Source organism: Dorea sp. AM10-31, assembly GCF_003435815.1.
In the GTDB taxonomy this organism is placed as follows: Bacteria; Bacillota; Clostridia; order Lachnospirales; family Lachnospiraceae; genus Dorea_D; species Dorea_D hominis.
The window spans coordinates 1-115,343 of the sequence record NZ_QTUV01000004.1 but is presented as its reverse complement, the minus strand read 5'-3'; the positions used below and the strand labels follow the sequence as shown (position 1 = coordinate 115,343).

Genomic DNA, 115,343 nt, shown 5'->3' with positions numbered 1-115,343 from the left:
CCTCTGTCCTTTTACCTGAAAGATTGCTGATCGTTTTTCCCCATATAACTACCAGTTTACTTCTTCGGTACAATTAAAAATATTGTTCTCCAGAGTGTCGTCCGAATCCATTCCTTTTACCTGAGAGTTTCTGCCTACCCCTTCGGCTCCGTTTCGGATAAAGCCTAGCCCCTGTTCTTTATCCATACGGTATCTCACGAATTCATCTGCCGACTTATCAACTGCCTTTAGTATACACAATGCTTTTGTTTTAGTCAATAATTACAAAATAAGTTATTTTTTTATCAATTTTTTGTGCATTTATTATATCTATAGAGTTATCAATTTTATAGATAATCTATCTAAAAACTTCTTTGATACTGTCATAATGCAGAAAAATGCCTTCTCCGGCAAGATCTTCAATTTCTTTCTTTGTCGCGAAACGGTATCCCGCTGTTTCTTCTTCCTGTAAATGTATATCACTCTCATCAATATCCAGAACAAAGCGATAAACATCTACAAAGTAATTATCTCCTTCTCCCGGGTTCTCTCTGTGATATGTGAAACAATATCCACCTTCCGCATTCCTTACATCCAGCCCTGTCTCTTCCTTCACTTCGCGTATAACAGCTTCTTCCGAAGTTTCTCCTGCCTGTGCTGCGCCTCCGGATACTTCCCACCATCCCGGTGCCCACGCTTTTGTCATTACACGTTTTGTGATAAGATACGTGTGATCTGATCTTGCAACTACTCCAAGTACTGTCAGATGATATTCATCATCTTTCAAGCACCAGTCATTTCTCTTCATCGTGCGACCGGTTGGATTTTTGTCTTTGTCATAAATATCCCAAAGTTCCATTCTTCTGCCTCCTCCTTCTGTCTTGATATTACTGTCTGCAGTTTCTCTACCTCATTGCCCCCTGGTTATTATACTATAACTGTGCCTGAATTTCCTCTAACATTTCCCGCACTGTTTTTCCATATACCGGATGGCGTTTGTACGGTGCAATTTCAGCCAATGGTTCCAGCACAAAGCTTCTTTTGTGCATTTCAACATGTGGAATACAGAGATTATCTTCTTCCAGTACGATGTCATCATACAGCAGAATATCCAGATCCAGTGTTCTCGGTCCCCAGTGTATAATCCGCTCCCTGCCCGCTTCTTTCTCGATCCGGTTTAATTCTTTTAACAATTCTTCCGGGTATAATAGCGTCCGCATTTTCAGACATGCATTTAAAAAATCCGGCTGATCTGTCACTCCGTAAGGCTCTGTTACAAGATAAGAAGAAACTTTTTCAACTGTACAAGTAGGAATCTGTCCTATTTTTTCGACTGCTTCATTCAGATAAGTTTCACTGTCACCAATATTAGAGCCAAGTGCGATATATGTTGTATGCCATTCGCGCGAAATCTTCACACTGACTGTTTTCAGCGGAAGTCCTACCGGTGCCCATGGTTTCTTGATCTCCAGATCGATCTTGCAAAGTCCCGATATGCTCTTAAGCATCTCTTCCGCAAGGGTTTCTGCCACCCGTTCTAGCAACTGGTAGGTATGTTCTTTCATATATTTTGTGATAAATGCACTGACTTCACCGTAATGGATAGATGCCGTCAGATCATCTGTCTTCCCGGCTTTTCTTGTATCTGTATAAAGCACTGCTGACACAAGAAATTTCTGTCCCAGTTTGTTTTCCTCTGAAAATACACCGTGATTGGCAAATACTTCCAGATCTGTAATTTTTATCTGGTCATAATCCTGACTTGTTTTTTTATTTATATATTTCATAATTATTATTCCTCACACCTGTCACTCTTTCTGCCAGTCTGCTTTCCTGTTTGCAAAACTTCATGAGTATTATTGTCCTAATCCGTTACCTGTTTTCCATATTTTACACTTCATGCTCACGCATAATTGCCTGCGTCATGCGGATTGCGCGAAGATTTTTCTGTACATCATGCACACGCACAAACGCACAACCCTTCTGTACACCATATACAGTTGTAACAAGCGTTCCTTCTTCTCTTTCTTCTACCGGAAGATCAAGAGTAAGTCCGATCACAGATTTGCGCGACGTACCGAGAAGTACCGGATAGCCGAGCTTGTTCAGGCATTCCATTTTATCAATGATTTCCAGATTCATCTCATAAGTTTTTCCAAATCCTACACCCGGATCAAGAATAATCTTATCCTCTGAAATACCTGCTTTTTTTGCAAGTGTCACACACTCCTCCATATCTGTCATGAAATCCGTCAGAAAATCTGTATATTCTGCTTTTTCCCGGTTATGCATCAGGCAGCATGCCACATCATACTTTGCAATCACTCCTGCCATCTTCGGGTCGTATTTTAATCCCCAGATGTCATTCACCAGATCAGCACCCGCCTGAAGTGCCGCTTCGGCAACTCTGCTCTTGTAAGTGTCGATGGAAACAGGAACAGCAAACTCCTGTTTCAGTCTTTCGATAACCGGTGTTACTCTTGCAATCTCTTCATCCTCCGTAATCTGTACATGCCCCGGTCTTGTCGATTCGCCCCCTACATCAATGATCGTAGCACCTTCGTCTATCATCTGTTTTGCATGTGCAAGTGCTCTATCCATACCGTTATATTTTCCTCCATCCGAAAACGAATCCGGCGTTACGTTTAAAATTCCCATTACATACGTTTCATTTTTAACATCAAACTCTTTTTTCCCGATGATCATATCTGTATCTCCCTGTTTTTCTTTTCTTCACTCCAGTTACATTCTTTTTTCGCTGGGCAGGCAAAGCAATTTCTGGAACATTTATCACTTTCGTATAAAAGTCTTTCCAACTTTGTCATATCTTTTCGTTCCCTGCGATGCCCACGGATGGCTGTCAAAATTTCTTTTTTTTCTTCTTCCGTATAGGCGACTGCCTCTGGCAGTGAATCCAGAATTTTCTCTGCAATCTGCGCTCCGGCAATCTCGTGCGGAATTTTTTCTTTGTATTGCAATGCTTTTCCGATATCATGTAAAATCGCTGTCGTATACAGCAATTCCTTCGAATATCCAAGATTGTTTTCTAAGTTCCAAATATATGCAATTCTTGCAACATCTAACAAATGTTCCATCTGATGACAGCAGAAGATCCTGTCTCTTTCTTCTTCTCTCAGTTCTTTGTAATACTGCTGATATAACGGATGTCTGAGTACTGTATTTAGTCGTTCCATCTTCTGTTCTTTCTCTGCATGTTCCATTGACTTCATCTTCACCATTTCATCTATTTCCCAAGCATCCGGAAGAACCGCTCTTCCAGAGTCGGATCAGTTTCAAATACGCCTCTTCTTGCAATTGTCACGGTCTGACTTCCCGGCTTTTTAATGCCGCGCATTGTCATACACATATGCTCTGCTTCTACCATAACCATTGCGCCTTTCGGACACATATACTGCATCAGCGCATCGGCAATCTGTCCGGTCAGTTGTTCCTGTAACTGCAGCCTTCTTGCAAACACTTCTACTGTTCGTGCCAGTTTGCTAAGTCCTACAACTTTTCCGTCCGGAATATAAGCGATATGTGCTTTCCCATAAAACGGAAGCAGATGATGTTCACAGGTTGAATAAAATGTGATGTCTTTTTCGATAACCATCTCGCTGCTGTCTACGGTAAATGTTTTTGCCAGATGGACTCCTGCATCTTCGTCCATTCCGCCATAAATTTCCTCGTACATTCTGGCAATTCTGTCCGGTGTATCTTTAAGGCCTTCCCTTGTTACATCCTCTCCCATACCTTCCAGTAATAAACGGACTGCCTGTTCTATTTTCTCATGATCGATCATGTCTCTCTCCCTCTATAGTTCTACTATCTGTTTTATTCTATCAAAAATGTTATTTTCTGCAAATATATCACTTTCATGCTTTATCCCATGTTTCCACAATCTGAATCACATCTCCCAGATAAGATAGAGAACCGCAGGCAATCACAACGGATTTCTGATTCTCTTCTGTCTCTTTTTTTGCATTTCTATATGCAGTCTTCAATGCCTCTTCCAAATCACTATGTGCGTCCGCTTTTTCAAATGCAATTACGTTCTCACAATATTTCGCTGCGTCTTCCGCAAGCACTCCTGCCAATAATGTGCGTTCTTCATTCGGAAGATGAATCGCATATACACACTCTGCGTCCGGACACAACAATGCTGTGATCTTTTTATATTCTTTATCTTTAAAAACGCCCATGACCAGGTGGATCCTGTAATTCGGAAAATATCGTCTTATTGATATAGCGAGCTTTTTTGCTGCATCTTCATTGTGTGCGCCATCAACAATCAAAGGTGGATTCTCCCGCAGACTGGTAAATCTTCCCGGCCACTTTGTCTCTGCCACACCAATTTGCACAGCTTCTTCCTGTATTTTGTATCCTTCTTTTCGAAGCGCACAAACTATCTCCAGCGCTGTTGCCAGATTTTCTTTTTGATATTCACCTGTAAGTCCGCTATGAAGGTTTCCAAAATCCGGTGTTTCTACATCCATTCCTTTGTATGTTTCTTTTTGTATTATCAAAAGTTCCGGTTTTGCCTCCGTAAACGGGCACCCTGTTCTTTCTGCCTTTTCTTCCAGTATCTTTTTCACTTCCGGCTTCTGTTTTGCAGACACAACTTTACATCCCGATTTAATAATCTCACATTTATCTGCTGCAATTTCTTCGATTGTATTTCCCAAAATCCCAATATGATCCATACTGATTGTTGCAAATGCCGCCAACACAGTTGTCTTTACAATATTCGTTGCATCCAGTCTTCCGCCGAGTCCGGATTCCAGCACAACCAGATCACAGCTTTTTTTCTTAAAATATAAAAAAGCCATTGCCGTCTCAACTTCAAACAGCGTCGGTATCGGTGCACCTGCTGTTTCTAATCCGGCAATCGCTTCTTTTATCTCTTCCGTCAACTCTGTAAGTTCGTTTTCGGAGATCCATTCTCCATCCACCTGAATCTTCTCACGATAGGAGAGCACTGTCGGTGAAACATATCGTCCTGTCCTGTATCCTGCTTTACTTAATATTGTTGAAGTATACGCAAGCACAGATCCTTTTCCGTTTGTTCCGGCAATATGAATGAACTTTAAATCCTCCTGTGGATTCCCCAGTTCCTCAAGCAGTCCCCGAATCGTATCCAAGCCAAGTACACTTCCGTATCTGGACATTGCATCCAGATATACCCTTGCTTCTTTATAAGTCACGTTTCTATTTCCTTTCTGAAATTGTTCTAACCTCTTCATAATAGCACTAACCTTTCATTCTCTCAAGAAAAATCACTGCCCTATAGTATCATTTTTATTAATAAGCACTTTCTCTTTTGTCTATAATTCATATATTTTATCCCGTTCCTGTCAGGAATAATCTTAAAAGTCAAGAGGTACAGCAACCATTTTTCATTGTTGCTGTACCTCTTAATATCTCTATGTTATATGTCTGCCTTAACCCCAGTTCATTCCTTTTCCTGCTTCCAGAGCCTTGTCATAAATAACTTTTGCTGCCACCAGATCCTGTGCCGCTACGCCAACTGTTTCATAAACAATGATTTCATCATCATTTTCTCTTCCTTTTATTGTACCGTTTATTTCATCACCAAGGCTTCCAAGTATATCCTTTTCTGAAATGATACCGTCCTTTATCGGAATCAATAAATCTCCGGTCTCAGAAAGCGCCGCCTCTTTAGAATCGCAGATGATTTTAGACGCTCTTGGAAGGATCGCCGGATCCATTTCATGCTTATGTGGCTCATAAGTGCCGACACAACTGATCGTTGCTCCGGCTTTGACTTTTGTCCCATCAAATACCGGCTTTGCCGATGGAGTAACGGTAATGATCAGATCTGCATCTTCTATACATGCATCTGAATTTTCTGCTGCTATAATCTTTGCCCCGTAATCGGCTAACTCTTTCTGCATCTGTTCGGCAAATGCCTGGCATCTTTCTGCATTGAGATCATAGATTTTTACTTCATCCAGCTTTCTTGCTGCAAGCATCGCCTCTAGCTGTGTCGCTGCCTGGCCTCCGGTTCCGATCATTGCTCCTTTTTTGCACTCTTTTTTTGCAAGCAGATCAAATGCTGCACCGGAAGACGCACCCGTTCTGAGCTGTGTAACATAAGTTCCATCCAGCAATGCGATCACGTATCCGTCTTTTCCGTCAATCAACATCACCTGTGCCGGTGATGTCATTTTCCCATTATCCACATTGTGTGGGAAAATGTCGATTACCTTCATAGCTGCCGCATCTAATTCCGGCGCATATGCAGGCATAAACAAAAATGCTCCATCATATTTGCCGTCAATAACTGTACGCAGAGGCGTTTTTACTGTTCCGTCAACTGTCATTTTAAACGCAGTTTTGTCTGCCTCGATCATATCTTTCATTGTAACTACACTTTTAATATCTTCTCTTGAAAGTAATAACATACTCTTCCTCCTTTTTCTCTATTCATGATGATATCCATACTCTGCATCCAGTGCCCATGGCTGCATAGCTCCGCCCTCTTCGGCCGGTCTGCAGTTCTGTGCATAAATATTCAATACACCCTTCTGCTGTTTTAACGGTGGACGTACCCAGGATTTCTTTCTTTCGGCAAGTTCCTCGTCTGAAACAAGTAAATTTACCGTTCCTCCTGCAATATCCATTTCAATTTGGTCTCCGTTTTTAATCAACGCGATCACACCTCCGTCATACGCCTCCGGAGAAACATGTCCGACAATTGCTCCATAATTGAATCCTGAAAACCTTGCATCTGTGATCAGTCCGACTTTCTTGTCCAACCCAAGCCCGATCAACGCATCAATACTGAGCATCAGTTCCTTCATACCCGGTGCACCTTTACAGCCTTCATAGCGGATGACCAGAATGTCTCCCGGAACGATCTCACCATTCATAATTGCTTTATAAGCATCCTGGTCACATTCGTATACTTTTGCCGCGCCTTTGATGTATTTTACTTCTTCATATACAGCCGTTGGACGTACGATTGCTCCTGCCGGGGAAATATTTCCGCGTAAAATCTTAAGGCCCGGTTCTTTTGCAACCGGATCTTCCAGCGAGTGAATCACTTTATTGGGTTCGCCTTTCACTGTTTCCAGCAATTCTCCCCATGTATTTCCATAAATTGTAGGAGCTTCTGTATGTAATTTACTCTCCAATTGTTTCATTACATTTTTCACGCCGCCGGCATAATGAAAATCAACAACCGTATATGGTCCGCTTGGAATAACCGCGTTAATACAATAAATTTCTTTCGCATATTTTTCAAAATCTGCCAATGTAATTTTAATTCCTAGTTCATATGCATATGCCAGAATATGAAGTACCGCATTCGTAGATCCGGCAACTGCCATATCAAACATGATTGCATTTTCCAATACTTCTTTTGTAATGAGATCCTTCGGCGTTCTTCCGGATTTTGCAAGCTGAACCATGTATTTTCCTGCTGTTCTTGCCGCACGGAGTCTCGCATTATCGGATGCCGGAATTGTTGAAGTACCCGGCATTACCAGATTCAGGACTTCTCCAAGCATCTGCATCGTGTTCGCAGTTCCCATAGAAGGACAGGCTCCAAAAGACGGACATACACACTCTTCCATGTCAAAGAGTTCCTCTTCCGATGCGCCGGAAAATCTTGCTGCGTCCAGATCTGCTTCTACAACCGTCTGTCCACAATGATTTCCTGCCTGCATCGAACCACCTGTCACGACCATCGCCGGAATATCTAGCCGGCATGCTGCCAGATAACATCCCGCAATAATCAGGTCACAGGATGCGACACAACAGATTGCATCAAAATTATGTACTCTCGATACAAACTCTATCGACATCGCAACAATGTCACGGCCGACCTGTTCATATTTCATCTCATCTGCGCCATTTGCCATATTTCCACATGTTGCCGGGATTCCAAATTCTACCGGGATTCCGCCCGCTGCCCAGATGCCTTCCTTAACAGCCTCTGTCACCTGTCTTAAATGTGCTGTTCCCGGCGAACCAGCCATATAAGAATTTGGCACGCCGATATGTGGCTTTTTGCGAATGTCCTCATCTGAATACCCTGCTGCCTTCATCATAACACGTCGATGTGCCGCCTGCGCTCCGTTCCAATAGCTCTCTCCCATCTTACAACCTCCTTATTTTATAATTCCTGTAGATTGTTCTATGCCATGCACTTTTCTAATCTTGTCTACCGTTTTCCTATTTCTTACATCATATGTCATTTTTTTAACATTGGATAGAACAGGAAATTGATAGTTATGTTCATTTTTTCTGAACGATACCAGACATCGAAAGATTTTAAGATTACATTCACATTATCTGATGGATATATGCACTTTTTCTTATATACACTGCCGCTCATCTATTGCATAACTTTTCAAATTTTACTAAAATATAAGATGCCAGAGTCAAAAGCCTAAAACTACGAATTGTGGTAGTACGAAGTACGGAACAATTCGTATGGCATCTTTTGACCCTGACATCATACAGGTAAACAAGTGACAGCACCGGAGGCTGATATCCATGTCAAAAATCAATATAATTTTAGATGTATATGAAACACATAGTATTTCCAAAACGGCAGGCAGACTGAAATACACACAGTCGGCTGTCAGCCAGGCAATCCGTAATTATGAAAAAGAAATCGGAGTGACTTTATTCAAACGTTCTAAAACCGGTATGTCTCCACTTACCGGAACAGACAGCATTTTTGAAGAATTAAAGAAAATTCGGGCTTCCGAAAATCATATTGAACAGATTGCAGCACATATCAATGGATTAGAAAGCGGGTTGATCCGCATTGGTACTATCCAGAGTATTTCTTACCACTGGTTACCCGGAATTTTAAAAAAATTTACAGATGAATATCCGAATATCACGTTCAACCTCTATGTCGGCGGTTTTCAGGAATTGAGTGCAAAATTAAAAGAAGGAAAACTGGACTGTATTTTCACTTCAAAATATATTATGGGAAACCTTCCCTGTATAACGTTAGGTAAGGATGAATTAATGCTTGTTACATCAAAAGATCATCCACTTGCCAATAAATTTTCCGTTTCTCTTTCCGATGTAAATGGGCAGGACTTTATTATGTCCGCGGATAATACCGACTATGAAACCGGAGAACTGTTCCGCATCCATCAGATTCAGCCAAATGTCCGTTTTCACATCAACGAAGATTATACCGTAGTCAAAATGGTGGAGCAGGGGTTTGGCATCGCCATTCTCCCAAAGCTTCTTCTGCTCCATATTCCTTTTGATGTATGTGTACGTCCATTTACAGAACATTGCAAACGAATTCTTGTTGTGGCACATTCTCCATCGGCAGAGCCGACTCCGGCTTTGAAGCAGTTCATGGAATTTGCCGCACTCTGGAGCCAGGAACACCAGCTTCTTATATAATACACTGCCGGCGGTGGTCTTCTCGTACTGTTATCCAGTCCTAATTTCATCTACTGTAATCAGTTATCCTGTACCAGTCCTGCGATTACACAGACCATCTTATCTAACTGTATCGGCTTGGAAATATGTGCATTCATTCCTGCTTCTTTACTCTTGCGGATATCTTCTGCAAATGCATTTGCTGTATTACTGTGAAATGCTCTTGCAAACCCTTTCAGTTCAATAACTGCTGATATGATTCCAACACATTTTCCATCTTTAAATATAGGATTCGACAGCATGATGATCTGTGTCTTGTCGTCTTTCAAGGATGTTCTGCGCTCCGATACTGTGAAACCCTTTTTAACACGAACCCTGAACGAATACTTCGGCAGCAACTTAAAGGTTTCTCCATTTGTCCGCACGCCACTCTCATCCGGAAAACAGATCTCCCAGTGCGTGTAGGCATTTTCCGCACTGGATGCGTTCATAATCTTTAAGATTTCCTGCTGGTTCTTCTGATGCTCCGGGAGCAGATCTCTTAGAAATGCTATGGCAGTCTGAATATTTATCTATAGTTAGAGTCAGTATACCCTGTCAGACGCCGGTTCGCAAGAAGGCTTTATACTTTATCATTCACCTTTTCTTCCGCGCGCATTGCCTTTAAAACAGCATCTTTGATGCACTGTGCATAAGCTTCTGCCCCTTTCGGAAGCAAATGTGTATCGTCCTGGTCAAAATATTCCGGATGATCTGCACTTGCCGTATACCAGTCAATCAGATAGGTATGCTCGTGTTCTTTGACAAACTTGCGGATTTCTTCATTATTAGAACTCTCAAAATCTTCCTTCGGAGCATGGACAGTGGTCAGGAACAGTGGTTTGTCTCCGACTTTCTGTCTTATTCGTCCAAGTGTATCGTACATTGGACCATTTGTTCCAAGTGCAAAGATCACGCCATCGCCGTCCCATTTCTTCTGTGTCTGGTATTCGTCAAATACTTTCACTCCTGTCAGGGTAGAACGTCCGATCTTCGTATCGCTGATACTGTTTGGAAGTACTTTGTAAAAATAATCTGTTACATCTACAGTAATGGAATCACCGATCAGCAGCATCTGTACATTTTTCAGTAGTTCTTCATCCGTCATTGTACTCTTGCTGGTCTTTGCTGTCTTTTTTGCTTTCGCTTTCTGTTCTTTTAATTTCTGATTCGTCAGCTTTGTTACTTCGGTTGCTTTCTTTTCACGCTTTGCTACCGTATCCAGTGTTGTCTTCTTCGGAACAAATGCAATACATAAGCTTAATGCAAGTCCTGTGGCTAATACTGCTGCCATCGCCTTAAGACTTCTCCGTGCCACCTGGATCTGTCTGTGACGTTCTCTTCTGTTATGCGGTCTGCTGTTGATGATTCCGATATATTCTCCGATGATTCCATGACGGACCGGCGTCTCAATAAAACGATAGGAAAGTTCTGCAAGCCCCACACTTAAGACTACTTCTAAAATCACAATCCACCATGCCGCTCTCTTTCCGCCGCTCATCAGCACAATAATCGGATAGTGCCACAGATAAATACTGTAAGAGCGGTCTCCGATCCATTTCAGTATGCTGGAGCCTAATATTATATTTAAAAGGCTTCTGCTTACTGTCACTGCATATACGACAAATGCCGCCAGGACAGATACGATTGCCTGACCTCCATAATATAAGAAACTGCTGTAGGAGCTGATGAGCATCATCATTCCGATCAGGATCAATACAGAAATACTTCCGATCACTGCCCATAGTTTTCCCCGCAGCTTTACCTTTATAATATGATATTCCTTCTGGATCGCAGCCAACGCTCCGATCAGAAGAGAAAATGCTCTTGTGTCTGTTCCATAATATACGCGGCTCGGATCTCCGTCCGGGCTATAGAGCACGCCCATCAATACTACTGAGATCAGCGCAAGCACTGCTGTGACTGCCGCAAATACTTTTCCTCTGTTTCTTGCCTTCGATAACAGAATCAAAAGGATTGGATAAATCAAATAAAACTGTGTCTCAATCGCCAATGACCAGCAGTGGGTAAATGGAGAAGGCGCTCCTGCATTTTCAAAATAGGATACTTTTCTGAAAATCTGCCACCAGTTGTTATACCCAAACACTGCGGATAACAAATCATTACAACCTTTCGTAAATACAACCCGGTTCACGACTGCGCTGACGAAGATCATCACAACTGCCATGGAGAGTACTGCCGGCAGCAGTCTTCGGATTCGCCGCAGCCAGAAGTTCTTCAGATCCACGCCGCCGCTTTCTTCTATCTCATTTATCAGAATTCCTGTGATCAAGTAGCCGGATATTACAAAGAATACGGTTACTCCCAATAACCCGCTCTTCGCAAATGGCATCTTCAGATGATATGCCAGAACCATGATTACAGCAAGTGCCCTTAATCCGTCAATTTCTTTGATATACTTTCTCTTTTTCTGTATTTTCTTTTCCATTTTCTTTTCCTCATTCGTATGCTGTCTTTCGTATGTTGTCGTTTTATCTATTGATTATAACATATGCTCCTTCCTCTGCGCTTTCTTAAATAGTTAATATTTCTTTAAGTTTTCTTATTATAATACTTCTATTTCTCCGAATGCTTTCAGAAACTGTTTCTTTCCATATCCCGGAAATTCCACTTCTATCGTCATATCATCTTCTGATGTGATGATGCCTTCACCGTACTTTGGATGTCTGCCTCTCCGTACAACCCGCTCTTCTGTATTTGTATGTCTTTCTTCGTGTTTTACAGACTCTGTTTCTGTCTGTCTTTCTTCTTGTTTTACAGGCTCTGTTTCTGCCATATTTTCCTCCGCAGATTTTCTCCTTATCGTTTCTACTGCCTGCCGTCTTAAACTCTGTAAATTTGCTTTTCGCTCTTCGCTTCCCGGTTTTTCTTCCCAGTCAAGCAGATGCTCCGGCAGACGCTTCAGATATCTGCTCGGTGCTTCGAACACACCGGGAATTGTCGGATTCGTGTAATAAGATAATTCCAGATTCTTTCTCGCACGGGTAAGCCCTACAAAAAACAGACGCATCTCCTCTTCTTCCTGCTCCATACCGGTGCACCGAAGGGGAATCAGTCCCTGATTCAATCCGACAATAAATACATAATCGAATTCCAGACCTTTTGATGCATGCAACGTCATAAAATGTAGTACTTCTCCTTCTTTTCCGACATTGGAAAATGTAACTGGAAATTCCGCTCTTTCAAATACCTTTTCCAAAATCTCCGCCTGCTTCTGCACACGGTAAAAAACTGCGATCTGGCTGTATGGCAGACCATCTTCGTGAAGTTTCCGGATTCGTTCTGTCAGATATTCTGCCTCTATAAACGGATCATAATGATTCTTTATCAGAATCTTATCACCTTTCACACCGCTGCCCTCAATCTTTCCTCCAAATTGCAGAAAACGGTTCGCAGCTTCCAGGATCACATCACTTGAACGATAATTAACCGGCAGGGAAAGTTCTTTTGCTTCAAACCGGTGCTTGATCATGAAGAACATATTCGGTGCGGTTCCTCTCCAGCTGTAGATCACCTGATTCGGATCTCCTACTGCGAAAAACCGGGTCTGTGCATCTTTCAGTGCTTCGATAAAATCCAGCTGCTTCTGGTCGCTATCCTGCACTTCATCTACAATAATCCACTGAAGTCCCAACTCTTTTCTGTGTTCCTCTGCACATTTCGTTCCCTCACGGATAAGATCTGCGAAAGACATCTTGTTCTCCTGACGTTTCTTTCGATCAAGAAGCGGAAATACCCGAAACAGATCATCCTTATATTTTCCCTTTGGTTTTCCCTGCAGATATGCTTCATAGTCATTCTCCAGCCTCGCCTGCAGACGGTTCTTATACTTGATCTTATATCCGTTCGCATCTGCAAGGTCAAGCAACATCTGCAGCTCTTCTTCCGGTTCTATCACTTCAAATTCACGATTCCAGTCAGTTGTCTCATTCTGATTCACTGCTCTATCTGTGCCTTCGACTGTACATTTTTCAGGAAGATACTTACAGAGAAGCTGTCTTGCTACACTGTGGAATGTGCCGAATCCCCACATAGATTTTTCAATACCTAGCCGCTCCGCGATCTCGTCCGCTGCCTTATTCGTAAATGTAAGCACCATCATTTTCTCATAAGGAACAAGTCTCTCCTCATGCAGATAGCGTACTTTTTCCGTCAATACTGTCGTCTTGCCACTGCCGACATTCGCATTCACAAGACATGCCGGGCTTTCATCTAATACGGCTTCTTTCTGGTAACTATTCAGTCTTTTCCTTTCCAAGCTGTTCATCATATTTCCTTTGCAGGCGGGCTTTCTTTCGTTCCCGCTCTTTCTCTTCCTTCTCTCCCTGTCTGTTTTCAAGAATAACTTCTATCTTCATATCACCCGGACAGATTGCATAGTATCTGAGAATATTCTCCAGGCTCTTCCGATTCTCCGCTTCCTGTATCCATCCGGCATAAAATGCATTCTCCACAGTAAGAATCAGTTTGTGCTCTTCTACACACACTGCTTTTACTGTTTTAAGGAAACGACCGCCACTTTCCCCGTTTTTCAGAACTGCCGCACAGAAACTCTGCCATTTCTCCGGCAATTCAAAAAAGGAAAATTCTTTCGTTATTGCAGGATGTGGCTCTTTTATGTTCTTACGCACATACTCCGGTGCTTCTGTCTCTTCCAGAAGATTCTCAAGTCCCCAGAGTATCATTCCTTTATCCAGCGTATAATCGCCCACGCATGCTGGGCAGCCGTCTTCACATGGACAACCTTTCACCATCCTGATCGCATTGTACAGGATCTCCGGCACCAGTCCATAGATCTTCTCCGAATACCCAAGACCGCCTTCGTATTTATCATAAATAAAAAGAGAGACTTTTTCATGATAATAATCATCCGGGATCGTCGCATTGTTTGACACCGCAACATCTATATCATCACGCTCTGTCATCGTAATCATCATAGATGCGTTCTTTATCGCATATTTCATTCCTTCAAAATGGTCATTAAGTATATACTGCCCCTGACGGTTCGGAACCAGCAGACTCCGGTAAGCACGCACTACATTCTCCGGCAGTGTGATCCATGCACTTTCTGTGTCGTAGTCTTTCTTTAAAGGCTGAGTCAGTGTTACATAGCCAAGATTCTGGTGATTGTGAAACTGTAATTTCTGGAACATGGAAATCACTTCATTGACATTCACATCCCCAAAATGAAATTCTGTCCTCTTATATTCCTCTTCTTCAAAGCATCGTAAAATGCGCGTCTCTTTTGTTCCTGACGGGACTGTGTAATAATTTCCATCAAAATCAACTGCCTCTGCGGTTCTTCCGACCAGATCCATCTTCACAACTTCATACAGTGTTCCCTCATGCATATAAACTGCACCTGGGTGGATCTCATGATACGCCTGCAATTCATCCATCTCCGTGATCTCATGTCCGTCTTTCTTCGCAAGAAGTTTGAATCTCGTCTTGTCCATATTGCGGAGGCTGTAGTCACCTGCCGGATATGCCTGTCCTGCCCATATGAACCGTCCTCCAAGGCTCTTCACTTCTCCTGCACTTAAAAGAACCGGAATCATCTCTCCCAGATCCGGGAACAGTGCAATATCATCCAGCGACAATGGTAGTTCTGCTGCCGCCGCACGCAGATGCGCCAGCTCAATGAGAAGATTGTCCGGATCAACGATTGCATTCTCACTCTCATTTGAGAAAAGCCATTCCGGATCAATCGCAATATACTGATCAAAAGGGCGGTTCTCCAAAAGAAGGTAGTTGACGCAGGAGACACCACTTCTTCCGGCACGTCCGCTCTGCTGCCAGAACGAAGCTCTTGTTCCCGGATAGCCAACGATCACGGTCGTATCCAGCTTACCGATGTCAATTCCAAGTTCCAGCGCATTGGTGGATACCAGCCCCGCCAGTTCTCCATGTGTCATCTTTCGTTCAATCTCTCTTCTCTCAAGTGGCGTATAACCACTCCGGTATCCGGCAATCAACTCTTCCGGCTGTTTCCCTGCTCTTCCGAATGCGCCAAGAAATCCTGCAGCACTCATCTTATCTCTGGCTTCTTTTAAAATGACTTCCACATTCCTTCTGGAACGTCCGAATGCAATGAAGTGTCTGTCTTCTGCCACAAGATTCGGGATTAATTTTGCCGCTACTGCCGATGCCGCGATTCGTCCATATACTTTATCATTCTTTCCTTTGATCTCCGGCGGCTGGACAATCTGATAGATTTTATCCGGTGCCGGAGCACCGTTCCGGTCGATCAGCGAAAACGGTACACCACAGATCTTCTCTGCAAGCTCTATCGGATTGGCAATCGTCGCAGAGCTACAGAGAAACTGCGGTTCTGAGCGGTAATATGTGCATATCCGATGAAGTCTCCGGAAAATATTCGACAAATGCGCTCCAAACGCTCCGCGGTAAGAATGTAATTCATCAATGACAATATATTTAAGATTTGCGAAAATCGTATCAAACCCGTAATTGCTGTGATTTGGCAAAAAAGCTCCATTTAACATCTCCGGGTTCGTCAGGATAATATTTGCGCTCTGTCTGATTCTCGTACGCTCTGCCGGTTTCGTATCTCCATCGTATATCCCGGCAGATATCTTCCCGTCACCGAAAAACTCAATCGCCGGCTGCAGGGCACGATACTGGTCGCTTGCCAGTGCCTTCGTCGGGTAAACAAAAATCGCTCTCGCCAGCGGATTCTCAAGAATCTCCTGCAAAACCGGAAGCAGAAATGCCAGCGTCTTACCACTCGCCGTTGAAGTTGTGATCACGACATTCTTTCCCGCTTCCGCAGTTTTGAACATCTCCACCTGATGCGAATAAAGCTGCTGATATCCGTTCTCTTTAAGATAATCTCTCAGCTCATCCTTAAGCGATTCTGGATATGCTTCACAAACCGCCTCTTTTGCCGGTATCTTTCTTGTATGAATAATATAATCTCTGAATTCTTCTGTCATGTATTTCCAGCCCTCTGTCCTCGAACATATATTCGCATTTAAGTATAGCACAGAACTGTTGTTCTCGCCACATTATTTTCTTTCAATAATGCGCAGAGTAAATGCCCGCACACCGGAAGCACTGTAATCCCATCGAAATTCCCACAATCGTAATGCACCAGATGCAGCTGATGGCAAGCCATAAAAGCCCCATTAAAATGCCACCTAATAATAATCATAAAATATTTCCTAATTTCTTCAATTCGTTCGAGAAAATCTCTGTGTCTTCCGTCTCTTCTATGAAATGATCCATTCACCTGATTCATTTCCCATGCGTGTTCCTTTCTTTGTGGTTTTAATATCCTACTATTTCTTATGATTGACAATATATATTCCGGTGCAGACCAAAAGTAAAGCCACCAGACTTCCAATATTAAATGCCTGACGTACCTCTCCTAATATCAGCGCAGATAATATCACACTGCACAATGGATTCACAAACCCGAAAATCGCAACTTTTGAGACATCATTCCATGCAAGAAGCACCGACCAGAGCGTATATGCAACCGCCGAAACCATTGCAAGATAGAAAATAATTGCTACACCGCCAATCGTGACATTTCCAAGGTGTCCGCCCATTCCGGTGCCGATCAATGTCAGCACGATTCCGCCCATTGTAAACTGTGTTCCGCTTAATATTACCGGAGAAACTTTTCTTGAAAATATATTGATCAATACGGTAGAAATTCCATAGGAAAGCTGTGCGATCAGAATAAACCCTTCACCAGTCAGCTTAAATCCCATGTCCAGAGAATTTCCCATGATGTTGATCACAACAACTCCTGCAAATCCCAGTATGCAGCCTGCTGATTTTCGTACTGTCATACGTTCATTTCTAAATATCAGACAGGATAGCAAAATTGCAATAAAATTGCCAAGTCCGGTAATAATGCCACCTTTCACACCTGATGTATTTGCAACACCTATGTAGAAGAAAAAATACTGTCCGACTGTCTGCGCCAGGCAAACCGGTATCGCGTATTTCAGGACTTCTTTATCAGGAAACATCACCTTTTTCTCTCTTATTGATGTAAATGCCAGAACCAGCAGTCCCGCCAGCGTAAACCGTATTCCGGCAAAGACAATCTGGCTTGCCGTATCTGCTGAATCCATCTGCATAAAGTGATATCCTGTTTTTATCATTGGTATTGCACTGCCCCATAAAATGCAGCAAACGCAGGCAAGAAGCGCCACGATGCCGGTTCTGGTTAATGTGCTTTGTTTTTGCGTCATTAGTTTATACTCTCTTTCCTGTTGTATGATATAAATTGCTATTTTCTGTTATTCACTATTATAAACTACTATCGCTTCCAAAGAAAACATTTTGTAAAAACATTTCCTAACAAAAAACTGATACTCCATAAATATGAAGTATCAGTTTTCTTATTCATAAGAGTTCTGAATAGTTATTATTTATAATATCTTACTCAAAAATTCTTTCAGTCTCTCATCTTTTGGATTACTGAAAAATTCCTCCGGTTCTGCCTGTTCTTTAATCTTGCCTTCATCGATGAACACAACTCGTGTTCCAACTTCTCTGGCAAATCCCATCTCATGTGTGACAACGACCATTGTCATTCCTTCTCTCGCGAGCTGCTTCATGAGATCCAGAACTTCTCCAACCATCTCCGGATCAAGTGCGGAAGTCGGTTCATCGAAAAGCATCACTTCCGGATCCATCGCCAGTGATCTTACAATGGCAATTCGCTGTTTCTGTCCACCGGATAACTGCTCCGGGTAAGCATTTGCTTTGTCAGCAAGTCCTACTCGTTCCAGTAACTCATCCGCTCTTTTATCAGCTTCTTCTTTTGTCATTTTTTTCAGTGTGACCGGAGCCAGCGTAATATTTTCACGGATCGTCTTGTGTGGAAACAGATTAAAATGCTGGAATACCATTCCCATCTTCTGTCTGTGCAGGTCGATATTGGTCTTCGGATCTGTAATCTCATCTCCGTCAAAAATGATCGAACCGCTTGTTGGCTGCTCCAGAAGATTTAAAGAACGGAGAAATGTAGATTTACCGGAACCGGATGGTCCGATAACTACAACCACTTCACCTTTTTTAATATCTGTTGAGATACCGTTGAGTACATTATTTTTTCCAAATGATTTATGCAGGTCTTTGACCTGGATCATTGTATCCTTATTATCGCTCACTGTTTCTCAACCTCCTTTCCAGCTTATTCATAAAGAATGTCAGCAGCATAACAAGTGCCAGATAAATGACTGCTGCCGCCAGAAGAGGCATAAATGCATCGAATGTACGGCTCTGAATAATCATTGCCGCCTTTGTCAAATCCTGCTCCCCGATATAACCGATGATCGCTGTCTCTTTGATCAGCACGATCATCTCATTTACCAGCGCCGGAAGCACATTTTTAAATGCCTGCGGAACAATGATCAGACGCATTGTCTGTGCATAATTAAGTCCCAGGCTTCGTCCCGCTTCTGTCTGTCCGATTGGAATAGACATAATACCGGAACGCACAATCTCTGCAACATATGCACCGGAATTAATACCAAAGGCAATACCACCGATGATAATGGAATCCAGTGAAGAAGAGCCGAACACAACCAGATACATGATCAAGATCTGGATCATCGTCGGTGTTCCACGGATCACTGTCAGGTACACTTTACAGATTGCATTTAATATCTTTAATTTGTTTGTCTTATCATGGTAAGAACGAATGATCGCTACAATAAAACCAATGATAACACCTAAAAGCAAAGCCTCTAAGGTGACAATAATTGTCACCTTGAGACCGCTCACAAGACCGAGCCAACGGTCATCCTTTATAAAGTTCGCATAAAACTTTGCTGAAAAATCTGCCATGATTACTCCTATTTCTTAACGATCACTACCTGTGAAGCGTTAGCATATGTATCTGTGAAATCGGCATTTTCTTTTCTCTCATCTGTTACTGTCATACCTGCTGCACCGAAATCAGCTTTTCCTGCTGCAACTGCCGGGAGAATAGAATCAAATTCCATATCTTCTACTTTTAATTTGTATCCCATCTTATCGCAGATTGCCTGTGACATATCAACATCGATACCTACAATAGCATCTCCTTCGTGATATTCATATGGTTCAAACTCAGCATTTGTTGCCATTACAAGTGTTCCTTTGGAAGTATCTGTTCCTTCTGGAGTTTTGTACTGATATTTACCTGCATCATCACCGATGTAGTTACCGATGATCTTATCAACTGTTCCGTCTTTTTTCAGTTCTTCTAATGCTGCATTCATTTCTTTTAACAGTTTGGAATTACCTTTTTTCACGCAGATTGCATACTGCTCATCATCAAAGATACCGTCAATGATCTTCAGATTGTCATTCTTCTCAACAAACTTCTTAGCCGGCTGAGCATCGATAACAACACAGTCTAATTTCCCAGATTCCAAAGCCTGTACTGCTGCTGCACCCTTTGGATAACGTTTCATCTGTGTATCTTTCTTTACGATCTTAGAACTCTCCAGATCTCCGGTTGTTCCCTGCTGAACACCAATTGTAAGATTTTTCAGATCTTCTGCTTTTGTTACTTCTACTTTTTTGTCTTCGCTTTTCTTGTCACTTCCGCATGCTGCAAGTGAAAATACACAGGCAGCTACTAAAACAACACTTACTAACTTCTTGAACTTCATATTTCTTCCTCCTAAAATGATCTTTCTCATTCATACAACTTGTATCGTATTAAACAAGATTCTGTATAATCATACAGCTATAACCTTCATTTTACCATGTTTCAAATAAAAGGCAAGTATTTTTATGCAAGAAATGCTTTTACAACCGTCATAATTATGATGATTGCACCGAGAATGATACGGTAATATCCAAATACTTTGAAGTCATTTTTCTTAATATAATTCATTAAGAACTTGATCGCTACGATGGACAGTCCGAAGGATACGATACATCCGAGCATCAGATAGCCAAACTCAGCTCCTGTAAATGCAAATCCAAATTTGACAAGCTTCAGTAAACTTGCTCCGAACATAACCGGAATTGCAAGGAAAAATGTAAATTCTGCTGCCACTTCTCTGGACACACCGATTAGCAATGCTCCGACGATTGTTGCACCGGATCTGGATGTCCCCGGAATCAGTGCAAGCATCTGGAAGGCACCGATCCAGAGCAACATACGGATATCCAGTTCTGAAATCTTCGTAACCTCTGGTTTTCTGTTTTTATTACGATTTTCAACAACAATAAACAGAATACCATAGATGATCAGCATGATTGAAACCGGAAGTGGTTTATAAAATACAGAATCCAGCCAGTCATTTAACAAAATACCAACAACTGCTGCCGGTACACATGCAATGGCTACTTTGATCCACATCTGCCATGTCAGCAATTTCTGCTTATGAGTCTTCTTCGGTGAAAATGGGTTCAATTTGTGGAAATATAATACAACGACCGCCATAATCGCTCCAAGCTGGATCACGACATTAAACATTTCCATAAAATCATGACTTAAATTCGGTGACAATACATCACCTACCAGAATCAGATGTCCGGTACTGCTGACCGGAAGCCACTCGGTAATTCCTTCTACAATTCCGAGAATAATAACTTTTAATGCGTCTAACATAGTTTCTTTCCTTTCTACTATAATATATAGTAATGTCTGGTGGAAAAGCTCCAAACTTTGCCACCTGTTAATTTCTTCGTGTTTTACAATATGTATTTTTCAATAAATGTTGCGACACCGTCTTCGTCGTTCGTTCCGGTAATATAATCGGAAACTGCTTTTACCTGATCGGTCGCATTTGCCATTGCAACTCCAACCCCTGCTTTCTTAAGCAGCTGGATATCATTATTGCCATCGCCGAAACCGGCCACTTCCTCATGCGGGATTCCCAGATGATCTGCAAACCACAAAATTGCGTTGCCTTTATCTACGCCGACAGCATTTACTTCTATATTATTGGAAAGTGCTCCGGTCACTTCGATACCTTCTACTGCTTCCAGACGCTTACGTGCTTCTGTCCGCTCTTCATCTATCTTAAATACTCCCTGTACTTTGTCTGTGTCCTGCCCTTTTTCACGAATCAGTTGTAAAATATCCGGCACCGGTGTTCTGGTCGCACGTACATATGCCGCCATCTGCGGAGAACGCATATATTCTCCGACTCTGGAAAATTCTTCTGCTTCTGCATATCCTTTTCCACCATAATAAACTTCGCGCAGTGCGTCATAGTCACTGAAAATCTCCATGATCTGCTCAGCTGTCTTCACAGGTACAAGCCGTTCATAGAGACATCCACCTGTCTGTGTCTCCATGATCCTTGCGCCGTTCGCTGTAATCGCATACTGGACTCCCGGAAATTCTACGACTTCTTTTGGCAGTCCGCCAAGTGGTCTTCCTGTGACCGGCAGAATCCAGATTCCCTGTTCGACTGCTCTTGTCAGTACTTCTCTTGTATGCTCTGCGATATGCTTCTCGCTGTTCAGCAATGTCCCATCCAGATCAAATCCGATAATCCTGCACTTAATTTTCATAGGTTGTCAGTTCCTTTCTCTCTTTTGAAAAGAAATACGGCTGCAGACTGATCTTATCGCCTTCTGCTTCATAGGCTCCTTTTGCATGATCGCGAAGCTGCTCTACAACCTTCTGCTGGCTCGCCGGTGCAAAGATTACGGTATCTTTGTGCGGCACATAGATAACCAGATCGTCTTTTAATTTGTCAGCACACACCTGCCAGATATGGCGAAAGCACACAGAACTTGCCTCATGTACGCCATCCGCAATAATTCCAAATCCGCCGTACCATGTATTTCCAATGACAAATTCTACGTCACGCACCAGATTCTCGCATGCTGTGTGATACAGCTCCTCCACTGCGATCTCCGGTGGGAGCATAGCATCTTTTAATACTTCGTAGCTTTCTTCGCCTCTCTTAATTACAAAAATGATCTTCAGATCTCCGGCAAACCCAATCACCGGTGTATCTTTCTCTGAGAAATTCTTACCATTAAGTGCCTGCTGATCTGTCAGCTCATTTTTCACCCATGGATAAATCTTGTCTTTGATCTTATCATATTGATAGTGTTCTTCTTCATATTTGCGCATCTTATGAATCCCTTTCTTCTTTATACAAATATAGTTTATCTCTTAATTTGGAATATTTTCTTTAGATTAGTTAAATAATATATAAATTTCCATTATCTTTTATTTTACCAAAGTTTCTTATAGAAAGCAATTACATCCGCCTTTTCCTCTTCTCACTGCCTTGACGCTTCCTCTGTGTTACGGTATAATATACTGACACTTGCACAGAAACAGAAAGGATATGTATATAATGAATAATAGAAAGAAACGAGTCTTACTGGCAGCTACAGGGCTTCTGTGTGCCGTATCCATTGCTTCTGCCCAGACTTTCGTATATGCTGCCCCTTCTACAAAAGATCTTGAAAAAAAGACATCGGATCTCAAGGATGATCTGCATAGCATGAACAGTGATCTTGCTTCACTTAGCAAGAAGCTGGATAAAACATCTGGTAAGATTGAGAAGATGTCCGAACAGGTCGAGAAAGCCAAACTTGATCTGGCCGCTGCGAAGCTAAACGAAGAGGCACAGTTCAAGTCTATGAAAGAACGTATCAAATTTATGTATGAAGGTGGGAGTGTATCTCTATTAGAGATTCTGCTAACTTCTGAGAATATGGCAGATTTTCTGAACAAGGCAGAGTACGTTTCTAACATCAGTGACTATGACCGCAACATGCTGGATAAGTTCCAGACTGCGCGCGAAGAAGTTGCAAAAAAGGAATCCGGATTGAAAAAGCAGCAGGCTGATCTGGCTTCTATGCAGAGTTCTCTGAACGAACAGAAAAGTAACTTAAGTGATAAGATTTCCAATACTTCGAGTAAACTGTCTGATTATAATGCACAGCTTAAGAAGGCAAAGGCTGCCGAAGAAGCGATGCGTACTGCCCGCAACAACGATGTATCCGGCAACACCGGTAAGCAAAGTTCCGGCAATGGCGGCGGTACTTCCAATTCCGGCAAGAAGTTCAATGCGAACACTTCCGATGTTGCGCTCCTCGCCGGTATTCTGGAATGTGAAGCCGGTGCTACTTATGAAGGCATGCTTGCAGTTGGAACAGTCATTATGAACCGTGTGGAGAGTTCCCGTTTTCCAAATACGATTTCCGGTGTTGTTTATCAATCCGGTCAGTTTGCACCGACATGGAATGGTGCATTGAACCGTGTACTTGGACGTGGACCTTCCTCTTCCGCTTATTCTGCTGCCAAAGCAGTGCTCGGCGGAGCCAGACATAACAAAGTCCGGAATTGTTATTTCTTCTGGGCTGCCTTTACCGGACATGCCGGGATTAATGTAGGTGGCAATGTATTCTGGTAGATTTAATACTATATATTCAATAATCTAATTATAAAAAAAGAAACGAGCAGGCATTCATTTTGCCTGCTCATTTCTTATATATTGCAAATTACAGATATCGAAATTACATTAATTTTCTAAAGAGGTCTTTCAACTCTTCTACATTTGTATCTTTCGGGTTACCCGGACAGCATGCATCTTCTCCGGTGTAGATTTTCTATATCCCAATACCCACTGCGTTGTCATATACACGAAGCCCTGGCAATACATTTCCAGCAGAAATTTAAGTTTTTCATTAAGTTTCTGACCGGTTCTGGATTCTATCTGTCTCGTATAAAATTCCAATATCAGTTCAAAATCATGCTGCCGCAGACAATTCTGTTCATCTGTTTTAAATGCTGCACGAAAAAATAATTTTTCTTTTTCATACAGATTTTCATCGCCTCTGCCAGACGATACTTCATCTTTTCGCTTTTGTTCTCTGCCTGCTTCATTTTATGTACCTCACTATTACCTCTGCTCCACCTGATGAGCTACGGAATCATCTCCCGGTAGCGCAAATGTCTCTATATCCACCATCCGATTCAGTCTTCCTTCTCTCCATATCATCAGGTACACATGAAATTCAATACTGTCTCTTGCTGTAATAAAAGGCTCTTCCCGGAGAATCACCGTTTCTCTTCCTTCTCTTTTTAATTCCATTTTGCGCTTTCTTGCTGCATCCATGATGAGCTTATATTTTTCCATCGACGCTTCATCGTATTTACGTTTTGGATAAACAGCGCCTGCATGACGGAACTTCCGCATCAAGATATCAATTGTCTTGGCGTGGCTTTTGCGGTGCAGTTTCACAGCAATCCATTTTGCCATCACGCGTGCAAGAACCGGATTCGATACACATTCGGATGCATATTTCCGGTAAGTCTTAAGACTGTGCACGAGGCTCATATCCTCTGCCTCTGCCGCGATCTCTTCCAGAACTTTGATTCCTTCTTCGTCCGGAACCCACAAATGCTCTTTCGGAACAATATATTTCTTCGGCGCTGAAGGATAACAGCCATAACTAAGCGGTGGAAATCCGGCAAGTTTCACAAGCCACTGCTCTCTTTCTGTGCAGTAGGTATCACCCAGGTATTTCCATTTGTCCTGTAAAATAGCAATTTTATATTCCAACTGTCTGAGATATTCATAGCCTCTCACCCAGAAATGCCCGATTTCTCCGTAATCATACAGCATATATTCAAATTCCAGCCGCTGAAAAAATATCGTTACCATTGAATCGCCGCAAAGTACCGCCAGAATATAACGGTCCTTGTCCCGCTTCAAGGTTGCATCAACCGAACCTTCATAACCTTCTTCATAAAATCCGGTCATCTTTGCTTCTTTGAATACAAGAAAGCTCTCGACTGCATCATTCATCAGATAAACAAGTCGAATTTCTTTTTTCTCTTCATTCGGAGGCAACAGCTCAAACTGGTTCTGTGCCAGTAATTCCTCCAACATATCAAATGTATTTAATAACCCCATTTCGACATCCGCTTTCGTAATATTTTTTGATCTTAATATCATTCTAACAAATCATGCCGGAAAATCCAATGAAAAAAACGCACCAGACAGATTTCCTGCCTGATGCGTTCAGTTAGTTTTTTAGGAGTTTTATAAATGAGTTTATAATTAATTCTATCTTTCCATACTTGCGATGTGGTCTGTGTGAAGCAGCATATGTGCTTTGTGAGAATTTGGTTTCTCAAAATATTCTTCATACATCTTAAGTACATCTTTGTTCTCATGTGAGAAACGGATATCTGCATTCTTATCCAGATAATACAGATTCTTTCCTCGCTCAAACGCAAGCTCTTCTCCATCGTGGATCGGCTGTCCGCCACCGCCTACGCATCCGCCTGGGCAAGCCATAACTTCTACGAAATCGTAATGGACATCTCCGCGCTCGATCTTCTCAAGCAAGGCTCTTGTGTTTGCAAGTCCACTGACAACTGCCGTCTTTACAGTGATATCGTCAATGGCAAAATCAGCTTCTACAACACCGTCGTTCTCCTGGAATCCCTGGCTTCTGACAACTTTGAATGCGTCAGCTTCCGGATTCTCATTCTTAAGCAGGTAGTAAGCGCTGCGAAGTGCAGCCTCCATAACTCCACCGGTTGCTCCGAAGATCACACCTGCTCCGGAACCTTCCTGCATCGGTCTGTCACTTGCAATATCTTCTAATGTATCCGGACTGATATGAGCAGAACGGATCATTCTTACCAGCTCTCTTGTTGTAATAACTGCGTCAATATCATGTCCTGCATACTCTTCATAATACAGTTCCATCTCACGCTCGCCCTTCTTAGCCACGCACGGCATTACAGACAGTGTGTAGATCTTCTCCGGCTCTACACCCAGTTTTTCTGCGAAATACGTCTTCATAGCAGCACCGAACATCTGCTGTGGTGATTTTGCAGTTGAGAGCTGTTTTACCAGATGTGGGAACTGTGACTTAATGAAACGAATCCAGCCCGGACAGCAGGATGTGAACATCGGACGTTCTTTTAACTCTCCGGATGTGAAACGTTTCAGGAACTCCGTTCCTTCTTCCATGATCGTAAGATCTGCTGAGAATGTGGTATCAAATACATAATCAACGCCCATTCTCTTCAAAGCATCCAGAATTTTTCCAACTTTGGCATCTTCCGGTGCAAGACCTAACTCTTCACCCCATGCTGTACGAACAGCCGGTGCAACCTGAGCTACTACAATCTTGTCTTTATCCTCAATTGCTTTCCATACTTTCTCTGTATCGTCACGCTCACGAAGCGCTCCTACCGGACAATGTGTAATACACTGACCGCAAAGTGCACAGTCTGCTTCATCAATACTTCTGTGACCTGCAACATTGATCGTTGTTCTGGAACCGGTACCTTCTACATCCCAGATTCCAAGTCCCTGGATCTTATCACAAACCTGTACGCAACGCATGCACTTGATACATTTGGAAGAATCGCGGATCAACGGGAAATGTTTGTCCCATGGCTGTTTCTCCAGCTGCATCTTGAACGGAATATCAAAAATATTCAGATCATTCGCCACTGTCTGTAAACTACAGTTGCCACTTCTTGAGCATGTCACACACTCGCAATCATGCTGAGATAAGATCAGTTCCACTGTTGTTCTTCTATGTCTACGTACCTTCGGGCTGTTTGTATAGATCACCATGCCTTCCTTTACAACATTGTTACAGGATGTGATGAGTTTTTCTTTTCCTTCTAATTCAACAACACAAACACGACAGGCTGCAATCTCATTAATTCCTTTGAGATAACAGAGTTTTGGAATCGGAATTCCATTTGATGCGGCAGCCTCCATAATTGTGGTATTCTCTTCTACTGAGATCTTTTTTCCATCTATTGTAAGATTTACCATAATGTCTCTCTGCCTCCTTTAAATATTCCGTATCCAAAGTGATCGCAGCGAAGGCATCTGCTTGCCTCCTGTTTTGCTTCCTTCTCTGTCATACAGTTTTCTACGCCTTCAAAATCACAGACTCTCTCACATGCTTCACGCTCTGTCAGATTGACTCTTCCGCATGGAGTTCTGTCACGAAGGGCTGCTTCCGGAATCTCAACATCACAGGAAATCTCGTGATGGTATCCCAGATATTCATCAATATTGGCAGCAACAACTTTTGCAGCAGCAATTGCTTTAATAACAGATGCCGGACCACTTGCACAGTCTCCACCGGCAAATACACCTGGCATATTCTCAAATGTTCCTGTACTCTTTGTAACGATCTTACCACGCTCAACCGGGATACCTGCTTCTTCAAAATGACGTGTCTCGATATTCTGTCCGATTGCTACGATCAGTACATCACATGGGATATAAATGTCGTCTTCTCCGGTCGGTTTGATGCTTGCTCTTCCATCTTTGATAGAACTGATCATCTGCGGAGTTACATAAATTCCCTTAATATGGTGCTTCTCATCAATATCGAGTGAAGCAGGTGCTTTGAGTGTCTGTAATTCGATACCTTCTGCTACAGCGCCTTCTATTTCCCCCGGAAGAGCTGTCATATCTGCTACTCGTCTACGATATACGATACTTACCTTCTTAGCGCCCAGTCTCTTAGCTGTACGAACTGCATCCATGGATACGTTACCGCCACCGATGACAGCAACTTCTTTTCCGGTCAAATCCATGATCTCGTTCTTTCCTACATTACGTAAGAACTGCACTGCGGATAAGATTCCATCTGCGTCTTCCCCGTCAAGGCCCAGTTTCTTATCTGTACTAGCTCCGATTGTAATCAGCACTGCATCGTACTGTTCTCTTAATTCCTGAATATTGATATCCTGACCAATCTTCAGACCGTATTTGACTTCTACTCCGGTCTTCAGAATTGCGTTAATGTCATCTTCGAGTCTCTCTTTCGGCAGACGATAGTTTGGAATACCATAACGTAACATTCCTCCCAGTTTCGGAAGCATCTCATATACAGTTGTCTGATGCCCCATTAACTGAAGATAATATGCTGCACTTAATCCTCCCGGTCCTCCACCGAGTACTGCGATCTTCTTACCTGTGCTCTTTGCACACTTCGGCGGCTCTACTTCTCCTGCGAAATCAGCCGCAACACGTTTCAGTCCGCGGATATTTACAGAATCATCTACCATGTTTCTGCGGCATCTTGCCTCACAAGGATGCTCACAGATAAATCCACATGTCGTCGGGAATGGATTATCCTTACGGATCAGGCGGATTGCATCCGCATATCTTCCTTCTCCTACTAATGCAATATATCCCGGAATATCAACATGTGCCGGACATAAAGACACACAAGGTACCGGCTGATTATATGTACAGGTACAACGTCCTCTCTGAATATGCTCTACATAATCATCGCGATATCCGATCAGTCCTTTGTATACCATGTTCGCAGCTTCGTAACCAATCGCACAGTCCGCTGATTCCATAATAGACAATGCTGTCTGCTCCATAGTGTCTAATGTCTCCATTGTTGCTTTACCATCCAGTACATCTTTGATGAACTGGTTTAACTGTCCCAATCCAATACGGCATGGTACACACTTTCCACATGTCTGTGCGTGACATAACTCCAAAAATGCTCTTGCCATATCAACCGGACATAAGCCCGGAGGGCTTGATTCGATTCTTCTCTCCAGATCTTTGTAAAGGCCTTCCATAACGATTTTCGCCTTTTTTGGAGAGGCAATTTCTAACCTACTCATTTCATACATCCCTTCTTTGTATTATTATTGATGCAGTTTTCTTATTATAGCATTTTTTTTCTCATTTGTAATCATGCACAGCAAAAGTAGATAATTTAACGATTTATTGATGATTTTGTCACAATTTATTTATTTCATCTATACTTACTTGTACAGTTTTCTTTAACTTTTTCTAAATTAATCTTCGAATAAGTAACATTTAGCAATAATATAGTTGAAGACAATTACAATTCCCTGCGTAATGATTTTCACAAGAACACCTACAATTTCAACCCTTTCACTTTTTTATGCAAAAAAAGACTATGAAACAACTCTGCTTCATAGTCTTCCGATATTCTTTCAGCAATCTGATAATTAAACCAGTTCGATCAGAACTTCCATTGCTGCATCACCTTTACGCTGTCCGATCTTGATGATTCTTGTGTAACCACCATTACGATCAGCATATTTTGGTGCAATCTCATCAAAGAGTTTTGCAACAAGGTCAACATCTTTTGTATTTTTCTTTCTTCCAGCCTGTGCTGTCGGAACTTCTTTTACAGGATAGAGAACTTTTAACATCTGACGACGTGCGTGAAGTCTGCTAGGCATATCTTTCTTGATTGTCTTGTCAACTTCATCGTATACTGTAACTTTCTTACCGTCTACAACTTCTTTTACACGTTTTCCGTCTTTGTCTTTGCGAGCAACTTTAGCTTTAACAGTTACTTCTTCAAAGTTGTCTTTTTCTCTGACAGCCATAGCGATCAGACCTTCAGCGATCTTGCGGATCTCTTTAGCTTTAGCTTCTGTAGTCTTGATCTTACCATTGTTAAGTAATGCTGTTACCTGGTTTCTTAATAAAGCTTTTCTCTGGCTTGATGTTCTGCCGAGTTTTCTATACTTTGCCATTATTCATATCCTCCATATTTACACTTGGTTATACTCTTCGGGCTTACTAGCCAAATGCTCTGCTGTGCACTTTCAGACTTATCAGCAGAAGGCACTTTTAGGAAAAACCGTGGAAACCCGATTTATTCCTCTCCTTTGCTTAAGCTTAATCCTAATTCATCAAGCTTAGCAAGTACTTCTTCTAAGGACTTACGTCCAAGGTTACGAACTTTCATCATGTCTTCCGGTGTTCTGTTTGTCAGTTCTTCAACCGTGTTAATACCAGCCCTCTTCAGACAATTGTAAGAACGTACAGATAACTCTAATTCGTCAATGCTCATCTCAAGCACTTTCTCTTTCTCGTCATCTTCTTTTTCGATCATTACTTCTGCAGCCTGAGCTACTTCTGACAGATCAATGAACAGTTTCAGGTGCTCGCTGAGTACCTTAGCTGCCAAACTTACTGCTTCATCCGGGAGCAGTGTTCCGTTTGTGTATACATCTAATGTTAATTTGTCAAAATCTGTAATCTGACCAACACGAGTATTTTCAACGGTAAGATTTACACGTTCAACCGGTGTGTAGATAGAATCAATCGGAATTACCGCAATCGGCAAATCGTCGTTCTTATTCTTATCAGAGCTTACATATCCTCTTCCTTTCGTGATGGTTAATTCCATGTAAAGCTTGCTGTCTGCACCGCCGTTCAGTGTAGCGATTACTGTCTCAGGATTCATGATCTCGATGTCCTGATCCACCTGAATGTCTGCTGCTGTTACAACACCTTCACCCTCGAACTCGATATAAGCTGTCTTAGGCTCATCTGTCTCGGATGTATTCTTGATAGCCAGTGATTTCAAGTTCATGATAATCTCTGTAACATCCTCTTTCACCCCTGGAATGGAGCTGAACTCATGAAGTACCCCATCAATCTTCACCTGGCTGATTGCAGCACCCGGTAAAGATGAAAGCATGATTCTTCTAAGGGAGTTACCTAATGTTGTACCATATCCTCTTTCGAGTGGTTCTACAACGAATCTTCCATATTTCTTATCTTCTGAAATCTCAGTTATTTCAATATTGGGTTTATTAAAATCAAACACTAAGTCCACCTCCTGTGGTGTTACGGGTTATTATTTAGAATACAACTCGACGATTAACATCTCGTCTACTGGAACATCGATTGCTTCACGGTTTGGAAGTTCTTTAACTGTTCCTTTCAGAGCTTCAGCGTCAACTTCTAACCAATCCGGAACCATACGTCCGCCTGTAACTTCTACGATCTCTTTATATCTTGTTGAGCTCTTCTTAGCTTCTTTGATTTCGATCACATCACCAGCTTTGATAAGGTAAGATGGGATGTTTACCTGTTTACCATTAACAAGTACATGTTTGTGGTCAACGATCTGTCTTGCTTCACGTCTTGTTCTTGCAAGTCCCATACGGAATACTACGTTGTCCAGTCTGGACTCAAGAAAAACCATCAGGTTTTCACCAGTCATACCTGACATCTGTTTAGCTTTCTTGTAGTAGTTTCTGAAAGGTTTCTCTAATACACCATAGATGAATTTAGCTTTCTGTTTTTCACGTAACTGAAGACCATACTCGCTCATTTTTCTATTGGATCTTTTTAACTGTCTGTTGGACTTTTTATCAATTCCTAAATATACCGGATCCATTCCGAGAGAACGGCATCTTTTAAGAACCGGAACTCTATTTACTGCCATGTTTTATTTCCTCCTAATTTCAATCAGTTTACGGTAAGCGTATAATAAATCTAAAATAAGTATTACACTCTTCTGCGTTTCGGCGGACGGCAGCCATTGTGTGGTACCGGAGTAACATCCTTGATACTTGTTACGTCAATTCCGCATGCCTGCAGGGCACGAATTGCTGCTTCTCTACCTGAACCTGGTCCTTTAACCATAACGTCAACTGATTTCAAACCATGTACTAATGCTGCTTTAGCTGCTGTTTCAGCTGCCATCTGAGCTGCATAAGGGGTAGATTTTCTTGAACCTCTAAATCCAAGACCGCCTGCACTTGCCCATGAAAGAGCATTTCCCTGAGCATCTGTTAATGTAACGATTGTGTTATTAAAAGATGACTGGATGTGAGCCTGTCCATGTTCAACGTTTTTCTTGACACGTCTCTTTGTCACTTTTTTTGTAACTTTCTTTGCCATAATAAAACTAACCTACACTTTCCTTTTTAATTATTTCTTTTTGTTTGCTACTGTTCTCTTAGGACCTTTTCTTGTTCTTGCATTTGTCTTAGTCTTCTGACCACGAACCGGAAGTCCTTTTCTGTGACGGATACCTCTGTAGCATCCGATCTCCTGAAGTCTCTTAATGTTCAGAGCGATCTCTCTACGAAGATCACCTTCTACTGTCTGTGTCTCATCGATTACTGCACTGATCTTCTTAACGTCTTCGTCTGTCAGATCTCTGCAGCGGATATCAGCATCAACGCCTGCTTCTGCTAAAATACGTGTTGCACTTGCTCTGCCGATTCCATAGATATAAGTTAATCCGATCTCGACACGTTTGTCTCTTGGTAAGTCTACACCTGCTATACGAGCCATGTGATTGTTCCTCCATTTTCTTTTTACTTAGTTTTCATTGTCTTTAATAGGGGATTCTCTTAATGAAATCCCAGGTGTGTCGGTATCCACACCCTTTCCGGCCACCGCTTCATAAAACGGCAATGACGAGCCGGCATTAGAAGCAATATACGAGGATAGTCACCGGCTACAGGTGTTTCCTTGTATATTTCAAATAGTCTACACACCTCCTGGTGTGTCGTCTATCAGCCGCCTTAATTAACCCTGTCTCTGTTTATGCTTCGGGTTCTCGCAGATAATGCGAACGCTTCCTTTTCTTTTGATTACTTTGCATTTTTCGCAAATTGGTTTTACTGATGATCTAACCTTCACGGGGATCCTCCTTTCATCCATTGCTCTGCCTTTTGTATCTTGCGCTTTTTCGCTGTAAAAACCGCAACTCATTCGTCTTTACACATAGAAATGCCCGAAAACGCGCTTATATAGTATAGCATCATTTGTCCAGCAAAGTCAATAGACTTTTTATAATTTATTTATCTCTCCAGATAATTCTTCCTTTTGAAAGATCATATGGGGATAATTCTAAAGTTACTTTGTCACCTGGCAGAATCTTGATAAAGTTCATTCTGAGCTTTCCACTGATATGTGCAAGTACCTGGTGACCATTTTCCAGTTCTACCTGAAACATTGCGTTAGGTAATTTTTCTACTACAGTTCCTTCAATTTCAATTACGTCAGCTTTTGACATCTCTAATCCTCCTGATTTTCTTCTTTCTTATTCCATTCCTTTATGATCCGTCTGATCTTTACATCGTCTGCATCCTGTATATCATATTGCTGCAATATGATCTGCACATGTTTCTTCTTTTTCTTTTTTGGTTTCTGTAACGTGCGTAGTCTTCCATCCGCCAGATATACATATGCATCTTCTGTTCCGGTTATGATAAAGATCTCTCCCGCATCATGTCCGGCTTTCGATCTGACAAGCATTCCTTTTTCAAATCTGTCCATACTATATGCCCTCAGTTAAAGAAAGAAGTTTCGGTTCGTTTTCTGTGATCAATACCGTATTCTCATAATGTGCAGATAACGAATGGTCTCTTGTTACTACAGTCCAGTCATCATCCATCCAGTCAACTTCCCATCCACCGATGTTAATCATAGGTTCAATAGCAAGTGTCATTCCGGCTTTTAACAGTACACCTTTACGCTTCATCTCATAATTCGGTATCTCCGGTGCCTCATGAAGTGCTGTTCCTATGCCATGGCCGCACAGGTCACGCACAACGCCGTATCCTCTCTCTTCAGCGTATCTTCCGATTGCCCCGGATATATCAAATAAATGATTGCCTTCTTTCGCGTATTTTATACCTTCGAAGAAACACTCTCTTGTCACGCGTACCAGATCCTGCGCCTCTTTGGATACTTCTCCAACGCAATGTGTACGTGCTGCATCCGAGTGATATCCTTTATAAATAACTCCTGCATCCAGGCTGACAATGTCGCCTTCTCTGATGATCCTGTGTTCACTCGGAATTCCGTGAACCACTTCATCGTTCACTGACACACAGATTGATGCCGGATATCCATTGTAATCCAGAAATGACGGGATACATCCATAGCTGCGGATGATCTCTTCACCAAGGCGGTCGATTGCCTTGGTCGTCATTCCCGGATGAAGTGCTTTTTCTAATTCCTTATGAACAATTTCCAATATACGTCCGGCTTCTGTCATTAATTCAATTTCTCTGGACGATTTTACTGTAATTGGCATGTTCTTATTCTCCTAAAATCTTTACGATTGTCTGGAATACATCCTCGATATCAATCGTTCCATCGACTGTAGTCAGTATTCCGGCTTTTGTATAATAGTCAATCAACGGCTGTGTCTGCTCATGATATACCCCAAGACGTTTCTTCACTGTCTCCGGCTTGTCATCATCTCTTAAAATTAGCTCTTTTCCGCATGTATCGCAGATACCATCTACTTTGGTCGGAGCATATTCCAGATGATATGTTGCGCCACAACCTACACATGCACGGCGGCCACCCATACGATGAACTATATTCTCATCCGGGACATCTACATCAATCGCATAATCTATTTTCTGTCCCAGTTTTTCAAGTGCAACATCCAATGCTTCTGCCTGCGGGATTGTTCTCGGAAATCCGTCCAGAACATATCCTTCTTTACAATCTTCCTGGTTCACGCGGTCTACAACGAGATCTACAACCAGTTCATCCGGAACAAGAAGTCCCTGATCCATGTACGTTTTCGCTTGTTTACCCAATTCCGTACCATTTTTAATGTTTGCTCTAAAGATGTCTCCGGTTGAAATATGAGGAATGTTATATTTTGCGGCAATTTTCTTTGCCTGAGTTCCCTTGCCCGCTCCAGGGGCTCCTAACATAATAATTTTCATATGAGTTCCTCCTTATAGCATTTTAACCCGCGGATAAAATCCGCGAGTCAAATTGCTTATATGCTTAACTGTTCAAAAATCCTTTGTAGTTACGTACTAATAACTGTGACTCAATCTGTTTGAGTGTTTCAAGTACGACGCTGACAATAATGATCAGTGATGTACCACCAAAGGATACTTTTGCACCTAACCATCCATTAAAGAAAATCGGAATAACCTGTACAATGACAAGTCCGCATGCTCCGATAAAGATGATATAGTTAAGTCTCTTTGTCAAATATTCTACGGTTGGTTTACCAGGACGGATACCCGGGATAAATCCACCGCTTTTTTTCATATTATTTGCAATCTCTAATGGATTGAATGTAATGGATGTATAGAAGTAAGCAAAGAATACTGTCAATATAATGTATACGACTAATCCCCAGCTGTACTGAATCTGATCCGGATTCAACCAGTTACCCTGATTCATTCCCTTTAAGATCTGACTTCCAATTCCGTTACCGTTTCCCTTGCCTGCCAGTGAAGCAATGACAATCGGAAACTGCATCAGAGATGATGCAAAGATGATCGGAATAACACCTGCGGTGTTTACTTTCAACGGGATGTGTGTTGTCTGTCCACCGTATGTTCTTCTTCCTGTCACCTTCTGTGAATACTGTACCGCGATTCTGCGTTCAGCATCTTGAAGCAATGTAGTAAATACTACAAGTGCAAGAATGATTGCAAGAATAATTACTGCCGCGAGTCCGCCTTTGGCAATGCTCTTGCCTTTTACGAACTGGCTGTAAAGTGTTGTCATATCATTCGGTACACGGGAAAGAATATTAATCACCAGAACGATGGAAATACCATTTCCTACGCCCTTCTCTGTAATCTGTTCACCTGCCCACATCAAGAATGCGGATCCGGCTGTCAGTGTTAATACTACGATTGCAGCATTTACAAAGTTGTATTCTTTCAGAAGTCCCTGACGTCCAAATCCAACTGACATCGCAATTGATTCGATCAGAGCAAGTACAACTGTAAGATAACGGGTAATTTTTGTAAGTTTCTTTCTTCCGTCTTCACCATCTTTCTGCATCTCTTCCAACTGCGGAATCGCAATTGTAAGAAGCTGGATAATGATGGATGATGTAATGTATGGTGTAATACTCAGAGCAAATACGGACATCTGCTCAAAAGATCCACCGGTGAAAGCGTTAAATAAATTAAACGCTTCACCTGTGTTCTGTGCAAAAAACTCTTTGATATAGCTTGGGTTAACTCCCGGTGTCGGCAGTTCTGAACCGAGTCTAATCACGATTAACATTAAAAATGTATATCCGATTCTTCTCCGGAGATCCTTAATTTTAAATGCTCTTCGCAATGTATCAAACATTAGATCACCTCTGCTTTTCCACCTAAAGCCTCAATCTTAGCAATTGCTCCTTTGCTGAATGCATTAGCCTGTACTGTAAGCTTTTTAGTTAACTCTCCGTTTCCAAGAATCTTAACTCCATCTCTAGGATTTTTAACGATTCCCTGTTCGATCAGTGTCTCTACTGAAACAACTGCATCGTTCTCGAATACTTCAAGAGCATCTACGTTAATTCCAACGATTGTCTTAGAATTTCTGTTTGTAAATCCTCTCTTCGGAATTCTTCTGTATAACGGCATCTGTCCACCTTCGAAACCTGGTCTTGTGCCTCCTGAACGAGCTTTCTGACCTTTGTGTCCCTTACCGGCTGTTTTACCATTTCCAGATCCGTGTCCACGTCCTTTTCTGAAATTATCACTCTGTTTTGATCCATCAGCTGGTCTTAAGTTAGATAAATCCATTGTAACACCTCCTTATCTGATATCTAAATTCTTACGCTTCTTCAACTTTTACCAGGTGTTGTACCTGTTTTACCATACCTCTGGTAGCTGCATTATCCGGAAGTTCAACTGTTTTGTTGACTTTCTTCAGTCCAAGTGCTTCTACAGTTTTCTTATGCTTCGGTACAGCACCAATTGTAGATTTTACTAATGTAACTTTTAAATTTGCCATTTGGTTCTCCCTCCTTAGCCTAAGATCTCTTCAACAGATTTACCGCGAAGCTTAGCTACTGCTTCCGGAGTCTTAACCTGACGTAATCCTTCGATTGTAGCAAGAACAACATTCTGTTTGTTGTTAGAACCAAGAGATTTTGTACGGATGTTCTTGATTCCTGCCATCTCGATTACGGCACGCGCCGGACCACCGGCGATAACTCCAGTACCTTCCGGAGCTTTCTTAAGTAATACGGAAGCTCCTCCGAATTTACCGATAAAATCGTGTGTAATACTTTCATTTTCATCTAATGCTACATTGATAAGATTCTTTGCTGCATCTTCTTTTCCTTTACGGATTGCTTCCGGAATCTCTGTAGCTTTTCCTAAGCCTGCACCAACATGACCATTTCCGTCTCCGACAACTACTAAAGCTGTGAATCTCATGTTACGGCCACCTTTAACAACTTTGGTTACACGCTTGATTGATACCACTTTTTCATTTAACTCTAACTGACTAGCATCAATACGTTCCTGTCTCATGTGTGCTCCTCCTTATTAGAAATTCAATCCAGCTTCTCTAGCTGCATCTGCTAATGCCTGTACTTTACCCTGGTAAATAAATCCACCTCTGTCGAAAACTACTTCTTTGATTCCTTTTTCAAGAGCTTTCTCAGCGATTACTTTTCCAAGATATGCTGCTGCATCAACGTTGTTTGTTTTCTCTAAGTTTGCCTTCACATCTTTCTGAAGAGTGGATGCGGAAACCAGAGTTGTCTGTGCTACGTCATCGATGATCTGTGCATACATATGATTGTTACTTCTGAACACTGCCAGACGTGGGCACTGTGCTGTACCACTTAAACGGTTACGTAACTTTCTGTGTTTGTTTACACGTACTTCACTTCTAGATTTTTTGCTAACCATTTTCACACTCTCCTTTCTTATTTCTTACCAGTCTTACCGACTTTACGTCTAATTACTTCATCAGCATATTTGATTCCCTTGCCCTTATATGGCTCCGGTCTTCTCTTATCTCTGATCTCAGCTGCATACTGGCCTACTTTTTCTTTATCAATACCTTTAACAGTGATCTTGTTCTGACCTTCAACAACAGTCTCAACACCTTCTGGATCTTCCATCTCTACCGGATGAGAATATCCAAGGTTCAGTGTTAATTTGTTTCCGGATTTAGCTGCTCTGTAACCAACTCCGTTTACTTCCAGAACTTTCTCATATCCTGCTGTAACACCTACTACCATGTTGTTGATCAGTGTTCTTGTAAGACCATGTAAAGATTTCATTTTCTTTAAGTCATTCGGTCTTGTTACGACGATTTCGTCGCCTTCCTGTTTGATTTCCATCTCTACAGGGAGAGCTTTTTCAAGTGTTCCTTTTGGACCTTTAACGGTCACATAGTTATTCTCTGCAATTGTTACTTCAACGCCTGCAGGAATAGCAACTGGATGTCTTCCGATACGTGACATATCCTGTTCCTCCTTAACTTAGATTCTCGGAGTGAGCTTACGCCCACTCTGTTTTCAGTTTGCAGTTACTACCAAACGTAGCAGAGTACTTCTCCACCTACGCCAAGTTTTCTAGCTTCTTTATCTGTGATCACGCCTTTGTTAGTAGAGATGATCGCTGTTCCAAGTCCGCCCATTACTTTCGGAATGTCTGCGCTGTTAGCGTAAACACGAAGACCTGGCTTAGAAATTCTCTTAAGACCTGTGATTACCTTTTCATTCTTGTCTACACCGTATTTCAGTGTAATATGAATTGTCTTGAAGATTCCGTCTTCGATGACATCATATTTTGTGATATATCCTTCATCTAACAGGATGTTTGCAATCGCAAGTTTCATTTTAGATGCCGGTACATCAACTGTATCGTGTTTCGCAGTATTTGCATTACGAATTCTTGTAAGCATATCTGCAATTGGATCGCTCATAGTCATGAATTGTTTCCTCCTTTACCAACTTGCTTTCTTAACGCCTGGGATCTGTCCTTTGTATGCCAATTCGCGGAAGCAAACACGGCAGATTCCATATTTTCTCAAATATGCATGTGGACGACCACAGATTTTGCAACGATTATATTCTCTTGTGGAGAATTTCTGCTTACGCTGCTGTTTTACTTTCATTGCTGTCTTAGCCATAATTTACCTCCTTATTTTGTGAACGGCATGTTGAACTGTGTTAACAATTCACGAGCCTCTTCATCAGTCTTTGCTGTTGTAACAAAGATGATGTCCATTCCTCTTACTTTATCTACTTTATCGTACTCGATTTCAGGGAAGATGAGCTGCTCTTTAATTCCGAGTGCGTAGTTTCCTCTTCCGTCAAATGCGTTTGGATTAACACCTCTGAAGTCACGTACACGAGGAAGTGCAAGGTTGATCAGACGATCAACGAACTCATACATCTTTTCTCCTCTTAAAGTAACTTTACATCCGATAGCCATTCCTTCTCTTAATTTGAAGTTCGCTACAGATTTTTTAGCACGGCAGATAACTGCTTTCTGTCCTGTAATCTTCTCCATATCAGCGATTGCAGAATCTAACAGTTTTGCATTGTCTTTTGCTTCACCTACACCCATGTTGATAACAACTTTATCGAGCTTCGGTACTTCCATAATATTCTTATATCCGAACTTTTTCGTTAATGCATCAACGATCTCGTTCTGATACTGTTCTTTCAGTCTACTCAAAGTGTATACCCTCCTTTCCAGAATTAATCGATCACTTCGCCTGTTGATTTAGCGAAACGTACTTTTTTGTCTCCGTCCATCTTGATTCCAACTCTTGTAGCTTTTCCTTTGTGGATGTACATTACGTTAGAAACGTCGATAGCAGCTTCCTGCTGGATGATTCCACCAGCCTGGTTTGTTGCACTAGGTTTTGTGTGCTTTGTAACCATGTTTACGCCTTCAACAACAACTCTTGCGTTTTTCTGATCTACGGAAAGAACTTTTCCTTCTTTGTCTTTATCTTTACCAGCGATAACTTTAACTGTATCGCCTTTTTTAATCTTTAACATTGACATCTTCGTTCGCACCTCCTTACAGTACTTCCGGAGCCAAGGAAACAATTCTCATGAACTGTTTGTCACGAAGCTCTCTTGCTACAGGCCCAAAGATACGGGTTCCTCTTGGTGTCTTGTCATCTTTTATAATAACTGCAGCGTTCTCATCAAAACGAATGTAAGAACCATCTTTACGACGAGTGCTGTTTACAGTACGAACAACAACTGCCTTTACAACGTCACCTTTTTTAACAACGCCGCCTGGTGTTGCATCTTTAACAGTAGCAACGATCACGTCTCCGATACTTGCATATCTTCTTGTAGATCCACCAAGTACACGGATACACAGTAACTCTTTCGCACCTGTATTGTCTGCTACTTTCAGTCTGCTTTCTTGCTGTATCATGCAGGTTTCCCTCCTTATACTATTTTGCTTTTTCCATAATTTCAACAAGTCTCCATCTCTTATCTTTAGATAATGGTCTTGTTTCCATAACTTTTACTTTGTCACCAATGTTGCATTCATTTGCTTCATCATGTGCTTTTAATTTGTATGTTCTCTTTACGATCTTCTTATAAAGAGGATGCTTTACATGATCTTCAACTGCAACTACTATGGTCTTATCCATTTTATTGCTGATAACCTTACCAACTCTGGTTTTTCTAAGATTTCTTTCCACAGTCTCTGCTCCTTTCTTTTATTGGATGCTTATTGAGCTGCCTTTTCAGTAATTACTGTCTGAATTCTGGCAATGTTTCTTCTTACTTCTTTGATTCTGCTTGTATTATCTAACTGATTTGTTGCGTTCTGGAATCTTAAGTTGAAAAGTTCCTTTTTAGCAGCTACTAATTCTTCATTCAGCTCTGCAGCTGATTTTGTTTTTAAATCTTCTACAAATGCATTAATTTTCACTGTTATCACCGCCTTCTAAGTCTGCGCGAGAAACTACTTTACATTTACAAGGAAGCTTGTGTGTTGCCAGACGAAGAGCTTCTCTTGCAACTTCTTCTGATACACCGGCGATCTCGAACATTACGCGTCCCGGTTTTACAACAGCTACCCAGTACTCTAAGGTTCCTTTACCAGAACCCATACGTGTTTCAGCTGGTTTTGTAGTTACAGGTTTATCTGGGAATATTTTGATCCAAACTTTACCACCACGCTTGATGTAACGTGTCATAGCGATACGGGCTGCTTCGATCTGGTTGGAACGGATCCAGCATGGTTCCATTGCAACAATACCATATTCACCGTTTGTAATCTTATTTCCGCGAAGTGCTTTACCTTTCATGGTACCACGGAACTGTTTACGACGTTTTACTCTTTTTGGCATTAACATGATTTATTTCTCTCCTTCCTTATGTGCTTTTTCCGGAAGAACCTCGCCTTTGTAAATCCATACTTTAACACCAACTTTTCCGTAAGTTGTGTTTGCCTCGGCGAATCCGTAGTCGATGTCTGCTCTAAGTGTCTGAAGAGGAATTGTTCCCTCGCTGTAGAACTCTGTACGAGCCATATCAGCTCCACCAAGACGTCCAGAAACAGATGTCTTAACTCCGAGAGCTCCTGATTTCATAGTTCTTGACATGCAGGATTTCATAGCACGTCTGAAAGAAATACGGTTCTCAAGCTGAAGAGCGATATTTTCTGCTACTAACTGAGCATCTTTATCCGGTCTCTTAACCTCTTTGATGTCTACGATTAACTTCTTGTCAGTAAACTGTGTAAGTTCACCTTTTACTTTTTCAATCTCTGCTCCACCTTTACCGATTACTACTCCAGGTTTTGCTGTATAAATAATAATTTTAACGCGGTCAGATGCTCTTTCGATCTCGATCTTAGAAACACCGGCGCTGTATAATCTTTTCTTAAGATACGTTCTGATTTCATGGTCTTCTACTAAGTAGTCTGCGAAATCTTTTTCTGCATACCATCTTGAGTCCCAGTCTTTGATAACACCGACTCTCAAGCCATGAGGATTAACTTTCTGTCCCATGTTTGCCCTCCTTATCTTTCATCAAGCACAAGTGTAATGTGGCTCATTCTCTTCTCGATTCTGTAAGCTCTGCCCTGTGCTCTCGGTCTGATTCTCTTCATTGTTGGTCCTTTGTTTGCATAAGCCTCTGCAATATACAGGTTCTCAGCATTCATGCCGTTATTGTTCTCAGCATTAGCAATTGCAGACTCTAATAATTTCTTTATTAAACTAGAAGCATATCTTGGATTGTATGTCAAAATACCAAGTGCTGTTGTTACATCCTTACCTCTGATGGCATCTAATACGAAGCATGCTTTCTGAACAGAAACTCTTGCGTAAGATAACTTAGCAGAAGGTCTTGTATCTTTGTTAGCATTTCTTTCTCTCTTAATCTGGGATCTATGTCCTTTAGCCATGGATGAACCCTCCTTTCACAATCTAATTATCTAACTTTTGATTTCTTTTCGTCTTTTCCATGTCCTCTATAAGTTCTGGTAGCTACGAACTCACCGAGTTTGTGTCCTACCATATCCTCTGTTACATATACAGGTACATGTTTTCTTCCGTCATGAACGGCAATTGTATGTCCAACCATGCTTGGGAAGATTGTAGAACGGCGAGACCATGTTTTAACAACAGATTTTTCTCCCGCAGCGTTCATTGCGTCGATCTTCTTAAGCAGGCTTGCGTCTGCGAATGGTCCTTTTTTAATTGAACGTGCCATAGGTTCTAACCTCCTTAATTATTTGATTGCTTTACCATCTCTTCTTCTTACGATCATCTTGTTAGAAGATTTGTTTTTCTTTCTTGTCTTAAGACCAAGTGCTGGTTTACCCCAAGGTGTACACGGACCCGGACGACCGATTCCTGTCTTACCTTCACCACCACCATGCGGATGGTCATTCGGGTTCATTACAGAACCACGAACTGTTGGTCTGATACCCATGTGACGTTTACGTCCTGCTTTACCAATGTTGATCAGGTTGTGATCTCCATTACCTACAACTCCGATAGAAGCTCTGCAAATGATCGGAACCATTCTCATCTCTCCTGACGGAAGTCTCAGTGTAGCATACTTTCCTTCTTTAGCCATTAACTGTGCGCTGTTTCCTGCGGAACGAACAAGCTGTCCGCCTTTTCCAGGATAAAGCTCGATATTGTGGATCTGAGTACCTACCGGAATCTCAGAAAGTGGCAGGCAGTTACCGATCTTAACTTCGGCTTCCGGTCCGTTCATAACTTTCATTCCGTCTTTCAGTCCTTCTGGTGCAAGGATGTATGCCTTCTCACCATCTTCATAACAGATCAGTGCGATGTTAGCTGTTCTGTTCGGATCGTACTCGATACCAATTACAGTTGCGTGAACATTATCTTTTCTTCTCTTGAAGTCGATAATTCTATATTTCTTCTTAGCTCCGCCTCCGCGGTGTCTAACAGTGATTTTTCCTTGATTGTTACGTCCTGCCTGTCTGCTCTTTGAAGCAAGTAAAGACTTCTCTGGTGTTGTCTTTGTGATTTCTGAGAAATCAGAACCAGTCATCTGTCTTCTGGAAGGCGTATATGGGCGGTATGTTTTAATTCCCATGATTGTTCTCCTTTCGATTGTTTATTGTCACGGTTTCTGTCCGTATGCTTTGTGCGTCTTACAGCCACGTCTCATCCGGCATGCACACCCTCGTTAATTTTAGAGACCTTCGAAGATCTCGATATCAGCGCTGTCCTCTGTAAGCTGAACAACTGCTTTTTTAGTTTTAGCTGTCATACCAAACTGCATAGTTCCACGAACTCTTTTCTTCTTACCTTCGCAGTTCATTGTGTTGACTTTAGCAACCTTTGTTCCTTCGAACATTTTCTCAACAGCTTCTTTGATCTGAGATTTGTTAGCTTCTGGATGTACAAGGAATGTATATTTCTTCTCTCCCATAAGCTCCATACTCTTCTCAGTTACTACCGGTTTAAGGATTACATCATAATACTGAACGTTTGCCATTATGCGTACACCTCCTCAATTTTTGCAACAGCAGCTTTCGTAGCGATTACTGTGTTGTATTTCAAGACATCGTACACATTAATTGTATTGATAGCAGCAGTCTTAACATCTGCAATGTTCTTGGCAGAGATTACTGCGTTGTCATTTCCATCTTCTAATACTACTAATGCTTTGGATACTTCCAGGTTCTTTAAAATGTTTGCGAAATTCTTAGTCTTGATTTCGTCGAATTTGATCTCGTCAACTACTACAAATTTCTTCTCTTCAACCTTAGCTGTAAGCGCAGATTTCAGAGCAGCTCTCTTTTCTTTCTTATTCATCTTGAAAGAATAATCTCTCGGTACTGGAGCGAATACTACTCCACCGCCTGTCCACTGCGGAGCTCTTGTAGATCCCTGTCTTGCATGACCGGTACCTTTCTGTCTCCACGGTTTTCTTCCGCCACCAGAAACTTCAGAACGTGTCTTTGCTTTCTGTGTTCCCTGACGATTATTTGCAAGCTGGTTAACAACTGCCATGTGTACCAGGTGTTCGTTAATTTCAACACCAAATACCGCATCGTTTAAGTCGATTGTTCCAACTTCTTTACCTTCGATATTATAAACAGATACGTTTGCCATCTTAAGTCCTCCTTCCTCGTCTAAGCCTAGTTAGCTTTTACTGCTTCTTTAATAGTTACTAAAGATTTCTTCGGTCCCGGCACAGAACCTTTTACTAAGAGCAGATTGTTCTCAGCATCTACGCGGACAACTTCAAGATTCTGGATTGTGATCTTCTTGCTTCCCATGTGTCCCGGCATCTTCTTTCCTTTGAATACCTTGCTCGGATCAGATGCAGCTCCGTTAGAACCGGCATGACGGTGGAACTTAGAACCGTGTGTCATAGGTCCTCTGTGCTGATTATGTCTCTTAATCGCACCCTGGAATCCTTTACCTTTTGAAATTGCAGTAGCGTCAATCTTGTCGCCTGCTTCAAAAATATCAACTTTAATCTCCTGTGCAAGTGTATATTCGCTTGCATTCTCAAGTTTGAACTCTTTTACAAATCTCTTTCCGGATACTCCAGCTTTTGCAAAATGTCCCTGCTCAGCCTTTGTTACACCGTGACGATGAACGATCTCTTTCTTACCGTTCTTGTCTTTGTTGATGATCTTGTCTTTCTTGTCAACGAATCCAACCTGAACAGCTTCATAACCGTCATTCTCAACTGTCTTGATCTGTGTTACTACACAAGGACCAGCCTGAAGAACTGTAACCGGTGTCAGTGTTCCGTCTTCGCTGAAGATCTGTGTCATTCCGACTTTTGTAGCTAAAATAGCTTTCTTCATTATAATTACCTCCTGTGATTTACAGCGGAACGCTTACGCGTTCATCCTAAATATAGGAATTACTGTGTCGTTATTGTGTCGATGAAGTCTTATTTGTTCTTCATCTTGATGTCGATATAAACACCAGCCGGCATCTCTAATCTTGATAATGCATCAACAGTTTTCTGTGTTGGTGTTACGATATCGATCAGTCTCTTATGAGTTCTCTGTTCGAACTGTTCTCTGGAATCTTTGTATTTGTGAACCGCTCTTAAGATTGTTACTACTTCCTTCTTAGTCGGAAGCGGTACCGGTCCGCTCACCTTTGCTCCATTTTTCTTTACAGTTTCGATGATTTTCTTAGCGGATGCATCTACTAACTGATGATCATACGCTTTCAAAGTGATTCTCATTACTTGACTTGCCATAAAAAAAGTCGCCTCCTTTTCGTACTTTTAACTTCAGTACGACAAGCGGTGACTGTACACTCTCCCGTGTGTGTCGTGAGAAACTCACACGTTGTTTCATACCTTTTACCAGTTGGTAAGCAGTAATCAGTTTTGATTCGTACAGTGACTTGTCGCCAGTTTCCTAACTTGACATTCGCTCCACGGAAAACCTGCCACATTGTGGCAGCAACCTCGCGCTTCTTTGCTATCATGTCACAGCTCTCTTAGTATACAAGATGTTTATATGTTTTGCAAGCTCTTTTTCTATTTTATTGTATTTTTTCGCATACAATTTATTTTATATCTTTTACACGCTCAATCTGTGGTTCAAATACTTTCATGCTCAGCTTTTCCAACGGTCCAAGAAGCAGCATTCCCATCACAGTACCTTCTCTTACTTTAAGGGACACGCCACCGAGGAACGACAACGCCAGAGAAGCTGCGATACATACTCCGTCCAGTCCAATCCGAACCTTTGCGTAATCCACCTTTGCATATCCGCTGAGCACATTACACATTGCTTCACTCGGAATAGTGATCAGATTAAGCAGCAGCATAGGTCCAAGGAACAGACCCAGTCCCAGATAAGACGTGATCACAAGTAAGACTTTTGCCACATAAGCATGTACTTCAAATGTAAGTACATTATAATAGAAGAAATTCAACAACATTCCAAATACAATAACATAAGGAAGCTGGAGAATCTTTCTCTTTTCAAAATCCTTTCTCTGAATCAGAAACTGTACCAGTACACAGATTGCATGTAGGCACATGCTGACCGTTCCGACCTTAATTCCAAATATCTGGTAAACATTCAATCCCACCGCATCCCAGCATGCGCAGACACCAATATTCGCTTTCAACGCCAACGTCTGTGAAAATGCTGTTCCAGCCGTGCAGATACCAAGTAGCACAAACTGTACAACCATGCTCTTCTTTGTCGCTATATTTTTTCTCTTTTCCACTTTCTCTCATCCTTTTCTTCCTTATATTAATACATTCATAGTATATTCACTCTCTCATGCACTCTGCTCCGTCTTTTTTTCCTTATAAATAAAAACAAACAGATTCGCACTATTATATAAAAATACCTGCTGAGCGTTCCCTGTTTCACACAGGCTTACGCACTTTAATTCTTTCTATATTATATATAGACATCTTCTATCTCAGCAACCTTTTCTTTGACATATCATGTTTTTCCTATGTTTTTTCCTCATTGCCCTTGTATTCCCCACCCTTTTGCTTTAGTATTAGAAATATAAATACTTACATAACGTTTTTTAATGCAGAAATGAGGAATGACTATATGGATATAAAAAGATGGAAAGTTATGCTTGCAGTGGATGACTACGGAAGTTTCACGCGCGCAGGCGAAGAATTGGGGTATACACAGTCTGGCATTACACAGATGATGAAATCCTTGGAAAAAGAAGTCGGATTTTCTCTGTTTGTCAAAGACAATCACGGAATGACTCTGACCGCAGATGCCAAATCACTGATTCCTTCCATTCGTGCACTGCTCAATGCAGATGAAGTGATCAATCAGGAAATCGCTTCTTTGAAAGGCGCACAGGTTGGTACTATTAAAATAGGAACCTATTTGAGCTGTTCTATTCACTGGATCCCGAAGATCATCCGGGAATTCCAGCATGAGCATCCGGATATTCATTTTAAAATAGTAGAAGGAGTCGAGGGTGAACTTGCCGACTGGATCCAGGAGCGGCGTGTAGACATTGGCTTTATCAGCCATCAGAAGGGACATAATTATCAATTTCTCCCGGTAATGGACGATGAACTCTTTGCAGTCATTCCAAAGAACCATCCTTTTGCTGAATGTGATGCTGTGCCAATCGAAGCTTTTGAAGGGCAGCCATTTATCATTACAGAATATACTCCGGGAAGTGATGTTCACCGGATTCTGAAACAAGCGAAAGTCAAACCGGATATCCGTTATATCACTATCAATGAGTTCTCTATCATTTCCATGGTAGAACATGAACTTGGTCTTTCTATTCTTCCAGGACTGCTTCTGCGTGGTCAGGTCGGCGACTTTATAACACGCCCGATCAAGCCAACGGTATCACGCCAGCTCGGACTCGCATACACCTCCAAAGAAGAACTCTCTCCGGCATCGAAGATCTTTCTTGAATATGCGAAGGACTTTTTACTGGATGATGAGTAAGTATTTGTCATCAAATGCATTTACGCAAACGCGTGCACTTTCCTTGTCGCCATAACAAAAAACAAGGAGCAACCTTTACTGCGAGGAAAGTTGCTCCTTGTTTTTATATAACATTTCTTTATTATTCACTTGATTTTTCTGAAAATTCGCTTTTTAGAAAATGATTATTTATGCATTTCATCCTGTGCTACAGTTACTACTCCGTAAAGCGCTACTGCTCCAACGATTGTCCATCCGATCATTTCTTACACCTCCCACATAACCAAGAATGTTTTATTTCTTTATCTGCCTTGAGTATAGCCCTTTTTTCACTGTTTGTGAAACGAGTATTCTTTATATTCCTATTACAGTTTCTTATACCTTCCCGTTTTTATGATTGTGCTTCCTCCCCTATACATATTGTCCGTTTTTCAATCATTGATTCAGATTTTATACAGCATTATTCATATTATTAGCATAAATATTTCTAATGTAGGTATAAGTATTTGTAATATTTGTATTGACTTTCTATTCTCCTGTGGTTACAATAAAAGAGAGGATTGAGATAGGCAAAGGTGCTCTCGCATACATGCAGAGTACCTTTTTTTATATCCATGACACCCAAAAAGAAGATCCGGATCCCGGTTGTCATGTGGAATCTCAGCAGAAACTTCAGGACAATTTAGATGATCGTCCAGTAATTAATAAAGATAGGAGCGTGAAATTATGGGTAACAATACAAATCAAGCACCTCAACAATGGAACTCCCGCTTTGGCTATATTATGGTTGCTGCCGGAGCTGCAATCGGTCTCGGAAACATCTGGAAATTTCCGTATCTTGCTTACCAAGGCGGCGGTGGAATCTTTCTGATCGTTTACATAATTGTTATTGCATTGATGGCACACCCAATGGTCGAGATGGAAACCGCAATCGGTCGCCACAGCGCTTCTGACACCGTCACCTGTTTTGAGCGGATCAACAAGAAATGGGGCTTCATCGGCTGGATTGCCAACATCTGTACATGGATGATTAATATGTACTATGTTGTTGTCGGCGGCTGGGTATTAAAATATGCTGTACAGTATATCATCAGCGGTGACTTCGGTGAAGACAAACAGGCGTACTTCAACAATTTTACATCTTCTACTGTTGAACCAATCATCTGGGCACTGGTTATATTAGTATTTGTATCCATAATGCTTTTATTTGGAATTACAAATATTGTTGAAAAGCTTACTAAGTTCATCATGCCACTGTTGTTTGTATTTCTAATCGTCTGTGGTATATGGGCATTATTTGTAACCGATAATGCAATGGAAGGATTAAAATTCTACCTTCTTCCAGACTTTAGCAAATTCAGTTTTTCCGTATTTGCCAAAGCTGCTACACAGGTGCTCTTTTCTGTTGGTATTGGCTGGGGTATATACGAAACTTTAGGAGCTAACATTCCGAAAGAAAATAACTTAAAAAGCGACGCAATCCTCGTATCCATCTGCGATACCGGAGCCGCTATTTTAGCTGGATTCGTTATTATTCCTTCTGCATTTGCAGGCGGCGTTGACGTGCAGAGCGGTCCGGGACTTGTGTTCCTTGTTATGACTGGCATCTTCGGCAAACTTCCAGGCGGACGTATTATTGGATGTTGTTTCTTCCTCGCGCTGATATTTGCCGTTATTTCTTCTTTATTTACATTCTTCGAGATTTCTACAAGAACATTCGAAGACAACTGTAAAATGGGACGTAAGAAAGCAACTGTTGTAACTGCACTGATTATCGGTATCGGCAATATCATCGTATCTCTCGGCTTTGGTGTGTTAAGCGGTGTGAAGCTTCCATGGATCGACGCAACCGGCATTTCACATCTTGGTCTTTACGACTGGCTGGATACATTCACAGGATATATCTTACTACCACTTGGGTGCTGGTTAGTTTGTGTTTTCGTAGCTAAAATTTGGGGATTTAAAAATTACGAAAAAGAATTAACAAATGATGGAAAATATGGTAAACTATCATTATATGATAAGATATTAACAATTGTAGTTGTACCTGCTTTTATGGTAATTGTCATTTTGAATGTCTTTGGATTTATCCAATAGATATATATTTTTCCAAAAGGGGGATTCTTATGAACGTAGCAACAATCTTACTCGTCGTTATGTGGGTATACGCAGCAGTTTATTTTATCTTTCTGCTTAAAGATGTTATCGCACACAAAGACGAAATCAACAACGAAAAACTGCCACACAACATTATCATCAGTCTGGTAGCAAACTTCTTCGACACGCTGGGGATTGGAAGTTATGCAATTGCAACTTCTGCCTGGAAGTTCACCAAATCTAATAGCGATGACCTGATTCCAGGATCCTTGAATGTAAGCTTTGCTATTCCGATCTGTGTGGAGGCAACCATTTTCATTAAGAAAGTGCAAGCCGACTCCTTGACACTGGTCCTTATGATCGCTGCATCTGTTGTCGGCGCAGTCATTGGTGCTAAGATGGTATCCAAGCTCGACATTACGAAGATCCGTACAGTTATGGGTGTTGCACTGATTCTGGTAGCAATCATCACTTTATGCAAGATCAATGCTTTTGGTCCTTTCGGTATCATCGGGACAGCACGAGGACTTACTGGCACAAAACTTGTGATCGGTATCGTAGCGAACTTCATTCTTGGCATTCTGATGACTGTAGGTATCGGACTGTACGCACCTTGTATGGCTGTTGTCCTGTTATTGGGTATGAGTACAGATGTAGCTTTCCCGATTATGATGGGATCTTGTGCTTATCTGTGTCCTGCTTCCGGTTTTGAATTTATCAAGAGTGGTAAATATCACCGCGGAGCTGCAATCCCGATGGTTATTAGTGGATCTATCGGTGTATTGATTGCAGGACTCATCGTTACTAGCCTGCCACTTACCGTACTTACTTATTTGGTATGTGTAGTTATGGTAGTTTGTGCATGTATGTTCTTCCATGATGCAAGAAAAGCAGCGAGATAATTCTAAACGATAAGATTTTTGGTACAATTGAACAGGGGAATCATTCAAAGAAGCGCATGAAAATGCGCTTCTTTGCGTTTACCGAAAACCATCCCTATTATTTGGCATATCTTTATTTGCAAGTTTTGTTCTTGAAAATTGCACAATATCTCTTTTCATTTTAATATTTATTCGTTACAATTCATAAAAATATTATTAATTCTTGACGTTAATACACAAAAGTGGTATATTAAAAACAACTTAAAAGAACATAACTTGATAACCAATGGCGGTTTCCTATAGCGAAGAAGATGGGAACTGCTATTTTAGAATATCGAGTACTTTTAAGTTTGATAACCATTATGGTTGTTATTGCAGTTATGTCGATGCCGATTGTTTCCCCCAAGAACAATCCTGCAGAGATAAACTCCAATTAATATATACCTTCCGGAAGGAAGGAGCATTCCCCAGCTTTGTATATTAACAAAACTGCAATGCAACGAGGAAAACCTCTCAATGACATACCAAAAAGAAAAAACACAGCGCATCGGTGCTGTGTTTTTTCTTTGCCATATTCTGTCGGTTGTTTTGTTATTTTGTTCATATTTTTTCATACTTTTCTATCCCATTGATTGACTTTTAACAAATTAACTGATAAACTAGTGAAAAGAGGCATTTTACGGAATATGAATTGTAATACAAATCGGGGTGTGTTCAATTCAACTGGAGGGACGTATTATGTCTGTAGTACATTTACAATTTAATATTATTTTATAATCTGAAGGAGGAGTAATATGTTATTAGCTATCCAAATTTTACTCGGTGTCTTATTCGCAGGTACAGGTGTCGGACTCGTTGTTGACGTTGCCAAGAATCGAATGGACAAAATCAAAGATGCGACTGGTAAACAGTGGGCTTCTGCTTTCGTAGTAGGTATCATTGCCAACTTCCTTGATACGTTAGGATGTGGTTCTTATGCACCATCTACATTCATGTATAAGTTATTCAACCAGATTGATGATATCGATATTCCTGGTACACTGAATGTTGGAGATACTTTCCCTGTTATTTTCGAGGCATTCATCTTCACAACATCAGTTAATTGTGATCCTATGTTTCTGATCGTAATGTATGTTTGTGCTGCAGTTGGTTCGTTTGGTTTTGCTTCTATTGTTACCAAATGGCCTCGTAACAAAATCAGAATCGCTCTTGGTACAGTTATGATTCCACTTGCTGCTGTTATGCTCTGCAAGAATACAGGTGTTGGACCTTTCGGTCTCGTAGGAACTTTAACAGGTCTTACAGGCTGGAAATTAATCGTAGCCGCAGTTCTTAATATTCTGTGGGGTGCTCTGATGGATATCGGATTTGGTCTGTATGCTCCGTGTATGGCTACTTGTCTTCTGCTCGGAGTTGATGCGCAGGCTTGCTTCCCTGTATTCATGGGATCTTGTGCATGTCTGATGCCAGCTTGCTCTATCGAGTTTATTAAGACAAAGAGATACGATGTTCCACATACAATCGGTAACGCTCTCGGCGGATGTATCGGTGTATTTATTGCCTGGAAAGTGGTTACAGGACTTCCGATGTTCTGGCTGATCAACCTGATCTGTGTTGTTCTTCTGTGGACATCTTACACACTGTTAAGCTCAGCTAGAAAAGACGCTAAAGCAGGTGTTGCTTAAACAATAATTGAATATTAATTACAACAATAATATAAGGCGGTTCTTAAATTAAGAACTGCCTTATATATTTTAGCAATATTTTTTTATAAGTCTTATTGCTTAAACTTCTTTAAAAATACAATAATAAAACTACGGAGATTATTTACATGTTTATTAATGAGTATACAATGACTCGCAAGCGTTATGACAAATGGTCTGTTCCAAAGTTCTGGAAATCAGGTCCTATGTTTTTCATTTGGTGTTTTATTTTTATCGTCGGAACTCTGAGTTGGATTTACTTCAATACAATAACTGTACCGCTCAGATGGAAAACCGTATGTGCATTTCTTGTCTTTATATCCGTTTACCGCGGTGTATTTTTCAAATGGATGCACGCTGATAAAACATTTCGCGTAACACGCGGTCAATACTTTAACGGAAAAGACTGGACCTGCAAAGTAATTATCGGCGACAAAAATATCACCCTTTATATCAACAATAAGCTAAACAACAAAGTGGACTGGAAAGATATTAACAGATTTGAAGAGGCAAAATCCTATTACAAACTTGCTTCTGGAGATCAAAACGAAGGTGTTATGCTAGACAAGGATTCTTTTACAGAAGGTGATTCTGAACAGTTTAAAACCTGGATGCAGGAACATCATCCGGATATCCCTTACGGACCAATTCATCCGGCATATGACAAATAGATATTTTTTGCAATTTTATGCGATATTTTACAAGAGCGAAAAAGACCTGAAACATTTATATTATGATTCAGGTCTTTTCTTACCACAGTTCTAATATTTTTCTAATACATACAAATTCTAACCGAAAATTCTATTTTCATTGTTCCTAAAACATTCAAGGAACAAGCTCTGCAGATTATTCGTTTTTTTCCGGCTGCTTATTCATCTGGCGTCTGATCATTCTTGCTTTATAAATATTTTTCCATTTCATTGGCATCCATATATATTTCGCATTACTTTTCTCTATGATAAATAATTTAAACGCCTCTGCTTCCCCAGTCAGAAATCCATTTTTGGGAAGTATGACCAGTTCATCGTTTTCAATTCCCAGATAAAATGTCTTCTCATCTTCCCACAAACTATATACGTTCTTATAATATCCTACACGTTCTTCGGAATGTTCTTTCTTTGCACGGATATCCTCATTTCCAAATAAATAATTAATTTCTTCGTTTAAAGCAATATCCGAATTTCTCTTCATCAAAGCTATCGTTATATATTGTCTTCCTATTCCCAAAAGCGTCAGAAATGCCCCAAGAAGGGCGCTGACAGCAACACCTGAGATTCCTATATCCTTCTTTATCTCCGGTCTCACAAATGGCAATAGAATGAATGTAATGCCTATCAGAATCAAGCCCGGTGTTACCGTTGGATGTTCTACTCGATTTTTAAAATTGATGAATCTCTTCATTAGTTTCGTATCACGTCTTGTCTGCACCTCATAATGCACTCGCCTGCGATCCTGTGATGTCTTCTTTTCCATCTTGTCACCTCTCATAACATGAAAAAAGGGGATACAGATTCTTAATCCGGAAACTGCATCCCTCCATTATATACTTATGAAATACCAGTAGATAAATTAAAATCACCCATTTTATACATCTTTTGTTCGAACGGCATTCCATATATATATCTACTCCCGGCGCTGCTCTTTCTGGCGCATCTTCAATTTCAGCAAAGCTTTCGCTTTCAGGCAGTCCAGTTTGACCATATTATTCTCGCCTACAACGTCTGTCTCTGTACCATCCGCACTCTTATTGATATCCACGATACCATCCAGATAGTCATTAACAACAACAAACTGTGCTACAGTTCCGCTGAAATTCAGTCCAGTAACCGGAATATCACGGATACCTAACTGCTCACATGTATTTGTAAAGTCTACATCACTGTTGCCCCATCCATCAGATGAAATAATTACGCCATCTGCCCGCATCATCTCTGCCATAGCAGCAGCTCTTGTACCCACACGGATCTTGTCTTTGTTATCATCCGGTGTACCTACAATAATAAGTCCCATCAGGTCCAAATCTGTATCTTCAGCCACTACTTCCAATAACGGATCTCTGAAGTGATGTAACGATGTTTCCTTTGTTGACGGTCCAATTCCCATACTAACACCTCCTACTGCATAGAGCGAATAATACCATCACGATACTCATTCGGAGTGATCATGACCGGCATATTGCCCATTTCAATGATTGATTTACCACCTTCAACCCCTGACGGTTCATCCGGAAACAGATGCGTATCGTACATTGCTCCCTGGCCTGCTACTTGACGAATAATCACCACTCTCTTCTTTCCAGGTCTTACTTTATCATGATATTCATGTCTTTCTGTGCATTTCTCACCTTTAAACTTTTTCAGTTTTTCACGATAGGTCTGAATAAATTTATCGCAAAGTCTGTGTGCAGTAAATGGTCCGTGTCTTTCTTGCCCCATACCTGATGCAAATGTAACGTCAAAGGAAATAATATAATCATCATCTCCCGGTGTACCAGCTCGATTCAAATATAACTGATCTTTCAGATTACCCTCTGACGATCCGAATTCATGACATTGCTTGCCATCCACATCTACACCTGTCAACATTACATATACACCTGTTACCGTATGTGTAATACCTTCTCCCAGCTTTCCAAGAACCTTTGTAGAAATCGGGATAATATCCATAATCGTGTTCGTCCAGCGATCATGATCTCCCGGTTTGATAATCTGGATATCAATCTTCTCAATGCAATCATCTTCTGCTGTCAACTGTTCCAGCATCCCCTTGCTGACAGTCATATGGCCATCCGTTGTAATATTGTTTTCATCGCCCCATTCAACATCCGTCATATGAAAGGCTTTGATAACAAGGCGACGTAAATTAATCTCTTTTTCAGCCATCTTCGTTACCTCCATATTTTTCTCGTCAATGTTTTCACATTATATATTTATTATACAATAAATTCTACGAACTTCCAACAAATTATCATGCAATTATTTTTTCTTTTTTAATGTATTCATTATATTTTTATAAAAGCAAATGTGTCTTTATAAAAAAGGCAGATGCGCTAAACGCATCTGCCCCTTTTAGCTTAAATTAGATTTTAGCTACATACTCGTATGGCAACGGAACAATAGTTCCAGGTGTCTGGATTTTCTCTAACTGCTCCAGAGTTGCTTTTACAATCTGTGTCTGCTGTTCTACATTGTGCGGTCCACCAGCATTAGCACCCATAGGTACCAGCGGAGCTACTGCACGAGGAGTACCAGTCTGACGAACAACTGGTGGAAGAGCTGCAATAATAATTGTAGGAATTCCAGCTTCTTCAATCGCTCTCTGCACCAATACTGCAGAGCGGTGGCAAGTACCTCAACCAGCTGTGAGGATTACTGCATCAACATCCTCATTTTTGAACATTTCAGCGACAGCCGGACCAGTTTCATGTTTAAATTTCTCCTGGTTTCCGCCACCACCCATGAATCCAGCATGTACCGGAGCACAAGCTCTGATAAATCCTTCTGCTGCTAATTCATGAATTCTGTCAATCGGGAACATACAGTTGATGTCTTTGTTAACATCACTGTTATCATATCCACCATGGGATACCATCAGATCGCTTGATGGTGTAGTGTTCTCTATCTTTCTCCAAGTGAAGTCACCTGCAAGGTTGAATCTCTCCTGACTCTTCTTATGAACACCTGCTGCTGTAGCAAGAGCGATAGACATATCTTTCAGCTCTTTTGTTACAGGAGTCCATACAGCCGGTGGAGTAATAGGAACGAATATTTCAGACTGTAAGCCTTTAACAACCGTTAAACTCATTTTTAATCCTCCTTATTATCATCCAAACGTGCGCGCATTTCTTCTTGTTTGCGTCGTTCTTTTTCTATGTTACTGACATATTTATCATTTACTTCAGGTCCTAATTGTTCCGGAAAACTCATGTTCCATCCGAATTCCTGACCAACTTTTGGCTCGGTATCACAGATAAACATTCTCTTCGGAGCTTTGAAGAATCCCAAACGACCTTTCAGGTCTATGCTGATGCTGCAATCATCAACGTCAACTACAACACCCTCCATATAAATGATTCTGTCTCCATAATTCAAACGCTCATTATTCATTCACGGTCACCCGGAATTAATCGTATTTCTCTTTACGTTTCTGGCTCATCGGAAGTGCCTGCTCATTGTCAACAAGATCAACTTTCTTGCCATAAGCTTCTTCAATCAGCTCAACGTTTGTAGATTTAACGTTTGGATTCCATTTCTTCTCAGCAGCTTTTACTTCTTCACCAGCCATTGCTGTCTTCAGCATAGCAAGTGCACGGATTGCATCTTCCTGGCAAAGAGTATTGCAACCAAGTACTTCGTTCTCAATACCGGACTCAGATTTGTTGTTATCAACCATGTACTGCATGTGTTTATTACCAACAACAAGTGCTCCCTGTACTGCACAGTAAGACATACCTACTGTCGGAACACCTCTCATACCGATCTGCTCGATATGACTTGCGAAGTCAATGTGGTTATTTCCGAAACCTTCTGTTGTAACGAAAGCTCCATCCGCATCCATCATCTCTACTGTATGACCTACACGACGAGATACATAGAACTTCTCAGCATTGATCTGAGGAGATCCTACAAATACAACTCCGCAAAGGTCAACTTCCGGATCATGAAGTGCTTCCAGTACAAGAGGCTCTCTCCAATAATGTCTGGACATCTCTTTAGATGCAGGTCCGATACATGTTAATGCATGGATACATCCATCCAGTACTTCCAGCGGAGATACGCAGATCGGAACGTTTCCTAAGTCTACGTTAGCTCTTGCGCCAAGGATACCAACAGGTTCTACAGGAAGGATGAAGTTATCATGCATAGCTCCCTGTCCCATGATTTCCTTAACAATTACAACTTTTTTCTTTCCAGGACGACGGATAGATTTCAATTCCTCTGTATCTGTTACAAGGCTTTCATCTAACTCTTTCATTACTTCACGGATTTCCTGTGTAATGATGTCAAATGCTGTATGAGCAGCCATAGGTCCACGACGCTCCATGTTTGTCTTCTCCTGGATTACGATATTACCTTTGATAAAGATCTCTCCTTTATCTGGGCAACCCGGACGTCCCCACATGATGTTCTCATCAAGGTATCCTTCTGAAGAACCGAACTCACCGATCTGAACTCCGCCTTCATCTGTACCAGTCAGCATCATAACAACGCCATCAAGTACTCTTGTAACACCTTCACCGATGATTGAATCGCCTTCTTTTGTAGCGATTGGCTGAACATCCATGATAGTTTCTGAATATGTGTGATATTTATCAGGAGTGATAATTTCCAGATGGAAATCTTTAACTAATTCCTGATCAGCAATAACGTCTGCTTCAATTCCTTCACGGATGTAAAGAGTTGTTCCTTCGATCTTTGTCTCCGGTCCTCTCTTAACTTCTGTGATCTTGAAATGTTTTCTTGTTAATTCACCAGCAACTTTTTCTACGTCAGCGTCTGCTGCAGCTGCTGTGTCTGCTGTAGCTGCTCCTGCTGGAACTTCTGCTACCGCTGCTCCTGATGCTCCAAGAGCTCCAACCGGGATCTCAAGATTGATATCTTTTCCTTCTCCGATATGAATCTTTAATGTTCCACCTGCAACCGGTGCTGCAACTGGTGCTGCTTCCTCTGCCGGTGCCTCTGCAACTTCCTCTGCCTCTGCTGCCGGTGCCTCTGTTGTAGGTGCTTTCACACCATCCAGGACATCATTTGTTAACGGGCAAAGAGAATCACAAGTTTTTGTAAGTTTTGCTCCTAATACCTCTTCGATTGTCAGGCATCCATCCAGAGTTAATAATCCTGAATCTACCAAATCATCAAAGATAGCCGGATCTTCCAGATTAGCTGGTTCAATTGTGATGCCAGCTTCTGCTCTACAGCATAATACCGCAGGATCATGAGCATGTTCTTTAGCTGTTTCAGCTGTGATTGACATATTGTTTCCCTCCTTGTATTGGTTGAAAAAATCTACCTGTGCTTTATCGCACATAGTAATGTATATATACAGCCACGCCCGGCAGAGAGATTAGTCTCTTTTTCCCCAGGCCGAAGAATCGGGGGTCTAAGGCCCTTGCCTGTACGTGACGGTATTACCTAAAATAGAATGTGATTAAAAGTCAATATCCTGACTTACCTGTTTAGAAACTCTCAGAGTTCTGTACAGTGGATGTCCGACTGTTCTCATAACATGGTCTGTCTGATGGAATACTTTCAAGCCCATCTTCGGTCCGGATGCCATAACTGTGTTAGAGCAGTCAGAGCAGTTACCGATGATGATATATTCACATTTGTCTTTCTTGAACTGCAGGTTGTTCTTAACCTGTCCAGGGCAGTTACCAGGTCTTAAGCACTTAAGCGGTGCTCCTGGTTTATTCTCGATTGCCTGTTTACATCTGCACATAGAAACAACGTTTCCATTCATCTTCTTAGCAATCTCTCTCATACGTTCTTCGCTTCCGCCGCAGGCACAAACTAAGATACCTACATTTGCTCCGTGAAGATCTGGGAATTCAACAGTTACAAGAATTGCTCCTGTTGTCTTAGTTATCGGTGCGTCTAATTCTGTAGATTTACCTGTGAAGGCTCCTCCCATAATGATCTCACCGTAAGGCTCTTCAATTCCGCCTGCTTTTTCGATCATCTCTCCAACGCTTACACCGATCGGCACATCCATAAATACGTGTGCTTCGTTACCGCCATTTAATTTTCCACGAACAGTCATGTTCTTGCTGATACATGGTCTCTTCTCATCGATCGCTTCTGCTACTCGACAGGCAGTCTCTACGTTAACAACTACTGCTCTTGCAGCTGATGGAAGCTGAGTTGTATCAAGGTTCACACCCAGACACTCTCTTACTACCGCACGTTCTTCTCCCATTGGATAAATATCCGGAAGCAGATGCATTGTAATAGCAGACTCCTTCTCAAGAGCTTTCTGCAGAGCTTTGATTGCTTTGTGATGTTTTTTCTTAATTGCGATAATCGTCTTCTCAGCATGTGTGATTTCCATGCAGTATTTGATACCGCGGATTACTTTATCTGTCTGTGTCTCAATCTGCTGTGTATTGTGCTCCAGTCCCGGTTCACACTCAGCAGCATTGATCAGGATATATCCACAGTCGATACTGAAATCCTTTGGCAGTTCCGGGTTGATCTCCGGATTAATCTCTCCCATCGGAGTCTCTGCCAAGTTAATGTTAAGCTTAACTCCTGTCGGGAATCCAGCTCCTCCCATTCCAACTACTCCGGCTGCTTTTACCATATCCAGTTTACTTGCATCTTCCGGCACATCGATCGGCACGAATTCATCCGGCTGCTCATCTGCAGCTTCAATGATGATTCTGTCATCTGTAATCTCTGTTACTTTTCCGTATACACTGGCATAGATGTTAGCTCCAAGTCCAGTCGGTGTAGCAATCAGTGTACCTTTTTTTACATCTGCCCCAACTTCAACGCACGGTGCACACGGTGCGCCAACATGCTGACGTAATAAAATCTGTACTTTTCCCATGACACTATTCTCTCCTTTTCTTTTATATATAAGTAAAAAACGAAACCTATACCATGGTTCGTTTACTTATTCTGACTTAACTTCGCTGTTACATTCTGTTCTTCTGACTTTTAAACTTTTAATATAATATGTAGATAATGCATACTCTCCAGCTTTCTGCTGTGAGAATATAAATCGTATAATCATTATTATTCTTTTTTTATCCGTTGTTCAGCTCGCCACATTCCTTTATTCATAGACGCTTTCTATAAGTTATTTTTTTAACGTAACTTAGCTGCACTTCTTCTGGCGGAGGCATGTGGGAATCGAACCCACCCAGGACGCTCTTAACGCCCCACACTAGTTTTGAAGACTAGGAGGCACACCAGTCACCCATCTACCCCCATATTATGCGCTTTTCATTCGCTTGTTAAGAATAGCACAATATTCGTTATTTTTCAACACTTTTTATTTAAATTTATAATATCAAAAAAGCATTGACTTTTCAAGGGTTTTCATAGATAATAGAAGCAAGAGATTAAACGCGGTACTAGAATACGGTCTATTTGTTAATTTTATGTCGTACTTTTGTATAATTATTCGTGTTTATCACTGAATTTGCTCTCATTTTTTTGAGTCTATTTTAAAAAAGGCACATTGCAAACTCGGGGTTTCTATGTGTTTTTATAAAATTTATAGAGGTTTTCTATAAATAATAATTATTCAATATCTCATATTAAGGAGGGACTAATTATGGAGTTAAAAGCAAATGTGAATTTTGCAAACTACGAGGCAGCACTTCAGGTTGTTGACGCACATACAGCCGGAGAATTTTGCCGTATGGTAATCGGGGGATTTCCAGAGCCGGAAGGCAACACCATGATTGAAAAGAAAAAATGGATGGAGGAGAATTACGATCACGTTCGTACAGCTCTGATGCTGGAGCCTAGAGGACACCACGATATGTTTGGTGGTTTCTTATGCAAACCAGTCAGCGACGAAGCAGATCTGGGAGTTATCTTCATGGATACAGGCGGATATCTGAACATGTGCGGACATTGTACAATCGGTTCCGTTACTGTTGCAATCGAAGCAGGACTCGTTGAATCCCACGAAGGTGAAAACGAAGTTGTTCTGGAAGCTCCTGCAGGAATCATTCGTACAACAGCTATGGTAGAAAACGGAAAAGTTACAGGTGTTACACTTACAAATGTACCTGCATTCGTTTACAAAGACAACTTAACAGTTAATATTGACGGAGTAGACATTCCTTATACTATTTCATTCGGTGGAAGTTTCTTCGCATTAGTTGATACAACTAAGCTTGACATCGGAGAGATCAATGCCAAGACAGTTCCGGCATACACAGCTCTCGGAATGAAGATGCGTGATAAGATCAATGCTGAAGTTAAGATTCAGCACCCAACACTTGACATCACAGAAGTTGACCTTGTTGAGTTCTACGGACCAACACCAAATCCGGATCAGGCTACTATGAGAAACGTTGTAGTATTCGGTGATGCTCAGGCTGACCGCTCACCTTGCGGAACAGGTACAAGCGCTAAACTTGCTACACTTCATAAATGGGGTGAGCTTGGCGTTGGAGAAGAATTCATTTACGAAAGCTTCATGGGAACACGTTTCAAAGGTGTAATCAAAGAAGAAACTAAGATCGGTGATTACGATGCAGTTATTCCAATGGTTACAGGTACAGCTTACCTGACAGGTGTTGCTACATATATTATCGATGGAGACGATCCGTTAAAATACGGTTTCCTTATCGGATAATTATTCATCAGATTATATTTACAAGAGAGAACCTGTTTCTTGGTTCTCTCTTGTTTTATTATAGCAGTATGGAAAATGTATCATGACAGCACGGTTACATCTCCACTTCTAACCAGCGATAAATCACATTTCACGGAATTTACCGCTCATATAACAACGAGGAAAGGAAACATCGTATGCCAAGGAAAAGACAATCCACAAAGAGCCGCATTGTTAAAGCTGCATGGAATTTATTTTTCAAAAACGGTTATGAAGATACCACTGTCGAGGATATCATAGCAGCTTCCAAGACTTCCAAAGGTACTTTTTATCATTATTTCAAAGGGAAGGAAGCTTTGTTAAACAGTTTATCTTATCTCTTTGACCAGAAATACGAAGAATTATATGGTGTGATCGATCCTGCATTGTCTGCTTATGACAAATTGCTTTTCCTGAATCATGAATTATTTTATATGATCAAGACAAGTGTGGATATCAAGCTTCTTGCTTACCTGTATTCTTCTCAGTTGATCACCAAAGACCAAAAATCTCTGTCTGATCACAAGCGTTTTTATTTCACATGGATCTCAGAGATTATTCAGACAGCTTTAGATAATGGAGAGTTCAAGAACACCAGCACCACTGAAGAATTAGTAAATATCTATGCTATGTATGAACGCGCCATTCTTTACGACTGGGCATTATTTAAAGGCAAATTTGATCTGACAGACTATAGTGACAAACTGTTACCACATGTCTTAGATACCTTTGTCGAAGGAGTTTAAAATTTTATAACAACAGGAAAAGAGCAGATGGTTTTCCATCTGCTCTTTTCCTGTTGTTAGTTATGTTGTAGTATACTTATACAAGACACTCATGCATATTTTCTTCCTGAATCCCGTTCTTCTCCATCATCGCTTTGATCTGGTCACGTTCATTCAGGTTCGCGCACCAGGAAAGTCCGCATCCCGCTGATATCGCACGCGGCACCGGAATAATCCTTCCCGGAACATTCTGCTCTTTACAAGCCTTTTCCATAGCCATAGCATCTGCTGTTGTATGGAATGTAATTATAAGTTTCATTTCTTTTTTTCTCATGTCAGTCTCACTTCTCCTCTTACTCGTCTTCTGCCAGTTCGTGGATCGCACGAATTGCAGTATCCACTTCCTCGTCTGTATTATAATGGGAAAAGCTGAATCTTACAGCTCCCTGCTCAACCGTTCCAAGTGCTTCATGCATAAGCGGTGCGCAATGCCCACCTGGTCTTGTTGAAATACCATATTCAGTAAGAAGTTCATCACTGACTTCTGCGGAATCGTAATCACCGATATTCAGTGTCACGATCGCGCAGCGCTCCTTCGTATCGAAGTCGCCGTATATTGTTACCCCCGGCACATCTTTTACGCCATTGTAAAAACGCCACATCAGTTCTTGTTCACGGGCGCGTATTGCATCCACGCCTGTTCTCTCCAGATAGTCCATGGCTGCATGAAGGCCTGCAATTCCATGTCCATTGAGCGTTCCTGCTTCAAGCGCAGTCGGCATTTGCACCGGATGTTTTTTATTGTATGTCTGCACACCACTTCCGCCAACCTTCAGCGGTCTGACTTCCAGTCCTTCTCTCACATAAATTCCACCTGTTCCCTGTGGTCCCAGCAGACCTTTATGTCCCGTAAAGCAAAGAACATCGATATGCATCTTCTGCACATCTATCGGAAATATTCCTGCAGTCTGTGACGCATCAACAACAAATAATACACCATGTTCTTTCGCCATATCGCCAATCGGTTGTAATGGGATATAATTTCCTGTCAGATTCGATCCATTTGTACAAATAATCATCTTCGTCTCAGGTGTGATCGCATCTTCTATATCACGGATATCAAGAGTCCCTTTCGGATTGCTTTTCACAATCGTAAGTTTCACTCCTTTTTCCTGCATCTCATACAGAGGACGTAATACTGAATTATGCTCCAACATCGTTGTAATCACATGATCTCCCGGATTCAGCAATCCTTTGATCGCAATGTTAAGACTCTCCGTTGAATTTGCTGTAAATGCAATCTGCTTCGGATTCTCTGCACCAAAGAAACGGCATAACTGATCTCTCGTATCATAAATCACTCTTGCCGCACTTAAGGACGCTTCATTCGCCCCTCTCCCGGCATTGCCCATTGAACTCATTGCCTGCACAACTGCATCAATCACTTCCTGTGGCTTATGCATTGTTGTAGCTGCATTATCCAAATAAATCATAATCCTTATCCTCTCATACAGGCGGATAACCGTCTGCTCTTAGTATACTTGTTTTTAATTCTCCCGTCTAATAGATATATTACATGTTCGTATCGCTTTATAGATTCCATCTATTAGTCTTGTCATTATACCGCTTTCTCGCCCTGTTCTTTCTTAAGTTCATGGCTTTCAAGCCCATAAACTTCTTTTACAATTTTCACAAAACGCTCTGCACTTCTTGATAGCTGATAATTCTTATTATATACAAGATTGATATCTCTGCCGTCATCACTCTCCGGAATAGGGAATGCAAGGAGAAATCCTGCTGCCACTTCATCTTTTGTTGCCAGCTTTGATAATACAGAAATTCCCATTCCCTGTCTGACAGACTTCTTGATTGTCTCCTGATTCTCAATACTTGCAATGATGTCCAGGTCTGTCATCTTGATTCCGGCATCTTTTAACTGATTCTCTGCTTCTTTACGTGTTCCGGATCCTTCCTCACGCATGATCACATGTTCCTCTTTCATCCAGGAAATATCTTCCGGATCCATCTTCTGCAGTTTCTGATATCTTTCTGTATTCGGCGTAATAATTACCAATTCGTCCTTATAGAACGGAATATATTTGCAATGTTTCTTTTCCAGAACCGTTCCGGTAAATCCGACATCTGCCATATGATCAATAATCTGCTGTACCACTTTGCTGCTATCTGTCTCAACAATTTTAATTTGTTCATCCGGATAACGCGTATTAAAACTCATAAGTGCTTTTGGGAGAAGATACTGTGCCGGAATTGTGGAAGCTGCAATTGTAATTCCATGTTTTTTCTCACCTTTTTCCGTTCCAAAACTCTCTTCTATCTTCTTCTGCAGATCGATCATCTGCTTTGCATATTTGTATAATTCTGTGCCGTCATCAGACAGACTTACTTCTTTTGTATTTCTTACGAATAATCTTGCGTTTAATTCTTTCTCCAGCGATGAAATATGTGCACTGATCGTCGGCTGTGTCAAGAACAGATCTTTTGCCGCTTTCGAAAAACTACCACCTTCTGCTACTTTTACAAACGCTTCTAACTGTTTCAGATTCATTAGTATGCCACCCTTTCACTCTCTGCACCGGTTTTTTTCGTTACTTTGATACTGTCCATATACTCCAGAATCGGTTTTGCACTTTTTCTGCTCGTATCAAAAATGTCTCTTACCTGTGCAATTGTAATGATCGGATCTTCCGACAGTTTTGCTAAGATGATTTCCTTCGCTTTGTCCATATATTCAGTAAGCGTATACATGTCATCTGTAACTTTGACAATCTTTCCTTCTTCCAGCAAAATATTTAATATATCGTCTCCGATCTCCCGGCTGACTTTTCCAAGATCAATCTCCGTATATTTCAGGAAATCATATTTTGCTTTGCGGAAGCTGTCAAGATAGGTTCCGGATACTTTCTCATAAGTATCATCTTTGGTGACTTCATAATCAGGTGTACATAAAAATTCATCTACACGTTTGATGTGTCCGTTGTTTTCTTCTTTTTCAATAATTTTATCAAATACATTTGGCTTCACTTTTTTGAAGAAAGTCATCTGTACTTCTGCTTTTTTCATTCCATAACGGTATGGATGCTCTTCTTCGTATTTCTCCAGTGCATCCGTCAGTTTCTTCGCTGCTTCACGCTCAGAATCCGCATGCCAGACATAAGTATCTTTTCTCATCGGGAATGTGTAAATCGTTCCCTCTTCTTCCAACTCTTTTACATCTTCTTCAACTTCTTCCGGTGACAGCGCAGTAAGCTTCGCAAGCTCTGTACAGGAAATCAGTGTATCGCCGTGTGCTTTCGCATGCAATGCAATAACATCTGCGGAGGAACCAGATTCCTTTCTTTCCAGTTCTTCAATGACATCGTCCTGGAATCTGCGCTTAATCTTCGGATTCGGCTCCAGGATCATGCCTCCACCGATCGTCTCCATCGGTGAATAGAAGCGGACAACAAATTTGTCTCCTCTTCTGACTGCAATCTCTTCTTCCAGGCGAAGCTGTACATAACCACTCTCACCCGGTCCGATTTCTTCCTTGTCAAGAAGAACTGCACGACATAAAATCTCGCTTGTTCCTGTGAAGAAATGAAGCCGCGAATGATTGGTCAGCACACGTAACGATGAGTCCAGCACATTCAGTTTTACATCAAGAAGATCTGTATTCTTCATACTGTTGACCGGCGCAAGCACGCATCCTCTCTTGATCTCCTTTTTCTTAACGTTGGAAAGATTGATTGCAACCCGCTGTCCTGCGTAACATTCTTTCTTATCCTCTCCATGCACCTGAATGCTTCGGATTTTACATTCTTTGCCAATCGGATACATCTCCAATGTGTCTTCTTTGGAAATCGTTCCAGATACAAGTGTTCCGGTGATAATCGTTCCAAATCCCGACAGTGTAAATGCACGGTCAATTGGAAGACGCGGGATCGTGTGAATATCCTTCTGGACAATGTCATCGCTTGTCAGATGCACGATCTCATCGATCAGTTTGTCCAGTCCCTGTCCGGTTACGGCAGATACTTCCACCACCGGCGCTCCTTCCAGAAATGTGCCTGCCAGCTCGTCTTTTACATCTTCTTCTACGAGTTCCAGCCACTCTTCATCTACAAGATCACATTTATTCAATACAATAATACTTTTTTCAATTCCCAATAAATTCAGAATATCCATATGCTCTCTTGTCTGCGGCATGATTCCTTCGTCCGCTGCAATGACAAGCAACACAAGATCCATTCCTACTACACCAGCAACCATGTTGTTAATAAATTTCTCATGTCCCGGAACATCGATGATTCCTGCACGATCTCCACCCGGAAGGTCAAAATACGTAAATCCGAGGTCAATTGTAATTCCACGGCGCTGTTCTTCTTCCCATCGGTCTGTATTTCTTCCGGTCAGTGCTTTAATGAGTGTCGTCTTACCATGGTCTATATGCCCGGCCGTTCCAATGATGATATTTTTCATAGCCATTCTCTCCTAACGTACTTCTATCAGACTCTTCTCTTCAAACACCTGCAGTTCCTGTAACTGCTTAGCGAGTAATTTGAAATTCTGTTCATCCATCGTTCTTACGTCGATCAGCACAGTGTCATTTGCTGTTCTCGGAATCAACGGCACCGGCATATGGCGCAGTCTTTCTTCAAGCTCTGTAATGCTGATCTTCTCAGGATTGATCGCAACGCCCATACTTGCGATACGCTCCAGAGGGAGAGAACCTCCGCCAATCTGTGATTCAAGTGGAACCACACTGATCTCGGCAGAAAGCTTTGCCGCTTTTAAAATACGGCATAATTTCTTAGCATCTTTAGTCACTTCGTCTAATGATTTTGTAATCATGCGAAGAACAGGAATGTTCTGAACTGCCTTTTCTTCGGACAGATATTCCTGTAATACAAGTTCCAGCGTTGCCGCTGTAAATTTATCAATACGGAGAGCACGGGTAAGCTGGTTCTTCTTCATCATATCGATGTATTTCTTCTTACCGATAATGATACCTGCCTGTGGTCCTCCCAATAATTTGTCGCCACTGAAGCAGACAACATCCGCACCTTTTGCAATGGATTCCTGTACAGTCGGCTCGTGTGTCAGACCGTATCTTTCCAGATCAATGAGCACACCACTTCCCAAGTCTTCCACTACCGGAAGATCATGTTCCTTCGCAAGCGGGATCAGTTCATCAATCCCTACGGTATCTGTAAATCCAACAATACGGTAATTGCTTGTGTGTACCTTCAGAAGTGCCTTTGTCTCTTCTGTGATCGCATCTTCATAATCATCATAGTGTGTCTTGTTGGTTGTTCCTACTTCCACAAGTGAAGCCCCGCTCTGCTCCATAACATCCGGGATGCGGAACTTACCGCCAATCTCTACAAGCTCGCCACGGGAAACAATCACTTCCCCTCCTTTAGCAAGCGAGCTCAAAATAAGCATAACAGAAGCAGCGTTGTTATTGACTGCCATCGCAGCCTCTGCCCCTGTAATTTTGCACAACAATTTCTCGAAGTGCGAATAACGTTCGCCACGTCTTCCGGCTTCGAGATTATACTCCAGATTTGAATATCCTGTTGCAATAGCCGCTACCCTCTTCATATGTTCCGGGCTTATCGGTGCTCTTCCCAGATTGGTGTGGAGAATGGTCCCCGTACCATTCATTACCATGCGCATGTTCGGCGTATGCATTGCAGACACTGTCCGCTCGATCTTCTCCGTCAACGCTTCAATCTGTCTCTTTGCTTCCTCTTCGTCTTCACATTTTGCAATATAAGCACGCAGACGATTCATCTCCAGATGAATGGATTCCATAACCGTCTCCCGGCTATAAGTCTCTATCAACATCTGGACTTTCTCATCAGCAAGCAGCACATCCACTTTCGGGATACTGCGATACAACATATTCTTGTCCATATTTTTCTTCCTTCCACTTTTTCTTTGACTTAAAACAGTCGGATCAACTTGTCGCTCTTAGGTGCAACCTTTCCGATCACCGAAATCGTGGTATCCATGCTTGCATTCTTAAAATCTGCCAGCATCTCATTCAAATTATCCGGTGCCACACTGATTAACAATCCGCCGGATGTCTGTGGGTCATATAGCAGGTCCAGATAATACTCCGGAATAGAACCTGCGTCTACTTTCCCAATAGAATATCCTCGGTTCTTGTATGCTCCGGCCGGGACCAGTCCCATCTTCGCGAAATCGATCGCATCGGTAAGGTATGCAATGTCTTTAACATTGATTTCAAATGTCACATCACTGGCTGATGCCATCTCGACACAGTGACCGAGAAGTCCAAATCCTGTGATGTCTGTGCAGGCGCTGACGTCATATTTCTCAACCGCCTGTTTTCCTCTCTTATTCAGCGATGCCATAACCGTCTGCGCTTCTCTGATTGCTTCCGGTGATGCCATATCTGCTTTGATCGCAGTATTAACGATTCCGCTTCCTATCTGTTTCGTTAAAACCAGGATGTCTCCCGGTCTGCATCCGTAATTCTTAAAGATCTTATCCGGATGCACAAAGCCTGATACACAGAGACCATATTTCGGTTCATCATCCTGCACCGAATGTCCTCCTACCAGAACAGCTCCTGCTTCCTTCACTTTGTCTGCTCCTCCGGCAAGGATATCCCCTAAAATAGCTGGATCCAGGCAGTTCGGAAATCCAACAATATTCAAAGCTACTGCCGGTTCTCCTCCCATCGCCCACACATCACTCAGTGAATTGGCCGCTGCAATCTGTCCGAACATATATGGCTCATCTACGATCGGTGTAAAGAAATCCACCGTCTGTATCATAGCAATATCATCTGTCACTTTATATATAGCGGCATCGTCCGACGTCTCAATACCTACGATCAGGTTCTTGTCCTCGAACTTCGGCAACTTACCCAGAACCTGGGCAAGGGTCTCAGGACCAATCTTAGCTGCTCACCCTGCCGTCTTCGTCAAGCTTGTCAGTTTTACATCTGATTTCATACTTGTTTTCTCCTCTCCTTGGTATTGAATGTAACTTCCGCCTCCTGCGAGGCTGTTTCCGCTATACATCTATTATATAGCCTGTTAAATATATACAAATAAGCCGGACTTCCTGTGCGACTCACAAGTGTCCGGCTCTATTACCTCTGTTACAAAATCTGTCTGGACAAATGATTAAGGTCTGATGATCTTACCAGCACCTGCCATTGTCTCAACAATACTGTACATATTTGTTACAGTTCCTACCACCAGTTTTTCTTTCAATCCATAATAATCAAGGCATGTTCCACATGTCAGAATCTGAACCCCCTGTGCTTCCAGTGACTTCAAATCTTCCAATGAATCAGAACCTTCTGTGGTCAGAGTCGCTCCACCATTATAGAATAACATAGTTTTAGGTAAAGTATCAAGCTGTGTTATTGCAAAGATGAAACCTTTTATTAATACTTTTCCAAGTTCATCATTACCAGATCCCATGCGGTCTGAATTAATTACTACAACTGTGTTATCTCTTGCGTCCGGCATACAAGTCTCCTCTCCTTCGCTTACTGTCTCAGGTGCTCCGTTCATCTGGATCGTAACTTTGTATTCTTTGTCAGCGATCTTCTCAGACTTTACTGCACCGCCTGAGCTTTCAGCCATCTTTGTTACGTTCTGAACGGCGATCTCATTGTCAACTAAAACTTCGATCGTCTCCGGGCCTGTGAGCGCCTGCATTGCCTTTTTGGTCTTTATAACCGGGATCGGGCAATTATCTCCCATAGCATTAACTGTAATCATAATGATTCTCCTTTCATGCCTTCCCTTTTTTATCTTATATAGATATATTCTATCATTGATGTGCGGAAAGGTAAATAGATTTCTTATTTGTAATTATATGATATTGTCCATCCTTATAAAAAGCCGGACACATCGTTCCTTTTTTAAACACTTCCAGAAATTCTTCCATTGTATGTACTTTCTCCGGAAAATAAGTGGCGCATACACCAACTTTCTCCGGTACATGGCAGTCACTGGAACCAAGTGTGAAAAGTCCAAGTTCTTCTGCATATTCAGCAGCCTTATAACATGCTTCAAGCGACGTACTTCCATTCAAGACTTCCAACCCATCCAGTCCGTGCACGGTGCGTAAATTATCTTCCAGTCCTCTGTTATTATTGCGAAATGGATGTGCTGCAAAACACACGCCGCCCTGCGCTTTGACAAGATCAATAAAATCCTGTGCAGGTATCCGTTCTTTCGGATACTCTTCAATTCCAAATGCCACTATATCGCCCTGCAGGGAGAAAAATTCAATTCCTGTAAAGATCGGAAAATTCTCACGTCTGGAATATTCTGCTGCATATTCCTTAAGCCCCATGCTGTCATGATCTGTAATGCAGATTCCGTCCAGTCCTTTTGCCCTGGCGATGCGTACCATCTCATCCAGTTTCAGAAAACTGTCTTTGGAATATGTCATCTCATGCATATGTGTATCGATCAGCATAATCATTTCCTCCCATAGTTGTCTGTTTTTCCAACTGTTCTTCTCTTTCTATTATATAAACTCCTGTCCCGTGCTTCAAATAGAGTTTTTTAATATATATTCATTATTATAGAAGATGTCTATAGGCTTTCTTTTTCTTTTCCTCCATGCTATAATCTTTCATGAATGACTATGCTAACAAATCATGAGAAAGGTTTTTAATTATGTGGATTGCAGATCAATGGAAAGATTATGAAGTAATAGATTGCAGCAAAGGAGAAAAACTGGAACGCTGGGGTGATTTTCTTCTTGTGCGCCCGGATCCGCAGGTAATCTGGGATACCAAAAAGACAAACAGTGGCTGGAAACATCCGAACGGACATTATCACCGCAGTAAAAAAGGCGGTGGCGAATGGGAATTTTTCGATTTGCCAAAACAGTGGCAGATTCATTATAAAGAACTGACATTTAATTTGAAACCGTTCAGCTTCAAACATACCGGACTTTTCCCGGAACAGGCAACCAACTGGGACTGGTTCTCCGATAAAATCAAAAACGCCGGACGGCCGGTAAAAGTTCTGAACCTTTTTGCCTATACCGGAGGCGCTACTCTTGCGGCTGCCGCAGCCGGAGCAAGTGTTACACACGTAGATGCGTCCAAGGGAATGGTTACATGGGCGAAGGAAAATGCAGCATCTTCCGGTTTATCCGATAAACCGATTCGCTGGCTTGTCGATGACTGTGTGAAATTTGTAGAACGTGAGATCCGCCGTGGCAATCACTATGATGCGATCATCATGGATCCACCTTCTTATGGAAGAGGTCCGAAAGGAGAAATCTGGAAAATCGAGGATGCCATTCATCCGCTTATCAAATTATGTACGAAGATACTCTCTGCTGATCCGTTGTTCTTCCTTGTAAATTCCTACACAACCGGTCTGGCACCTGCTGTTCTGACTTATATGATCGCAACAGAACTTGCACCATGGCACGGACATGTAGAATCCCAGGAAATCGGTCTTCCGGTCAGCAGCACCGGCCTTGTCCTCCCTTGCGGAGCATCTGGACGCTGGTCTAAAGAAATATAGCATTTTTGTCCGATATGATGTATGCTATAACTATAAGATGATGTTTGGGAAAATATCCCAGACAAGGACACGAAAGGTTTCTAACGGAGGAGAAAAGATGGAAAAATATGTATGTCAACCTTGCGGCTATGTTTATGATCCGGAAAATGGGGATCCGGACGGAGGTATCGCTCCCGGAACAGCTTTTGAAGATCTGCCGGACGACTGGCTCTGCCCGATCTGTGGTATGGGAAAAGAAGTATTCGCAAAAGAAGACTAATACGGATACGCCGTGTAAACTTGTCAAAAAAACATGGACATAACAAAAGGAGACCAGCTGTATATTGAGAACACCTCAGCATACATCCAGTCTTCTTTTTATTATGTATGAAACACACCATATTGCATAATTTCCCCATGATATCTCATTGGAAAATATAATTCCAAAGAGTTTTTATGATTGAAAATTATACACTCCCCTCTAAAAACGGAATCACTTCCCCAAGATCAGCAAACTTCCGGTAAATCAGCTTTTTTATCTCTTCTGTCGGCTGGAGCAGATCCGGAATCATGATGGTATGTAATCCTGCTGCCACCGCCGACCGGATTCCGCCCGGTGCATCTTCAAATGCCAGTCCGTTTTCCGGACGCAGTGCAATACTCTCACAGGCACGGAGATAGATTTCCGGATCTGGTTTTCCTTTTGTCACCATATCGCCAAATACACCGCCGTCAAACCACTGATAAAGTCCCGCATCCGTCAGCACGCGCTCTGCATACTCCCTGCTTGACGAAGTTGCCACTGCGGTCTTGTAGTCATGCGTCTTTGCATATTCCAGTAACTCTGCTGCTCCTTTTTTCACCGGAAGTCCCTCTGTATCTGTAATCTGATAAAAATATTTGGATGTCAGTTTCTGAAATTCTTCATAAGGAAAATCTGCGCTGATCGCATTTTTAAAATACTGTCTGCGGCTTTTTGCATTCATTCCCAGTGTATGGTAGATCTGCTGCCCCATTCCTTCTATTCCGAGTTCTTTGCCGGACAGCTCCCACGATCTCTGCACAATCCGCTCCGAATCAAGCAGCAGACCGTCCATATCAAATACAAGTCCTTCTATTTTATTTCCATTTATTTTCATGACAATGCTCTCCTGTATCTCCAATTATTACTCATGATAGTTATTTTACATCATTTACCTTAGTTCGATTGTTTTCTATTATACACAATTCTAAATCTAAAGAAAACCTTATGTCTTCCTGAAATTTTTGTGATATCTATTGTATCCATCCGATATAGATACTAAAATGTAAATCGTTTTAGGAGGGATTTTTTATGAGTATGAATACTGCAAATAAGGGAAAAGATATCTTCGACAATGATTTTGAAGTTATCTACGAAGGGGAGCTTCCTGATATTAACATCGATACAGATGATAATTACAAAGACGTACTTTCCAGTCTTTCCGATCTGGATACAACAAAGCATATCGATTATGTGGAAGAAAATTATACTACTTCATTCGATGAAACGCCGGAAGAATATATGAAACGGAAGCGCGGCGGCAAGGTATCCGGCAATGATTCTGACAAAAAACGTTCTTCTGATAAAGGCGGGCGCAAAAAGGGCGGTTTTCATCTGCCAAATTTTCTGTCTCCTTTGAAGAAAGGCGCAGCAACCGGTGGAAAGATCGCTGCTAAAGCAACACGCAAGACGTTGAATCTCCTGCTCCGTGCCGGAACTCTGGTACTCATTGCTATTATTTTCTGCATGCTGGGACTGACATTCTGGAAAAACGCTCCGGCTTACGGAAATATTGCTGCGGCAGTCGCACAGAAGAATTATATTCTGGGTGCTTATCTTGGTGTTGCCTTATTCCTGCTTCTCGTGGAAGCAGTCACATTTTTAATCGTGCTTTTCGGAAGCAGTACTTATGGGAAACGCGGACACCGTTACGATAAAGGCAAAGGCTGGTTTTCTTTCATTTTCATCTATGCAGGTGCATATCTGTCTCTGTATTTTGGAAATCTGATCCCGGCTTCTCCGGCTCCGCTTCAGGGTTTAAAAGGAGCACTGCAACTCTACGGCGGACTTACTTCCGCTCTTCTGCCACTCTGCGCGCTGGGTGTTGTAAGCTGCTTTGTAAGAAAATATGTGATACGATAGTTAGTCAGTTTTCTACAGATGCTATAGTTATTGAATATATTTAATAAAGCAAAAGCAGCTCCATGCTATGAAATCTCAACTGAGATACATAACGCGGAGCTGCTTCTCTTATGTTCCGGGGGAAATGTCCCCTTTTACATATTTACTTTTATTTATCCTTAATTTCTTATCAGTTAATCAATTGAAATGAGTGTACGCCGTGTGTACAACCATTGACATCAACGGTCATGTTATTATACTTTCCGACTTTTTCAGCAATTTCTTCCTTGGAAAGTGTTTGACCAAGGAGTTTTGTTGCTGCTTCTTTCTGTCCTGCAACAGTCTTTAAAAAAAGACCACCACTTTCGTGATGATCTTCTTCGTAATTGATATTATATCATGTAGCAAATGCGGATGACAGGACTTGAACCTGCACGTCGGGGACACCAGATCCTAAGTCTGGCGCGTCTGCCAATTCCGCCACATCCGCATGCAAACTGCCTAAATAATATACTATATTTTCTGTATATTTGTCAACTGGTTTTTTATAATCATCTGTTTCCTGTTATTGCCGGGACATTTCGAAAATTTCCCTTAAATAACCTGATGCTCCATCCATTTTCCACTTTTAAAGCGGATACTGTAAATAATCGCACGGACTGACCAGTCAGTGAACATTCCGATCCATACTGCAATCGGTCCGAACCCGAGCACTCTCGCAAGAAACATCGCAAGTGTAACACGACAAAACCACATGATGAGCGCCGATGTAACCATCGTAAATTTCACATCCCCGGCTGCACGGAAACCGTATGCCGGTATAAATGCCAACGACCACACAATTGGTTTTGCAATGGTGATACAGCCAACCATGAAGATACACATTTTTGCACTCTTTGCTTCCATTCCACCGAAAATCGTAATTGGATGTACGAGCGCAAAGATCAGCAGACAGCTTGCAATCACGACAACTTCTGACACGGCTGTCATCTTCTTAATATAGTAGGCTGCCTCATCTTTTCTTCCGGCTCCCATACATTCTCCGACTACCGTCATCAGTCCGACACCTATTCCAATTGCCAGAATACCATTCAGATTTTCCAGGATATTTGTCATTCCCTGCGCAGCAATTGCGGCCGTCCCCATCATAGACACCGTAGACTGGATTGCCAGTTTACCAAACTGGAACATACTGTTTTCGATTCCCGACGGAATACCAAGATACAGAATCCGGCGGATCTGTGACCAGATAGGGCGAATACTAAGATACCCCCTCAGGCGGATAATAAGTTCCGGACGGCGCAGAAGACACAGCACTGCAATCATCGAAAATGCACGCGACAACATGGTCGCTGTTGCCGAACCGATAACTTCCATATGAAATCCCCATACAAACAGTATATTTAATATGAGATTCAGAATATTTGCACACAGTGAAATCATCATCGGCGTTTTACTGTTTTCCTGTGCACGGAATATGGACGAACCATCATCATACAACGCAATAAACGGATAGGATATCGCTGAAATAATAAAATATTGTCTGGAATATTTCATAACCTGTGGTTCTACTTCTCCAAAGATCAACCGCAGGAGCGGTCCATTTGCTGCCAGACAGATTGCTGCAATCACCACAGACAATACAAATGTGATAAACAGAAGCTGTCTTGCCGCTTCATTTGCTTCTTTTTCTTTTTTGCATCCAAGATATTGGGAACATACAACTGTTCCTCCTGCTGCCAGTGCATAAAACGCCTGAACGATCAGTACGTTGATGGCGTCTACCAGACTGACTGCTGAGATTGCCGCCGAACCCAGATTGCTGACTACCATTGTTCCAACTGTTCCCATCATGGAATTTAGCAACTGATCAAATGCCAACGGTGCCATCAGTTTCCACAATGCTTTATTAGAAAACATGTGTTTTCCCACTTTTTTTCCTTCTTTCTACATAAACAAAAAAACGCAAACCCCAAAGGATTTGCATCTATAATTCAGTGAGCGTGCGGGGATTCGAACCCCGGACAACTTGATTAAAAGTCAAGTGCTCTACCACCTGAGCTACACGCCCATATAACTGGGCTAGTTGGATTCGAACCAACGAATGCAGGAGTCAAAGTCCTGTGCCTTACCGCTTGGCGATAGCCCAATAATACATTCTCTCTTTACAGAAAAAAAGAAAGGTGGGTAATGGGACTCGAACCCATGATATCCAGAACCACAATCTGGCGCGCTAACCAACTGCACCATACCCACCATATATTACTTATCGAACTATAGCTGTCCAACTAAGTACCACATTATTAAATTGTTGTGGTTCTAACGAGCCTGGGGGGATTCGAACCCTCGACCTACGGCTTAGAAGGCCGTTGCTCTATCCAGCTGAGCTACAGACTCTTAAGGATAAGCTCCTCAGAACTATCACTTTCCCAAATGTCTGTTGACACTCGGAAAGCGGGTGATGGGAATCGAACCCACGTATCCAGCTTGGAAGGCTGGTGTTCTACCATTGAACTACACCCGCAAGATTATCGGGGTGACAGGATTCGAACCTGCGACCTCCTGGTCCCAAACCAGGCGCTCTAGCCAAGCTGAGCCACACCCCGATATTGTTTACTTCGTGTCATCTTGTTGTATCTCCGTGACACAATAGCTATTATATAGCAAGGTTCGAATATTGTCAATAACTTTTTTGATTTTTTTTGCAATTTTTTACATGTCTTTTCTTATACATATTTCAGCTCAATCTCCGGCATGCCCGATGCATCAATCTCCATGATCATATAGGTCTTCTGACGCCCACTCTGACGCGGGTAAGAGATACTTCCCGGATTCAATATCGTCACGCCGTCTTCTTCATGCAGCGATGGCTTATGTGTATGTCCATACATCACTATGTCAGCGTCTCTGCCTTTAGCTTCTTTCAGCAAATCACTCTCTCCCATAGATACATAATAATAGTGTCCATGTGTAATGAAAATGTGATTTCCTTCCACAACGAATTCTTCTTCCTGCGGAAGATCACTGAAATAGTCATTATTTCCGGCAACGATATGTACCGGACAGCCCGCCAGTGCTTCTATATAATCAGCCCCGCCTTCCACATCTCCAAGATGGATAAGCATATCAATCGGCTTCTCCCGCTCCAAAACCTGTTCCAGAGATACGTGAGCCTTATGTGTATCACTTACGATCAGTATTTTCATTTCTTCTTATTCTCCAGAATCTCACGCATTTTCCGAAGTCCTTCTCCTCTGTGGCTTCGTCTGTTCTTCTCTTCCGGCGCAAGTTCTGCGCTGGTACATCCACATTCCGGCAGATAGAAAATCGGATCATATCCAAATCCGTTTTCTCCGGCAATCTCATGACCAATAATGCCCTCCATCGTGCCGCGCACAACTTCATGGCTTCCATCCGGAAGTACAGCTGCGATCGCACAGACAAACCGCGCTGTACGTTTTTCGTCCGGCACACCATCCAGACGGTCTAAAAGCGCCTGATTTTTAATATCATAGGAAGTATCCTCTCCCATGTACCGCGCAGAATAGATTCCCGGCTCTTTGTTCAGATAATCGATTTCCAGGCCGGAATCATCTGCCATCACAACTGCTTCTTTGTATTCCGGCATCTCATGTGCGATTTTCGCAATCTCGGATGCTTTGATCAGTGCATTTTCTTCAAATGTAGTTCCATCCTCTACAACATCTGCCTGAATCTCTGCTTCTTTCTGTGAGAGAATCTCCAGTCCCAGACCGTCAAGGATCATACGGACTTCCACCATCTTATGCTCATTTCCTGTTGCAAATATTATTTTCTTCATCTACTGCTCCTCTCTCGGTTTTCTCGGCGGCTTCGGTCCCATAAACTGATAGAAATATGTCTTCAACATTCCATTGTAAATCTTCCGGTTCTTATCCGCTTTCCGCCCGAAATAACGCTGTGCATCTTCATAAGAAGTAATCATGTAAGCCGACCAGCTGTCAAGTCCTGCAAAGCTTTCGCCAAATGCACGATACAGTTCCGGCAGGTCTTTCTTATCTTCCAGACGTTCTCCGTAAGGCGGGTTCGTCACGATAAATCCGTATTTCTTCGGATGGCTTAAGTTTCTTACATCTCTCTCCTGAAAATGGATCAGATGATCCACTCCGGCTTCTCTTGCATTTCTTCTTGCGATCTTAATGACCGATCCATCGATATCATATCCCTGAATGTCCACATCGATATCGTCCTTAATCAGATCATTTGCCTCGTTGATCACGTCATACCACATCTTCTTCGGGATCAGGTTCGTCCACTCTTCTGCCGTGAAGGAACGATTCATTCCCGGCGCGATATTTGCAGCCATCATTGCAGCTTCTATCGGAAATGTTCCACTTCCGCAGAACGGATCTACGAATACACGGTCTTTCTTCCATGGTGTCAGCTTGATGAGTGCTGCTGCCAGAGTCTCCGTGATCGGCGCTTTGCCGGAAACTTCACGGTATCCTCTCTTGTGCAGGGACACACCGGATGTATCGATTCCTACTGTCACGATATCTTTCATCAAAAATACACGTACCGGATAAGAAGCTCCGTCTTCCGGAAACCACTCGATTCCATAATATTCCTGCAGCCGTCTGACCATTGCTTTCTTCATAATAGACTGGATGTCTGACGGGCTGAATAATTTACTCTTAACAGACGCTGCCTTGGCAACCCAGAATTTTCCATTCTTCGGAATATAACGCTCCCACGGCAGGTTCTTTGTCTTGTCAAATAATTCTTCAAATGTTACCGCTTTGAAACTTCCTGCTTTTACAAGGATTCTCTCTGCTGTCCGCAGGAAAATATTGGCACGACAGATTGCGTCTTCATCTCCGTAAAATGTCACTCTTCCATCTTCTACTTCTGCGATATCATAGCCAAGGTCTATGATCTCTCTTTTTAAAACTGCCTCCAACCCAAAATGGCATGGTGCAATCAATTCTATTTTACTCATATATTTCTCCTGTTTCTTCCGTACTTTTCTGTTTGTACTCTTTCTTAGTATATTCTACATAAAAAAAGCGTGCAAGGTTTTTATAACAAAGAATATGACTTTGCATATCTGCCGGAAGATTTTTATATAAAAAAGGCTTCCCTGAAAATACCTGTATCTTCAGGGAAGCCTTTTTGTTTACTTCATTATAAATGACTACCATCATAAAGCGCAAACTGCATCACACATTATTTGATTTTTGCTTTTGCTGCTTTTGACCATGCCGAATAGAGTTTGACACTCTTTCCGCCATATTTCACTGTCTTATAAGTGTGGATTGTTACGCCATTTTCTGATTACTGTCTCTCTTTGTAGCCGTGGCAGTTGCTATCAGAAGAATTTCTATTGGATTCATTCTTGTCGGACTGCCCATATGCATTCTTTTTGGATGCATTCTTATTATATCCGTTTTTGTTAGATGAGTTCTTGTCTGCGATGTTTTTTCCATAAGCATTCTTATCAGATGCATTCATGTTTGATGAGTTTTTTGCCATTTTAAATTCCTCCTAATTCTTTTTTAAGTTACAGGATTATTGTGTCCATCTGCATCTGTTTTATGTATCTTTTTCACAAAAACAAGCTTACAAATATATTAAGATTTTTTTAAGGTTTTTCTTGCTTTTTGACTCTTGCTATATTATACTTAAACTTGTAGAAAGGTTACTTTCTACAACCCCTTATTAATTATTTATACTCCCCTCAAAAGACCGATGGCTCCCCCATCGGTCTTTTACTTTATATTTTTCTTTTTATCACAGGGATTAATCAAATTTTTCTTCTGCTTTCATTTCTTATCTTCGTCTCTGTCCGATTACCCGGAGAATCCACATCAACACAATAAGCGGAAGAACAATCGGCGCAAGAATGCTGATAATCCCTCCGATCACTGCCACGATCAAGACGATAATTCCAACAAGCCCCAGTATCAGAAGCAGTTTCTTCCACCAGCTGTCCAATCCAAATACATGGACATTGCCATATCTATTCTGTTTGCCGGAATCATATTCGCCATTTGCAGTGGTCTCACTTCTGTATTCACCTTCTGTGTACTCCTGGTTCTCCTGTGCATCTATGATCGTACGGGCGATCGCCCATGGATCTCCCAATTCATCTATCACTTCTTTTTCGGATTTTCCTTTCGCTACTTCATCTGTAATATACTGCTTATAATAATTCACATTCTCACTTACAACTGTACCACTTAAGTCATTGCCAAGTGCGGCTCTTAATTTTTCCAGAAATTCCTGTTTTGTCATTCTATTATCTCCTTAATCAGCAAAATGTGCCTAATAAAAAACCTTGCACTTAGGATAGCACATACAAGTTGCCATTCCAAGTGCAAGGTTCTTAAAATTTTCTAATGAATTTATAAAAATCAGGAGTTCATATTTATCGTATCTTTTATCTATCGCAAAACCGATTACACTTCAAAGATCAGATCTCCATATGATGGCATCGGCCATGCTTCTTTGTCTACGATCATTTCCAGTTTGTCAACCGGTGTACGCAGAGTTTCCATTGCAGGTACTACATCGAAGTGATAGAATCTTGCCTGCTCTTCACCTTCATCCATAGCTGCTGCCTTATCAGTTACAGCACTGAGTGCATCCAGTGCGCTCTTTGTCGCAGCCAGGAGATCACTTGTCTCTTTCAGCAGTCCAGCCTGTACGGAAGCGTCTACTCCTGCTTCTTTCACTGCAAGTACTGTATCTGCCAGAGATTTTGTATATTTGATAACAGCCGGGATGATCTGTTTGCTTGCCATGTCGATCATTGTACGTGCTTCAATGTTGATAGCCTTTGAGTAGTTCTCATACTTAATCTCTACACGTGACTCAAGCTCTGCCTTTGTGAATACTTTAAACTTCTCAAACATAGATACTGTATCTTCTGTTACCAGTGCCGGTACAGCTTCTACCATAGATTTGATGTTCGGAAGTCCTCTTCTCTCAGCTTCTTCTACCCATGCATCTGCATATCCGTTACCATTGAAAATGATTCTCTGGTGCTCTGTTGCATATTTCTTGATCAGATCATGTACTGCCATATCGAAGTCATCTGCTTTCTCCAGGACATCACACGCCTCTGCAAATGCTTCTGCTACGATTGTGTTAAGTACAACGTTTGATCCGGAAATAGAATCTCTTGATCCTACCATACGGAACTCAAATTTGTTACCTGTAAATGCAAACGGCGATGTACGGTTACGGTCTGTTGCATCTTTTGCAAGATCCGGAAGTGTACTTACACCTGTCTCCAGTCTTCCACCTTTCAGACTGTGTGTAGCTTCTCCGGTATCTACGAGCTGGCGGATTACATCTTCAAGCTGATCTCCAAGGAAAATAGAGATGATAGCCGGAGGTGCCTCGTTTGCTCCCAGTCTGTGATCATTTCCTACATCTGCTGCAGATTCACGAAGCAGTGCTGCGTGTTTGTCTACTGCTTTCAAGATACATGTCAGCACCAGTAAGAACTGTACGTTCTCATGAGGTGTCTTGCCTGGCTCTAACAGGTTCTTACCATCATCTGTAGTCAGTGACCAGTTGTTATGTTTACCGGATCCGTTGACACCTGCAAATGGTTTCTCATGAAGCAGGCATTTCATTCCATGCTGGCATGCAATTCTCTTCAATGTCTGCATTACCAGGTGGTTGTGGTCAACAGCTACATTTGCTTCACCGTAAATCGGTGCAAGCTCATGCTGTGCCGGTGCAACTTCGTTGTGCTGTGTCTTGGATGCAACTCCAACTTTCCACAGTTCAATATTGACGTCCTTCATAAATCCGGCAATTCTCTGACGGATGGTTCCGAAATAGTGATCGTCCATCTCCTGTCCTTTTGGAGGCATCGCTCCAAATAAAGTACGTCCTGCATAAATAAGGTCTTTTCTCTGCTCAAACTTTTCAGCATCTACAAGGAAATACTCCTGCTCTGCTCCAACAGAAGGAGTTACTTTCTTAGCTGTTGTATTGCCAAATAAACGAAGCAGTCTCAGTGACTGTTCATTGATTGCCTGCATAGAACGCAGAAGCGGTGTCTTCTGGTCAAGTGCTTCTCCTTTGTAAGAGCAGAATGCTGTCGGAATACAAAGTGTAGCGCCTGCTGCATCATGTCTTACAAATGCCGGTGAAGTACAGTCCCATGCTGTATATCCTCTTGCCTCGAATGTTGCTCTAAGTCCTCCGGATGGGAATGAAGATGCATCCGGCTCTCCTTTGATCAGTTCTTTTCCGGAAAAGCTCATCAGCACTTTTCCGTTCGGCAGTGGTGCAGAAATAAAAGAATCATGTTTCTCAGCGGTAGCTCCTGTAAGGGGCTGGAACCAGTGTGTATAATGTGTAGCTCCTTTCTCAATCGCCCACTCTTTCATCTCGTGAGCAATTACATCTGCTGTTGCAAGGTCTAATTCTTTTCCCTCTTCGATAATCTTCTTCAGATCCTTATAGACCTTCTTTGGCAAACGCTCTTGCATGACAGTATCGTTAAATACATCTTCCCCAAAAATCTCAGCTACTTTCAATGCTTCACTCATGTCTTTTCGTTTCCTTTCTTAATCGTGTCTTGTTGTCTGTATTCAAATATTGTTGAATATGTAAGAAAAAGGCACTCCAACTTTCATTGGAACGCCTTTGTTCTCGCTACGCCTGTTAGTATAACTCAATTGTCTGAAAAAGGCAAGTATAAATTGAAATTATTCTGCTTTTCCAACAGATCCGAATAATTCCATCTTCTCCTTGACAGTTTCGATGATTGCTTCGTATCCTGGTTTTAAAAGCTTACGAGGATCATAGCCTTTTCCTTCCTGATCTTTACCCGCCTCGATATATTTGCGTGTTGCATCAGCAAATGAAAGCTGGCACTCTGTATTAACATTGATCTTAGCTACTCCGAGATCAATTGCCTTTTTGATCATGTCATCCGGAATTCCTGTTCCACCATGAAGTACCAGTGGCAGTTTTCCTGTCAGCTTCTGGATTGCATCCAGAGTCTCAAAACTTAATCCAGCCCAGTTTGCAGGATATTTTCCGTGAATGTTACCGATACCTGCTGCAAGCATTGTAACACCAAGATCTGCGATCTGCTTACATTCGTTCGGATCAGCACACTCACCCTGTCCGATAACTCCGTCTTCTTCTCCGCCGATAGAACCAACTTCTGCTTCCAGAGAGATTCCTTTCTTGTTGCAGACTTCAATCAGTTCTTTTGTCTTTGCAACGTTCTCTTCGATTGGATATTTAGATCCGTCAAACATGATAGAAGAGAATCCAGCCTCGATACACTTATAACTTCCTTCGTAAGTACCGTGATCCAGATGTAAAGCAACCGGAACAGTTGTTCCAAGCTCACCCATCATAGCTTCTACCATAGCAGCAACTGTCTTGAATCCAGTCATGTACTTTCCTGCTCCTTCAGATACTCCAAGGATTACCGGAGATTTCATCTCTTCAGCCGCATTCAGTACTGCTTTTGTCCACTCCAGATTGTTGATGTTGAACTGACCTACTGCATAGTGACCTTCAACTGCTTTTTCAAGCATCTCTTTTGCTGATACTAACATATCATATTCCTCCAATTCTTCAATTCACATTTCATTTTTTTATTATAGACCATTACTTTCAAAAAAACAAGGACAAAGAAATCAGCATTCCCGCACTCAGAAACGGGCCAAGCGGGATACTCGACTTCCGTTTCACCTTTTTGCACAAAAGCATCACGATTGTCCAGATTCCTGCCAGCAAAATGCCAGTAAAAAACGCTTGCCAGATTCCATTTGCACCAAATAAACTCCCACCTGCTGCCATTAATTTTACATCTCCGCCACCAACAGCACCCGGCTTCCATGCTGCCAGCAGAAGTAACGGCACACTGACAGCAAACACTCCAATGCACACCGCCTGACACGAAAGTTCAGGGCAGAGCGTCCGGTACGCTGCCGCCAGCGCTCCAAATACCAGCACGGAACGATTTGAAATTCTGTGTGTACGCGCGTCCTGTCCGGCAATCCACACCAGACAGGTGGCAAGCAGATACAGCATAAACCATCTGCACAAATATATTTTTGAAAATATCATCATAAAATTATATCTCCTTTTACTACATTATATGGTGCCAGGTCAAAAGCCTGACATCACGATGTGCTTGCACATGAGTGGTTTTATGGCTTAGCGCCCCTAACATCAATTATATTTATCTGTATGAAAGTAAAAATGTACTATTGCAATGTCATAATTTCAGGAATTATGCAGGCTGAACTGCCTGACTTGATATTGTAGATATATAAAACAAAACCGGAATTCATAATGAACTCCGGTTTCATACTGAGTGACTCCCAGGGGAATCGAACCCCTGATTCCAGCGTGAGAGGCTAGCGTCTTGACCGCTTGACCAGGGAGCCTTGCTCTTTCGTACTTGCCTAGTATAGCAAACATTCTATAAATAAGCAAGTACTTTTTTTCATTTTTTATGTTTTTTTGCAATTTTTTCTACAGCCCTGCATTTTTCGGCTGCTTTCGCTAGTTTTCTTTCTTGTGATTCACAGACAATTTCTTCATTTCATCTTCCGGAACCATTAGATGTAACTGTTTCTGCAAATTCTCAATGACAACTTCATCATGGCTTCCGCCATACTCCCCATCCAATGTCCATGGGATCTCTTCAATCGACTCAAATGTGATCTTGCCTGTCTTGAATGTGTACATATGCTTTGTGTCCACCTGTTCGATCAGAAGTGATGCGATGATCTCCTGTAAAGCAATTGGATTCTTCGGTGTCTTAATCAATGTAACTTCAAACAGACCGTCGTCAAATGCGACTTCCTTTCCTATCATATTGCGGAAACCGCCTACAGATCTGGAATTTGTTACCATTCCGAATACAAATTCGTCCTCGATCACCTCTCCGTCATGTTCTACTTTGATCCGGTAAGACGGAATGTTAAACAGACGCTTCGTTCCTTCCAGAAGGTATGCAAGATGTCCGAGCACGTTCTTCAATTCCTGCTTTGTCTCATAAGATACATCCGTAAATAAACCAAACGCGGCAATATAGACGAAAATACCGTCATTGAATTTACCGACATCACAGCAGAATTCGGAACCATTCACTGCATTGTCCGCAGCTTTCAGAACATCTTTCGGAATATGCAGGCTGTTCGCAAAGTCATTCGTTGTTCCAGCCGGAATATATCCGATCGGATCTCGGTCTTCACGTTTCATCATTCCGGTCACAACTTCATCCAATGTTCCGTCACCTCCGCTGCACACAACCAAATCATATGTACTGGCATCATATTCGGATATTTTCTTATATGCGTCATGATATGCCTGCGTCGGATAGATCACCACTTCATAACCTGCTTTCACAAAAATATCTACAACGTCTGACACCTTTGGTGCGAGCATGCCTTTGCCGGCATGCGGATTATATACAAACAGTAATCTTTTCATACTCCGCTCTCCTTTCACTCGTCTGAAAAAGAGTTCCTTAACCGGAACTCTTTTCTTATGTCTTATATTATCATTATGTATGATTATTTGTTAGCAACGAGGAATGCTTCCACACCTGCTACTGCCTCGGATTCATCCTCTCCGTCTGCTGCAACAGTAATCGCCGTTCCTTCTGAAAGATTCAGGCTCATCATTCCCATAATACTCTTTGCGTTAATCTTCTTATCATCCATCTCGATATATACCTGACTCTTATACTGGCTCGCTTCCTGCACAAGGTGTGCAATCGGTCTTGTTTCCATATCCATGCTGTTTCGAATCGTAACAGGCTTCTTAATCATAGTGTTGCTCCTCCTTATTTTCCCTTAACTTATTCGCTATCTCACTTAATTTCCTCAGTCTGTGATTCACACCTGATTTTCCTACAGGTTCACGTAACAGACTTCCCAGCTCCTTCAGTGCTGCATCCGGATATGCCAGACGTGTAAGGGCGACGTCTTTCAACCCATCCGGCAATTCATCAAAACCAATCGTATCCCGGATATATGCAATATCCTCCATCTGCCTTACTGCGGCAGAAACGGTTTTGTTAATATTAGCAGTTTCGCAATTCACTTTCCTGTTGACGGCATTACGCATCTCTTTCAGGATCCGGACATTCTCCAGCTCCAGTAATGCAACATGCGCCTCCATAACATTCAGCATATCCACAATCTGGGAACCTTCCTTCAGATATACAACATGCATTCGCTTCCGCTGTACAATCTTCGCATCGGTTCCGAAGCTGTTCATCAGAGTCTTCAGATGCTCTGCCCGTTCTTCCTGCGCACATACAATCTCCAGATGGTATGACTTCGTAGGATCACTCATTGATCCCGCCGCAAGAAATGCGCCCCGAATATAGGCTCTTTTACAACAGACTGCCTGAACGTCCGCATTCTTTACCGCAAGGAGTTCTTCTCCCCTCCAGAAAAGATGATAACTCCAGTTGTCCTTTCCTGCATGTCTGCGAATTACGATATCAGTCTTTATATTAAATGTTTTTCTCATTAATGTAAAGCATTTTCTTGCAACTGGATAATTTTCCGTGTCCACCTGCAAAGTGATTCTGCCCTTAAAATCTTCCGAAAAATGCCCACACATTTGCACAATTGCAGAAAGTTCTGCAAGATTGCAATGTCTTGCATCCGTCGAATGTTCTGCCAGTTCTTCTTTTATTTTCCCGGAAAATGACATTTCCTGCTCCTATCTTGCTTTCGTTTTAGCATCCTTTTCAATGTCTCTGTGTTCGATTCTAACACCATAGTTTTCTTCATTTTCCTGAAGTGTTTCATATAATGCATTCGCCAGAGTTACGGATCTGTGTTTTCCACCGGTACAACCGATTCCGATCACAAGCTGCGTCTTTCCTTCTGCCACGTAATTCGGAATCAGAAATTCAATCATGTCTGTCAGTTTCTCCAAAAATTCCCAAGATTTCTCATTTTCCATAACATAATCTCTGACTTCTTTGTCATTACCGCTCTTTGAACGTAATTCTTCTATATAATATGGGTTTGGCAGAAAACGGACATCAAATACAAGATCTGCATCACTTGGGATTCCGTATTTAAATCCAAAAGACAGAACTGTTATGTATAAGTTCTTGTATTCCTTGTTTTCTACGAAAATTTTATTCAGTTCGCCTTTTAATTCGCGCGTCAGCATATGGCTCGTATCCAACAGGTAATTTGCCTTCTTCTTAAGAAAGCTTAATTTTTCACGTTCCTCGGCAATTCCTTTGTCCACTCTCTGGCTGCTGCCGGACAATGGATGAAAACGTCTTGTCTCTTTATATCGTTTGATCAGCACATCGTCACTGGATTCCAGGAACAGAATCTCATAAGTAAGTCCTGCTTCATCCAGCTCACTAAGTACACGCTCCAGTTCTTTGAAACTCTGACCGCTACGGATATCCACGCCAAGCGCCGCCTTATTCATCTCTGTACCCGGCACACTTAAAAGCTCTGCAAATTTTGGAATCAATGGCACCGGCAGATTATCTGCGCAAAAATAACCCATATCTTCCAGCATCTTAAGCGCTGTACTTTTTCCTGCTCCCGACATACCCGTTACAATCACAAATCTCATACTAGAACTCTCCTAATCTTTTTACTTCCGGCTCTAATTTCACGCCGAACTTTTCCTCCACTCTGTCTGACACCTGCTGCATCAGTTCTACGATATCTGCTGCTGTCGCATGATCCTTATTAATAACAAATCCGCAATGTTTTTCGGAAACCTGTGCGCCTCCTACCCGAAAGCCACGGAGATCTGCATCCTGGATCAGTTTTCCGGCGAAATATCCTTCCGGTCGCTTAAATGTACTTCCGGCACTCGGATATTCCAGCGGCTGTTTTGTAATGCGCTTTTCCTTCAGCTCATCCATGTAAGCCCTGATCTCATCTGCATTTCCACTCTTAAGTTCAAGAACTGCCTCTATGACAATGTAGCCTTTTTTTGCGATTACGCTTGTACGGTATCCCAGTTCCAGCTCTTCCTTCGGAATCGTAAGGAATTCTCCCTCATCCGTCAAAACTGTCACTTCCTTCAGAACATCTTTCATCTCACCACCGTATGCTCCGGCGTTCATCACACAGGCGCCGCCGAGCGTTCCCGGAATTCCTGCCGCAAATTCAAATCCCGTAAGACTTTGCTCCAGCGCTTTCGCTGCAACCTGTGAAAGCAGTGCTCCCGCCTGTGCGCAGATTACATTTCCCTCGCAGGTAATCTCATTCATCTCTTTGAAAATCTGGATTACAACGCCTCTGTAGCCTTTGTCTCCGACCAGAAGATTACTTCCATTTCCAATTATATAATAAGGAACATTCTCCGCTTTACAGCATGTAATAACCTGTAAAAGTTCTTCCTTTGTCTTCGGTACCACGTATACGTCTGCCGGGCCACCTACCCGGAACGTAATATGATTCTTCATCGGTTCGTCTGCTTTCACCTGTGCAGACGAAAGAATCTGTTTCAATTTATCATATATATTCTGATTCATCTATGATTTCTCCTTATAAAATAGAGTTTGTCTTTTATTCCTTGTACATCATACAATAAATAAACTGCAAATTCAACGAACTCTTGCAAAATACCATGAAATGCGCTATATTAGTGCCATATACAAACCAAAAGGAGTGATATTTAAATTGGGTTCGGATGACGCCATACAATTTATAATTCTGATAATTCTGCTGCTTCTGTCGGGGTTCTTTTCTTCCGCAGAAACGGCTCTTACAACTGCAAGTCAGATTCGCATGCGCACATTGGAAGAAGAAGGCAATAAGCGCGCGAAGACTGTACTTCGTATCACGGAAAATTCCAGCAAATTGCTAAGTACAATCCTCATTGGAAATAATATCGTGAATACGGCTGCCGCTTCTCTGGCAACAACTATTGCCTACAAGCTGGGCGGATCTATGGTCGCTGTCGCAAGTGCGATCATTACAGTGCTGATTCTTCTGTTCGGAGAAATCACGCCAAAGACAACTGCGACTGTTTACGCGGAGAAGATTTCTCTGCTTTATTCACCTGTCATCAGCTTTCTCATGAAAGTCATGACACCGGTTATTTTCATCATCAATGGACTGTCCTCTTTGATTCTTCTTATTTTTCATATCGATCCAAATGCGAAGAATCGTACAATGACTGAAAATGAACTTCGTACCATTGTAAATGTCAGCCATGAGGAAGGAGTTATTGAATCCGATGAGAAAGAAATGATCTACAACGTGGTTGATTTAGGAGATGCGAAGGCAAAAGATGTTATGGTACCGCGTGTACATGTAACATTTGCAGATGTGGAATCGACTTACGAAGAACTGATTGAGATTTTCCGAGAAGATAAATTTACAAGACTTCCGATTTTTGAAGATACAACCGACAATGTGATCGGTACAATCAATATGAAGGATCTTCTTTTATATGATAATACGAAAGAATTTCATATCCGTGATATTTTAAGAGAAGCATATTTCACTTATGAGTATAAGAATATTTCCGAACTTCTCGTTGAGATGCGAGAATCCTCTTTCAATATCGCCATCGTTCTGGATGAGTATGGCGAAACTTCCGGTCTGATTACACTTGAAGACATTCTGGAGGAGATCGTCGGTGAAATCCACGATGAATATGATGAAAATGAAGAAGATTTCGTACAGGAAGTCGGCGAACGGGAGTACCTGATTGAAGGTTCCACGAATCTGGATGACTTAAATGACCGTCTGGATCTTGATCTTACTTCAGAAGATTATGATTCCCTCGGTGGATTTATCATCGAACATCTGGATCGTCTTCCGGAAGTCGGAGATTCAATCACAACGGAAGATGGTATCCGTCTTATTGTCGAAAAACTAGACAAAAACCGTATCGAAACTGTCCATGCTTACTTGCCGGAACCACAGCCGGAAGAAGAGGGCGAAGAAGATTAGGGCAAAATTAAGAGGTGGATTATTCCACCTCTTCTCCTGCTAATTTCAGAATATCTGCGATCTCTGCTTCTGTAATTCCAAGCTTATCTGCAACTTCATCCACTGCAACTTTTCTTCCATTCTCCTCGGTCATATCACGGATCGCCTGATCCAGATCTGAGACTTTCTCTACCATGCGGTGATCTCTTCTCGTTGTCTCATCCTGTGACTCCAGAAGTACATCGATTCCTGCCCGTACTTTTTCCATAATCTTCTCTTCTTCCTCTGTCTGGGAAAGGGCGAGTACCAGACTTAAACTTCCTTCCTGTATCATATCTCCAAGGAATACATTACCGCGATGCATTTTCAATGCTTCATCCACGATCTTCGGAAGATAGTAAGCCATCTTCTCTTCCATCGGTTCTTTTGCCGTTTTCTTCTGTATCTCTTCGATACTTCTGCGGTATTCCACGAGATATGCCTGTTCTTCTGTACTGAGTTTTGTCGGCTCTTCCGCCATTCTCACTACGCCCGACTTCTTCTGATAACCATAAACCGATACTTTCTGAGACAACAGATAATCACACACAAGATCAATCTGCTCTTCGGAAAGTCCGTCTTCTGAGAAAAACTTCTCGACTTCCTCTTTCTGCATCTCGCCGCCCTGTGCAACTGCTTCTTTTAATATATCACCTAATTTTTCTTTAAACTCTAAACGACCTGCCATATATGCCTCCGCTTTTATATTATTTCCTGATATGTGTATCAATCGTATCAATAATAACATAAAAGCCGGTGGCGCGTCAAAATATAGTAATTATAGCAGTCCTGCTTTCGCTTGAAACTCTTCCACAGAATCTGCTCTCGCCACTGCTTTCAGCCAGCTTGTCAAAACCTGTAAATCTTTTTCTGATTTAATTCGAGTTTGAAGCGCTTCTGGAACATCGCCGAGTTCCTGTAAAATTTCCAGCAGAGAATCTATCTTACCTTTTAGTTTGCCAACAGCTTCGCCCTCACGTATTCCAGCGGCTTTGCCTTTCAGCATTCCAGCAGCTTCGCCCTCACGCATTCCTTCCGCTTTTCCATCTGCATACTCTTCCATGCGTATTAATCTTTCCCGCTTTTCCCATGTGTAATCCAGATGTGTCATTTTCTTCACTTCATCCCTTCTGTTTTTGAAAAAGTCTTCCAATACATGATTATCTATGCAATCTTTTATCGCACTGTCCACTGCTTCTTCCAGATTCATTTCCTGCCTTTGATTCTCTCTTACCTTTTCCACAAAATATGTATAGCCTTCCAGTACTGTTGATTTCTTTTGTGAGTCCTTCACAAGAAATTTGTGCGGTCTTTTTAGTACCTTCAGGACTCCTGCTGTTATTCGTGAAATTTAAAAGCATGAATTCCTTTCAGATACTTTAGATATAAATAGACACGCTTCAAAAGCGCAAAAGAAAAAGATGCTTTTATAGGAGTTTAACACCAACAAAGCATCTTTTCAACTTATTTTTTATAACTTTTGTTAAAGCCTGTAAATCTTTTTCTGGTTGTATCCGGGTCTGAAATGCTTCTGGGATATTACCGAGTTCCTGCAAGATTTCCAATACAAAATCTATCTTGCACTTCCGGCTCCCGGTCTGTGATGGCGGAACAGATAGAAAATACCTCCGAACAATCCGAAGATGATTGCCGCATAAAGTGCCATGCACATTACATTTACAATGCATCCTGCCGATGTAGATCCTGCTGCCATTACGCAAAATAACATTCCAACACCAAATACCAGCACGCACCAGCCTACGATCAACGTTGTCAGGAACACACCGTCTGCCATATTTTCAGGGACATATTTATTTACCGTTTCCCATATAAAGTTCATAACTTTTCCCTCCTCATCCGGAACAAAACCTCTATTATGCTTATATCTTTGTGAATCCTTGGAATTTACAGCCACTTATGAGCGGCGCTCATGTGGCTTTCGTTCTCTGGTTCTGGTATCATTATAAGTATAGAGCGTAAAATCTAAGGAGTATCTTATGTTAAACTCTTGTAAAACTCTGCCTGAAATTTTATGAGCATCGGTATTTTATTTTCCCCGGATGACAAGTGTATCGTACCCGTCTCTGCGGAGTTTTCTCTCCATACGGACAGCTTCCATAAGCGTCATGAATGGACCAACCTGCACGCGGATATACGGACCGGATTCATCCAGATATGCCGGATAGCCTGCCGCCAGAAGTTCATCTAACAGGCGCTGTGCATATACCCAATTGCGGTACAGACCGACCTGTACACGGTAAGCACCCGGACGTGGCAGGCGGGCTTTCTCAGATAATCTGTTGTCTGAGATGACGTTGCCCGAAATTGTATTTCCGGATGGTTCTGCGCTGTTGTTCGTTGTAATGTTTCTGGTTGTTTCTATATTATTGTTCAATGTAGCAGTATTCCCGGATAACTCTACGCTTTGATCCTGTCTCATATCCTGTAAAACTCCTGGATTTTCTGCAGCACCAGCGATTTTATCTGAAACATTATCTTCAGAATATTCCACATATGCTTTATTTCTATCTTCAAAATATGTCTCGTTTTGTTTATTTTCACTATTCTCAAAATATGCTCCGTTCTGTCTGCTTTCACCGCTCTCAGATGACAACATTTCCTGCCCGGTTTCCGTCTGGTTCACAGCACTTTCTCTCGCCACTTCTTCCAGCGTTTCCAGTATCCCATCTGCAATTGCAAGTGCGATATCATCAAAATTCTCGTCAAATAACTGATTGTCTGTATTTGAATTAAGGAATCCGACTTCAACGAGAACTGCCGGCATTTTTGTCCGTTTCAGAACAACAAGATTTGGTCTTGCTTTCACACCCAGATTTACAAAGCCTACCGTTTCGAGATTCGCATTGATATTTTCCGCCATCCTGTATTTGATTCCGGAAAGATCGTAAACCAGGCTTTCTACACCGGATACAATATTATCCTGTTCAAAAGAGTTGCGATGAATAGAAACAAAATAATCGACACCTGCTTCATTTGCCTCCATTGCTTTCTGAAACGGTGTCTCATAAATATCTGTCGTCCGTGTATATTCTACATCTACTCCGCGGTTCTGCAGAATCTGTCCGATTGCAAGTACAAGCCGCAGAGTATCATCTTTTTCTCTTCTGCCATTATAAACAGCACCCGGATCGGTTCCTCCGTGTCCCGCGTCCAGCATAATTGAATATGGCATAAGCTGCCTCCTGCATATTTTTTCTTATTTAGAATATGCGAAAAGGCAGCTTATGTGTACGAATGTTATTCATTTTTTGATCCCATATTTAGCTTAATCAAGAAAAGCACCAGAAGTATCTCGGATGGCTCTGCTTTCGTATTCACTGTCGGAATCAGTATCAGATCTGCTCCCATCAGCGCTTCTGTAAAGAAAATGCTGAAACTTGAACAGTCCCAGCATTTTCTAAATCAATCATCCCATAAACGTGATGAACCTTACATATTTAAAACAATTCAGATAGAAACCTGATTATCCAACAATACGATATTTCTTATCTACTGCGTTCAGAAGTTCATGTCCGTCTTCCGTTACAAGAACAAGGTCTTCTACACGGACACCGTATTTGCCTTCGATGTAGATTCCCGGCTCGATAGAGAAGATCATTCCCGGCTCAGCAACATTCTTGTTGATCGGGCTTACATCACCGTACTCGTGATCTTCCTGTCCGATGAAGTGTCCAAGACGGATTCTCCAGTACTCGCTGTATCCAGCCTCATCGATCAAATCTCTTGCCTGTGCATCGATATCGCAGAAACGCATACCCGGTTTGATTACTGCTTCTGCTTTCTCAACTGCCGTACGAACAAGATCGTGAATAGCAGCCTGCTCATCATCTACACTCTTGCAGTAGAATGTTCTTGTCATATCTGAGCAGTATCCTTTCCAGATACATCCCATATCAATCAATACACATTCACCGGCTTTTAATGTACGTGTCTCACTTGGTGTGTGATGCTGGTCAGCAGCATTTGGTCCGAAGCATACGATTGTATCAAAGCTTACTCCGCTTGCCCCCTCTTTTAAATACTCAGCATCAATGAAATCAGCAACCTGTTTCTCTGTCATGCCTTCTTTGATATACTCAGCAGCTCTCTCCATAACTTTATCATTGATGATGGAAGCTTCTTTCATGATCTGGATCTCTTCTGCGTTCTTGCAGGCACGAACATCATCTACACAATCAGATCCCCAGATTGTTTTCATCTTCGGGCAGCGCTCCTGAAGCGGGATCAAGAAACGAGCCGGCCATGTCTTGTCGATTCCAAGTGTACTCTCTGTATCAATGTGTTCCATCAGAACACCGATCTGGTCGTCCATATCGCTGAACCATACTTCTTCAAATCCTGTGTTTGATACATAATACAGGTAGTTTAAGAATAAAGTATGTTTTCCGTTTGCTCTCAGAAGCAGTGCGTATAATCTCTCTCCCGGATTAACCATGATTCCTGTCAGGAAACGGATACTCAGCGGATCAGATACTAATAACTGAGACAGTCCTTTATCTTCCATTTTTTTCAATACGCGGTCAATTCTTTCGTTCATTTCGAAATACCTCCTAATGTATAATTTCGTTTTTTTAATCATATCACAATTAGTTCACGCAAACCAGTACTTTAGTCTAAACTGCAGTCGAAAATTTTATATCTGCGCAATCTTGTGCGGATTCAGAATATCGTCACACCATATTTCACGGCACGCATACCACCTGCATTTGTGCTGATATTTCCACCGATCGTTGCAGATTTTTCTCCCGGATCCGGTGGATAGAAGAAATCATGCTTGATCGCTACCGAAGAACCTACCAGACCGGTTCCGGATCCACGCGGTGTAACCGGAATTGCCTGCTCATATGCATATTTCATGATCGTTGAAATCTCTTCTGCGGATTTTTTATAATTTCCCATGATTATGCTCCCTTCTTTGCTTCGATCTTCTGACTCAACTGTGGCAGTATCTCATAAAGATCTCCCACCAGACAATAATGCGCTGTTTTAAAGATTGGAGCTTTTGGAACACTGTTTCATATCGTTATAACATAAAAAGAGTCCCCTTAAGTAGATTTGGGTTATTTACCATGTCTACTTAAAAGAACTCTTTCAAAAATCTACAGAGCTTTTCTTAACCAAGTACTTCATCGATCATCTCGAAATGCCACTTAAGTGCCTGAAGTCCTTTCTCTCTGTCACCTTCTCTGAGTGCATCCACAAGATGTCTGTGACACTCGTTTAATTCTGTTTTTCGATTTTCGTTTTTCAAAATCCCATATCGCATATCTTCAATAAAGATATCAAATACACCGGAGCACGCTTCCAGAATATCAATCAGAAGCTGATTCCCGGACGCTCTTGCAAGCGTGTAGTGAATGATCTTATCAAGCGTTGCATTGTTTTTGCTGTCACCGTTCTTATCCAGCTTCTCTACGCACTCTTCCATCTTTGCAAGATCCTCCTCCCTCACACGATCCAGAGCCAGTGTAAATGCAAGCACTTCCAGAGAGTATCGTACCTGTGAGATCTGTTTGTCATTGACCTGATCCATGGCAAACATCATCGCCATCGTCTCGGTGATGCTCTTCTGAAATTCACAGGTAACATAATTGCCGGAGCCTTGCTGTGAGCTGATGATTCCCATCATATCCATAATCCTTATCGCTTCCCGCACAGAATTACGGCTGACTTCCAGTTTCTCTGCAAATTCCCTTTCCGGTGGCAGCTTTTCACCCGGTTTTAATTCACCGGACAAAATCATTTTCTTTACTTTTTCTATAACCCTGGCATATGCCTTCTCTTCGCGTGCCATACTTTTCACCTTCCGGTCTTACATTCTTCTCCATATAATCCTGTACATATCCTCTATGCAATCACAAGAGAGATATTGGATTCCTGCGCTTTTTTAATGTTCTCTCTGCTCACATCACTGTCCGTGATAATCTTATATACATCCTGGATCGGGCAGATCACAGAGACGTATCCGCCTCCGAATTTACTGCTGTCAGCAAGTACATAAACCTGTTCCGCAACTTTCAGTATCGTACGTTTCACCTGCATCTGCGGTGTCGCAATCGACGTCAGTCCCACATCAAAATTAATACTGTGCACACCAATAAATGCTTTATCTACATGGAACTGTTCCATATTCTGAAGTGCTGCTTCTCCCATTGTTGCGGACAGATGTCCGCCTACATGTCCACCAATCATATAAAGTTCTACATGATCTACCCCAGCCAGCTCATTGCCCGCAAGCAGAGAATTTGTTACAACGGCAAGTCTTTTCTCCGGATGTTCTTTGATATAAGCAGCCAGGTAAAAACTGCTTGATGCATCATCTATAATAATCGTATCTCTGTCCTCAATAAATGCGTAGGCACAGGCTGCGATCTGTTTTTTACGCTCTACATTGCGGTAAATACTCTCTGCCGAATATTTTCTTACCGTCTTGCTGTCAATCTGCAATGCCCCGCCATGGGTACGTTTCAGAAGCCCTTCCTGATCCATATTTTTAATATCGTTTCGGATCGTCACTTCTGAACATCCCAGTTCTTTACTGAGTTCTGCTACTCTGACACTTCCTTTTTCTTCCAGTTTTCGTAATATTGCCTGTCTGCGTTCTTCCATTTCTATCACCTTATAATTTATTACCGAGAACATTTGCTCTCTTCTTGTACTTTTCCTCTTATATTTCATATCATCTTATGACTCTGCCACTGGCAGTTTTCTCCGGCAGAATCTATAACAACAACGACTGCATTGCCATTAGTGCATACGCACTTTGCTCTGCCCAAGCTGCGTTGCAATGATCGTAAAAATCGGTACAAACTGATCACCAAAATCAACTTTTGGAATGATTATTGCATTATCTTTTCCATAATAAATACCTATCGTCTTCGGCGTTACCACTGCACGCTCGATCTCATCCCATTTATAATTCTTTGTATTTCCATCATTTTCTGCAACAATACCTTCATCTGAAAATGTATAATCCACAGGATTGCAATATTCCTGGTTCACTTCCACTTGCTTTGCTGCACGCATCTTAAGCTGCAACGGTGTACCGCCAAGGAAAATCACTGCTGCGATCAGGTAAAAAACAAGACCTGTCACTCCTGTATGATTCGTCGTATACATAATGACTCCCATAAAGGCAACTGCCAGTCCAAGAATGTTGATCAGAAATCCGCTGAATTTTGAATAAGCATGAAACAAAAGGAAATCATAAAGATATTCTTTTGTCATGCGAACGGTAATTTTATTCATGATACCAAAAACCTCCTGCAAATATTTTCTTTTAATGCGTATAAAACAAAAAAGCCCTTTTATATTATACCATACAAAAGGACTTTTTTTCAGTAAATAATTCTTAGTGAGCCATTTTCTCGTATGCCCATCCTTCCGGACTGTAGATACCTTTCTGTCTCTTCTGCATATATTTATCAAATGCAGCAGTGATGAACGGACACAGGAACAGTGTAATAATAGATGCTGTTGCACACTGTGCTGTTGCCAGACTTACAGAATCTGCCAGAGTCGGATCTGCCTCTGCAACAGCTGCCGGTGTCATAGCTGAGTTCAGAGCTGTTGTACCGATTGCAGCACCCATAGCATTTCTCTCTTTCTTCGGAAGCAGTAAGTTGATAATGAAGAAGAACAGTACTGCAGTTGCTGCTGAAATCAGTCCAAGTACAATTCCTGATGCTCCTGCTTTTAAGATTGTCTTTACATCTGTCTTAGCTCCGATAGAGATTGTCATGAAGAAAGTTACGATCGGCTGTGCTGCTTTACAAGCATTACGGAAGCCTTTATCTAAGTTACCCCATACAAATCCAATCAACAGAGGAATGATAACTGCGATCAGAGAGTTGATCGGGATATTGGCAAGTCCTGTTGCTCCAAGTGCGATCAATGTGAAGAACGGACCGTCATTTAATGCCAGGATGGATACAGCTCCTGTATCTGTTGCATTACCAAACTGAGAAGATAATGAAATATACAGAGAACTGTTAGAGTTTGTAATCGCTGCAATAAATACGAATGGTGCGATTCCTAAGAATCCCTGTGGTCCGCAAAGCTTACCAACTACAACTCCTACGATAACTCCAAGTAAAAATTTAACACCAGTCATAACAACACCTTTATATAAAGGCAGACCAACCTGTTTTACGTCGATCATAGATCCACATACAATCAGGAAAAATCCCATCATGCAGGCATTTCCTTCATAAAACAATGCTGTTACATATCCACCGATCTGGAAGAACTGTGGAATAAATGTTGCAATTACAACTGCGATAACCAGCGGGATGATTACAAGTCCACCCGGAAGGTTTTTCATTTTTTCAAGAATTGGGTAATCTTTGCGTTCACTTTGAACATTTGTCTTTTCGTTGCTCATTTTCTCTCTCCTTATCTCTTATCGTGCAGATTCTCTGAACAGTCTGCTTACAATATCACATGCGGTATTGTCATTTCCGGTAAGTCCCCCTTTACCGACAACCGGGAGTCCGCTGTACTTACTGCCTACGAGGCGTCCGACATCTGTCTGTGGGATGACATAATCCATAACTTCGATACACTCTACTCCAAGCTGGTAGCATACATTTACCATAGTGTCCCCGCCGGTTGTGTAAAGTCCTGCGACTTTCTCTTTTCCGACTTTCTCCAGAAGCTGGGAAATAATCATACCCAGACCTGCATTGATTCTGTTCGCGCTCATGCCACCTGCGTAGTGTCTCTTGTTGTCTTCTTCATCCAGATTCAGAAGTTCTCCATGAAGAGCCGTCTCAAAAAGGATCGCTCTTGGCTGATTGTCAGATTCCAGAAGTTCTGCCGCTTTGTTTACAGCTTTGAATACTTCATCCAGGGCAACATCACCGCCCTCAATAAGTGGAAGCGGTTCTACACTAACTCTCACATGACGAGGATCCTGACACAAGATTTCCATCTGTTTTTTTGTAACCGGAGTTGCGCTTCCTGCTGCGATCAGAACTGTCTTTCCTGCCTCATCAGCCTGCGGAGGAATATTCGGTTCCTCGGCACTGATCAGTTCTCTATAAAATGCAAGTTTTGAAGTAAACGGTCCCGGATCTACTGCAACAACATCCCATCTTAAGCTGATACATGCCTTTGCAATGTTTTCTACATCTTCCAGTGTGATTCCGTCTACGACAATCACTTCACATCCTGCTTTTTTCTGTTCTGCAAGAGCTTCTTCAATGACTTCTTCTCCTGCAAGAACTTTATCTAATGTAACCAGACCGACTTTTCTTCTTGTCTGGCCTTCCAGTAATCTTGGAATATAATTTTCTTTTACCGGAGTACGCACATCCTGTGCAACCGGCGTATTGATCAGAGCCACACCATCGATAACGGAATATCCGCCAACCAAGATTCTTCTGGACTGTGGCATAGCAGGTACTACTACTGCAACTGTACCTTCTTTCATCTGATCCAGCATTGCATCGATTTCTACACCAACACCGCCGCGAAGTGTAGTATCAATACGTTTTGAAAAATATTCAACGCCCATTTTCTTCAGAGCGATCGTTGCTGATTTTACTTTATCATAAGCTTCATTTGCAGGAAGCGGACGGCTGTTACTGCTGATCAGGATTGCATCCAGTTCATCAATTCCTTCTGTCTTCTCTGCTGCTTCTTCGTTAAAAAATACCGCTGTTCTGGCTTTGGATCTTGCAAGGAGCACACCTGTTGTTGTTGCTCCTGTCAGATCATCTGCCACTGCTCCGATTAATGGCATTTATTTACCCTCTCTTTCGTGCTGTTTTGCAGCATACTCAGCTACAACCTTCGTAGATTCAATCAGACTTACACATCCTGCGATTCCTTTTCCCGCGATATCAAATGCTGTTCCGTGATCTACAGAACTTCTGATAAACGGAAGTCCGAATGTCAGTGTTACAGATTTTTCGAAATCAAGTGTCTTACAAGCAATGTGTCCCTGATCGTGATACAGAGAAAGGATTGCATCGAATTTACCAGATTTACCAATGTTAAATACAGAGTCAGCCGGGCAAGGTCCGATTGCATTGATTCCTTTTGCTTTTGCAGCTTCAACGGCCGGTCCGATATCTGTAAGCTCTTCTGTTCCGAATAATCCGTTGTCTCCGTTGTGTGGATTTAATCCTGCAACTGCGATCAGTGGATTCTCGATTCCGACTTTACGAAGCTCTTTATCAATGTTGATAACGTTCTCTAAGATTACGTCTTTTGTTGCATAGTGGCAAGCGTCTACCAATGACATGTGACGGCTTACAAAGAATACTCTTAATTTATGGCAGGAGAACATTGTCAGCGCATATGGAGAATTTGTCTGATGCTGATAAATCTCTGTATGTCCAGGCTCTTTTACTCCTACTAATTTGATCGCTCCTTTATGGATCGGAGATGTAGAAACTGCATCTACTTTCTTAGCCATTCCAAGTTCGATAGATTTCATAACCCAGTCGATTGCCATCTGTCCTGCAAGCTTCTGCTCTTTTCCCCACTCGATAGAGTCTGTATCGTAATCTCCTGTTTCCAGAATATCGATTGTTCCAAATTCATATTTTGCTTCGGAAGGATCTGTGATCTTGTTGTATTTTAATTCTTTTCCAAGAACCTTTGCAGCTCTTTCCATGATTGCCTGACTTCCGATCACAAATGGTTTGCAGCATTCATGAATCTCTTCTGAAAGCATAGTTCCTACTACAATCTCTGGTCCGATACCTGCCGGATCTCCCATTGTAATTGCTGTAACTGGTCTGAATTTCTCGCTCATTTTTCTCTTCCTTTCGTTTTTGAATACTTTCGTTTTATGTTTTATATTTTTGTTTTGTTTTCATTTGTTGGTTTTATTTTATTACTTTTGCTTTCGTTTTTCAATAGCTTTTTATCATTTCAGTAGATTCAAACACATTTGCATTACAGTTTTTGTGAATATTTACTATTGTTTACGCCTATTTTTTCGTTTTTTTCGTTTTTTCGTTTTGTTATTTTTTTGTCATGGATTTTGTTGCATTTTTTTCGTTTCGGATGTATAATGAAACCAACAATTTTTCATATAGAATCGAGGAGGATGACATGAAGAAAAAGTTATACTTTGGAAGTAACCTGAAAATGTACAAGCCTATCAAGGAGACTGTAGAATATCTCCAGTCACTGGTTGAACATACAAAGGACATCAGCCGTGACGAGATTGAACTGTTCATCATTCCTTCCTATACAACACTGGAAAGTGCAGTGAATAAAGTAGACCGCAATTATGTAAAAATCGGTGCACAGAATATGTGTTGGGAAGACGAAGGTCAGTTTACCGGAGAGATTTCACCGGTTATGTTAAAAGAACTCGGGCTGGATCTTGTAATGATCGGACATTCCGAGAGACGTCATGTATTCGGAGAGACAGACGTTGAAGAGAATAAGAAAGTAAAAGCCGCTCTGAATCATGGCTTCACAACTCTGCTCTGCATTGGTGAGACTGCTGAAGAGAAGAATTTCGGTATCAGCGCAGAAGTGCTCCGCACACAGTTAAAGGTCGGCTTCCACGATGTTCCGGTTTCACAGGTTCCGAATATCTGGGTTGCTTATGAGCCGGTATGGTCCATCGGTGTAAATGGAACACCTGCTTCCGCAGATTACGCGGAAGAGATGCACAAAGTTATCAAAGAGTGTCTGCAGGAGATCTTCGGTGATGCTTCTAAGGACATTCCGGTTCTGTACGGTGGAAGTGTCAATCCCGGCAATGCCAATGAACTCATTGTTCAGCCATCTATTGACGGATTATTTACCGGACGTGCTGCATGGCAGGCAGACAAGTTTGACAAACTGATCCGTGATGCAAAAGCTACTTACGAAGCAGCACAGGCATAAGTCCTTTTGCTGTTTGCTTACTCATATTATTTATCTATTCCAAAAGAAGCCCCGTTTCACCGGTATGTGTGAAACGGGGCTTCTGCTGTTATTTCCCTATTAGTTTTTATCCACAATACAGACTTTGAATTTTGTAATTTATCCACACTGTTTTTTACTTCTCTTCACAGATATCCTCTACAAATTCACGCATTCCCTGAATGATCAGCCACACAGACGTTGCTCCTGCATCCTGGTATCCGATGGCACGTTCCATCAGTGATTTGGCGCGTCCAAATGCTGCCTGATATTTCTTCGTGTTCTCGACACCTGCTTTTGCGGCTGCCTCCGCTGCGCGCAGCATCTCGGCCAGGCTCTTTTCACTGTTTGCTTCCATTGCCTCTACTGCCGGAGCAAGTGCATCCACCATCGTCTTATCACCGACTTTCGCTTTGCCTCTCTCCTGGATTGCTGCAAGGCTTTTCTTTTCCATATGCGCCAGTTCTTCTGCACCGATAGCCTTCTTCGCTTCCATGCCTTTGGCACCGGCAAGATACAGGCTTCCGAAAATAACACCGGATGCGCCGCCCATTGACAGGAGCATTGCCTTTCCTGCCGCCTCGAAAAGTGCATAGACATTCTCTTCATTCTCCATGTGGGAGAGTTTTTTCTTAACTTTCTGCATGCCGCCCGCCATACCGATTCCATGGTCTCCATCACCAATGGCACTGTCTACTTCTGTCAGATATGATTTCTTTGCAATGATCTTATCGGCAATATATAAAAGCATATTTCTTGCATCAGCCGCATTCAGTTCTTCCAGAATTCCGGCTTTGCTTCTTACAATCTCTGCCGCTTCCACGTCATTTACATCAAATTCTGGTTCTGACTTAATCTGTACAGCTTCCGTCTGGCCGCCGGCTGCTTCACCGGTATTTCCCGTAAGCTCTCCCTTCGCGTAATACGGACAGTAACATGGCATATCATAGTATTTCTTCAGTTCTTCATCCAGTTTAAATAAAGTAATGGAAAATCCACCCATTTCCTGACTGGTACAATAATTGTTCAGATCTGTATCGTAAACTTTGATTCCATCTGCATCCAGAAGCTTTTTCACTTTGCGGAAAGCAATTGCAAGTTCTGTGATTGTTGTAGAACCGAGACCGTTTACAAGTACACACACTTCATCGCCCGTTTTCAAATCCGAATCGTCCAGAATCTGCTTATACATCTTCTCGGCAAGAACATCTGCAGCTTCCCACGTAGTGCGCAGTACACCGCGCTCGCCGTGCAGTCCCATGCCGTATTCAATCTCGCCTTCGCCCAACGTAAATATCGGCTGTTCCACTCCCGGAAGCTGTGCAGGTGCAGTTGCAACACCAATCGTTCTTGTATTATCTCTTGCCTTCTCCGTAACTCTGACAACTTCTTCTAATTCCAGTCCTGCATCACATGCCGCACCTGCGATTTTCACAACAAATACATCTCCTGCGATTCCGCGTCGGTCCTCGATACGCTCCTGCGGTGCGGATGCTACATCATCCCACACGCGCACATGTGCTGTCTGGATTCCATCGTCATTTAAGAACTCTTCGCCCATATCAAAATTCAGATTATCTCCCGCATAGCAGCCATACACAAAAAGAACACCTTTTCCCTGCTCGACTGCCTTCGCTGTCTGGTAAATCGTGTTCGGATCGGGGGATGCAAATATATTGCCGCACGCCGCTGCATCTGCAAGTCCTTTTCCGACAAAGCCGGAAAACATCGGTTCATGTCCGCTTCCTCCACCGATCACCAGTGCCACTTTGTCTTTTCTTCTCTGTTTTAAAATCACACCGTTCACATCCGGATGTTTAACATAATATCTGCTGTAAGCGCTGATATAGCCTTCCATCATCTCATCTACAACGTGTTCCGGATTGTTTATAATCTTCCGCATCCTGCTGTCACCTCTTCTGTCATTATTTATATCTAAATATCTGCCGCTGCAGCTCTCTTCTGGCTGCTGCCTCTATTATGATTGTCACGTCATTATAGATTTAAAGTTAAAAGATGCCCTTACAGGCATCTTTTAACAGACCATTTCTTAGTTATCTTTATTCTCAATCGCCATGATCATATCGACACGAGTCTGGTGTCTTCCACCTTCAAACTCAGCGCCAAGCCATTCATCAATGATCATCTTTGCAAGCTCAATGCCCACAACACGTGCACCAAACGCTAAAATATTTGTATTGTTGTGCTGTTTGGACAGTTTTGCAGAATACGGTTCTGAGCATACAACTGCTCTTACGCCTTTTACTTTGTTGGCAGCCAGCGAGATTCCAACTCCTGTTCCGCAAATCAGAATTCCGCAGTCTACTTCGCCGGATACAACTGCACGTCCGACTTTCTCACCAAATTCCGGATAGTTACAGCTCTCCGGTGTGTTGGTCCCATAATTGATAACTTCATATCCTTTCTCTTCCAAATACTCCATTACCTGATTCTTCATCTCTAATGCTGCATGATCGTTACCAATTCCAATTTTCATAGTATCTATCCTCTTCTTTCATTTAATTTCTTTTTATATTATAATAGTTACGGATTTAATTAGCAAGATACGAAAAGGAGAATACACTTTATGATAAAATACATCGCCAGCGATCTGGATGGAACATTACTTCAAAACGGGGCGCAGAAACCGGATAATGAAACTTTAGAACTTATCCGCCGGCTCACCGAAGCCGGAATTCATTTCATTGCCGCCAGCGGCAGACAGTATATCAATATGTACCGTATGTTTGGTCCTGTGCAGGATATGATTTCTTATGTTTCGGAAAATGGTGCTCTCGTCATGGATCAGCACAAAGCCGTCACCAAAGGCTCTCTTGACCGTGATCTTGTCCTTCGCATCACCGAATATGCCAAAGGATATCCGGCATGCAACTGCCAGCTTTCCTGCGAAAGCTGCTGTTATACCGATTCCAAAGATCCATTTTACATAAAACATATGACTGACGTTGTCCAGTATGATATGGCGGTTGTGGATAATTTAGCTGACATAAAAGAACCGTTTTTAAAGCTTGCCATGTGTGATTTCTCCGGCAAAGGAACTTCCGCAATTGAGCCTTTCTTCCGCAAAGAATTTGGTGATGAGATTAAGATCGTCACTTCCGGGAACGAGTGGATTGATTTTGTCGCACCGGATATTAATAAAGGAACTGCTCTTGAAAAACTGGTACATTATCTTGGATTTGATATGTCTGAAGGAATTGCTTTCGGCGATCAGTTTAACGATATCGAAATGCTTCAGATGGCAGGCGACAGTTATGCACTTTCCGGATGCGCGCCGGGCGTTGAAGCTTATGCGAACCACATGACAGATTCCGTGCAGGAAGTACTGAAGAAAGTGCTTGCTGAATTATAAAGACTACTTTACAACAAAAAAGCACCGCCCCATAACCGATACAAATCAGCTATGGAACGATGCTCTTTCTTATGTATAAATTATACCGCTCTCAATAACTTGTCCTGAGAGTTCTTCTTACTCTTCCGGAACAATGATCAGATCTTTTGTGAAGTCATTCAGAACTTCGCATCCGTCTTCTGTGATGATTACAAGGTCTTCGATACGAACACCGATGTTCTCATCTGGAAGATAGATTCCCGGTTCAACTGAGAAGCACTGTCCAACCTGGATGATATCTGTATTTACAGAAGATACATCACCGAACTCGTGGTCTTCCAGTCCGATAGAATGACCTGTTCTGTGTGTGAAGTACTCTCCGAAACCTTTCTCCTCGATGTAATTTCTTGCAGCAAGATCAACGTCGCACATTCTTGCGCCCGGTTTTGCAGCTTCGATACCACGTCTGTTAGCTTCTACTACGATATCATAGATCTCTTTTGCACGATCGGAAACTTCTCCGATGAAGACAGTTCTTGTCATATCAGATGCATAGTTGTCTTTGAATCCACCGATATCAAGGATTACGCAATCTCCGCGTTTTCCTTTGGAATCATCTGTTACATGATGTGGATCTGCTGCTCCGTGTCCATAAGCTGTGATCGGATCAAAAGATACATCCTCACATCCTAATTCTTTGTAGATCTCACGCATCTTAGCGTTCAGTTCTTTCTCTGTCAGACCTTTTGATACCCAAGGAATGATCTTCTCCATAGCAACATCGTTGATCTTAGAAGATTTTCTCATTAAATCCTGCTCTTTTTCATCTTTGATCATACGGATATAATCAATGATCGGAGAACCATTGACAAATTTGCTTCCTCCGCCAAGTTCCTGCAGACGGATTAAGAATTTGGATGGCCATGTCTTGTCAATACCCATGGTCTTGTCTTTCTCTACATATTTGCTTAAGATCTCTACTCCGTCCTCAATATCATCATAATAAATAATATCTACTCCGAGATCTCCTTCCTGTGGAAACAGTTTGTTGATTACAAACTTATGATTTCCATTCACATTCAGATACAGTGCTAAAAGTCTCTCTCCCGGGAAGATCCATTTACCTGTCAGATAAAAAATCGCAACCGGATCGGATACGATCATCTGTGGTACATCATGCTCCTCCATTGATTTTAATACTCTTGTTACTTTTCCCTGATCCATTGTCTGTCCCAGCCTTTCTATTTATTTATAGACATTTTAAATCGGCAGTGAAACACTACCGATTTAATTTTGATTACATTATATGCTTTTCCATAACAAAAGTCAAATTTGTCAGACGATTTTTTGTATCATCTTCTTTTTATTATATTTTTATATCCCGTATACTCTTAATCTGCTGATCTGCTTTCGATATATCCTGCATTCCGGAAGTCGGATTGTCATATCCGTAGCAGAAAATGCCTGCTGCCTTCGCAGCTTCGATTCCCGCACGGGAATCTTCTACTGCCACAGCTTCTTCTGCATTCACTCCGGTAAGTTCAAGCACTTTCAGATATACATCCGGTGCCGGTTTCTTCTTCGGTATCTCATCTCCGGAAACCGTCACATCAAACTGCTCTGCAATTCCCAGAAGCCTGAGCGAATCATCTACAAGAATACGGGTAGATGAGGAAGCAAGCGCAATTCCCATTCCTTTTTCCTTCGCATCCATTATCAATTCTACCAGCCCGTCCGATGGCTTTACATCATTCTCTTCGATTTGCTTTGCCACCAGGTGATACTGCTCTTTTTCCAATGCGTAAGGCTCTCCCTCAATCTGATAAATCTCGATTACCTTCCGCCAGAATCCGCTGGATGATTTACCCACGGCTTCCGGCATCTTCTCATCCGGAATGATCCCATATTTTTTAAACATCATCTGCCTTGCATTCTCATGCAGTGGCTCGCTGTCTAAGATCACTCCATCCATATCAAAAATGATTAATCTTGCATCTTGTTTCCCCATAATTCTATCCTCAGTCTCCATCCTTCTTATTATCATTGTTTCCTGCACATTTTTTAGAACTGTGTCGCTTATTATTTTACATTTTTTATTTGATCTGTGCAAGTGCCGCAAACTGCGATTTCAAACTTTGATAAGAATCCAGATAGATCTGATATAACTCTTTATATATCGGTATCCATTCTTCCACCGGCTCTACAATTTTCTTAATCTGTAATGCCGCCCTTGATGCGTCTTCCGGTGTCTTGTACTCGCCCATAAATGCTGCATTCATGTAGCCGAGTCCACCCGGTGCTCCAAGATTTACTGACGGTATCTTGATCTCCTGGCCGATGACAGATGCCTTGATCTTCAGCCAGATATCACTCTTGCTGCAACCACCGCAGCAGATGAAATCGCGAATTGGGATTCCTGTCTTGACTGCCTGATCCAGATTATCCTGCAGTGCAAAACTGGTGCCTTCCATAACCGCTCGTAACATTTCCGCACGGGTTGTATTCATATTCAGCCCCATAAAAGTTCCTCTTGCATTCGGATCCCAGATTGGTGCACGCTCTCCTGCCATATAAGGGAGGAAAATAAGTCCTGTCGGATTTTTTGCACCGGCTTCGATTTCTTTATTTATTCTCGGATATGCATCATTTTGTGGTGTCTCGCCGCCGTACAGCGCATCACGAAACCACTTCAGTGAACCGCCGGCTGTATTCATAGCACCGAATAAAATGGTTGTGTTCTCTTTCACACCACGAAGATAAGAAAGCTCATTACATGTCACAAGTCCGTCAAATCCAAACATGACAACAGAACTTGTTCCTGTCATCTCTGCAATGCTTCCATCTCCGTAAACGCCTACTTCCAGGGCTGCTGCCGATGCATCTACTGCACCACCTAAAACAACAGTCTTCGTAGAAAGTCCGGTCTCTTCTGCTGCTTTCTTTGATACATGTCCAATGACATCCATACAGTCATAAATGTCCGGCATGATCTTCGTATTTCCGCCAATCGCTTCAAATAATTCTTCGCTCCAGCAGTTGTTATGCACATCGTAAAGCTGTGTCAATGATGCATGTGTCGCATCAATGGAAAATACTTCTGTCAGTTTATAATTGATATAACCATTCACCTGAAGAATCTTATGACATTTCTTCATCATATCCGGATGGTTACGTAAAAACCACATAAGCTCTGTCAGCGTAAAATACGTGTCCAGACGGTTGCCGGTGATCTCATACACCTTCTTCGTACCGATCTTCTCTTCTAATATTTCTAATTCTTTGGTGCTTCTCCGATCCATCCAGATCAACGCATCGTGCAGCGGCTCGCCTTCTTTTGTCATAGGAAGAACTGCCGGTGCCTGACTGCTGACAGAGATTACTTTAATATCTTCTGGGGCAACCCTGCTCTCGGTGAGAATAGACCTTATGGACTCTGCGACGCCCTTCCACCAGTCTTCCGGATTCTGTTGTGCCCATGATGCCTTCGGAAGCAGTGTCTTGTACTCTCTTCCAGCTTCTGCTACGACCTGTACACCCTCGCCAAAGAGAATACATTTTACCGTAGTCGTTCCTATATCAATTCCAATGGAATATTTCACCTTGAACGCCTCCCCTCTACTTCAATACCTCCGGATTGCAGATGAATTTCGGCTGCTCATGTGCAAGAATTTTCTTAACATCCGTAAGCACGATTTCTGTCTGATGTCCAACAATATCTCTTGCTGATCCTGCAAGATGCGGTGTCAGAACAACATTTCTCAGAGATAGGATCTTATCTCCTGCCGGGATAGGTTCAACCGGATATACATCCAGACCTGCTCCGGCAATCTTTTTTTCTTTTAATGCATCGTATAATGCGTCATAGTCCAGAACTTTCGCACGTGCTGTATTTACAAAGTAGGCTGTAGGTTTCATAAGTGCGATCTTCTCTCTGCTGATCAGTCCGACTGTCTCCGGAACAACATTGCAGTTTACACTGATGAAATCAGCTTCTTTCATAACTGTATCCAAATCTACTTTCTTAGCATCCAGATAATCCATCTGCTCTTGTGATACATATGGATCATAAATGATCAGGTTCATGCCAAGTGCATGTGCTCTCTTTGCAACTTCCCGACCGATCATACCGAAACCGATCTGTCCAAATGTCTTGCCATACATCTCCGGTCCGCCGCCATATAATGCGAAAGGTGCATCCGGATCCATGGACCACTCAGACATTGTCTCAGCACGCTTTCCACCGTTGTCGTGATACTGTACATTTGTAAGCTGGTCTGTATATTTTAACAGATGATCTGTTAAACTCATGTTCTTGGATACACACATCAGAAGTGCGATCGTGTGCTCAGCAACAGCAATTGCATTTCTTCCACCGGCTCTTAATACCGGAATTCCTTTTGCTGTAGCAGCTTCGATATCAATACTTGCAAATGCTTCGTTACGGCAGCATACGATAATCTTTAATTTTTCTGCTGCATCAATAACTTCTTTTGTAATATCTTCAAATTCGGAGATCAGAAGTTCCACGTCTTTAATTTTCTCTTTCATCTCCGGTACCGGCATCTTAATTCCGGTTACACCATATCCTGCGAACTCATAATCTGTAGTGATTGTTTCCAGCATATCTGTGTAGTTTTTGTCAAATCTTGCTGTAATTAATGTTTTCATTGATTATATCTCCTTTTTTTACATCCATCTCTGATTAAACAGCGCCGGGAGCTTTAAAGCCCCCGGTTATCATGCCTGTAAACAGCTTATTTCTGTCCGTATTTGTGAAGGAAGAAATCATGGAAGAATGCAATATCTTCATCGGAGATCTGTACCGGTCCACCGATAGACTGTACATTGATATATACCATAGCTGCTTTTTCCAGAACCTGTGATCCTGTTAATGCTTCGGAAAGATTTCTTCCGATTGTAATCTCTCCATGGTTAGCGATAAGAGCTCCTGTACGATCTTTTAAAGCTTCTACAACTGTCTTAGCCATCTCCTGTGATCCTGGCATTGTGTAGTCTGCAACACGGACATCTCCACCAAGAATCTGTACCTGGTCATCGCAGATCGGAGGAATTGGTTTTCTTGCTGTAGCCATTACCAGTGCGTAATTAGAATGTGTATGTACGATACCGTTCATTTCCGGTCTGTCTTTGAAAATAGCTGCGTGGATCGGTGTTTCTACAGATGGTTTTAATCTTCCTTCATATTCCAGAGTATTCATATTTACAAGAACCATATCTTCCGGACATAAGCGATCATAATCCATTCCTGAAGGTGTGATTACCATATATTCATCATCTACACGAGCGGAAATATTTCCCCATGTTCCTGCTACCAGTCCGCTGTGGTACATTTTCTTAGCTGTTTCACATACTTCAATCTGTGCTACTGTCACTTTGTCTCTGTTCATTTTCATTTCCTCCTTAACCCTTTAAGATCCTTCTTTTTCATTTTATTTTTAAGATGCCTGCCCATGCAGGCACCTTAAAGTTCTTCTTAGTATCTGTACTGATATAATAAATGTTCGCCGTTCAGGAATCTTCGAACGTCAGATACAATCTGTTTTGTATGATTTACAAGTACGTCATTTGTTGCTCCTGCAATATGCGGTGTAATTACAACGTTGTCCAGCTCTGTTACATATGGATGGTTGCTTGCGATCGGCTCACTTGCATATACGTCAAATGCTGCTCCCGCGATTCTCTTCTCACGAAGTGCTTCGATGAGTGCTTCTTCATCCAGGATCGCTCCTCTGGAAGCGTTGATGAAATATGCAGTTGGTTTCATCAGTGCGATTCTTTCTTTACTAATGATTCCGGTTGTTTCCGGTGTAACTTTCATGTGGCATGTAACGAAATCAGACTCTTTCATCAGTTCTTCTACTGTATTGACTTTGCGGATACCGATTTCCTCAATGTCAACTTCTCCCTGATATGGATCGTAGATCAGAAGCTGCATGCCAAATGCTCTTGCGATATGTCCTACACGTCTTCCGATACTTCCGTATCCGAGGATACCAAGAGATTTACCTTTTAACTGTGTACCTTTAAATACCATGTAAGGTGCATCCATCTTCATATCCCAGATAACGTCTGCTTTCAGTCCTTCTTTTGTTGTCTTATGTGCATCCGGGTTGCCGGTATATTTTCCTTCTTTTAATGCTTTGTATGCCATCGGAATCTTTCTTGCAATAGAAAGCATCAGACCGATTGTCATCTCTGCTGTGGAATCTGAGTTTCTTCCAGGTGTATACAGAACCGGGATTCCTCTTTCTTTTGCAGCTGCCATATCAACATTTACCGGCGTTGCTCTTGTGCATGCGATCAGTTTCAGATTCGGTGCACCTTCGATAACTCTTCTTGTAATATCATCATAGCTTGTGATGATAATGTCTGCATCTTTTGTCTTCTTTACAAGCTCGTCCTCTTCCATCTTCGGAAGTCCGAGTGCCCATCCGTCCAGCACGACATCGCCCATCTCATATAATGGCTTTAATTCTTCTTCATTGTACTCTGCGGTAAAAAATATTTTCATTTCGCTAATCCTCCTTAATTGCCTGAATTTTCTTATTCATCTGGTGTCTGTAGTCCCAGATCTGTTGATTGTGAATCCGTACCTGTCTGAAAAGTTCATATAACAGATCGTATTTTTCTGTACGTTTCAGATTCGGTTCGTATGTCTGTTTAAATACACAAGCTTTCTCTACCGCCTCCTCATAAGACCTGTATATTCCAAGTTTCACACCTGCGATCAGAGCAACACCTTTTGCACCAAGTTCTTTTCCTGCAGGGATCATAACTTTCATTCCCATTACATCTGCAATCATCTGTGCCCATACCGGGCTCTTTGCTCCGCCACCGGCAAGATATAAAGTCGCATGTTTATCTACATTCTGCAGACAGTCGCGGATAGAAAGACTTAAGCCTTCGTATACTGCCCGGATCAGTTGTTCTCTCGTTGTAACCTGGCTGATTCCGAAGAAGCTTGCTCTTGCATATGGATGATAAAACGGAGCTCTCTCTCCCGCCACGCTGATGTACGGATGATAAACGACTCCGCCGCAGCCTACCGGCACGCTTTCTACCATTTTATCAATCTCAGTGAAATCTTTTGTATTTGAAATATTCTGAAGCATCCAGTCAATGTTTGGTGTGCCGTTCAGTGTCGGCTGTAATTCTACATACAATTCTTTGATCGGATGTTTTTCGTATCTGGAATTCTCTGCTCCAAAATCGCAGTCTTCCTTGCGCATAACCATCTCACTGGCACATGTTGTGCCGAGGATGACGCAGGCATCTTTCTCATGGATCGCGCCAAGTCCGATTGCTGTTGCTGATGTATCCAGTGCTCCGGCAACGACCGGTGTACCTTTGGCAAGTCCGGTCTCTTCTGCCACGCTGTTAAGGATTGTTCCGACTACTTCATCTGAATCCACCGGATCCGGAAGGTAATCACGATATTCAAAAATATCTAATTCTTTCATCAGATCTTCTGCAATCTTACCGGTCTGTGCATCAATCAGGGAAGTGAAACTGTCGGTGATCTCTGTTCCGATCTTGCCGGTCAGATTATAACGGATCCAGTCTTTACAGAATAATATCTTATACCCCTTATCCAGCACATCTTTGCGATGAGACTTCATCCACCGCAGAAGCATCATCTGATTGCCAAGAAGCGGCGGGGTTCCGGTTGTCCGGTGATAAAGTTTACCGATCTCAGGATGTTCTTCCGTGATCTTATGTACTTCTGCAACTGCACGTCCGTCACACCAGAGAATTGCATTCTGCAATGGCTTTCCTTCTTTGTCGATCAGCCAGCATCCTTCTCCCTGTCCGGTAACTCCGATACCTTTGATATCTTCTGCTGCAACTACTTTTGAATCCATCAGTTCTGTAATGCAGGCTTTGACTTTTTCCCATACGAGTGTCATATCCTGTTCTTCATTGTTCCCACCGTCGTTGATCGTTTCGCTCACACGGCTTGCAACCTGTATCTCTGTACCTTTCTCATCGAACAGGACTGCCTTGACATTTGACGTTCCGACATCAATTCCCATAATATAATCCATGCTTTATCACTCCTCTTCTTTTACGATCTCAAGAATCTCTCTTGCCGTCGTTTCATCTGTAATCAGTGTATCTATACAATTCGTACGAAGAGCTGCTTTGATTGCCTGCACTTTCTTGGCACCACACGCTACAAGAATTACATTTGGAATTCCTTTCAGGCATTCTACATTGGCACTCAGCAAACGATCTGACAATGGACAATTATCCCAGGATCCGTCTTCTCTGATCGGATTCATTGCAATATCTCCAATAAATCCCTCTGCACGGAGCATCTGTATATCTTCCTTTGTAATATGTCCTCTTGTGCACATCGTAGACTGCTCTGTTAATTCACCAACTCCAAGTACCGCTATATTGCACTTCTTCATTAATTCAAAAGAAGCTTTGATACTTCTCTCCTGCATCAGCATCTTCTTTGTTTCTTCATGTTCTACAACCACCGGCGCATATAACATATAACTTGCACAGTCCAGCTTGTTCGCAAGATTTCGTGCGATCTCGTCAGACTTTTCAACCTTCTGTTCTATGTTCTGCGCTCCCATAAGCTGTACAACCCGGCATTCGCTTCTCTTGTGATAAACCATCTGATCTACAACCTCTGCCAGTGTGTGTCCCCAGGAAACTCCTACTGTGTCTCCCTGCTGAATCTTATCCTCCATATACTGGGCCGCTACGTTTGCTACTTTATATATTGCTGTATCTCTCTCGCCATAATCACTGGCTACAATCACCTGTTTTAAAGTATAGGCTTCTTCCAGCTTACACTCCAGCTCAATATTATCTCTTTCGTAGCCTTGGATACTGATATTTACAATTCCAAGATCCATCAGCGAATTGATGATCTGATTCACTTTCTGTCTTGTGAAGGAAAGACGTTTTGCAATCTCATCTTGTGTCATTCCCAGGGTGTAATACCAATATGCAATCTTTATATATACATCTTCTCTCATATATCTCTCCTTGGTTACATTTGTAATTTTATATTACATTTGTATTTAGTATAACATTTTTTGTGCTTTTGTCAATAGTTCTCGGACATATAAGATGGCACTTTTTTGCCTTAAATACGCCATTTTTCAAGCTTTTCATGACACTTTTTTCACAATTCTAAAAGAAGCCGGAAGATGAGTCTTGCTCTCTATCTCCCGGCTTCTTTTAAGCTATCTCAGAACTGTCTTTCCGATGTATGATAGTTCCTTATGCTGTTTAGTTCTAAAAATGCCATACAAATTGTTTCGTACTTCGTACTCCCACAATTCTGCCCTACATTCGCATATCGTGAAGCTTACGATCCACTTTTATGCCCATATTCGGAGCGGGGCACTATATCATAAAACCTCTCACGTGCAAGCACACTGTGGTTTCAGACTTGTGCCCCTGGCATCTTATAATAGTTCGCTGATTCCGTCCGCCATTGCGCTGAGGATGATGCAGCAGGAGGTTGCTCCTGCATCCAGCACACCTCTGGATCTCTCGCCCAGACGGCTGGAACGTCCGAATTTTGCTACCATGTCCTTGGTAGAATCGCGTCCTGCTTCTGCAGCTTTCTTCATCTCTGCCAGTGCTTCTTTGAAATCTTTTCCTTCTGCTCCGGCTGCTTTCATTACGTCCACGGATGGCGCCAGTGTATCTACTAATGTCTTGTCTCCGACTTTTGCATCAACGATCCCGTACAGCCCGTTAAGACCTGCTTCCAGCATTGTTCCAAGATCTGCCGCTGTGATCTCATCCAGATCTTCTCCTGCTTCTGCCATGTCCATGAAGATCGTTCCATAGATCGGTCCCATAGATCCTCCGATCTCATTTAACAGGATCATTCCCAGTTCGTCCAGTCCTTCGGAGAAACTGATATCTTCATCTTTGAATCTCTCTTCAAATACAGAGA

The 115,343-nt window shown here is 42.0% G+C and carries 124 protein-coding genes, 9 tRNA genes, 3 pseudogenes and 1 riboswitch (1 of these 137 running past the window's edge); of the genes and pseudogenes, 15 read left to right on the top strand and 121 right to left on the bottom strand.

Translation table 11 applies throughout. The annotated features are described in order from the left end of the window. A riboswitch (glycine riboswitch) is annotated at positions 1–103 on the bottom strand; it reaches 7 nt to the left of the window's first position. Positions 104–337: 234 nt separating this feature from the next. The 8 genes from DW125_RS08365 to ilvD form a co-directional block, all read right to left on the bottom strand. Then, a complete protein-coding gene (locus DW125_RS08365; RefSeq protein ID WP_117537815.1) occupies positions 338–838 on the bottom strand; it encodes an NUDIX hydrolase in 501 nt (166 codons plus the stop codon). A 73-nt stretch (positions 839–911) separates the two neighbouring features. Continuing rightward, positions 912–1,766, bottom strand: coding sequence for a 2-amino-4-hydroxy-6-hydroxymethyldihydropteridine diphosphokinase (gene folK / locus DW125_RS08360; protein WP_117537814.1), 855 nt, complete (start codon positions 1,764–1,766; stop codon positions 912–914). 103 nt (positions 1,767–1,869) lie between these two features. Next, positions 1,870–2,685 (bottom strand): dihydropteroate synthase, encoded by an 816-nt coding sequence (folP, locus tag DW125_RS08355; RefSeq protein WP_117537813.1) that lies wholly within the window; start codon positions 2,683–2,685, stop codon positions 1,870–1,872. Continuing rightward, on the bottom strand, positions 2,682–3,173 hold the full coding sequence (locus DW125_RS08350) for an HD domain-containing protein (RefSeq protein WP_117537874.1): 492 nt from the start codon (positions 3,171–3,173) through the stop codon (positions 2,682–2,684). The genes folP and DW125_RS08350 overlap by 4 nt, the downstream gene beginning before the upstream one ends. A gap of 50 nt (positions 3,174–3,223) precedes the next feature. After that, the gene (folE, locus tag DW125_RS08345) at positions 3,224–3,781 is read right to left on the bottom strand and encodes a GTP cyclohydrolase I FolE (RefSeq protein ID WP_021860923.1); all 558 of its coding nucleotides are present in this window, start codon (positions 3,779–3,781) and stop codon (positions 3,224–3,226) included. A 73-nt stretch (positions 3,782–3,854) separates the two neighbouring features. Beyond that, positions 3,855–5,183 carry a bifunctional folylpolyglutamate synthase/dihydrofolate synthase gene (locus DW125_RS08340; protein WP_242992927.1) on the bottom strand — a complete coding sequence of 443 codons (1,329 nt, stop codon included), beginning with the start codon at positions 5,181–5,183 and terminating at the stop codon, positions 3,855–3,857. Positions 5,184–5,420: 237 nt separating this feature from the next. Beyond that, complete coding sequence (locus tag DW125_RS08335) at positions 5,421–6,404, bottom strand: ornithine cyclodeaminase family protein (protein WP_117537812.1); 984 nt, start codon at positions 6,402–6,404, stop codon at positions 5,421–5,423. Positions 6,405–6,422: 18 nt separating this feature from the next. Continuing rightward, entirely contained in the window at positions 6,423–8,102 is a 1,680-nt protein-coding gene (gene ilvD / locus DW125_RS08330) for a dihydroxy-acid dehydratase (RefSeq protein WP_117537811.1), read from the bottom strand. 400 nt (positions 8,103–8,502) lie between these two features. Here ilvD and DW125_RS08325 point away from each other — a divergent pair, with 400 nt between their 5' ends. Continuing rightward, entirely contained in the window at positions 8,503–9,381 is an 879-nt protein-coding gene (locus tag DW125_RS08325) for a LysR family transcriptional regulator (protein WP_021860927.1), read from the top strand. A gap of 59 nt (positions 9,382–9,440) precedes the next feature. On the opposite strand, the gene DW125_RS14240 is transcribed toward DW125_RS08325, so the two are convergent. The 12 genes from DW125_RS14240 to DW125_RS08265 form a co-directional block, all read right to left on the bottom strand. Further along, complete coding sequence (locus tag DW125_RS14240) at positions 9,441–9,851, bottom strand: hypothetical protein (RefSeq protein WP_117537810.1); 411 nt, start codon at positions 9,849–9,851, stop codon at positions 9,441–9,443. Between the two features lie 131 nt (positions 9,852–9,982). Beyond that, a complete protein-coding gene (locus DW125_RS08315; protein ID WP_242992926.1) occupies positions 9,983–11,848 on the bottom strand; it encodes an acyltransferase family protein in 1,866 nt (621 codons plus the stop codon). Positions 11,849–11,965: 117 nt separating this feature from the next. Beyond that, on the bottom strand, positions 11,966–13,687 hold the full coding sequence (locus DW125_RS08310; RefSeq protein ID WP_242992936.1) for an ATP-dependent helicase: 1,722 nt from the start codon (positions 13,685–13,687) through the stop codon (positions 11,966–11,968). Beyond that, positions 13,656–16,373, bottom strand: coding sequence for a DEAD/DEAH box helicase (locus DW125_RS08305; RefSeq protein ID WP_117537808.1), 2,718 nt, complete (start codon positions 16,371–16,373; stop codon positions 13,656–13,658). The genes DW125_RS08310 and DW125_RS08305 overlap by 32 nt, the downstream gene beginning before the upstream one ends. A gap of 38 nt (positions 16,374–16,411) precedes the next feature. Continuing rightward, positions 16,412–16,591 carry a hypothetical protein gene (locus DW125_RS14235; protein WP_242992924.1) on the bottom strand — a complete coding sequence of 60 codons (180 nt, stop codon included), beginning with the start codon at positions 16,589–16,591 and terminating at the stop codon, positions 16,412–16,414. 127 nt (positions 16,592–16,718) lie between these two features. Further along, positions 16,719–17,645, bottom strand: coding sequence for a DMT family transporter (locus DW125_RS08295; RefSeq protein WP_117537806.1), 927 nt, complete (start codon positions 17,643–17,645; stop codon positions 16,719–16,721). A gap of 180 nt (positions 17,646–17,825) precedes the next feature. After that, the gene (locus DW125_RS08290) at positions 17,826–18,548 is read right to left on the bottom strand and encodes an amino acid ABC transporter ATP-binding protein (RefSeq protein ID WP_147323698.1); all 723 of its coding nucleotides are present in this window, start codon (positions 18,546–18,548) and stop codon (positions 17,826–17,828) included. A gap of 10 nt (positions 18,549–18,558) precedes the next feature. After that, positions 18,559–19,248, bottom strand: coding sequence for an amino acid ABC transporter permease (locus DW125_RS08285; RefSeq protein WP_021860943.1), 690 nt, complete (start codon positions 19,246–19,248; stop codon positions 18,559–18,561). Positions 19,249–19,256: 8 nt separating this feature from the next. After that, positions 19,257–20,060: a transporter substrate-binding domain-containing protein gene (locus tag DW125_RS08280; RefSeq protein WP_117537805.1), complete on the bottom strand. Its 804-nt coding sequence runs from the start codon at positions 20,058–20,060 to the stop codon at positions 19,257–19,259. Between the two features lie 122 nt (positions 20,061–20,182). Next, positions 20,183–21,010, bottom strand: coding sequence for an undecaprenyl-diphosphate phosphatase (locus DW125_RS08275; RefSeq protein ID WP_117537804.1), 828 nt, complete (start codon positions 21,008–21,010; stop codon positions 20,183–20,185). A gap of 83 nt (positions 21,011–21,093) precedes the next feature. Then, entirely contained in the window at positions 21,094–21,921 is an 828-nt protein-coding gene (locus tag DW125_RS08270; RefSeq protein WP_117537803.1) for a Cof-type HAD-IIB family hydrolase, read from the bottom strand. Beyond that, positions 21,911–22,492 carry a DUF1444 family protein gene (locus DW125_RS08265; protein WP_117537802.1) on the bottom strand — a complete coding sequence of 194 codons (582 nt, stop codon included), beginning with the start codon at positions 22,490–22,492 and terminating at the stop codon, positions 21,911–21,913. Before DW125_RS08265 ends, DW125_RS08270 begins: the two co-directional genes overlap by 11 nt. A 229-nt stretch (positions 22,493–22,721) precedes the next feature. Between DW125_RS08265 and DW125_RS08260 the strand changes: the two genes are divergently transcribed. Then, entirely contained in the window at positions 22,722–23,786 is a 1,065-nt protein-coding gene (locus DW125_RS08260; protein ID WP_242992923.1) for a coiled-coil domain-containing protein, read from the top strand. A 138-nt stretch (positions 23,787–23,924) separates the two neighbouring features. Here the strand turns inward: DW125_RS08260 and DW125_RS14480 are convergent. The 38 genes and pseudogenes from DW125_RS14480 to DW125_RS08070 form a co-directional block, all read right to left on the bottom strand. Beyond that, a pseudogene (locus DW125_RS14480) lies at positions 23,925–24,185 on the bottom strand (TetR-like C-terminal domain-containing protein); the annotation flags it as partial. Next, positions 24,113–24,259, bottom strand: coding sequence for a hypothetical protein (locus DW125_RS14230; protein ID WP_242992922.1), 147 nt, complete (start codon positions 24,257–24,259; stop codon positions 24,113–24,115). The pseudogene DW125_RS14480 and the gene DW125_RS14230, both read right to left, overlap by 73 nt. 16 nt (positions 24,260–24,275) lie before the next feature. Next, complete coding sequence (locus DW125_RS08250) at positions 24,276–25,292, bottom strand: DUF3878 family protein (RefSeq protein ID WP_117537870.1); 1,017 nt, start codon at positions 25,290–25,292, stop codon at positions 24,276–24,278. Positions 25,293–25,445: 153 nt separating this feature from the next. After that, positions 25,446–27,185 carry a [FeFe] hydrogenase, group A gene (locus DW125_RS08245; RefSeq protein ID WP_021860950.1) on the bottom strand — a complete coding sequence of 580 codons (1,740 nt, stop codon included), beginning with the start codon at positions 27,183–27,185 and terminating at the stop codon, positions 25,446–25,448. Further along, positions 27,179–29,011 carry an NAD(P)-binding protein gene (locus tag DW125_RS08240; protein WP_117537801.1) on the bottom strand — a complete coding sequence of 611 codons (1,833 nt, stop codon included), beginning with the start codon at positions 29,009–29,011 and terminating at the stop codon, positions 27,179–27,181. The genes DW125_RS08245 and DW125_RS08240 overlap by 7 nt, the downstream gene beginning before the upstream one ends. A 354-nt stretch (positions 29,012–29,365) precedes the next feature. After that, on the bottom strand, positions 29,366–29,902 hold the full coding sequence (locus DW125_RS08235) for a bL17 family ribosomal protein (RefSeq protein ID WP_021860952.1): 537 nt from the start codon (positions 29,900–29,902) through the stop codon (positions 29,366–29,368). Positions 29,903–30,024: 122 nt separating this feature from the next. Beyond that, entirely contained in the window at positions 30,025–30,984 is a 960-nt protein-coding gene (locus DW125_RS08230) for a DNA-directed RNA polymerase subunit alpha (RefSeq protein WP_021860953.1), read from the bottom strand. A gap of 30 nt (positions 30,985–31,014) precedes the next feature. Next, on the bottom strand, positions 31,015–31,608 hold the full coding sequence (gene rpsD, locus DW125_RS08225; protein ID WP_117537800.1) for a 30S ribosomal protein S4: 594 nt from the start codon (positions 31,606–31,608) through the stop codon (positions 31,015–31,017). A 62-nt stretch (positions 31,609–31,670) separates the two neighbouring features. After that, complete coding sequence (gene rpsK / locus DW125_RS08220) at positions 31,671–32,066, bottom strand: 30S ribosomal protein S11 (protein ID WP_117537799.1); 396 nt, start codon at positions 32,064–32,066, stop codon at positions 31,671–31,673. A gap of 30 nt (positions 32,067–32,096) precedes the next feature. Further along, positions 32,097–32,465 (bottom strand): 30S ribosomal protein S13, encoded by a 369-nt coding sequence (rpsM, locus tag DW125_RS08215; RefSeq protein ID WP_117537798.1) that lies wholly within the window; start codon positions 32,463–32,465, stop codon positions 32,097–32,099. 237 nt (positions 32,466–32,702) lie between these two features. Further along, positions 32,703–32,816, bottom strand: a complete 114-nt coding sequence (gene rpmJ / locus DW125_RS08210; RefSeq protein WP_005339020.1) for a 50S ribosomal protein L36 — start codon at positions 32,814–32,816, stop codon at positions 32,703–32,705. A 157-nt stretch (positions 32,817–32,973) separates the two neighbouring features. Then, the gene (infA, locus tag DW125_RS08205) at positions 32,974–33,192 is read right to left on the bottom strand and encodes a translation initiation factor IF-1 (RefSeq protein ID WP_004607275.1); all 219 of its coding nucleotides are present in this window, start codon (positions 33,190–33,192) and stop codon (positions 32,974–32,976) included. Positions 33,193–33,194: 2 nt separating this feature from the next. After that, on the bottom strand, positions 33,195–33,455 hold the full coding sequence (locus DW125_RS08200) for a KOW domain-containing RNA-binding protein (protein WP_021859534.1): 261 nt from the start codon (positions 33,453–33,455) through the stop codon (positions 33,195–33,197). A 1-nt stretch (position 33,456) separates the two neighbouring features. After that, the gene (gene map / locus DW125_RS08195) at positions 33,457–34,218 is read right to left on the bottom strand and encodes a type I methionyl aminopeptidase (protein ID WP_021859533.1); all 762 of its coding nucleotides are present in this window, start codon (positions 34,216–34,218) and stop codon (positions 33,457–33,459) included. A gap of 4 nt (positions 34,219–34,222) precedes the next feature. Further along, the gene (locus DW125_RS08190) at positions 34,223–34,867 is read right to left on the bottom strand and encodes an adenylate kinase (protein WP_021859532.1); all 645 of its coding nucleotides are present in this window, start codon (positions 34,865–34,867) and stop codon (positions 34,223–34,225) included. A 64-nt stretch (positions 34,868–34,931) separates the two neighbouring features. After that, complete coding sequence (gene secY, locus DW125_RS08185; protein ID WP_021859531.1) at positions 34,932–36,248, bottom strand: preprotein translocase subunit SecY; 1,317 nt, start codon at positions 36,246–36,248, stop codon at positions 34,932–34,934. Further along, entirely contained in the window at positions 36,248–36,688 is a 441-nt protein-coding gene (rplO, locus tag DW125_RS08180) for a 50S ribosomal protein L15 (protein WP_021859530.1), read from the bottom strand. Before rplO ends, secY begins: the two co-directional genes overlap by 1 nt. A 31-nt stretch (positions 36,689–36,719) precedes the next feature. Next, positions 36,720–36,899 (bottom strand): 50S ribosomal protein L30, encoded by a 180-nt coding sequence (gene rpmD, locus DW125_RS08175; RefSeq protein WP_021859529.1) that lies wholly within the window; start codon positions 36,897–36,899, stop codon positions 36,720–36,722. 14 nt (positions 36,900–36,913) lie between these two features. After that, complete coding sequence (rpsE, locus tag DW125_RS08170) at positions 36,914–37,423, bottom strand: 30S ribosomal protein S5 (protein ID WP_021859528.1); 510 nt, start codon at positions 37,421–37,423, stop codon at positions 36,914–36,916. 15 nt (positions 37,424–37,438) lie between these two features. Beyond that, entirely contained in the window at positions 37,439–37,807 is a 369-nt protein-coding gene (gene rplR / locus DW125_RS08165; protein ID WP_021859527.1) for a 50S ribosomal protein L18, read from the bottom strand. Positions 37,808–37,824: 17 nt separating this feature from the next. Next, positions 37,825–38,367: a 50S ribosomal protein L6 gene (rplF, locus tag DW125_RS08160; RefSeq protein ID WP_021859526.1), complete on the bottom strand. Its 543-nt coding sequence runs from the start codon at positions 38,365–38,367 to the stop codon at positions 37,825–37,827. A gap of 68 nt (positions 38,368–38,435) precedes the next feature. Beyond that, positions 38,436–38,837, bottom strand: coding sequence for a 30S ribosomal protein S8 (gene rpsH, locus DW125_RS08155; protein WP_021859525.1), 402 nt, complete (start codon positions 38,835–38,837; stop codon positions 38,436–38,438). Positions 38,838–38,852: 15 nt separating this feature from the next. Then, positions 38,853–39,038, bottom strand: a complete 186-nt coding sequence (locus tag DW125_RS08150; protein WP_021859524.1) for a type Z 30S ribosomal protein S14 — start codon at positions 39,036–39,038, stop codon at positions 38,853–38,855. Between the two features lie 11 nt (positions 39,039–39,049). After that, the gene (gene rplE / locus DW125_RS08145) at positions 39,050–39,589 is read right to left on the bottom strand and encodes a 50S ribosomal protein L5 (RefSeq protein ID WP_117537797.1); all 540 of its coding nucleotides are present in this window, start codon (positions 39,587–39,589) and stop codon (positions 39,050–39,052) included. Positions 39,590–39,612: 23 nt separating this feature from the next. Next, complete coding sequence (gene rplX, locus DW125_RS08140; protein ID WP_021859535.1) at positions 39,613–39,924, bottom strand: 50S ribosomal protein L24; 312 nt, start codon at positions 39,922–39,924, stop codon at positions 39,613–39,615. A 16-nt stretch (positions 39,925–39,940) separates the two neighbouring features. Then, a complete protein-coding gene (gene rplN / locus DW125_RS08135) occupies positions 39,941–40,309 on the bottom strand; it encodes a 50S ribosomal protein L14 (protein ID WP_006427393.1) in 369 nt (122 codons plus the stop codon). 19 nt (positions 40,310–40,328) lie between these two features. Further along, the gene (rpsQ, locus tag DW125_RS08130; RefSeq protein ID WP_021860016.1) at positions 40,329–40,583 is read right to left on the bottom strand and encodes a 30S ribosomal protein S17; all 255 of its coding nucleotides are present in this window, start codon (positions 40,581–40,583) and stop codon (positions 40,329–40,331) included. Between the two features lie 29 nt (positions 40,584–40,612). Further along, positions 40,613–40,816: a 50S ribosomal protein L29 gene (gene rpmC, locus DW125_RS08125; protein ID WP_021860015.1), complete on the bottom strand. Its 204-nt coding sequence runs from the start codon at positions 40,814–40,816 to the stop codon at positions 40,613–40,615. Further along, positions 40,806–41,243: a 50S ribosomal protein L16 gene (rplP, locus tag DW125_RS08120; protein WP_117537796.1), complete on the bottom strand. Its 438-nt coding sequence runs from the start codon at positions 41,241–41,243 to the stop codon at positions 40,806–40,808. Before rplP ends, rpmC begins: the two co-directional genes overlap by 11 nt. Positions 41,244–41,246: 3 nt before the next feature. Beyond that, positions 41,247–41,900: a 30S ribosomal protein S3 gene (rpsC, locus tag DW125_RS08115; protein ID WP_021860586.1), complete on the bottom strand. Its 654-nt coding sequence runs from the start codon at positions 41,898–41,900 to the stop codon at positions 41,247–41,249. Positions 41,901–41,911: 11 nt separating this feature from the next. Beyond that, a complete protein-coding gene (gene rplV, locus DW125_RS08110) occupies positions 41,912–42,298 on the bottom strand; it encodes a 50S ribosomal protein L22 (protein ID WP_004607294.1) in 387 nt (128 codons plus the stop codon). Between the two features lie 26 nt (positions 42,299–42,324). Beyond that, positions 42,325–42,606, bottom strand: a complete 282-nt coding sequence (rpsS, locus tag DW125_RS08105; RefSeq protein WP_021860954.1) for a 30S ribosomal protein S19 — start codon at positions 42,604–42,606, stop codon at positions 42,325–42,327. An 18-nt stretch (positions 42,607–42,624) separates the two neighbouring features. Further along, positions 42,625–43,467: a 50S ribosomal protein L2 gene (gene rplB / locus DW125_RS08100; protein ID WP_117537795.1), complete on the bottom strand. Its 843-nt coding sequence runs from the start codon at positions 43,465–43,467 to the stop codon at positions 42,625–42,627. A 99-nt stretch (positions 43,468–43,566) separates the two neighbouring features. Continuing rightward, positions 43,567–43,872: a 50S ribosomal protein L23 gene (gene rplW / locus DW125_RS08095; protein WP_021859837.1), complete on the bottom strand. Its 306-nt coding sequence runs from the start codon at positions 43,870–43,872 to the stop codon at positions 43,567–43,569. Next, positions 43,872–44,492 carry a 50S ribosomal protein L4 gene (gene rplD, locus DW125_RS08090; RefSeq protein ID WP_117537794.1) on the bottom strand — a complete coding sequence of 207 codons (621 nt, stop codon included), beginning with the start codon at positions 44,490–44,492 and terminating at the stop codon, positions 43,872–43,874. Before rplD ends, rplW begins: the two co-directional genes overlap by 1 nt. A gap of 26 nt (positions 44,493–44,518) precedes the next feature. Continuing rightward, positions 44,519–45,199: a 50S ribosomal protein L3 gene (gene rplC / locus DW125_RS08085; protein ID WP_117537793.1), complete on the bottom strand. Its 681-nt coding sequence runs from the start codon at positions 45,197–45,199 to the stop codon at positions 44,519–44,521. A gap of 89 nt (positions 45,200–45,288) precedes the next feature. Next, positions 45,289–45,606 carry a 30S ribosomal protein S10 gene (gene rpsJ / locus DW125_RS08080; RefSeq protein WP_117537792.1) on the bottom strand — a complete coding sequence of 106 codons (318 nt, stop codon included), beginning with the start codon at positions 45,604–45,606 and terminating at the stop codon, positions 45,289–45,291. A 314-nt stretch (positions 45,607–45,920) separates the two neighbouring features. After that, positions 45,921–46,592, bottom strand: coding sequence for a YczE/YyaS/YitT family protein (locus DW125_RS08070; RefSeq protein WP_117537790.1), 672 nt, complete (start codon positions 46,590–46,592; stop codon positions 45,921–45,923). A 341-nt stretch (positions 46,593–46,933) separates the two neighbouring features. Between DW125_RS08070 and DW125_RS08065 the strand changes: the two genes are divergently transcribed. From DW125_RS08065 to DW125_RS08045, 5 genes are all read left to right on the top strand, one after another. Next, entirely contained in the window at positions 46,934–47,809 is an 876-nt protein-coding gene (locus tag DW125_RS08065; RefSeq protein WP_117537789.1) for a LysR family transcriptional regulator, read from the top strand. A 705-nt stretch (positions 47,810–48,514) separates the two neighbouring features. Next, positions 48,515–49,885 carry a sodium-dependent transporter gene (locus DW125_RS08060; protein ID WP_117537788.1) on the top strand — a complete coding sequence of 457 codons (1,371 nt, stop codon included), beginning with the start codon at positions 48,515–48,517 and terminating at the stop codon, positions 49,883–49,885. A gap of 29 nt (positions 49,886–49,914) precedes the next feature. After that, the gene (locus DW125_RS08055) at positions 49,915–50,787 is read left to right on the top strand and encodes a sulfite exporter TauE/SafE family protein (RefSeq protein ID WP_117537787.1); all 873 of its coding nucleotides are present in this window, start codon (positions 49,915–49,917) and stop codon (positions 50,785–50,787) included. A 773-nt stretch (positions 50,788–51,560) separates the two neighbouring features. Then, positions 51,561–52,451, top strand: coding sequence for a permease (locus DW125_RS08050; protein ID WP_117537786.1), 891 nt, complete (start codon positions 51,561–51,563; stop codon positions 52,449–52,451). Positions 52,452–52,597: 146 nt separating this feature from the next. Further along, entirely contained in the window at positions 52,598–53,140 is a 543-nt protein-coding gene (locus DW125_RS08045; protein WP_117537785.1) for a YcxB family protein, read from the top strand. A gap of 175 nt (positions 53,141–53,315) precedes the next feature. On the opposite strand, the gene DW125_RS08040 is transcribed toward DW125_RS08045, so the two are convergent. The 8 genes from DW125_RS08040 to DW125_RS14020 all read right to left on the bottom strand — a co-directional run bounded on the left by DW125_RS08040 (position 53,316) and on the right by DW125_RS14020 (position 60,401). Next, a complete protein-coding gene (locus DW125_RS08040) occupies positions 53,316–53,942 on the bottom strand; it encodes a YcxB family protein (RefSeq protein ID WP_158549902.1) in 627 nt (208 codons plus the stop codon). A gap of 150 nt (positions 53,943–54,092) precedes the next feature. Next, on the bottom strand, positions 54,093–54,572 hold the full coding sequence (locus tag DW125_RS08035; RefSeq protein ID WP_021859778.1) for a glycine/sarcosine/betaine reductase component B subunit: 480 nt from the start codon (positions 54,570–54,572) through the stop codon (positions 54,093–54,095). Between the two features lie 11 nt (positions 54,573–54,583). Then, positions 54,584–55,351 carry a proline reductase cluster protein PrdD gene (gene prdD, locus DW125_RS08030; protein WP_021859779.1) on the bottom strand — a complete coding sequence of 256 codons (768 nt, stop codon included), beginning with the start codon at positions 55,349–55,351 and terminating at the stop codon, positions 54,584–54,586. 196 nt (positions 55,352–55,547) lie between these two features. Beyond that, positions 55,548–56,273 carry a D-proline reductase (dithiol) protein PrdB gene (prdB, locus tag DW125_RS08025; RefSeq protein ID WP_117537783.1) on the bottom strand — a complete coding sequence of 242 codons (726 nt, stop codon included), beginning with the start codon at positions 56,271–56,273 and terminating at the stop codon, positions 55,548–55,550. A 2-nt stretch (positions 56,274–56,275) separates the two neighbouring features. After that, the gene (locus DW125_RS08020; protein WP_021859781.1) at positions 56,276–56,575 is read right to left on the bottom strand and encodes a CBO2463/CBO2479 domain-containing protein; all 300 of its coding nucleotides are present in this window, start codon (positions 56,573–56,575) and stop codon (positions 56,276–56,278) included. 16 nt (positions 56,576–56,591) lie between these two features. Beyond that, positions 56,592–58,442, bottom strand: coding sequence for a D-proline reductase (dithiol) proprotein PrdA (gene prdA / locus DW125_RS08015; RefSeq protein ID WP_117537782.1), 1,851 nt, complete (start codon positions 58,440–58,442; stop codon positions 56,592–56,594). 174 nt (positions 58,443–58,616) lie between these two features. Further along, complete coding sequence (locus tag DW125_RS08010) at positions 58,617–60,017, bottom strand: proline reductase-associated electron transfer protein PrdC (RefSeq protein WP_117537781.1); 1,401 nt, start codon at positions 60,015–60,017, stop codon at positions 58,617–58,619. A 286-nt stretch (positions 60,018–60,303) separates the two neighbouring features. After that, positions 60,304–60,401: transfer RNA gene (locus tag DW125_RS14020), tRNA-Sec, on the bottom strand. A gap of 348 nt (positions 60,402–60,749) precedes the next feature. Here DW125_RS14020 and DW125_RS08005 point away from each other — a divergent pair. Together DW125_RS08005 and DW125_RS08000 are read left to right on the top strand one after the other, a co-directional pair. Beyond that, entirely contained in the window at positions 60,750–61,784 is a 1,035-nt protein-coding gene (locus DW125_RS08005; protein ID WP_117537780.1) for a proline racemase family protein, read from the top strand. A gap of 176 nt (positions 61,785–61,960) precedes the next feature. Beyond that, positions 61,961–62,548 carry a TetR/AcrR family transcriptional regulator gene (locus tag DW125_RS08000; RefSeq protein ID WP_117537779.1) on the top strand — a complete coding sequence of 196 codons (588 nt, stop codon included), beginning with the start codon at positions 61,961–61,963 and terminating at the stop codon, positions 62,546–62,548. Positions 62,549–62,624: 76 nt separating this feature from the next. On the opposite strand, the gene DW125_RS07995 is transcribed toward DW125_RS08000, so the two are convergent. From DW125_RS07995 to DW125_RS07960, 8 genes are all read right to left on the bottom strand, one after another. After that, the gene (locus DW125_RS07995; RefSeq protein ID WP_117537778.1) at positions 62,625–62,861 is read right to left on the bottom strand and encodes a DUF3343 domain-containing protein; all 237 of its coding nucleotides are present in this window, start codon (positions 62,859–62,861) and stop codon (positions 62,625–62,627) included. A gap of 19 nt (positions 62,862–62,880) precedes the next feature. Further along, a complete protein-coding gene (locus tag DW125_RS07990; RefSeq protein WP_021859787.1) occupies positions 62,881–64,020 on the bottom strand; it encodes an aminotransferase class V-fold PLP-dependent enzyme in 1,140 nt (379 codons plus the stop codon). A gap of 125 nt (positions 64,021–64,145) precedes the next feature. Beyond that, on the bottom strand, positions 64,146–65,093 hold the full coding sequence (locus tag DW125_RS07985; RefSeq protein ID WP_117537777.1) for a selenium metabolism-associated LysR family transcriptional regulator: 948 nt from the start codon (positions 65,091–65,093) through the stop codon (positions 64,146–64,148). Further along, a complete protein-coding gene (gene selB / locus DW125_RS07980; protein ID WP_117537776.1) occupies positions 65,093–67,006 on the bottom strand; it encodes a selenocysteine-specific translation elongation factor in 1,914 nt (637 codons plus the stop codon). The genes DW125_RS07985 and selB overlap by 1 nt, the downstream gene beginning before the upstream one ends. Positions 67,007–67,018: 12 nt before the next feature. Further along, positions 67,019–68,446, bottom strand: coding sequence for an L-seryl-tRNA(Sec) selenium transferase (gene selA, locus DW125_RS07975; RefSeq protein WP_117537775.1), 1,428 nt, complete (start codon positions 68,444–68,446; stop codon positions 67,019–67,021). Positions 68,447–68,475: 29 nt separating this feature from the next. Further along, positions 68,476–69,516 (bottom strand): selenide, water dikinase SelD, encoded by a 1,041-nt coding sequence (gene selD / locus DW125_RS07970; protein WP_186855938.1) that lies wholly within the window; start codon positions 69,514–69,516, stop codon positions 68,476–68,478. A gap of 174 nt (positions 69,517–69,690) precedes the next feature. Continuing rightward, positions 69,691–70,296 (bottom strand): sulfurtransferase-like selenium metabolism protein YedF, encoded by a 606-nt coding sequence (yedF, locus tag DW125_RS07965; protein WP_021859792.1) that lies wholly within the window; start codon positions 70,294–70,296, stop codon positions 69,691–69,693. 52 nt (positions 70,297–70,348) lie between these two features. Further along, entirely contained in the window at positions 70,349–71,002 is a 654-nt protein-coding gene (locus DW125_RS07960) for a PHP domain-containing protein (RefSeq protein WP_117537773.1), read from the bottom strand. Positions 71,003–71,205: 203 nt separating this feature from the next. On the opposite strand from DW125_RS07960, the gene DW125_RS07955 reads away from it, so the two are divergent. Together DW125_RS07955 and rd are read left to right on the top strand one after the other, a co-directional pair. After that, positions 71,206–72,069 (top strand): class I SAM-dependent methyltransferase, encoded by an 864-nt coding sequence (locus DW125_RS07955; RefSeq protein ID WP_021859794.1) that lies wholly within the window; start codon positions 71,206–71,208, stop codon positions 72,067–72,069. Between the two features lie 97 nt (positions 72,070–72,166). Further along, positions 72,167–72,328: a rubredoxin gene (rd, locus tag DW125_RS07950; RefSeq protein WP_117537772.1), complete on the top strand. Its 162-nt coding sequence runs from the start codon at positions 72,167–72,169 to the stop codon at positions 72,326–72,328. Positions 72,329–72,515: 187 nt separating this feature from the next. Here rd and DW125_RS07945 read toward each other — a convergent pair whose 3' ends face one another. Further along, positions 72,516–73,187 (bottom strand): HAD family hydrolase, encoded by a 672-nt coding sequence (locus DW125_RS07945; protein ID WP_117537771.1) that lies wholly within the window; start codon positions 73,185–73,187, stop codon positions 72,516–72,518. 194 nt (positions 73,188–73,381) lie between these two features. On the opposite strand from DW125_RS07945, the gene DW125_RS07940 reads away from it, so the two are divergent. Then, on the top strand, positions 73,382–74,212 hold the full coding sequence (locus tag DW125_RS07940) for a hypothetical protein (protein ID WP_117537770.1): 831 nt from the start codon (positions 73,382–73,384) through the stop codon (positions 74,210–74,212). Between the two features lie 388 nt (positions 74,213–74,600). Here the strand turns inward: DW125_RS07940 and DW125_RS07935 are convergent. The 22 genes from DW125_RS07935 to murB all read right to left on the bottom strand — a co-directional run bounded on the left by DW125_RS07935 (position 74,601) and on the right by murB (position 88,697). Further along, positions 74,601–74,681: transfer RNA gene (locus tag DW125_RS07935), tRNA-Leu, on the bottom strand. Between the two features lie 104 nt (positions 74,682–74,785). Then, positions 74,786–76,111: an MATE family efflux transporter gene (locus tag DW125_RS07930; protein ID WP_021859798.1), complete on the bottom strand. Its 1,326-nt coding sequence runs from the start codon at positions 76,109–76,111 to the stop codon at positions 74,786–74,788. A gap of 78 nt (positions 76,112–76,189) precedes the next feature. Beyond that, positions 76,190–76,262, bottom strand: a tRNA-Lys gene (locus tag DW125_RS07925). A gap of 6 nt (positions 76,263–76,268) precedes the next feature. After that, a tRNA-Gln gene (locus DW125_RS07920) sits at positions 76,269–76,340 on the bottom strand. A gap of 33 nt (positions 76,341–76,373) precedes the next feature. After that, positions 76,374–76,447: transfer RNA gene (locus DW125_RS07915), tRNA-His, on the bottom strand. Between the two features lie 67 nt (positions 76,448–76,514). Further along, positions 76,515–76,588: transfer RNA gene (locus DW125_RS07910), tRNA-Arg, on the bottom strand. A 56-nt stretch (positions 76,589–76,644) separates the two neighbouring features. Further along, positions 76,645–76,715: transfer RNA gene (locus tag DW125_RS07905), tRNA-Gly, on the bottom strand. Positions 76,716–76,722: 7 nt separating this feature from the next. After that, positions 76,723–76,797, bottom strand: a tRNA-Pro gene (locus tag DW125_RS07900). Positions 76,798–76,917: 120 nt separating this feature from the next. Beyond that, complete coding sequence (locus DW125_RS07895; protein WP_021860180.1) at positions 76,918–77,397, bottom strand: metallophosphoesterase family protein; 480 nt, start codon at positions 77,395–77,397, stop codon at positions 76,918–76,920. Then, on the bottom strand, positions 77,394–78,011 hold the full coding sequence (gene rdgB / locus DW125_RS07890; RefSeq protein WP_021860179.1) for an RdgB/HAM1 family non-canonical purine NTP pyrophosphatase: 618 nt from the start codon (positions 78,009–78,011) through the stop codon (positions 77,394–77,396). Before rdgB ends, DW125_RS07895 begins: the two co-directional genes overlap by 4 nt. Then, complete coding sequence (locus DW125_RS07885) at positions 78,012–79,169, bottom strand: THUMP domain-containing class I SAM-dependent RNA methyltransferase (RefSeq protein WP_021860178.1); 1,158 nt, start codon at positions 79,167–79,169, stop codon at positions 78,012–78,014. A gap of 335 nt (positions 79,170–79,504) precedes the next feature. After that, entirely contained in the window at positions 79,505–79,702 is a 198-nt protein-coding gene (locus DW125_RS07875; protein ID WP_021860176.1) for a hypothetical protein, read from the bottom strand. Between the two features lie 297 nt (positions 79,703–79,999). Beyond that, the gene (locus tag DW125_RS07870; RefSeq protein WP_021860175.1) at positions 80,000–80,464 is read right to left on the bottom strand and encodes a DUF1700 domain-containing protein; all 465 of its coding nucleotides are present in this window, start codon (positions 80,462–80,464) and stop codon (positions 80,000–80,002) included. A gap of 164 nt (positions 80,465–80,628) precedes the next feature. Beyond that, on the bottom strand, positions 80,629–82,740 hold the full coding sequence (locus tag DW125_RS07865) for a glutamine synthetase III family protein (RefSeq protein WP_021860174.1): 2,112 nt from the start codon (positions 82,738–82,740) through the stop codon (positions 80,629–80,631). 159 nt (positions 82,741–82,899) lie between these two features. Continuing rightward, the gene (gene fba / locus DW125_RS07860; RefSeq protein ID WP_021860173.1) at positions 82,900–83,766 is read right to left on the bottom strand and encodes a class II fructose-1,6-bisphosphate aldolase; all 867 of its coding nucleotides are present in this window, start codon (positions 83,764–83,766) and stop codon (positions 82,900–82,902) included. Positions 83,767–83,824: 58 nt separating this feature from the next. Further along, a complete protein-coding gene (locus DW125_RS07855) occupies positions 83,825–84,283 on the bottom strand; it encodes a prepilin peptidase (protein ID WP_021860172.1) in 459 nt (152 codons plus the stop codon). 248 nt (positions 84,284–84,531) lie between these two features. Further along, positions 84,532–84,603: transfer RNA gene (locus DW125_RS07850), tRNA-Glu, on the bottom strand. Between the two features lie 118 nt (positions 84,604–84,721). Then, complete coding sequence (locus tag DW125_RS07845; RefSeq protein WP_021860171.1) at positions 84,722–85,654, bottom strand: diacylglycerol/lipid kinase family protein; 933 nt, start codon at positions 85,652–85,654, stop codon at positions 84,722–84,724. An 83-nt stretch (positions 85,655–85,737) separates the two neighbouring features. Further along, positions 85,738–85,995, bottom strand: coding sequence for an HPr family phosphocarrier protein (locus DW125_RS07840; RefSeq protein WP_021860170.1), 258 nt, complete (start codon positions 85,993–85,995; stop codon positions 85,738–85,740). Beyond that, a complete protein-coding gene (gene whiA, locus DW125_RS07835; protein WP_021860169.1) occupies positions 85,988–86,890 on the bottom strand; it encodes a DNA-binding protein WhiA in 903 nt (300 codons plus the stop codon). The genes DW125_RS07840 and whiA overlap by 8 nt, the downstream gene beginning before the upstream one ends. Positions 86,891–86,899: 9 nt before the next feature. Continuing rightward, positions 86,900–87,784, bottom strand: coding sequence for an RNase adapter RapZ (rapZ, locus tag DW125_RS07830; RefSeq protein WP_021860168.1), 885 nt, complete (start codon positions 87,782–87,784; stop codon positions 86,900–86,902). 1 nt (position 87,785) lies between these two features. Further along, positions 87,786–88,697 carry a UDP-N-acetylmuramate dehydrogenase gene (gene murB, locus DW125_RS07825; RefSeq protein ID WP_021860167.1) on the bottom strand — a complete coding sequence of 304 codons (912 nt, stop codon included), beginning with the start codon at positions 88,695–88,697 and terminating at the stop codon, positions 87,786–87,788. Positions 88,698–88,845: 148 nt separating this feature from the next. On the opposite strand from murB, the gene DW125_RS07820 reads away from it, so the two are divergent. Beyond that, on the top strand, positions 88,846–90,126 hold the full coding sequence (locus DW125_RS07820) for an HlyC/CorC family transporter (protein WP_021860166.1): 1,281 nt from the start codon (positions 88,846–88,848) through the stop codon (positions 90,124–90,126). Positions 90,127–90,145: 19 nt separating this feature from the next. Here DW125_RS07820 and DW125_RS07815 read toward each other — a convergent pair whose 3' ends face one another. The 13 genes and pseudogenes from DW125_RS07815 to pdxA all read right to left on the bottom strand — a co-directional run bounded on the left by DW125_RS07815 (position 90,146) and on the right by pdxA (position 100,930). Beyond that, on the bottom strand, positions 90,146–90,832 hold the full coding sequence (locus DW125_RS07815; RefSeq protein WP_021860165.1) for a sigma-70 domain-containing protein: 687 nt from the start codon (positions 90,830–90,832) through the stop codon (positions 90,146–90,148). 90 nt (positions 90,833–90,922) lie between these two features. Then, positions 90,923–91,387, bottom strand: a complete 465-nt coding sequence (locus DW125_RS07810; RefSeq protein WP_147323697.1) for a hypothetical protein — start codon at positions 91,385–91,387, stop codon at positions 90,923–90,925. A 330-nt stretch (positions 91,388–91,717) separates the two neighbouring features. After that, entirely contained in the window at positions 91,718–91,984 is a 267-nt protein-coding gene (locus DW125_RS07805; RefSeq protein ID WP_021860163.1) for a hypothetical protein, read from the bottom strand. A gap of 207 nt (positions 91,985–92,191) precedes the next feature. Further along, positions 92,192–92,584 carry an SPOR domain-containing protein gene (locus DW125_RS14475; protein WP_226977400.1) on the bottom strand — a complete coding sequence of 131 codons (393 nt, stop codon included), beginning with the start codon at positions 92,582–92,584 and terminating at the stop codon, positions 92,192–92,194. A gap of 225 nt (positions 92,585–92,809) precedes the next feature. After that, a pseudogene (locus tag DW125_RS14470) lies at positions 92,810–93,337 on the bottom strand (N-acetylmuramoyl-L-alanine amidase family protein); the annotation flags it as partial. A gap of 291 nt (positions 93,338–93,628) precedes the next feature. Then, on the bottom strand, positions 93,629–94,702 hold the full coding sequence (locus DW125_RS07790; RefSeq protein ID WP_021860161.1) for a M24 family metallopeptidase: 1,074 nt from the start codon (positions 94,700–94,702) through the stop codon (positions 93,629–93,631). 131 nt (positions 94,703–94,833) lie between these two features. After that, positions 94,834–95,046: pseudogene (locus DW125_RS07785) on the bottom strand (FAD-binding oxidoreductase); the annotation flags it as partial. A gap of 232 nt (positions 95,047–95,278) precedes the next feature. Next, a complete protein-coding gene (locus DW125_RS07775) occupies positions 95,279–95,959 on the bottom strand; it encodes a FadR/GntR family transcriptional regulator (RefSeq protein WP_117537767.1) in 681 nt (226 codons plus the stop codon). A 53-nt stretch (positions 95,960–96,012) separates the two neighbouring features. Further along, entirely contained in the window at positions 96,013–96,774 is a 762-nt protein-coding gene (locus DW125_RS07770) for a DeoR/GlpR family DNA-binding transcription regulator (RefSeq protein WP_117537766.1), read from the bottom strand. Between the two features lie 138 nt (positions 96,775–96,912). After that, positions 96,913–97,413, bottom strand: coding sequence for a YcxB family protein (locus DW125_RS07765; RefSeq protein WP_117537765.1), 501 nt, complete (start codon positions 97,411–97,413; stop codon positions 96,913–96,915). A gap of 103 nt (positions 97,414–97,516) precedes the next feature. Beyond that, positions 97,517–98,548: a 2-keto-3-deoxygluconate permease gene (locus DW125_RS07760; protein WP_117537764.1), complete on the bottom strand. Its 1,032-nt coding sequence runs from the start codon at positions 98,546–98,548 to the stop codon at positions 97,517–97,519. An 18-nt stretch (positions 98,549–98,566) separates the two neighbouring features. Continuing rightward, positions 98,567–99,910: a four-carbon acid sugar kinase family protein gene (locus DW125_RS07755; RefSeq protein WP_021860155.1), complete on the bottom strand. Its 1,344-nt coding sequence runs from the start codon at positions 99,908–99,910 to the stop codon at positions 98,567–98,569. Next, positions 99,911–100,930, bottom strand: a complete 1,020-nt coding sequence (gene pdxA, locus DW125_RS07750; RefSeq protein WP_021860154.1) for a 4-hydroxythreonine-4-phosphate dehydrogenase PdxA — start codon at positions 100,928–100,930, stop codon at positions 99,911–99,913. A gap of 302 nt (positions 100,931–101,232) precedes the next feature. Between pdxA and DW125_RS07745 the strand changes: the two genes are divergently transcribed. Next, positions 101,233–102,021 carry a triose-phosphate isomerase gene (locus DW125_RS07745; RefSeq protein WP_117537763.1) on the top strand — a complete coding sequence of 263 codons (789 nt, stop codon included), beginning with the start codon at positions 101,233–101,235 and terminating at the stop codon, positions 102,019–102,021. Positions 102,022–102,175: 154 nt separating this feature from the next. Here the strand turns inward: DW125_RS07745 and dhaL are convergent, their stop codons facing one another. After that, entirely contained in the window at positions 102,176–103,942 is a 1,767-nt protein-coding gene (gene dhaL / locus DW125_RS07740; protein ID WP_117537762.1) for a dihydroxyacetone kinase subunit DhaL, read from the bottom strand. 147 nt (positions 103,943–104,089) lie between these two features. Then, positions 104,090–104,536: a ribose 5-phosphate isomerase B gene (rpiB, locus tag DW125_RS07735; protein WP_021860151.1), complete on the bottom strand. Its 447-nt coding sequence runs from the start codon at positions 104,534–104,536 to the stop codon at positions 104,090–104,092. A 90-nt stretch (positions 104,537–104,626) separates the two neighbouring features. On the opposite strand from rpiB, the gene DW125_RS07730 reads away from it, so the two are divergent. Next, a complete protein-coding gene (locus DW125_RS07730) occupies positions 104,627–105,412 on the top strand; it encodes a Cof-type HAD-IIB family hydrolase (RefSeq protein WP_021860150.1) in 786 nt (261 codons plus the stop codon). Positions 105,413–105,529: 117 nt separating this feature from the next. Here DW125_RS07730 and DW125_RS07725 read toward each other — a convergent pair whose 3' ends face one another. The 9 genes from DW125_RS07725 to DW125_RS07685 all read right to left on the bottom strand — a co-directional run. Continuing rightward, a complete protein-coding gene (locus DW125_RS07725; RefSeq protein ID WP_117537761.1) occupies positions 105,530–106,615 on the bottom strand; it encodes a M24 family metallopeptidase in 1,086 nt (361 codons plus the stop codon). Between the two features lie 142 nt (positions 106,616–106,757). Continuing rightward, positions 106,758–107,399, bottom strand: a complete 642-nt coding sequence (locus DW125_RS07720; RefSeq protein WP_117537760.1) for an HAD family hydrolase — start codon at positions 107,397–107,399, stop codon at positions 106,758–106,760. 85 nt (positions 107,400–107,484) lie between these two features. Continuing rightward, positions 107,485–108,990, bottom strand: a complete 1,506-nt coding sequence (locus DW125_RS07715) for a xylulokinase (protein ID WP_117537759.1) — start codon at positions 108,988–108,990, stop codon at positions 107,485–107,487. Between the two features lie 16 nt (positions 108,991–109,006). Beyond that, a complete protein-coding gene (locus tag DW125_RS07710) occupies positions 109,007–110,059 on the bottom strand; it encodes a 2-hydroxyacid dehydrogenase (protein WP_117537758.1) in 1,053 nt (350 codons plus the stop codon). A gap of 86 nt (positions 110,060–110,145) precedes the next feature. Further along, positions 110,146–110,799, bottom strand: coding sequence for a class II aldolase/adducin family protein (locus tag DW125_RS07705; protein WP_021860145.1), 654 nt, complete (start codon positions 110,797–110,799; stop codon positions 110,146–110,148). An 86-nt stretch (positions 110,800–110,885) separates the two neighbouring features. Continuing rightward, positions 110,886–111,923: a 2-hydroxyacid dehydrogenase gene (locus DW125_RS07700; protein ID WP_117537757.1), complete on the bottom strand. Its 1,038-nt coding sequence runs from the start codon at positions 111,921–111,923 to the stop codon at positions 110,886–110,888. Positions 111,924–111,927: 4 nt separating this feature from the next. Then, positions 111,928–113,457: an FGGY-family carbohydrate kinase gene (locus DW125_RS07695; RefSeq protein WP_117537756.1), complete on the bottom strand. Its 1,530-nt coding sequence runs from the start codon at positions 113,455–113,457 to the stop codon at positions 111,928–111,930. Positions 113,458–113,463: 6 nt separating this feature from the next. Beyond that, a complete protein-coding gene (locus DW125_RS07690; RefSeq protein WP_021860142.1) occupies positions 113,464–114,408 on the bottom strand; it encodes a sugar-binding transcriptional regulator in 945 nt (314 codons plus the stop codon). Between the two features lie 435 nt (positions 114,409–114,843). Next, a partial coding sequence (locus tag DW125_RS07685; RefSeq protein WP_117537755.1) for a dihydroxyacetone kinase subunit L occupies positions 114,844–115,343 on the bottom strand: 500 nt, incomplete at its 5' end.

What these genes read in the sequence shown, in the direction of transcription:
- DW125_RS08045 (WP_117537785.1), top strand. Translation starts at nt 52,598, where the DNA reads ATGTTTATTAATGAGTATACAATGACTCGCAAGCGTTATGACAAATGG.
- DW125_RS07865 (WP_021860174.1), bottom strand. Translation starts at nt 82,740, where the DNA reads ATGAGTGAAGCATTGAAAGTAGCTGAGATTTTTGGGGAAGATGTATTT.
- DW125_RS07845 (WP_021860171.1), bottom strand. Translation starts at nt 85,654, where the DNA reads ATGAAAAGATTACTGTTTGTATATAATCCGCATGCCGGCAAAGGCATG.
- DW125_RS08040 (WP_158549902.1), bottom strand. Translation starts at nt 53,942, where the DNA reads ATGGAAAAGAAGACATCACAGGATCGCAGGCGAGTGCATTATGAGGTG.
- DW125_RS07730 (WP_021860150.1), top strand. Translation starts at nt 104,627, where the DNA reads ATGATAAAATACATCGCCAGCGATCTGGATGGAACATTACTTCAAAAC.
- DW125_RS07720 (WP_117537760.1), bottom strand. Translation starts at nt 107,399, where the DNA reads ATGGGGAAACAAGATGCAAGATTAATCATTTTTGATATGGATGGAGTG.
- DW125_RS08000 (WP_117537779.1), top strand. Translation starts at nt 61,961, where the DNA reads ATGCCAAGGAAAAGACAATCCACAAAGAGCCGCATTGTTAAAGCTGCA.
- DW125_RS08265 (WP_117537802.1), bottom strand. Translation starts at nt 22,492, where the DNA reads ATGCGCAAATATGAAGAAGAACACTATCAATATGATAAGATCAAAGAC.
- DW125_RS14475 (WP_226977400.1), bottom strand. Translation starts at nt 92,584, where the DNA reads ATGAGACAGGATCAAAGCGTAGAGTTATCCGGGAATACTGCTACATTG.
- prdA (WP_117537782.1), bottom strand. Translation starts at nt 58,442, where the DNA reads ATGTCAATCACAGCTGAAACAGCTAAAGAACATGCTCATGATCCTGCG.
- DW125_RS08240 (WP_117537801.1), bottom strand. Translation starts at nt 29,011, where the DNA reads ATGAGTAGGTTAGAAATTGCCTCTCCAAAAAAGGCGAAAATCGTTATG.
- DW125_RS08055 (WP_117537787.1), top strand. Translation starts at nt 49,915, where the DNA reads ATGAACGTAGCAACAATCTTACTCGTCGTTATGTGGGTATACGCAGCA.
- selA (WP_117537775.1), bottom strand. Translation starts at nt 68,446, where the DNA reads ATGGACAAGAATATGTTGTATCGCAGTATCCCGAAAGTGGATGTGCTG.
- rplD (WP_117537794.1), bottom strand. Translation starts at nt 44,492, where the DNA reads ATGGCAAACGTATCTGTTTATAATATCGAAGGTAAAGAAGTTGGAACA.
- rpmD (WP_021859529.1), bottom strand. Translation starts at nt 36,899, where the DNA reads ATGGCAAATTTAAAAGTTACATTAGTAAAATCTACAATTGGTGCTGTA.
- DW125_RS08065 (WP_117537789.1), top strand. Translation starts at nt 46,934, where the DNA reads ATGGATATAAAAAGATGGAAAGTTATGCTTGCAGTGGATGACTACGGA.
- DW125_RS08335 (WP_117537812.1), bottom strand. Translation starts at nt 6,404, where the DNA reads ATGTTATTACTTTCAAGAGAAGATATTAAAAGTGTAGTTACAATGAAA.
- yedF (WP_021859792.1), bottom strand. Translation starts at nt 70,296, where the DNA reads ATGATTACAGTTAATGCTATGGGAGATAATTGCCCGATCCCGGTTATA.
- rpsC (WP_021860586.1), bottom strand. Translation starts at nt 41,900, where the DNA reads ATGGGACAGAAAGTTAATCCTCATGGCTTGAGAGTCGGTGTTATCAAA.
- DW125_RS07885 (WP_021860178.1), bottom strand. Translation starts at nt 79,169, where the DNA reads ATGAGTAAAATAGAATTGATTGCACCATGCCATTTTGGGTTGGAGGCA.
- DW125_RS07930 (WP_021859798.1), bottom strand. Translation starts at nt 76,111, where the DNA reads ATGTTTTCTAATAAAGCATTGTGGAAACTGATGGCACCGTTGGCATTT.
- DW125_RS07725 (WP_117537761.1), bottom strand. Translation starts at nt 106,615, where the DNA reads ATGGATCAGGGAAAAGTAACAAGAGTATTAAAATCAATGGAGGAGCAT.
- DW125_RS07945 (WP_117537771.1), bottom strand. Translation starts at nt 73,187, where the DNA reads ATGAAAATAAATGGAAATAAAATAGAAGGACTTGTATTTGATATGGAC.
- DW125_RS07700 (WP_117537757.1), bottom strand. Translation starts at nt 111,923, where the DNA reads ATGAAAATATTTTTTACCGCAGAGTACAATGAAGAAGAATTAAAGCCA.
- DW125_RS08305 (WP_117537808.1), bottom strand. Translation starts at nt 16,373, where the DNA reads ATGACAGAAGAATTCAGAGATTATATTATTCATACAAGAAAGATACCG.
- DW125_RS07760 (WP_117537764.1), bottom strand. Translation starts at nt 98,548, where the DNA reads ATGAGCAACGAAAAGACAAATGTTCAAAGTGAACGCAAAGATTACCCA.
- rpsM (WP_117537798.1), bottom strand. Translation starts at nt 32,465, where the DNA reads ATGGCTCGTATAGCAGGTGTAGACTTACCAAGAGACAAACGTGTCGAG.
- DW125_RS07790 (WP_021860161.1), bottom strand. Translation starts at nt 94,702, where the DNA reads ATGAACGAAAGAATTGACCGCGTATTGAAAAAAATGGAAGATAAAGGA.
- ilvD (WP_117537811.1), bottom strand. Translation starts at nt 8,102, where the DNA reads ATGGGAGAGAGCTATTGGAACGGAGCGCAGGCGGCACATCGACGTGTT.
- prdD (WP_021859779.1), bottom strand. Translation starts at nt 55,351, where the DNA reads ATGGCTGAAAAAGAGATTAATTTACGTCGCCTTGTTATCAAAGCCTTT.
- DW125_RS07770 (WP_117537766.1), bottom strand. Translation starts at nt 96,774, where the DNA reads ATGGAAGAACGCAGACAGGCAATATTACGAAAACTGGAAGAAAAAGGA.
- folK (WP_117537814.1), bottom strand. Translation starts at nt 1,766, where the DNA reads ATGAAATATATAAATAAAAAAACAAGTCAGGATTATGACCAGATAAAA.
- DW125_RS07690 (WP_021860142.1), bottom strand. Translation starts at nt 114,408, where the DNA reads ATGAGAGAAGATGTATATATAAAGATTGCATATTGGTATTACACCCTG.
- folE (WP_021860923.1), bottom strand. Translation starts at nt 3,781, where the DNA reads ATGATCGATCATGAGAAAATAGAACAGGCAGTCCGTTTATTACTGGAA.
- murB (WP_021860167.1), bottom strand. Translation starts at nt 88,697, where the DNA reads ATGAATCAGAATATATATGATAAATTGAAACAGATTCTTTCGTCTGCA.
- DW125_RS07710 (WP_117537758.1), bottom strand. Translation starts at nt 110,059, where the DNA reads ATGAAAACATTAATTACAGCAAGATTTGACAAAAACTACACAGATATG.
- DW125_RS08245 (WP_021860950.1), bottom strand. Translation starts at nt 27,185, where the DNA reads ATGGTAAATCTTACAATAGATGGAAAAAAGATCTCAGTAGAAGAGAAT.
- rapZ (WP_021860168.1), bottom strand. Translation starts at nt 87,784, where the DNA reads ATGAGATTTGTGATTGTAACGGGTATGTCGGGAGCAGGAAAAAGTACA.
- DW125_RS08020 (WP_021859781.1), bottom strand. Translation starts at nt 56,575, where the DNA reads ATGAATAATGAGCGTTTGAATTATGGAGACAGAATCATTTATATGGAG.
- DW125_RS07705 (WP_021860145.1), bottom strand. Translation starts at nt 110,799, where the DNA reads ATGAACAGAGACAAAGTGACAGTAGCACAGATTGAAGTATGTGAAACA.
- infA (WP_004607275.1), bottom strand. Translation starts at nt 33,192, where the DNA reads ATGTCAAAAGCTGACGTAATTGAAATTGAAGGAACTGTAGTAGAAAAA.
- DW125_RS08290 (WP_147323698.1), bottom strand. Translation starts at nt 18,548, where the DNA reads ATGATCCAGGTCAAAGACCTGCATAAATCATTTGGAAAAAATAATGTA.
- DW125_RS14235 (WP_242992924.1), bottom strand. Translation starts at nt 16,591, where the DNA reads ATGATTATTATTAGGTGGCATTTTAATGGGGCTTTTATGGCTTGCCAT.
- rplV (WP_004607294.1), bottom strand. Translation starts at nt 42,298, where the DNA reads ATGGCTAAAGGACATAGATCCCAGATTAAGAGAGAAAGAAATGCTAAC.
- map (WP_021859533.1), bottom strand. Translation starts at nt 34,218, where the DNA reads ATGCCAATTACAGTAAAATCGTCCAGAGAAATTGAATTAATGACAGAA.
- DW125_RS08250 (WP_117537870.1), bottom strand. Translation starts at nt 25,292, where the DNA reads ATGGGGTTATTAAATACATTTGATATGTTGGAGGAATTACTGGCACAG.
- selB (WP_117537776.1), bottom strand. Translation starts at nt 67,006, where the DNA reads ATGAAAAATATCATCATTGGAACGGCCGGGCATATAGACCATGGTAAG.
- rpsS (WP_021860954.1), bottom strand. Translation starts at nt 42,606, where the DNA reads ATGGCACGTTCAATTAAAAAAGGACCATTCGCAGACGCAAGCCTGCTT.
- DW125_RS08005 (WP_117537780.1), top strand. Translation starts at nt 60,750, where the DNA reads ATGGAGTTAAAAGCAAATGTGAATTTTGCAAACTACGAGGCAGCACTT.
- DW125_RS08200 (WP_021859534.1), bottom strand. Translation starts at nt 33,455, where the DNA reads ATGGACAGATTTGAAAAAGGAATGCTTGTCAGATCGAAAGCCGGACAT.
- DW125_RS08350 (WP_117537874.1), bottom strand. Translation starts at nt 3,173, where the DNA reads ATGGAACGACTAAATACAGTACTCAGACATCCGTTATATCAGCAGTAT.
- DW125_RS08260 (WP_242992923.1), top strand. Translation starts at nt 22,722, where the DNA reads ATGAATAATAGAAAGAAACGAGTCTTACTGGCAGCTACAGGGCTTCTG.
- DW125_RS07875 (WP_021860176.1), bottom strand. Translation starts at nt 79,702, where the DNA reads ATGGCAAAAAACTCATCAAACATGAATGCATCTGATAAGAATGCTTAT.
- DW125_RS07985 (WP_117537777.1), bottom strand. Translation starts at nt 65,093, where the DNA reads ATGAATCTGAAACAGTTAGAAGCGTTTGTAAAAGTAGCAGAAGGTGGT.
- DW125_RS07870 (WP_021860175.1), bottom strand. Translation starts at nt 80,464, where the DNA reads ATGACAAAACAGGAATTTCTGGAAAAATTAAGAGCCGCACTTGGCAAT.
- rpsK (WP_117537799.1), bottom strand. Translation starts at nt 32,066, where the DNA reads ATGGCAAAGAAAGTTACAAAAAAAGTGACAAAGAGACGTGTCAAGAAA.
- DW125_RS07775 (WP_117537767.1), bottom strand. Translation starts at nt 95,959, where the DNA reads ATGGCACGCGAAGAGAAGGCATATGCCAGGGTTATAGAAAAAGTAAAG.
- rpiB (WP_021860151.1), bottom strand. Translation starts at nt 104,536, where the DNA reads ATGAAAATTGGAATTGGTAACGATCATGCAGCATTAGAGATGAAGAAT.
- rplN (WP_006427393.1), bottom strand. Translation starts at nt 40,309, where the DNA reads ATGATACAGCAAGAAAGCAGACTGAAAGTAGCAGACAATACAGGTGCG.
- DW125_RS07955 (WP_021859794.1), top strand. Translation starts at nt 71,206, where the DNA reads ATGTGGATTGCAGATCAATGGAAAGATTATGAAGTAATAGATTGCAGC.
- DW125_RS08295 (WP_117537806.1), bottom strand. Translation starts at nt 17,645, where the DNA reads ATGACGCAAAAACAAAGCACATTAACCAGAACCGGCATCGTGGCGCTT.
- dhaL (WP_117537762.1), bottom strand. Translation starts at nt 103,942, where the DNA reads ATGCGGAAGATTATAAACAATCCGGAACACGTTGTAGATGAGATGATG.
- DW125_RS08010 (WP_117537781.1), bottom strand. Translation starts at nt 60,017, where the DNA reads ATGGGAAAAGTACAGATTTTATTACGTCAGCATGTTGGCGCACCGTGT.
- DW125_RS07840 (WP_021860170.1), bottom strand. Translation starts at nt 85,995, where the DNA reads ATGATTAAGAAGCCTGTTACGATTCGAAACAGCATGGATATGGAAACA.
- DW125_RS07990 (WP_021859787.1), bottom strand. Translation starts at nt 64,020, where the DNA reads ATGATTTATTTGGATAATGCAGCTACAACAATGCATAAGCCACAGGAA.
- DW125_RS14240 (WP_117537810.1), bottom strand. Translation starts at nt 9,851, where the DNA reads ATGAACGCATCCAGTGCGGAAAATGCCTACACGCACTGGGAGATCTGT.
- DW125_RS07995 (WP_117537778.1), bottom strand. Translation starts at nt 62,861, where the DNA reads ATGAGAAAAAAAGAAATGAAACTTATAATTACATTCCATACAACAGCA.
- rplR (WP_021859527.1), bottom strand. Translation starts at nt 37,807, where the DNA reads ATGGTTAGCAAAAAATCTAGAAGTGAAGTACGTGTAAACAAACACAGA.
- rpsD (WP_117537800.1), bottom strand. Translation starts at nt 31,608, where the DNA reads ATGGCAGTAAATAGAGTTCCGGTTCTTAAAAGATGCCGTTCTCTCGGA.
- DW125_RS07755 (WP_021860155.1), bottom strand. Translation starts at nt 99,910, where the DNA reads ATGCCATTAATCGGAGCAGTGGCAGATGATCTGACAGGAGCAACAACA.
- DW125_RS08285 (WP_021860943.1), bottom strand. Translation starts at nt 19,248, where the DNA reads ATGGCAGATTTTTCAGCAAAGTTTTATGCGAACTTTATAAAGGATGAC.
- rplO (WP_021859530.1), bottom strand. Translation starts at nt 36,688, where the DNA reads ATGGATTTATCTAACTTAAGACCAGCTGATGGATCAAAACAGAGTGAT.
- rpsE (WP_021859528.1), bottom strand. Translation starts at nt 37,423, where the DNA reads ATGAGACAGGAACGTATTGATGCTAGTCAGTTAGAGTTAAATGAAAAA.
- DW125_RS07765 (WP_117537765.1), bottom strand. Translation starts at nt 97,413, where the DNA reads ATGAATAAAATTACCGTTCGCATGACAAAAGAATATCTTTATGATTTC.
- DW125_RS08190 (WP_021859532.1), bottom strand. Translation starts at nt 34,867, where the DNA reads ATGAAAATTATTATGTTAGGAGCCCCTGGAGCGGGCAAGGGAACTCAG.
- rpsH (WP_021859525.1), bottom strand. Translation starts at nt 38,837, where the DNA reads ATGACTATGAGCGATCCAATTGCAGATATGCTTACAAGAATTCGTAAT.
- DW125_RS08280 (WP_117537805.1), bottom strand. Translation starts at nt 20,060, where the DNA reads ATGAAGTTCAAGAAGTTAGTAAGTGTTGTTTTAGTAGCTGCCTGTGTA.
- rplC (WP_117537793.1), bottom strand. Translation starts at nt 45,199, where the DNA reads ATGAAGAAAGCTATTTTAGCTACAAAAGTCGGAATGACACAGATCTTC.
- folP (WP_117537813.1), bottom strand. Translation starts at nt 2,685, where the DNA reads ATGATCATCGGGAAAAAAGAGTTTGATGTTAAAAATGAAACGTATGTA.
- pdxA (WP_021860154.1), bottom strand. Translation starts at nt 100,930, where the DNA reads ATGAGCGAGAAATTCAGACCAGTTACAGCAATTACAATGGGAGATCCG.
- rdgB (WP_021860179.1), bottom strand. Translation starts at nt 78,011, where the DNA reads ATGAAGAAAATAATATTTGCAACAGGAAATGAGCATAAGATGGTGGAA.
- rplX (WP_021859535.1), bottom strand. Translation starts at nt 39,924, where the DNA reads ATGTCAATGTTAAAGATTAAAAAAGGCGATACAGTTAAAGTTATCGCT.
- DW125_RS07960 (WP_117537773.1), bottom strand. Translation starts at nt 71,002, where the DNA reads ATGCTGATCGATACACATATGCATGAGATGACATATTCCAAAGACAGT.
- DW125_RS08150 (WP_021859524.1), bottom strand. Translation starts at nt 39,038, where the DNA reads ATGGCTAAGACAGCAATGAAAGTAAAACAGCAGCGTAAGCAGAAATTC.
- DW125_RS08060 (WP_117537788.1), top strand. Translation starts at nt 48,515, where the DNA reads ATGGGTAACAATACAAATCAAGCACCTCAACAATGGAACTCCCGCTTT.
- DW125_RS07805 (WP_021860163.1), bottom strand. Translation starts at nt 91,984, where the DNA reads ATGAACTTTATATGGGAAACGGTAAATAAATATGTCCCTGAAAATATG.
- DW125_RS08235 (WP_021860952.1), bottom strand. Translation starts at nt 29,902, where the DNA reads ATGGCAAAGTATAGAAAACTCGGCAGAACATCAAGCCAGAGAAAAGCT.
- rd (WP_117537772.1), top strand. Translation starts at nt 72,167, where the DNA reads ATGGAAAAATATGTATGTCAACCTTGCGGCTATGTTTATGATCCGGAA.
- rplB (WP_117537795.1), bottom strand. Translation starts at nt 43,467, where the DNA reads ATGGGAATTAAAACATACCGCCCATATACGCCTTCCAGAAGACAGATG.
- secY (WP_021859531.1), bottom strand. Translation starts at nt 36,248, where the DNA reads ATGTTTGATACATTGCGAAGAGCATTTAAAATTAAGGATCTCCGGAGA.
- DW125_RS07895 (WP_021860180.1), bottom strand. Translation starts at nt 77,397, where the DNA reads ATGAAAATACTGATCGTAAGTGATACACATAAGGCTCACGTATCTCTG.
- DW125_RS08050 (WP_117537786.1), top strand. Translation starts at nt 51,561, where the DNA reads ATGTTATTAGCTATCCAAATTTTACTCGGTGTCTTATTCGCAGGTACA.
- DW125_RS07855 (WP_021860172.1), bottom strand. Translation starts at nt 84,283, where the DNA reads ATGATGATATTTTCAAAAATATATTTGTGCAGATGGTTTATGCTGTAT.
- DW125_RS07695 (WP_117537756.1), bottom strand. Translation starts at nt 113,457, where the DNA reads ATGGATTATATTATGGGAATTGATGTCGGAACGTCAAATGTCAAGGCA.
- DW125_RS08310 (WP_242992936.1), bottom strand. Translation starts at nt 13,687, where the DNA reads ATGAACAGCTTGGAAAGGAAAAGACTGAATAGTTACCAGAAAGAAGCC.
- whiA (WP_021860169.1), bottom strand. Translation starts at nt 86,890, where the DNA reads ATGTCATTTTCCGGGAAAATAAAAGAAGAACTGGCAGAACATTCGACG.
- DW125_RS08315 (WP_242992926.1), bottom strand. Translation starts at nt 11,848, where the DNA reads ATGGAAAAGAAAATACAGAAAAAGAGAAAGTATATCAAAGAAATTGAC.
- rplW (WP_021859837.1), bottom strand. Translation starts at nt 43,872, where the DNA reads ATGGCAAACGTTCAGTATTATGATGTAATCCTTAAACCGGTAGTAACT.
- fba (WP_021860173.1), bottom strand. Translation starts at nt 83,766, where the DNA reads ATGTTAGTATCAGCAAAAGAGATGCTTGAAAAAGCAGTTGAAGGTCAC.
- DW125_RS07745 (WP_117537763.1), top strand. Translation starts at nt 101,233, where the DNA reads ATGAAGAAAAAGTTATACTTTGGAAGTAACCTGAAAATGTACAAGCCT.
- DW125_RS08270 (WP_117537803.1), bottom strand. Translation starts at nt 21,921, where the DNA reads ATGAAAATTAAGTGCAGGATTATCGGATTTGATCTGGATGGGACATTG.
- DW125_RS08275 (WP_117537804.1), bottom strand. Translation starts at nt 21,010, where the DNA reads ATGTTAGACGCATTAAAAGTTATTATTCTCGGAATTGTAGAAGGAATT.
- DW125_RS08035 (WP_021859778.1), bottom strand. Translation starts at nt 54,572, where the DNA reads ATGGGAATTGGACCGTCAACAAAGGAAACATCGTTACATCACTTCAGA.
- rpsJ (WP_117537792.1), bottom strand. Translation starts at nt 45,606, where the DNA reads ATGGCAAGTCAAGTAATGAGAATCACTTTGAAAGCGTATGATCATCAG.
- rplF (WP_021859526.1), bottom strand. Translation starts at nt 38,367, where the DNA reads ATGTCACGTATCGGAAGACATCCAGTTGCTATTCCTGCAGGCGTTGAA.
- DW125_RS08325 (WP_021860927.1), top strand. Translation starts at nt 8,503, where the DNA reads ATGTCAAAAATCAATATAATTTTAGATGTATATGAAACACATAGTATT.
- DW125_RS08365 (WP_117537815.1), bottom strand. Translation starts at nt 838, where the DNA reads ATGGAACTTTGGGATATTTATGACAAAGACAAAAATCCAACCGGTCGC.
- DW125_RS07940 (WP_117537770.1), top strand. Translation starts at nt 73,382, where the DNA reads ATGAGTATGAATACTGCAAATAAGGGAAAAGATATCTTCGACAATGAT.
- DW125_RS14230 (WP_242992922.1), bottom strand. Translation starts at nt 24,259, where the DNA reads ATGAAGCAGGCAGAGAACAAAAGCGAAAAGATGAAGTATCGTCTGGCA.
- rplP (WP_117537796.1), bottom strand. Translation starts at nt 41,243, where the DNA reads ATGTTAATGCCAAAAAGAGTAAAACGTCGTAAACAGTTCCGTGGTACC.
- DW125_RS07815 (WP_021860165.1), bottom strand. Translation starts at nt 90,832, where the DNA reads ATGGCAGGTCGTTTAGAGTTTAAAGAAAAATTAGGTGATATATTAAAA.